Origin of the sequence: Acidovorax kalamii, from assembly GCF_002245625.1 — a bacterium.
In the GTDB taxonomy this organism is placed as follows: domain Bacteria; phylum Pseudomonadota; class Gammaproteobacteria; order Burkholderiales; family Burkholderiaceae_C; genus Acidovorax; species Acidovorax kalamii.
Genome location: NZ_NOIG01000006.1, coordinates 226259 through 341601, shown reverse-complemented (window position 1 = coordinate 341601; position 115343 = coordinate 226259). Strand labels below are relative to the sequence as shown.

Annotated in this window: 94 protein-coding genes (2 of these 94 running past the window's edge); 33 read left to right on the top strand and 61 right to left on the bottom strand. The window is 65.8% G+C overall.

Annotation, left to right across the window (positions count from 1 at the left end):
- The 4 genes from CBY09_RS10360 to CBY09_RS10345 all read right to left on the bottom strand — a co-directional run.
- Window positions 1-40, bottom strand: the start of a protein-coding gene (locus tag CBY09_RS10360; protein WP_094289161.1) for a branched-chain amino acid ABC transporter permease. 1037 nt of this gene lie to the left of the window's left edge; only the first 40 of its 1077 coding nucleotides appear in the window; the start codon lies at window positions 38-40; its stop codon lies beyond the left edge, outside the window.
- A gap of 29 nt (window positions 41-69) precedes the next feature.
- Entirely contained in the window at window positions 70-999 is a 930-nt protein-coding gene (locus tag CBY09_RS10355) for a branched-chain amino acid ABC transporter permease (protein WP_094289159.1), read from the bottom strand.
- 28 nt (window positions 1000-1027) lie between these two features.
- Entirely contained in the window at window positions 1028-1813 is a 786-nt protein-coding gene (locus CBY09_RS10350; RefSeq protein ID WP_094289440.1) for an ABC transporter ATP-binding protein, read from the bottom strand.
- A 118-nt stretch (window positions 1814-1931) separates the two neighbouring features.
- Entirely contained in the window at window positions 1932-3878 is a 1947-nt protein-coding gene (locus CBY09_RS10345; RefSeq protein WP_094289157.1) for an AMP-dependent synthetase/ligase, read from the bottom strand.
- Between the two features lie 181 nt (window positions 3879-4059).
- Between CBY09_RS10345 and CBY09_RS10340 the strand changes: the two genes are divergently transcribed.
- Window positions 4060-5850: an ExeA family protein gene (locus CBY09_RS10340; protein ID WP_094289155.1), complete on the top strand. Its 1791-nt coding sequence runs from the start codon at window positions 4060-4062 to the stop codon at window positions 5848-5850.
- A gap of 5 nt (window positions 5851-5855) precedes the next feature.
- Entirely contained in the window at window positions 5856-6713 is an 858-nt protein-coding gene (locus tag CBY09_RS10335) for a general secretion pathway protein GspB (RefSeq protein ID WP_094289153.1), read from the top strand.
- Between the two features lie 133 nt (window positions 6714-6846).
- Here the strand turns inward: CBY09_RS10335 and CBY09_RS10330 are convergent, their stop codons facing one another.
- Entirely contained in the window at window positions 6847-8049 is a 1203-nt protein-coding gene (locus tag CBY09_RS10330) for an ABC transporter substrate-binding protein (RefSeq protein WP_240515670.1), read from the bottom strand.
- A 163-nt stretch (window positions 8050-8212) separates the two neighbouring features.
- On the opposite strand from CBY09_RS10330, the gene CBY09_RS10325 reads away from it, so the two are divergent.
- Complete coding sequence (locus tag CBY09_RS10325; RefSeq protein WP_094289151.1) at window positions 8213-8947, top strand: Crp/Fnr family transcriptional regulator; 735 nt, start codon at window positions 8213-8215, stop codon at window positions 8945-8947.
- A 27-nt stretch (window positions 8948-8974) separates the two neighbouring features.
- On the opposite strand, the gene CBY09_RS10320 is transcribed toward CBY09_RS10325, so the two are convergent.
- Window positions 8975-10693 carry a methyl-accepting chemotaxis protein gene (locus CBY09_RS10320; RefSeq protein WP_094289149.1) on the bottom strand — a complete coding sequence of 573 codons (1719 nt, stop codon included), beginning with the start codon at window positions 10691-10693 and terminating at the stop codon, window positions 8975-8977.
- A gap of 418 nt (window positions 10694-11111) precedes the next feature.
- On the opposite strand from CBY09_RS10320, the gene CBY09_RS10315 reads away from it, so the two are divergent.
- The 6 genes from CBY09_RS10315 to CBY09_RS10290 all read left to right on the top strand — a co-directional run bounded on the left by CBY09_RS10315 (window position 11112) and on the right by CBY09_RS10290 (window position 18565).
- Window positions 11112-12008, top strand: a complete 897-nt coding sequence (locus CBY09_RS10315) for a DUF4394 domain-containing protein (protein WP_094289147.1) — start codon at window positions 11112-11114, stop codon at window positions 12006-12008.
- A gap of 56 nt (window positions 12009-12064) precedes the next feature.
- Window positions 12065-12682, top strand: a complete 618-nt coding sequence (locus CBY09_RS10310; protein WP_094289145.1) for a methylamine utilization protein — start codon at window positions 12065-12067, stop codon at window positions 12680-12682.
- Complete coding sequence (locus tag CBY09_RS10305) at window positions 12679-15042, top strand: putative bifunctional diguanylate cyclase/phosphodiesterase (RefSeq protein ID WP_094289143.1); 2364 nt, start codon at window positions 12679-12681, stop codon at window positions 15040-15042. Before CBY09_RS10310 ends, CBY09_RS10305 begins: the two co-directional genes overlap by 4 nt.
- Window positions 15043-15137: 95 nt before the next feature.
- Window positions 15138-16229, top strand: a complete 1092-nt coding sequence (locus CBY09_RS10300) for a pseudouridine synthase (protein WP_240515669.1) — start codon at window positions 15138-15140, stop codon at window positions 16227-16229.
- A gap of 52 nt (window positions 16230-16281) precedes the next feature.
- Window positions 16282-17562 (top strand): esterase/lipase family protein, encoded by a 1281-nt coding sequence (locus CBY09_RS10295; RefSeq protein ID WP_108723916.1) that lies wholly within the window; start codon window positions 16282-16284, stop codon window positions 17560-17562.
- 67 nt (window positions 17563-17629) lie between these two features.
- Window positions 17630-18565 (top strand): exopolyphosphatase, encoded by a 936-nt coding sequence (locus CBY09_RS10290; protein ID WP_094289141.1) that lies wholly within the window; start codon window positions 17630-17632, stop codon window positions 18563-18565.
- Between the two features lie 12 nt (window positions 18566-18577).
- On the opposite strand, the gene aqpZ is transcribed toward CBY09_RS10290, so the two are convergent.
- The gene (gene aqpZ / locus CBY09_RS10285; RefSeq protein WP_094289432.1) at window positions 18578-19273 is read right to left on the bottom strand and encodes an aquaporin Z; all 696 of its coding nucleotides are present in this window, start codon (window positions 19271-19273) and stop codon (window positions 18578-18580) included.
- 366 nt (window positions 19274-19639) lie between these two features.
- On the opposite strand from aqpZ, the gene htpG reads away from it, so the two are divergent.
- On the top strand, window positions 19640-21616 hold the full coding sequence (htpG, locus tag CBY09_RS10280; protein ID WP_094289139.1) for a molecular chaperone HtpG: 1977 nt from the start codon (window positions 19640-19642) through the stop codon (window positions 21614-21616).
- Window positions 21617-21778: 162 nt separating this feature from the next.
- Here the strand turns inward: htpG and CBY09_RS10275 are convergent, their stop codons facing one another.
- Window positions 21779-22123 carry a hypothetical protein gene (locus tag CBY09_RS10275; protein WP_240515668.1) on the bottom strand — a complete coding sequence of 115 codons (345 nt, stop codon included), beginning with the start codon at window positions 22121-22123 and terminating at the stop codon, window positions 21779-21781.
- Between the two features lie 574 nt (window positions 22124-22697).
- On the opposite strand from CBY09_RS10275, the gene CBY09_RS10270 reads away from it, so the two are divergent.
- The 3 genes from CBY09_RS10270 to CBY09_RS10260 all read left to right on the top strand — a co-directional run bounded on the left by CBY09_RS10270 (window position 22698) and on the right by CBY09_RS10260 (window position 27450).
- Complete coding sequence (locus CBY09_RS10270; protein WP_240515667.1) at window positions 22698-26042, top strand: IPTL-CTERM sorting domain-containing protein; 3345 nt, start codon at window positions 22698-22700, stop codon at window positions 26040-26042.
- Between the two features lie 158 nt (window positions 26043-26200).
- Window positions 26201-26806, top strand: a complete 606-nt coding sequence (gene xrtH, locus CBY09_RS10265; RefSeq protein WP_094289424.1) for an exosortase H — start codon at window positions 26201-26203, stop codon at window positions 26804-26806.
- Between the two features lie 26 nt (window positions 26807-26832).
- Window positions 26833-27450 (top strand): exosortase H-associated membrane protein, encoded by a 618-nt coding sequence (locus CBY09_RS10260; protein WP_094289135.1) that lies wholly within the window; start codon window positions 26833-26835, stop codon window positions 27448-27450.
- Window positions 27451-27476: 26 nt separating this feature from the next.
- Here CBY09_RS10260 and CBY09_RS10255 read toward each other — a convergent pair whose 3' ends face one another.
- The 10 genes from CBY09_RS10255 to CBY09_RS10210 all read right to left on the bottom strand — a co-directional run bounded on the left by CBY09_RS10255 (window position 27477) and on the right by CBY09_RS10210 (window position 36380).
- On the bottom strand, window positions 27477-28223 hold the full coding sequence (locus tag CBY09_RS10255) for a response regulator transcription factor (protein WP_094289422.1): 747 nt from the start codon (window positions 28221-28223) through the stop codon (window positions 27477-27479).
- 155 nt (window positions 28224-28378) lie between these two features.
- Window positions 28379-29437 (bottom strand): serine/threonine protein kinase, encoded by a 1059-nt coding sequence (locus CBY09_RS10250; protein ID WP_094289133.1) that lies wholly within the window; start codon window positions 29435-29437, stop codon window positions 28379-28381.
- Between the two features lie 44 nt (window positions 29438-29481).
- Window positions 29482-30576: a DUF2855 family protein gene (locus CBY09_RS10245; protein WP_094289131.1), complete on the bottom strand. Its 1095-nt coding sequence runs from the start codon at window positions 30574-30576 to the stop codon at window positions 29482-29484.
- 85 nt (window positions 30577-30661) lie between these two features.
- The gene (locus CBY09_RS10240) at window positions 30662-32101 is read right to left on the bottom strand and encodes a bifunctional serine/threonine-protein kinase/universal stress protein (RefSeq protein ID WP_094289129.1); all 1440 of its coding nucleotides are present in this window, start codon (window positions 32099-32101) and stop codon (window positions 30662-30664) included.
- Between the two features lies 1 nt (window position 32102).
- Window positions 32103-32861: a metallophosphoesterase family protein gene (locus CBY09_RS10235; RefSeq protein ID WP_094289127.1), complete on the bottom strand. Its 759-nt coding sequence runs from the start codon at window positions 32859-32861 to the stop codon at window positions 32103-32105.
- 134 nt (window positions 32862-32995) lie between these two features.
- On the bottom strand, window positions 32996-33382 hold the full coding sequence (locus tag CBY09_RS10230) for a DUF1304 domain-containing protein (protein WP_094289125.1): 387 nt from the start codon (window positions 33380-33382) through the stop codon (window positions 32996-32998).
- Window positions 33383-33385: 3 nt separating this feature from the next.
- Window positions 33386-33802: an organic hydroperoxide resistance protein gene (locus tag CBY09_RS10225; protein ID WP_094289420.1), complete on the bottom strand. Its 417-nt coding sequence runs from the start codon at window positions 33800-33802 to the stop codon at window positions 33386-33388.
- 71 nt (window positions 33803-33873) lie between these two features.
- The gene (locus CBY09_RS10220; RefSeq protein ID WP_094289123.1) at window positions 33874-34338 is read right to left on the bottom strand and encodes a MarR family winged helix-turn-helix transcriptional regulator; all 465 of its coding nucleotides are present in this window, start codon (window positions 34336-34338) and stop codon (window positions 33874-33876) included.
- A gap of 293 nt (window positions 34339-34631) precedes the next feature.
- Window positions 34632-35450: a crotonase/enoyl-CoA hydratase family protein gene (locus tag CBY09_RS10215; protein ID WP_094289121.1), complete on the bottom strand. Its 819-nt coding sequence runs from the start codon at window positions 35448-35450 to the stop codon at window positions 34632-34634.
- An 81-nt stretch (window positions 35451-35531) separates the two neighbouring features.
- On the bottom strand, window positions 35532-36380 hold the full coding sequence (locus CBY09_RS10210; protein WP_094289119.1) for a 3-hydroxybutyryl-CoA dehydrogenase: 849 nt from the start codon (window positions 36378-36380) through the stop codon (window positions 35532-35534).
- A gap of 129 nt (window positions 36381-36509) precedes the next feature.
- On the opposite strand from CBY09_RS10210, the gene CBY09_RS10205 reads away from it, so the two are divergent.
- The gene (locus CBY09_RS10205; protein ID WP_094289117.1) at window positions 36510-38099 is read left to right on the top strand and encodes a GMC family oxidoreductase; all 1590 of its coding nucleotides are present in this window, start codon (window positions 36510-36512) and stop codon (window positions 38097-38099) included.
- Window positions 38100-38289: 190 nt separating this feature from the next.
- Window positions 38290-39027, top strand: coding sequence for a hemerythrin domain-containing protein (locus tag CBY09_RS10200; protein WP_094289115.1), 738 nt, complete (start codon window positions 38290-38292; stop codon window positions 39025-39027).
- Window positions 39028-39054: 27 nt separating this feature from the next.
- Here the strand turns inward: CBY09_RS10200 and CBY09_RS10195 are convergent, their stop codons facing one another.
- The 3 genes from CBY09_RS10195 to CBY09_RS10185 are packed head-to-tail and all read right to left on the bottom strand — an operon-like array spanning window position 39055 to window position 41767.
- Window positions 39055-40407, bottom strand: a complete 1353-nt coding sequence (locus tag CBY09_RS10195; protein WP_094289113.1) for a GAF domain-containing protein — start codon at window positions 40405-40407, stop codon at window positions 39055-39057.
- Complete coding sequence (locus CBY09_RS10190) at window positions 40404-40919, bottom strand: hypothetical protein (protein WP_094289111.1); 516 nt, start codon at window positions 40917-40919, stop codon at window positions 40404-40406. Before CBY09_RS10190 ends, CBY09_RS10195 begins: the two co-directional genes overlap by 4 nt.
- Entirely contained in the window at window positions 40916-41767 is an 852-nt protein-coding gene (locus CBY09_RS10185; protein WP_094289109.1) for an ABC transporter permease, read from the bottom strand. The genes CBY09_RS10190 and CBY09_RS10185 overlap by 4 nt, the downstream gene beginning before the upstream one ends.
- A gap of 90 nt (window positions 41768-41857) precedes the next feature.
- Here CBY09_RS10185 and CBY09_RS10180 point away from each other — a divergent pair, with 90 nt between their 5' ends.
- The 6 genes from CBY09_RS10180 to cynS all read left to right on the top strand — a co-directional run bounded on the left by CBY09_RS10180 (window position 41858) and on the right by cynS (window position 47613).
- Window positions 41858-43066, top strand: coding sequence for a sensor histidine kinase (locus tag CBY09_RS10180; RefSeq protein WP_094289107.1), 1209 nt, complete (start codon window positions 41858-41860; stop codon window positions 43064-43066).
- Complete coding sequence (locus tag CBY09_RS10175) at window positions 43063-43758, top strand: response regulator (RefSeq protein WP_094289105.1); 696 nt, start codon at window positions 43063-43065, stop codon at window positions 43756-43758. Before CBY09_RS10180 ends, CBY09_RS10175 begins: the two co-directional genes overlap by 4 nt.
- Before the next feature lie 146 nt (window positions 43759-43904).
- Window positions 43905-45311, top strand: a complete 1407-nt coding sequence (locus tag CBY09_RS10170) for a CmpA/NrtA family ABC transporter substrate-binding protein (RefSeq protein ID WP_094289103.1) — start codon at window positions 43905-43907, stop codon at window positions 45309-45311.
- A gap of 1 nt (window position 45312) precedes the next feature.
- Window positions 45313-46182: a nitrate ABC transporter permease gene (gene ntrB, locus CBY09_RS10165; RefSeq protein WP_094289101.1), complete on the top strand. Its 870-nt coding sequence runs from the start codon at window positions 45313-45315 to the stop codon at window positions 46180-46182.
- Entirely contained in the window at window positions 46172-47056 is an 885-nt protein-coding gene (locus tag CBY09_RS10160; protein WP_094289099.1) for an ABC transporter ATP-binding protein, read from the top strand. The genes ntrB and CBY09_RS10160 overlap by 11 nt, the downstream gene beginning before the upstream one ends.
- A 113-nt stretch (window positions 47057-47169) precedes the next feature.
- Window positions 47170-47613: a cyanase gene (cynS, locus tag CBY09_RS10155; protein WP_094289097.1), complete on the top strand. Its 444-nt coding sequence runs from the start codon at window positions 47170-47172 to the stop codon at window positions 47611-47613.
- A gap of 36 nt (window positions 47614-47649) precedes the next feature.
- Here the strand turns inward: cynS and CBY09_RS10150 are convergent, their stop codons facing one another.
- A complete protein-coding gene (locus CBY09_RS10150) occupies window positions 47650-48222 on the bottom strand; it encodes a DUF3455 domain-containing protein (RefSeq protein WP_094289095.1) in 573 nt (190 codons plus the stop codon).
- Between the two features lie 247 nt (window positions 48223-48469).
- Between CBY09_RS10150 and purT the strand changes: the two genes are divergently transcribed.
- Window positions 48470-49672, top strand: coding sequence for a formate-dependent phosphoribosylglycinamide formyltransferase (gene purT / locus CBY09_RS10145; RefSeq protein ID WP_094289093.1), 1203 nt, complete (start codon window positions 48470-48472; stop codon window positions 49670-49672).
- Window positions 49673-49770: 98 nt separating this feature from the next.
- Here purT and CBY09_RS10140 read toward each other — a convergent pair whose 3' ends face one another.
- The 22 genes from CBY09_RS10140 to CBY09_RS10035 all read right to left on the bottom strand — a co-directional run bounded on the left by CBY09_RS10140 (window position 49771) and on the right by CBY09_RS10035 (window position 80807).
- Window positions 49771-50712 carry an ATP-binding cassette domain-containing protein gene (locus tag CBY09_RS10140; RefSeq protein ID WP_094289091.1) on the bottom strand — a complete coding sequence of 314 codons (942 nt, stop codon included), beginning with the start codon at window positions 50710-50712 and terminating at the stop codon, window positions 49771-49773.
- Window positions 50713-50741: 29 nt separating this feature from the next.
- Entirely contained in the window at window positions 50742-51878 is a 1137-nt protein-coding gene (locus tag CBY09_RS10135) for a GGDEF domain-containing protein (protein WP_094289089.1), read from the bottom strand.
- Between the two features lie 58 nt (window positions 51879-51936).
- Window positions 51937-53418, bottom strand: coding sequence for an AMP nucleosidase (locus tag CBY09_RS10130; RefSeq protein ID WP_094289087.1), 1482 nt, complete (start codon window positions 53416-53418; stop codon window positions 51937-51939).
- Window positions 53419-53494: 76 nt separating this feature from the next.
- Window positions 53495-55849 (bottom strand): S41 family peptidase, encoded by a 2355-nt coding sequence (locus CBY09_RS10125; RefSeq protein WP_094289085.1) that lies wholly within the window; start codon window positions 55847-55849, stop codon window positions 53495-53497.
- 34 nt (window positions 55850-55883) lie between these two features.
- Complete coding sequence (gene tssH / locus CBY09_RS10120; protein WP_094289083.1) at window positions 55884-58574, bottom strand: type VI secretion system ATPase TssH; 2691 nt, start codon at window positions 58572-58574, stop codon at window positions 55884-55886.
- A 60-nt stretch (window positions 58575-58634) separates the two neighbouring features.
- Window positions 58635-59726, bottom strand: a complete 1092-nt coding sequence (gene tssG / locus CBY09_RS10115; protein ID WP_240515666.1) for a type VI secretion system baseplate subunit TssG — start codon at window positions 59724-59726, stop codon at window positions 58635-58637.
- A 5-nt stretch (window positions 59727-59731) separates the two neighbouring features.
- Window positions 59732-61606, bottom strand: a complete 1875-nt coding sequence (gene tssF / locus CBY09_RS10110) for a type VI secretion system baseplate subunit TssF (protein ID WP_094289080.1) — start codon at window positions 61604-61606, stop codon at window positions 59732-59734.
- Window positions 61607-61622: 16 nt separating this feature from the next.
- A complete protein-coding gene (tssE, locus tag CBY09_RS10105) occupies window positions 61623-62147 on the bottom strand; it encodes a type VI secretion system baseplate subunit TssE (RefSeq protein ID WP_094289078.1) in 525 nt (174 codons plus the stop codon).
- A gap of 11 nt (window positions 62148-62158) precedes the next feature.
- Window positions 62159-62947: a type VI secretion system accessory protein TagJ gene (locus CBY09_RS10100; RefSeq protein ID WP_240515665.1), complete on the bottom strand. Its 789-nt coding sequence runs from the start codon at window positions 62945-62947 to the stop codon at window positions 62159-62161.
- A 312-nt stretch (window positions 62948-63259) separates the two neighbouring features.
- Window positions 63260-64756 (bottom strand): type VI secretion system contractile sheath large subunit, encoded by a 1497-nt coding sequence (gene tssC / locus CBY09_RS10095; RefSeq protein WP_094289074.1) that lies wholly within the window; start codon window positions 64754-64756, stop codon window positions 63260-63262.
- Between the two features lie 23 nt (window positions 64757-64779).
- Window positions 64780-65328 carry a type VI secretion system contractile sheath small subunit gene (tssB, locus tag CBY09_RS10090; RefSeq protein WP_094289072.1) on the bottom strand — a complete coding sequence of 183 codons (549 nt, stop codon included), beginning with the start codon at window positions 65326-65328 and terminating at the stop codon, window positions 64780-64782.
- A 307-nt stretch (window positions 65329-65635) separates the two neighbouring features.
- A complete protein-coding gene (gene tssA / locus CBY09_RS10085) occupies window positions 65636-66640 on the bottom strand; it encodes a type VI secretion system protein TssA (protein ID WP_094289070.1) in 1005 nt (334 codons plus the stop codon).
- Window positions 66641-66677: 37 nt separating this feature from the next.
- A complete protein-coding gene (tagF, locus tag CBY09_RS10080) occupies window positions 66678-67415 on the bottom strand; it encodes a type VI secretion system-associated protein TagF (protein ID WP_094289068.1) in 738 nt (245 codons plus the stop codon).
- Window positions 67397-71038 carry a type VI secretion system membrane subunit TssM gene (gene tssM / locus CBY09_RS10075; protein ID WP_240515664.1) on the bottom strand — a complete coding sequence of 1214 codons (3642 nt, stop codon included), beginning with the start codon at window positions 71036-71038 and terminating at the stop codon, window positions 67397-67399. The genes tagF and tssM overlap by 19 nt, the downstream gene beginning before the upstream one ends.
- Entirely contained in the window at window positions 71035-72306 is a 1272-nt protein-coding gene (locus CBY09_RS10070; RefSeq protein WP_276208281.1) for a DotU family type VI secretion system protein, read from the bottom strand. Before CBY09_RS10070 ends, tssM begins: the two co-directional genes overlap by 4 nt.
- Before the next feature lie 81 nt (window positions 72307-72387).
- Window positions 72388-73722: a type VI secretion system baseplate subunit TssK gene (tssK, locus tag CBY09_RS10065; protein WP_094289064.1), complete on the bottom strand. Its 1335-nt coding sequence runs from the start codon at window positions 73720-73722 to the stop codon at window positions 72388-72390.
- A 4-nt stretch (window positions 73723-73726) separates the two neighbouring features.
- Window positions 73727-74305, bottom strand: coding sequence for a type VI secretion system lipoprotein TssJ (gene tssJ / locus CBY09_RS10060; protein ID WP_240515662.1), 579 nt, complete (start codon window positions 74303-74305; stop codon window positions 73727-73729).
- 32 nt (window positions 74306-74337) lie between these two features.
- Window positions 74338-75126 carry a PP2C family protein-serine/threonine phosphatase gene (locus tag CBY09_RS10055; protein WP_094289062.1) on the bottom strand — a complete coding sequence of 263 codons (789 nt, stop codon included), beginning with the start codon at window positions 75124-75126 and terminating at the stop codon, window positions 74338-74340.
- Window positions 75123-77342, bottom strand: a complete 2220-nt coding sequence (tagH, locus tag CBY09_RS10050; protein ID WP_165773896.1) for a type VI secretion system-associated FHA domain protein TagH — start codon at window positions 77340-77342, stop codon at window positions 75123-75125. Before tagH ends, CBY09_RS10055 begins: the two co-directional genes overlap by 4 nt.
- A gap of 34 nt (window positions 77343-77376) precedes the next feature.
- A complete protein-coding gene (locus CBY09_RS24235) occupies window positions 77377-77862 on the bottom strand; it encodes a TssQ family T6SS-associated lipoprotein (protein WP_165773895.1) in 486 nt (161 codons plus the stop codon).
- 4 nt (window positions 77863-77866) lie between these two features.
- Window positions 77867-78691, bottom strand: a complete 825-nt coding sequence (locus tag CBY09_RS10040; RefSeq protein ID WP_094289056.1) for a PEGA domain-containing protein — start codon at window positions 78689-78691, stop codon at window positions 77867-77869.
- Window positions 78692-78719: 28 nt separating this feature from the next.
- Window positions 78720-80807 carry a serine/threonine-protein kinase gene (locus CBY09_RS10035; protein WP_094289054.1) on the bottom strand — a complete coding sequence of 696 codons (2088 nt, stop codon included), beginning with the start codon at window positions 80805-80807 and terminating at the stop codon, window positions 78720-78722.
- A gap of 678 nt (window positions 80808-81485) precedes the next feature.
- On the opposite strand from CBY09_RS10035, the gene CBY09_RS10030 reads away from it, so the two are divergent.
- The 3 genes from CBY09_RS10030 (at window position 81486) to CBY09_RS10020 (ending at window position 89434) form a co-directional block, all read left to right on the top strand.
- Complete coding sequence (locus tag CBY09_RS10030; RefSeq protein WP_056409670.1) at window positions 81486-81968, top strand: Hcp family type VI secretion system effector; 483 nt, start codon at window positions 81486-81488, stop codon at window positions 81966-81968.
- A gap of 199 nt (window positions 81969-82167) precedes the next feature.
- Window positions 82168-84450 (top strand): type VI secretion system Vgr family protein, encoded by a 2283-nt coding sequence (locus CBY09_RS10025; protein WP_094289052.1) that lies wholly within the window; start codon window positions 82168-82170, stop codon window positions 84448-84450.
- Window positions 84451-84556: 106 nt separating this feature from the next.
- Window positions 84557-89434: an RHS repeat-associated core domain-containing protein gene (locus CBY09_RS10020; protein WP_133066271.1), complete on the top strand. Its 4878-nt coding sequence runs from the start codon at window positions 84557-84559 to the stop codon at window positions 89432-89434.
- An 830-nt stretch (window positions 89435-90264) separates the two neighbouring features.
- Here the strand turns inward: CBY09_RS10020 and CBY09_RS10015 are convergent.
- Window positions 90265-92343: a putative bifunctional diguanylate cyclase/phosphodiesterase gene (locus CBY09_RS10015; RefSeq protein ID WP_094289048.1), complete on the bottom strand. Its 2079-nt coding sequence runs from the start codon at window positions 92341-92343 to the stop codon at window positions 90265-90267.
- A 93-nt stretch (window positions 92344-92436) separates the two neighbouring features.
- Between CBY09_RS10015 and dbpA the strand changes: the two genes are divergently transcribed.
- A complete protein-coding gene (gene dbpA / locus CBY09_RS10010) occupies window positions 92437-93855 on the top strand; it encodes an ATP-dependent RNA helicase DbpA (RefSeq protein WP_094289046.1) in 1419 nt (472 codons plus the stop codon).
- 173 nt (window positions 93856-94028) lie between these two features.
- Here dbpA and CBY09_RS10005 read toward each other — a convergent pair whose 3' ends face one another.
- From CBY09_RS10005 to CBY09_RS09990, 4 genes are all read right to left on the bottom strand, one after another.
- Window positions 94029-94721, bottom strand: a complete 693-nt coding sequence (locus CBY09_RS10005) for an ankyrin repeat domain-containing protein (protein WP_094289044.1) — start codon at window positions 94719-94721, stop codon at window positions 94029-94031.
- Window positions 94722-94762: 41 nt separating this feature from the next.
- Window positions 94763-95257 carry a GlcG/HbpS family heme-binding protein gene (locus CBY09_RS10000; RefSeq protein WP_094289414.1) on the bottom strand — a complete coding sequence of 165 codons (495 nt, stop codon included), beginning with the start codon at window positions 95255-95257 and terminating at the stop codon, window positions 94763-94765.
- 139 nt (window positions 95258-95396) lie between these two features.
- Window positions 95397-96029, bottom strand: a complete 633-nt coding sequence (locus CBY09_RS09995) for a response regulator transcription factor (protein WP_094289041.1) — start codon at window positions 96027-96029, stop codon at window positions 95397-95399.
- Window positions 96026-97564 carry a sensor histidine kinase gene (locus tag CBY09_RS09990; RefSeq protein ID WP_094289039.1) on the bottom strand — a complete coding sequence of 513 codons (1539 nt, stop codon included), beginning with the start codon at window positions 97562-97564 and terminating at the stop codon, window positions 96026-96028. The genes CBY09_RS09995 and CBY09_RS09990 overlap by 4 nt, the downstream gene beginning before the upstream one ends.
- Window positions 97565-97698: 134 nt before the next feature.
- Here CBY09_RS09990 and CBY09_RS09985 point away from each other — a divergent pair, with 134 nt between their 5' ends.
- Both CBY09_RS09985 and dtd read left to right on the top strand, forming a co-directional pair.
- On the top strand, window positions 97699-98649 hold the full coding sequence (locus CBY09_RS09985; protein WP_094289037.1) for a cation diffusion facilitator family transporter: 951 nt from the start codon (window positions 97699-97701) through the stop codon (window positions 98647-98649).
- The gene (dtd, locus tag CBY09_RS09980; RefSeq protein ID WP_094289035.1) at window positions 98646-99098 is read left to right on the top strand and encodes a D-aminoacyl-tRNA deacylase; all 453 of its coding nucleotides are present in this window, start codon (window positions 98646-98648) and stop codon (window positions 99096-99098) included. Before CBY09_RS09985 ends, dtd begins: the two co-directional genes overlap by 4 nt.
- 81 nt (window positions 99099-99179) lie before the next feature.
- Here dtd and CBY09_RS09975 read toward each other — a convergent pair whose 3' ends face one another.
- From CBY09_RS09975 to CBY09_RS09965, 3 genes are all read right to left on the bottom strand, one after another.
- The gene (locus tag CBY09_RS09975; protein ID WP_094289033.1) at window positions 99180-99920 is read right to left on the bottom strand and encodes a sulfite exporter TauE/SafE family protein; all 741 of its coding nucleotides are present in this window, start codon (window positions 99918-99920) and stop codon (window positions 99180-99182) included.
- 170 nt (window positions 99921-100090) lie between these two features.
- Entirely contained in the window at window positions 100091-100549 is a 459-nt protein-coding gene (gene ybeY, locus CBY09_RS09970) for an rRNA maturation RNase YbeY (RefSeq protein WP_094289031.1), read from the bottom strand.
- A 64-nt stretch (window positions 100550-100613) separates the two neighbouring features.
- Complete coding sequence (locus CBY09_RS09965) at window positions 100614-101570, bottom strand: PhoH family protein (RefSeq protein WP_094289029.1); 957 nt, start codon at window positions 101568-101570, stop codon at window positions 100614-100616.
- A gap of 92 nt (window positions 101571-101662) precedes the next feature.
- Between CBY09_RS09965 and ruvA the strand changes: the two genes are divergently transcribed.
- From ruvA to CBY09_RS09945, 4 genes are all read left to right on the top strand, one after another.
- On the top strand, window positions 101663-102238 hold the full coding sequence (ruvA, locus tag CBY09_RS09960; RefSeq protein ID WP_094289027.1) for a Holliday junction branch migration protein RuvA: 576 nt from the start codon (window positions 101663-101665) through the stop codon (window positions 102236-102238).
- Between the two features lie 30 nt (window positions 102239-102268).
- Complete coding sequence (locus CBY09_RS09955) at window positions 102269-103732, top strand: trypsin-like serine peptidase (protein WP_240515661.1); 1464 nt, start codon at window positions 102269-102271, stop codon at window positions 103730-103732.
- Between the two features lie 16 nt (window positions 103733-103748).
- A complete protein-coding gene (gene ruvB, locus CBY09_RS09950; RefSeq protein WP_094289025.1) occupies window positions 103749-104813 on the top strand; it encodes a Holliday junction branch migration DNA helicase RuvB in 1065 nt (354 codons plus the stop codon).
- A gap of 121 nt (window positions 104814-104934) precedes the next feature.
- Window positions 104935-105708 (top strand): hypothetical protein, encoded by a 774-nt coding sequence (locus CBY09_RS09945; RefSeq protein ID WP_094289023.1) that lies wholly within the window; start codon window positions 104935-104937, stop codon window positions 105706-105708.
- A 34-nt stretch (window positions 105709-105742) separates the two neighbouring features.
- Here the strand turns inward: CBY09_RS09945 and CBY09_RS09940 are convergent, their stop codons facing one another.
- The 7 genes from CBY09_RS09940 to CBY09_RS09910 all read right to left on the bottom strand — a co-directional run bounded on the left by CBY09_RS09940 (window position 105743) and on the right by CBY09_RS09910 (window position 112323).
- The gene (locus CBY09_RS09940) at window positions 105743-107533 is read right to left on the bottom strand and encodes a lysoplasmalogenase family protein (RefSeq protein ID WP_094289021.1); all 1791 of its coding nucleotides are present in this window, start codon (window positions 107531-107533) and stop codon (window positions 105743-105745) included.
- 79 nt (window positions 107534-107612) lie between these two features.
- Window positions 107613-108782 (bottom strand): DSD1 family PLP-dependent enzyme, encoded by a 1170-nt coding sequence (locus tag CBY09_RS09935; RefSeq protein ID WP_094289019.1) that lies wholly within the window; start codon window positions 108780-108782, stop codon window positions 107613-107615.
- On the bottom strand, window positions 108766-109407 hold the full coding sequence (locus CBY09_RS09930) for a histidine phosphatase family protein (RefSeq protein WP_094289017.1): 642 nt from the start codon (window positions 109405-109407) through the stop codon (window positions 108766-108768). Before CBY09_RS09930 ends, CBY09_RS09935 begins: the two co-directional genes overlap by 17 nt.
- Before the next feature lie 28 nt (window positions 109408-109435).
- Window positions 109436-110050: a DUF4136 domain-containing protein gene (locus CBY09_RS09925; protein WP_094289015.1), complete on the bottom strand. Its 615-nt coding sequence runs from the start codon at window positions 110048-110050 to the stop codon at window positions 109436-109438.
- A 55-nt stretch (window positions 110051-110105) separates the two neighbouring features.
- Complete coding sequence (gene ttcA / locus CBY09_RS09920; protein ID WP_240515660.1) at window positions 110106-111059, bottom strand: tRNA 2-thiocytidine(32) synthetase TtcA; 954 nt, start codon at window positions 111057-111059, stop codon at window positions 110106-110108.
- Window positions 111060-111107: 48 nt separating this feature from the next.
- Window positions 111108-111479: a dihydroneopterin aldolase gene (locus CBY09_RS09915; protein ID WP_094289013.1), complete on the bottom strand. Its 372-nt coding sequence runs from the start codon at window positions 111477-111479 to the stop codon at window positions 111108-111110.
- 58 nt (window positions 111480-111537) lie between these two features.
- Window positions 111538-112323, bottom strand: a complete 786-nt coding sequence (locus CBY09_RS09910; RefSeq protein ID WP_094289011.1) for an SDR family oxidoreductase — start codon at window positions 112321-112323, stop codon at window positions 111538-111540.
- 15 nt (window positions 112324-112338) lie between these two features.
- On the opposite strand from CBY09_RS09910, the gene CBY09_RS09905 reads away from it, so the two are divergent.
- Window positions 112339-113457 (top strand): class I SAM-dependent methyltransferase, encoded by a 1119-nt coding sequence (locus CBY09_RS09905; protein ID WP_094289009.1) that lies wholly within the window; start codon window positions 112339-112341, stop codon window positions 113455-113457.
- Between the two features lie 115 nt (window positions 113458-113572).
- Here the strand turns inward: CBY09_RS09905 and eutC are convergent, their stop codons facing one another.
- The gene (eutC, locus tag CBY09_RS09900; protein ID WP_094289007.1) at window positions 113573-114382 is read right to left on the bottom strand and encodes an ethanolamine ammonia-lyase subunit EutC; all 810 of its coding nucleotides are present in this window, start codon (window positions 114380-114382) and stop codon (window positions 113573-113575) included.
- Window positions 114379-115343, bottom strand: partial view of an ethanolamine ammonia-lyase subunit EutB gene (locus tag CBY09_RS09895; RefSeq protein ID WP_094289005.1) — the 3' portion only. The gene runs 430 nt beyond the window's last position; 965 of the gene's 1395 nt are visible here — the last part of the coding sequence; the start codon falls outside the window, past its right edge; the stop codon is at window positions 114379-114381. The genes eutC and CBY09_RS09895 overlap by 4 nt, the downstream gene beginning before the upstream one ends.

Genomic DNA, 115343 nt, shown 5'->3' with positions numbered 1-115343 from the left:
GGTAGCTGGTCTTGAACTGGCCGTTTTCGCGGTAGAGCATGGAAGGTCTCCTGTTGTTCTTGTTATGAGTTACACGCGGTCAATGATCTTCTCCCCAAACAAGCCTTGCGGCCTGAAGAGAAGAAACACCAGCGCCAGTGCATACGCAAACCAGATCTCGATGCCCCCGCCCACATAGGGGCCCAGGTACACCTCCGACAGCTTCTCGCCAACGCCGATGATCAGCCCGCCGATGATGGCGCCCGGCACCGAGGTGAGGCCGCCCAGGATCACCACTGGCAGCGCACGCAGCGCCACCGTGGCCAGCGAGAACTGCACGCCCAGCTTGCTGCCCCAGATCATCCCGGCCACCAGGGCCACCACGCCGGCCACACACCACACGATCACCCAGATGCGGTTGAGCGGGATGCCGATGGACTGGGCGGCCTGGTGGTCGTCGGCCACGGCGCGCAGCGCACGGCCGGTGGAGGTCTTCTGGAAGAACAGCGACAGGGCCACCACCAGCGCGGCGGCAATGGCGGCGGCAATCACGTCTTCCTTGTTGATCAGGATCCCGCCCTGGAACAGGCTTTCCAGCGCAAACATCGGGTCCTTGGGCATGCCGATGTCGATCTTGTAGATGTCGCCACCAAAAATCGTCTGGCCCAGGCCCTCCATGAAGTAGGCAATGCCCAGCGTGGCCATGAGCAGCGTGGCGCCTTCCTGGTTGACCAGGTGGCGCAGCACCAGGCGTTCGATCACCCAGGCCACCACAAACATCACCGCGCCTGCGAGCACAAAGGCGATCAGGTTGGCGGCGATCTGGTTGTCCAGGCCGGTCCACTTGGGCACCCATTCGGCAAAGCGGGCCATGGCCAGCGCCGCAAACAGCACCATCGCGCCCTGCGCAAAGTTGAACACGCCCGAGGCCTTGTAGATCAGCACAAAGCCCAGCGCCACCAGCGAATACAGCATGCCGGCCATGAGGCCGCCCAGCAGTGTTTCAAGAAAAAATCCCATGTTGTTGTCTCCTGCGCTTTCGGGGGCTTCAGTGCGATGTGCCCAGATAGGCGCTGATCACGTCCTGGTTGTTGCGCACCTCGTCGGGCGTGCCGTCGCCGATCTTCTTGCCGTAGTCCAGCACCACCACGCGGTCGCTGATGTCCATCACCACGCCCATGTCGTGCTCGATGAGCACGATGGTGGTGCCGAACTCGTCGTTCACGTCCAGGATGAAGCGGCACATGTCCTGCTTCTCTTCCACGTTCATGCCGGCCATGGGTTCATCGAGCAGCAGCACCTGCGGCTCCATGGCGAGAGCCCGGCCCAGGTCCACGCGCTTTTGCAGGCCATAGGGCAGCTGGCCCACGGGGGTCTTGCGGTGGGCCTGGATCTCCAGGAAGTCGATGATGTGCTCGACCTTCTCGCGGTGGGCCATCTCCTCGCGCTCGGCGGGGCCCAGGCGCAGCGCCTGCAGGAACAGGTTGCTTTTGATCTTGAGGTTGCGGCCGGTCATGATGTTGTCGATCACGCTCATGCCCTTGAACAGCGCCAGGTTCTGGAAGGTGCGCGCCACGCCCATCTCGGCCACCTGGCGCGAGTTCATGTGCGAGAACGTCTTGCCCCGGAAGGTGATAGAGCCGTCCTGCGGTGTGTACACGCCGTTGATGCAGTTGAGCATGGAGCTTTTGCCCGCGCCGTTGGGGCCGATGATGGCGCGGATCTCGTGCTCCTTCACGTTGAACGAGATGTCGGTGAGTGCCTTCACCCCGCCAAACCGGAGGCTGATGTTCTTGACGTCGAGGATGACGTCGCCGATCTTCTTGGTGGTCATGGTGGGGGGCTTCTCCAGCGGGTAGAGCGCGGGCTTCATGCAGCAGCCTTCACGGGTGCGTAGGTCTTAGTTCCGGCGTAACTTGCTGCGCAAGTGAGCCTCCTCTGAAACGATCCCATCATGCGGCCCTCCGCATGCTGGGATACGTTTTGGTGTCCGACAGCTTCAGGGTGGCGCTCACGCTGCCCGTGCGGCCGTCTTCGAACTTGACCTGGGTTTCGATGTATTGCTCGGTGCGGCCCGCGTAGAGCGCGTCCACCAGCACCGCGTATTTCTCGGCAATGAAGCCCCGGCGGACCTTGTTGGTGCGGGTCAGCTCGCCGTCGTCGGCGTCCAGCTCCTTGTGCAGCACCAGGAAACGGCTCACCTGGCTGCCCGCCAGCAGGGCGTCAGTCGCCAGGTCGGCGTTCACCTTTTCGATGCACTCACGCACCAGCTCGTACACCTCGGGCTTCTGCGCCAGGTCGGTGTAGCCCGCGTAGGGCAGGTTGCGGCGCTCGGCCCAGTTGCCCACGGCGTCGAAGTCGATGTTGACCATCACGCACACCTTCTCGCGGCCGTCACCCAGTGCGACCACTTCCTTGATGTGCGGGAAGAACTTGAGCTTGTTCTCCACATACTTGGGCGCAAACATCGCGCCGTCGTTGGCGCCGCCCTTGATGCGGCCCACGTCCTTGACGCGGTCGATGATCTTGAGGTGTCCATGGGCGTCGAGGAAGCCCGCATCGCTGGTGTGGTACCAGCCATCGGCCGTGAGCACCTCGGCCGTGGCCTTGGGGTTCTTGTAGTACTCCTTGAGCAGCCCGGCCGACTTGACCAGGATCTCGCCGTTGTCGGCCACCTTGATCTGCACGCCCCGGATGGGCACGCCCACCGTGTCGGCGCGCGCCTGGTTGTCAGGCTGCAGGCAGACGAACACGGCGGTCTCGGTGGAACCGTAGAGCTGCTTGAGGTTGATGCCGATGGAGCGGTAGAAGGTGAACAGGTCGGGCCCGATCGCTTCGCCCGCCGTGTAGGCCACGCGCACGCGGCTGAAACCCAGGTTGTTGCGCAGCGGGCCGTACACCAGCAGGTTGCCCAGCGCGTACTTGATGCGGTCCAGGGTGCCCACGGTTTCGCCGTCCATCAGTGCCGGGCCCACGCGCTTGGCCACGGCCATGCAGGCGTGGAACATCTTGCGCTTGAGGGCGCCTGCGTCTTCCATGCGGATCATCACGCTGGTGAGCAGGCCTTCAAAAATGCGGGGCGGCGCAAAGTAGTACGTGGGGCCGACCTCCTTGAGGTCGATCGTCACGGTGCTGGCCGACTCGGGGCAGTTGACCACGTAGCCGCAGGCCAGCCACTGGGCGTAGCTGAAGATGTTCTGGCCGATCCAGGCCGGAGGCAGGTAGGCCAGCACCTCTTCGCTGCTGGTGAGCTTGTCGAACTCGGCCCCTGCGCTCGCGCGGTCCAGCAGGGTGCTGTGGGTGTGCACCACGCCCTTGGGGTTGCCCGTGGTGCCTGAGGTGAAGAACATCGCGGCCACGTCGTCCGGGCTGGCCTTGGCCACCTCGGCGCGGAACCACTGGGGGTGCTTGGCGACATGGGCGGCACCGGCTTCGATCAGCGAATCGAGCGATGCCAGGCCCTGCTCCTGGTAATTGCGCAGGCCGCGCGGATCGTCAAAGTAGATGTTGGAGATCTGCGGGCACTGCTCGCGGATTTCGAGCAGCTTGTCCACCTGCTCCTGGTCTTCCACCAGGCAAAAGCGCACCTCGGCGTTGTTGAGCGGGAAGATGCACTCGGCCGCCACTGCGTCCTGGTACAGCGGTACGGGGATGGCGCCCAGCGACTGTGCCGCCAGCATGGTGGCGTATAGGCGGGGGCGGTTGGCGCCGATCACCACCATGTGCTCGTGGCGCTTCAGGCCCGCGAGGTGCAGGCCGGCGGCCACCTGTTCCACCAGGCGCACCAGGTCGGCCCAGCTGTGGGTTTGCCAGATGCCATATTCTTTTTCGCGCAGGGCCGGGGCCGTGGGGCGCTCGGTGGCATGCTTGAGCAGCAGTTGCGGGAACGTGGTCAACATTGCAGCTTCCTGAAAGTGAGAAGGTGTCAGCCCGGTGACAGCCGGGGGCGCAGGCTTGTGATTGCGCGATGGGGGAATGCTAGGACCCACTTTGACGCCATCTTGTCTTGCCGACGACAATTTAGGGGTAACTCCCGGGTGGGTAAAACCCTGCCTGCGGGTGGGCGGTATCCTCCAAGCCATGTACGCCCCGTTTTTCGGTCTCCAGCATCCCCCGTTTTCCATCGCCCCGGACCCGCGCTACCTGTTCATGAGCGAGCGCCACCGCGAGGCCCTGGCCCACCTGCTGTATGGGCTGGATGCAGGCGGCGGGTTTGTGCTGCTCACCGGCGAGGTAGGGGCGGGCAAGACCACGGTGTGCCGCTGTTTTCTGGAGCAGATTCCGGCGCACTGCAACGTGGCCTACATCTTCAACCCCAAGCTCACGGTGCGGGAGCTGCTGCGCTCCATCTGCGACGAGTTCGGCGTGCCGCACAAGCCCATGGTGCCGGGTGGTGTGGAGACGGTGAAGGACTACATCGACCCGCTCAACGCCTCGCTGCTGGCCGCGCACGCGGCGGGGCGCAACACCGTGCTCATCATCGACGAGGCGCAGAACCTCTCGGCCAATGTGCTGGAGCAGCTGCGCTTGCTCACCAACCTGGAGACCAGCGAGCGCAAGCTGCTGCAGATCATCCTGATCGGCCAGCCCGAGCTGCGCACCATGGTGGCCAGCCCCGCGCTGGAACAGCTCGCGCAGCGCGTGATTGCGCGTTTCCACCTCGATGCGCTGAGCCCGCGCGAGACCCAGCAGTACATCGCCCACCGTCTGGCCGTGGCGGGCCTGCAGGGCCCCATGCCCTTCAGCCAGCGCGCCATGGCGCGCGTGCATGCCCTGTCGCGCGGCGTGCCCCGGCGCATCAACCTGCTGTGTGACCGGGCCCTGCTGGGCGCCTATGCCGCCGGGGTGCGCGAGGTGAATGCCTCCACGGTGAACCGCGCTGCGCGTGAAGTGTTCGATGCCCCGGCGTCAGCCGCCGCCGCGCGCCAGGGCCAGCCCCTGCTGCCCCGCTGGGCGGTGGCAGGCCTGGGCGCCGTGGCGGGGGCCGCGCTGGTGGCCGCGGGCGGCTGGGCGCTGGGCGCCTGGCCCACGCCGGCCCCGCGCGGTGCGGGTGCGCCGGTGGCAGCCACGGCGCCCGCATTGCCTGCCAGCGCGGCGGTGGTGGCGGGGGGGCGTGCACAGCCCCCGGCCGCAGCCGCCAGTGCGGCTTCGACAGCGGGTGCTGCTGCAGCGGCAACAACGGCAACAACGGCAACAGCAGCCGCATCCACCCCGTCTACGGCACCGGTGGTGGGCGCGCCCTTGTCTGAACTGCAGCAGTTTCTGGCAGCACTGCCCGCCAGCGATGGCCCGGCCTGGCAGGCGCTGGCCACCCGCTGGGGGGCCAGCGTGCCTGAGGGGGCCGATGCCTGTGCCACGCTGCCGCGCGAGGGGCTGCGCTGCTACCGCAACCGCCGGGCGGGCCTGAACCTGGTGCGCCAGATCGACCGGCCGGTGCTGCTCACGCTGTTCCCCTCGGACGATGGCGACAGCGCCGTGTCCGCCGTGCTGCGCGGCCTGGACGGCGACACCGCCACGCTCGAAGGCGCAGGTCGCACGCTGCAGGTGCCCGTGGCCGAGCTGGCCCAGGTGTGGCGCGGCGACATTGCCACCCTGTGGCGCGCCCCGATCGGCATGCCCGACAAGGGCGACATTGCCGAGAGCACGGCCGGTGCCGCCTGGCTCGACAAGCAACTGGCCACGCCCGCCGCAGGTGGCGCTGGCACGGGCGCACGCGCTCGGGCCACCACCCCCGCCGCGCGCCAGGCGCGCATCCAGCGCTTTCAGCTGGCCCAGGGTGTCACGCCCGATGGCCGCGCCGGTCCGCTCACTCTCATGCTGCTCAACCGCGTCAACGGCGTGAGCGAACCCCGTCTGCGCACAGGAGCCTGATCCCCATGTCCTACATCCTTGATGCGCTGCGGCGCGCGGAAGCCGAACGGGGGCGGGGCGGCGTGCCCGGGCTGCATTCGCAGGCGGTGCCGGTGCCCGGCGCGGCGCCGGTGGTCGGGCGGACATCCGCCTCGCCCTGGCTCATGGCCAGCGCCGGGGTGGCCGTGGCGGCTGTGGCCGTGGCGGGCACCTGGTGGGTGATGCAGCGTCCGGCCCCTGCGCCGGTGGTGGTGGCTGCGACCCCCGCTCCCGGACCCGCGCCCGCAGCGGTGCCCGCAGCGCCCCAGCCTGCCCCGGTGGCTATCGCCCCAGCACCGACGGCGCCAGCAGCACAGGTGGCACCGGCCGCTGGGCCGCCTTCGGCCCCGGCACCTGCGGTGGAGGCCCCTGCGCCCGAGTCGCGTCCCGCCGAAAAACGCAGCGCGGCGCCGCCGCCACGCGAAAAAGCTGCACCACCCGCGCCTGTGCCCCGGGTCGCTGAGCCGCCTGCGGCGCCCGCCCGCTCCCGTGCCGAGCCCACCCGTGATCCTGCCCGTGACGTGGCCCGCGATACCGCGCGTGGGGTGGTTCCGCCCCGGACGCCCGAGCCCGTCGCCGTGGCTGCCGCACCCGCGCCTACCACGGCCACCGGCACGGTGTTCGCCCAGGGCGACCTGCCCGAGGCCGTGCGCGCGCAGTTGCCCTCGCTCAAGATTTCGGGCGTCACCTACTCGGCCAACCCGGCATACCGCATGGCCATCGTCAACGGCCAGGTGCTGCACGAGGGCGACCCGGCCGGCCCGGGGCTGTTGCTGGAGAAGATCGAGCCCGGGCGCACCATCTGGTCGTTCAAGGGCTACCGCTACGGGCTGGCATCGCAGTAGCCCGGTGGGGCGCTGGCGGGGCCTGAAGTTTGAGGAAAAAACGGCCTCTGCGCGCGATAGGTATGCCTTTTAAGCTATCTATTTAGTAGCATTTTTTCCGCCTCAGCGGGGCGCTGCGTCAGCGCCCGCCAGGTCAGCGGATAAAACGCCCGTCGCGCCCCACCAGCGTCAGCTCCACAAAACGCGAGGCGTTGCGCTCGGGTGCGCTGGCGCTGATCTCGAAGCCGCCCAGGTCCCATTTCTTGAGGTTCCAGGTCGCGTCGATGAAGGCCGCGCGCGTGGGGTTGCGGCCTGCACGCTGCAGGGCTTCGGCAAACACGCGGGCGTTGATGTAGCCCTCCAGCGCCAGGTGCGAGGGCTCGGCCGTGGCGCCCGAGGCCTTCCAGGCGGTCTGAAACTCGCGCACCACCGGCATCACCACGTTGGAGGGCAGGGGCACCACCTGCGAGATCGCCATGCCCGTGGCGTCGGCGCCCAGGGCCTTGACGGTGGCGGGCGTGCCCATCACCGACAGCGCATACAGCGTCACGCCACGCTTGAGTGCCCGGAACGCCTTCACAAACTCCAGCGTGGGCTTGCCCGCCAGGCCAATCACGATGGCCTCCAGGTTGCCGCCCGCCAGCTTGGCGGCGGCGCTGCCCGCGTCCGAGGCATTGCTCTCCACCGTCACGGTCAGGGCCTCGGGCAGCTTGAGCCGGTCCATGGACTGCTTGGCTGCGCTGAACACCTCTTTGCCGAACGCATTGTTCTGGTAAACGATGCCGATGCGCTGGATGCCGATGGTGGACAGGTGCTGCACCAGCTTTTCGGCCTCGTCGGCATAGCTGGCGCGGATGTTGAACACGCTGCGCGCCTTGGTGCGGCTGAGCTGCGCGCCGGTGAAGGGCGCAAAAAACGGGATGCCGCTCTCGATCACCTTGGGCAGCATCGCGTCGATCATGGGCGTGCCCATGCAGTTGAACAGTGCAAAGGTGGCCGGGTCTGCCAGGAACTGCTCCACGTTGGCCAGCGCCTTGGGCACATCGTAGGTGTCGTCCAGCGTGGTCAGTTCAATCGCCTTGCCATGTACGCCGCCGCGCGCATTGATGGCCGCAAACGCCGCCTTGGCGCCCTGGTGCATGGCCGAGCCCAGGTCGCCCAGCGGGCCGGTGAGGGCGGTGGACTGCGCAATCTTGATCGCGCCGTCCTGCGCGTGAGCGCGCCCGGGCAGGCCCGCCAGCCCCACCCAGGGCAGGGCGGCCACGGCGGCCAGGGCCTGGCGCCGCCCCAGGCCACGGCGTTGTGCAGCGTGGGCGGGGATGGCGGCGTCCGGCGCGGTGGATCGGTGTTGGTTCATGTGTTGTCTCCTCGGTAGCCCCGGTTTCGCGAAGACCTTGCACAGGTTCCAGGGCCGGGGGAGGCGCCATCATCCGGTGGAGATTGGCATTTTTTTGTCTTTCTGACGACAATTCGGATCAGGATTTCCCGTATCCCCCGACCCCATCGACCGGACCGCGCCCATGGACTCCCGCATCAATCAGGACCTGTCGCTGCACCAGCGGCGGCGCCCCCCCACCACCGACGAACTGCGCGGCATCCCGTGGCTGGACCAGCTGCAGCCCGCCGAGCGCGAACGCGCCGTGGCCTCGCTGCTGGTGGGCGATGCCCAGCCGGGCGACTACGTGTGCCGGGTAGGGCGCCCGGTGACCTACTGGTTCGGGGTGGTGGAGGGGCTGCTGAAGATGAGCAGCGACGACGCGCAGGGCCAGACCATGACCTATGCCGGCCTGCCGCCCGGCGGCTGGTTTGGCGAGGGCACGACCATCAAGCGCGAGCCCTACCGCTACAACATCCAGGCGCTGCGCAAGAGCATCGTGGCGGGCCTGCCCATCGACACCTTCCACTGGCTGCTGGACCACTCCATCGGCTTCAACCGGTTTGTGATGAACCAGCTCAACGAGCGCCTGGGCCAGTTCATCGCCGCGCGCGAGATCGACCGGCTGAACAACCCCGACGTGCGTGTGGCGCGCAGCCTGGCGTCGCTGTTCAACCCCGTGCTGTACCCGGGCGTGGGCGAGGTGCTGCGCATCACGCAGCAGGAGCTGGCCTACCTGGTGGGGCTGTCGCGCCAGCGCGTGAACGAGGCCCTGGCCGCGCTGGAGGCGCAGGGCGCGATCCGCATCGAATATGGCGGCCTGCGGGTGCTGGACCTGGCGGCGCTGCGCTCCAGCATCTTCCAGTTCAAGGGGAGCTAAGAGCCTGCTTTAAGCCTCACCCGGCGCTCAGCGCGGCAGCGACGGCAGCTTGCCGCGCGGCTTCAGCGCCGGAGCGCGCGGTGGCGCGCTGCGCAAGGCCGGGGCAGGCACCGGGGTCGGGGCGGCCGTGGGATTGCCCGGGCCCCAGCTGTCCTCGCCGCCGCCATCGCTGCGCGACAGGCGGAAGGTGCCCACCATCTGCGTGAGGCGCCCGGCCTGGTCCTTGAGGCTGTCGGCGGCGGCCGCGCCTTCTTCCACCAGGGCGGCGTTCTGCTGCGTCATTTCTTCCAGCGCGCCCACCGACTGGCTCACATGGCCGATGCGCTGGCTCTGCTCCTGCGTGGCGGCGGTGATCTCGCCCATGATGTCGGACACGCGGCGCACCGATAGCACCAGCTCCTCGATGGTCTTGCCCGCGTGGTTCACCAGGGTGCTGCCTTCCTGCACCTGATCGACGCTGGTGCCAATCAGTGCCTTGATCTCGCGCGCAGCGTTGGCCGAACGGCCGGCCAGGTTGCGCACCTCGCCCGCCACCACCGCAAAGCCCCGGCCCTGCTCGCCCGCGCGGGCGGCTTCCACGGCCGCATTCAGCGCCAGGATGTTGGTCTGGAACGCGATGCCGTCGATCACGCTGATGATGTCGGCGATCTTGCGCGAGCTGGCGCTGATGGTGTCCATGGTGCGCACCACCTGGCCCACCACCTCGCCACCGCGTGTGGCCGCATCGGATGCGGTGGACGCGAGCTGGTTGGCCTGGCGGGCCGAGTCGGCGCTTTGCGACACGGTGCCGGTCAGCTCCACCAGCGAGCTGGCGGCGCTTTGCAGGTTGTGCGAGGTCTGCTCGGTGCGCTGGCTCAGGTCCAGGTTGCCCGACGCCACCTCGGAGCTGGCCACCAGAATGGAGTCGGCCGTCTGGCCGATCTCGCCCACCAAGGTGCGCAGGCGCTCCTGCATGGCGGCAATCGCTTCGAGCAGGCGGCCGGTTTCGTCATGGATGCGTACTTCGACCTGCGAGGTGAGGTCGCCGCGCGCAATGCGCTCGGCCACCACCACGGCGCGGCCGATGGGCGCGGTGATGCTGGTGGTGATGCGCCACGCAATCAGGGCGCCCAGGCCAATGGCCAGCGCCACCAGCAGGCCGCCCACCAGGCGCGCCTGGCTTTGGGTGTTCTCTGCGGACGCCGTGGCCTCGGCATTCAGGCTGTTCTGCAACTCGATCAGTTCGCGCAGCTTGGCGCGCCAGGCGGTTTCGCCCGGGGCTACGCGGGTCATCAGCGCCAGCGTGGCGCTCACGGTGTCGCCGTCGTCGGCGGCCTTGATGGCGTTGGCGAGTTCGGGGCGCGCCTTGCGGCCCAGTTCCTGCACCTCGGCCAGCAGCTTGATCTCGGCCGGGGTGGCGCCGTCGGGCGTGAGCAGCGCGGCCAGGGCGGTTTCCTGGGTGGCGTACTCCTTGAGCGTCTTGTCCACCGCCTCGATCTGCGCGCGTGCCTGTTTGGGGTCGATGTCGTTGAGCATGGCGGCCGAGCGGCTCTGGATGCCGATGGCGCTCACGCTCTCCAGCATGCCATTGACCAGCTTGGCCTTGTTGGCCCCGGTGCCCGTGATCTGGTGCATTTGCCCGTTGACCTGGCTCACCGACAGCTGGCCCAGGGCCGCCACCGCGATGATGAGCACCAGCATGCAGCCAAAGCCCAGGCTGAGCCGGCTGGAGATCGACAAGGATTTGAGAGAAGCGGCGGCAGGCATGGAAGTCCTTGTGTCTCGGTGGGCGTCAGGGGATCGGGGGATTCAGGTCGGCGCGAACTGACCGGTGCGCATGGACCGAAGCAATATCGGTGCCCACAGGGACAGGCCGGGCCCTTGCACGTTCGACGCAGTGTAGGCAGAAATCTCAAAATGTGTCATGAGCGTTGCGGATGGGGACATGCCCGAATTGCATGGCTGCATTTGTTACAAATGAGTCGCCCTGTTGTGGTGGCGCGGCAGCACCAAAGTGCAACAGGACGTGGACGCAGAATTTGCATAAAAAGTGCTGCTACCGCGCAATGGATATGCCTTTATTGCTATTGTTATTGATAGCACTCCAAGGCCCTGCGGGTTTGCCCCGGGGGGCGACGGCCGGAGGGCGATCAGGTATAAACCTGTAACAGTTGCGAGGTCTTTTATGCATCCCACTTTTTGTTCTTCGGCGCTGCGCGCCGTACCGGCGGCCGTGGTGGTGGCGCTGCTCGCAGGGTGTGCGGCCACGCCCGCGCCCGACACCGGCCTGCGCGAAGCGGTGGTGGCGGTGACCAGCGCCCACGAACTCATCACCTTCCATGCGGGCCAGCCCGGCCGCATCCTGGAGCGGCGCCCGGTCACCGGCCTGCCCGCAGGCGACCGACTGGTGGGCATTGACTTCCGCGTGGCCAAGGGCGTGCTGTATGCGCTGTCGCAGGCCGGGCGCCTGTACACGCTCGACATCCCCACGGGGGCGCTGCGCCCGGTGGGGGCTGCGCCAGCGGTGCTGCCGCTCGTCGGCAGCGTGTTCGGCTTTGACTTCAACCCGGCGGCCGACCGCATCCGCGTGGTGTCCAACACCGGCCAGAACCTGCGCCTGCACCCCGACACCGGGGCCGCCGTGGACGGCGACCCGGCCGTGGAGGGCGTGCAGCCCGACCCCGCCCTGCGCTATGCCTGGGCCGACGTGAACGCCCGCCGCAAGCCCGACATCGCGGGGGCCGCCTACACCTACAACCCCAACGACAGCAAGATCACCACCAACTACGCCATCGACCGGGCGCTGGGCGTGCTGGTCATGCAGGGCTCGCGCGAGGGCACCACGCCCGTGGTCTCGCCCAACACCGGGCAGTTGCGCACCGTGGGGTCGCTGGGCCTGGGGCCGCTGAGCGACGTGGCGTTTGACATTGCCGACGTGGGCAACACCGCCCTGATTGCGGTGCGCACGGCGGCCGACAACCAGACCCGCCTGCACCAGGTGGACCTGGCCACCGGCGCCACCCGGCCCCTGGGCCTGGTGGGCGAGGGCGCGCCGCTGGTGGGTATGGCGATCGAGCCATGACCGCTGGCAGCGCCCGCCCCCTGCGTCCCTGGCCCCGCTTACGCCGCTTTGGCAGCATGGGCCGCTCCGGCCGTGCGCTGCTGTGCGCATGGGGGCTCGTGGGCGGGGGGCTGGCCGCCCAGGCGGGCCCGGTGCAGGTGGAGGTGGCCGATGCGGCGGGCAAGCCGCTGGCCGACGCCGTGGTGTTTCTGGACTCGGCCGATGCGCGCAAACTGGCCCGGCCGCTGGCGGGCGTGGAGATGGCGCAGGAAAAGCGCCAGTTCGTGCCCGGCGTGCTGGTGGTGACCACCGGTACCGAGGTGCTGTTCCCCAACCGCGACACGGTGCGGCACCATGTGTATTCGTTCTCGCCCGCCAAGAAATTCGAACTCAAGCTCTACACCGGCACGCCGACCAACCCCGTGCTGTTCGACAAGACCGGCGTGGTCGCGCTGGGCTGCAACATCCACGACCAGATGGTGGGCTGGATCCTGGTGCTCGACACCCCCTACTACGCACGCAGTGCGGCAGGCACCGGCCGGGTGTTGCTGGACAACGTGCCGCCCGGCACCTACACGCTGCGCACCTGGCACACCCGCCTGCCCGTGGGCGCCCCGGCGCTGGAGCAGGCGCTGACCGTGCCCGCCACCGGTGTCGCCACGGCCACGGTGCGCATGACGGGGTTGCAGCCTTGACGCGGCTGCGCCTGGCCCGGCGCAGTCTGATCCTGCGGCTGGTGGGGTTGTCGCTGCTGCTGCTGCTCATCGTGCAGGCGGCAGGGTTTGCCGTGGTGCGGGCCTCCATCGACCGCAATGCACGCGCCCAGATCGCGCGGGCTCTGGACCTGGACGAAAACATCTGGCGCCGCCTGCTGGAGCAGAACGCCGAGCGCTTGCGCCAGGGCTCGGCGCTGCTGGCGGCCGACTACGGCTTCCGCTCGGCGGTCAATTCCGGGGACGAGGACACCATCCAGTCGGTGCTGGAGAACCACGGCAGCCGCATCGGCGCGGCCGTGACGGCCCTGCTGGGCACCGACCTGGAATTGCGTGCTGTCAGCCTGATGGAGGGCATGGAGCAATTCCCCGCCACGCTGCGCGAGGTGGTGCCCCGCCTGGCCAGCCAGCCCCAGGGCAGCCAGACCGTGGTGATGGACGGCGTGCCCTACCAGTTTGTGATGGTGCCCATGCGCGCGCCGGTGGTCATTGGCTGGGTGCTGATGGGCTTCCCGATCGACCAGTCGCGCGCCGACGAGATGCGGCAACTGCTGGCGGTGCATGTGGCACTGGTGGTGAAGGGGGCCGACGGCGTGGTCAAACTGCCCGTGGCCACGCTGCCCCCCGATGCCCGGACCCTGCTGCTGAACGCGGGCGGGGCGGTGGGCGAGCTGCAGACGGCCGAGGGAACGCTGCTGGTGCGCACCAGCGCGCTCGACAGCGTGGGCGGTGAAGTGCGCTCGCTGCTGCTGCGGTCGGTGGACGAGGTGGTGGCCCCCTACCGCCAGCTGCAGGTGCTGCTGGCCATCATCACCGTGGCCGGTGTGCTGCTGTTTGCGGTGGGCACCGGGCTGGTGGCGCAGCGGCTCACCACGCCCCTGCGTTCGCTGCTGGCGGCCACGCAGCGCCTGTCGCGCGGCGAATACGACGTGCCGCTGGAGCACACCGGCCGCATGGACGAGATCGGCAACCTGGCACGCTCGTTTGACCACATGCGCGTGGACATCGCGGCGCAGCAAACCGAAATCCGCCGCCTGGCCTATTGGGACCGCCTGACCGGCCTGCCCAACCGGGAGCGATTCCGCGAGGCCGTGGTGCGGGCCCTGGCGGGCCACCCCGATCACCCGGGCCGCGCGGGCCGCACGGCCACGCCCCAGCCGGTGGCGGTGCTCACCCTCGATCTGGACCGCTTCAAGCATGTGAACGACGTGCTGGGCTACGCGTTTGGCGACCGCCTGCTGCAGGCCGTGGCCGGGCGCCTGAGCCTGCAGGTGCGATCGCCCGACGACATGGTGGCGCGCCTGGGCGGCAACGAGTTCGCCATCCTGCTGCTGAATGCAGACGCCGCTGCCGCCCACGACATCGCCCAGCGCATCAACCAGTCGTTCGAGGAGCCGCTCGCGTTCGAGGACCAGACGGTGGACCTGAGCGCGGGCATCGGTTTTGCCTGCTGGCCGGGCGACGCAGACGATGCCGACACCCTGCTCAGCCGCTCGGAAATCGCCATGTATGCGGCCAAGCGCAAGCTCAGCGGGGCGCTGCAGTACGACGCCGCGTTCGACTCGACCAGCGCGCAGACCCTGTCGCTGCTGACCGAGCTGCGCCACGCGGTGGAGCACCACGAGCTGCGCCTGTACCTGCAGCCCAAGGTGCCGCTGCATGGCCAGGCGGGCTTGGCGGCCGAGGCGCTGGTGCGCTGGCAGCACCCGCAGCGCGGGCTGGTGCCGCCCATGCAGTTCATCCCGTTTGCCGAGCAGACCGGCTTTGTGCGCCAGCTCACGCTGTGGATGTTTGAGGAGGTCGCGCGGCTGCTGGCCGACCCGCGCACGCGGGGCCTGCCGCTCAGGGTGTCGGTCAACCTCTCGACCCGCGACCTGCTGGACCCGGAGCTGAGCAACCGGCTGGCCGACATCCTGGCGCGCCACGGGGTGGCGGCCAGCGCGTTCTGCCTGGAGATCACCGAAAGCGCGATCATGGACGACCCGCAGCGCGCCGAGGCCATGCTCAACCGGCTGTCCGAGCAGGGCTTCAAGCTGTCGATTGACGACTTTGGCACCGGCTACTCGTCGCTGGCCTACCTCAAGCGCCTGCCGGTGGACGAACTCAAGATCGACAAGTCCTTCGTGATGGGCATGGAAACGGGCGAGGACGACGCGATGATCGTGCGCTCCACCATCGACCTGGCGCACAACCTGGGGCTCACCGTGGTGGCGGAGGGGGTGGAGACCGCTGGCATCCTGGAGCAGCTGCGCACCCTGGCCTGCGACGAGGCGCAGGGCTACCACATCACGCGGCCCCTGCCGGTCGATGACTTCCTGGCCTGGCAGGCACGCCAGGGGTAGGCTGCGCCGGGTTCTTTCGGTCGCCGGGGTCTTCAGATCAGGGGCGACCGAAATTCATTTGGGCCCCTGGCGGCCCACAGGCGAAAATACGCGCAATGTCTTCTTCTGCTCCTCGCCCGCCTGCGGGCCCTGCCGCCCCGGCCACCGATGCCGGTGGCCCTTCCTCGCCTGCGGCGCCGCGCCCCGTGCTGCGCCGCCCCACCCTGACGGCCAAGCCTGCACCTGCGCGGCCTGTGCCGCCGCCCCGGGCCCCCCGGCCTGCCCGGTCGCCCGCACCGTCCACCTACCGCGTCGCGTCGGGCGCGTTTGTGGCGCCTGTGCGCCAGGTGCCTGCACCTGCCACCGGCATGGTGGGCGGCCTGCCCACCTCGCGCCTGAACAAGCGCATGGCCGAGCTGGGCCTGTGCTCGCGGCGCGAGGCCGACGACTGGGTGGAGCAGGGCTGGGTCAAGGTCAATGGGGTGGTGGCGACCATGGGCCAGCAGGTCACGGCGGCCGACCGCATCGAGGTGGACAAGATTGCCCAGGGTTTCCAGGAGCAGCGCGTCACCATCCTGCTGAACAAGCCCATCGGCTACGTGAGCGGCCAGGCCGAGGACGGCCACACGCCCGCCGTGGCGCTGATCAACCCCCGCACCCACTGGCGCGATGACCCCAGCCGCAACCGCTTCTCGCCGCCGCAACTGCGGGGCCTGGCGCCTTGCGGGCGGCTGGACATCGACTCGGTGGGCCTCTTGGTGCTGACCCAGGACGGCCGCGTGGCCCGGCAGATCATTGGCGAGGACTCCGAGATGGAAAAGGAGTACCTCGTGCGCGTGGTCTACCAGGCACCGGGCCAGACGACGGCTCGCCACCCCGGCGAGCGCTCCGCGCCGCTGCAGGAAATCGACGAGCGTGACCCGGTCAGCACCAATGTGCAGGCGGTGTTCCCCAAAGAGTTGCTGGAACGCCTGCGCCACGGCCTGAGCCTGGACGGCGAGCCACTCAAGCCCGCCAAGGTCGATTGGCAAAACCCCGAGCAACTGCGTTTTGTGCTCACCGAGGGCAAAAAACGCCAGATCCGCCGCATGTGCGAACTGGTGGGGCTCAAGGTCGTGGGCCTCAAGCGCATCCGCATCGGTCGCGTGACCCTGGGCCACCTGCCCGTGGGGCAGTGGCGCTATCTGTCGCCTAACGAGCGCTTCTGAGCGCTGCCGAGCTCCGTACAACCCCGCCTTTTTTCTGGATCGGAGCCTTCTCATGCCTTCCTCGCGGCCACCGCGCATACGCGACAGCGCACCGGCTTCCGGATCCAACCCGCTGCGGCAGCTGCGGGTCTCCGACCTGCGCGGTGTGGCCCGGCTGGCCACGCAGGCCACCACCGGTATCAGCCGCGTGGCCGAGGGCGTGCACCAGTCCGTGCGCGGCACCCTGGGGTTGCCCGGCGGGGCCCAGCCGGGCCGTACCGGGGGGCTGACCGGCTTGGTCTACCAGAGCATCCGGGGGGTGACGCAACTCGTGGATGCGGGCCTGCAGGCGGGGCTCGCGCGGCTGGAGCCCTTTTTCTCGGCGAGTACGCCCGGCACCGAGGTGCTGTGGGAGCGCGAGGCGGTCATCGCCGCCCTGAACGGTGTGATGGGCGACCGCCTGCAGCAGGACAACAATCCGCTGTGCACCCGCATGGGCTGGTACCAGCAGGGCCTGCCGCTGGATGTGCGTGCCCTGGGCGCTCCGGGCACGGCCACCGGCAAGTTGCTGGTGCTGGTGCACGGACTGTGCATGAACGATCTGCAGTGGCAGCATGGCGGCCATGACCATGGCGCCCACCTGGCCCAGGCGCTGGGCTACACGCCGGTGTACCTGCGCTACAACACCGGCCAGCACATCTCGACCAACGGCGCCGAGCTGTCGGCCCTGCTCGAATCCTTGGTGGCCAGCTGGCCCGTGCCCGTGACAGAGCTGGCCGTGCTGGCCCACAGCATGGGCGGACTGGTGGTGCGCAGTGCCTGCCACCATGCGGCCACCCAGGCGGCGGCCCCCAGCGGCTGGCTGCCCCGGCTGCGCCAGGTGGTTTTTCTGGGCACGCCCCACCATGGCGCGCCGCTGGAGCGGGCGGGGAGCTGGGTGGACGTGCTGCTGGGCAGCACCCCCTATTCGCGGCCGTTTGCCCGGCTGGCGCAGCTGCGCAGCGCGGGCATCACTGATTTGCGCTACGGCCATGTGCTCGATGCCGACTGGCAGGGGCGCGACCGCTTTCGCACCCGCCCCGACCAGCGCACCCCCGTGCCCCTGCCCGCCGGGGTGGCCTGCTACGCGGTGGCCGCCACGCTGGCCGCGCGGCGCAGCCCGCTGGCTGAGCGGCTGGTGGGGGACGGGTTGGTGCCCTTGCACAGCGCCCTGGGCATCCACGATGATGCGGGCCGGGGGCTCGGGTTTGCCAAGGAACGGCAGGCGGTGTTCCACCGCCTGGGCCATCTGGCGCTGCTGGACGATGCCGGCGTGGCCCGGCAGCTGGAGCAGTGGATGGCGGCGCCCACATGACGCTGGCCCGGTGCCGGGGGTGCGGCTACGATGTGTTCATGCAGCAATAGACAACAAGGAGAAACTTGTGAGTGATGTGAAATACCGCCTGGTGACCCGCAGCGACTTTGACGGCCTGGTCTGCGCCGTGCTGCTCAACGAGCTGGATCTGATTGACGAAATCACCTTTGTCCACCCCAAAGACATGCAGGATGGCAAGGTCGCCATCACCAGCCGCGACATCACCACCAACCTGCCTTATGTGCCCGGGGCGCACCTGGTGTTTGATCACCACGAGTCCGAAACCATCCGCAACTCGGGCCGCCGCGACGAGAACCACATCATCGAGGCCCATGCCCCCTCGGCAGCGCGCGTGGTCTACAACCACTACGGCGGCAAGGCGGCCTTCCCGCGCATCACCGAAGACATGATGGCGGCGGTGGACCAGGCCGACTCGGCCCAGTACTCGCGCGAAGACATCCTCGACCCCCAGGGCTGGGTGCTGCTGAACTACATGATGGACTCGCGCACCGGGCTGGGGCGTTTTCGGGAGTTCCGCATCAGCAACTACGCGCTGATGATGGACCTGATCCAGTATTGCCGTGACCACACCATCGACGACATCCTGGCCCTGCCCGACGTGCAGGAGCGGGTGCAGCTTTACCGCGAGCATGCGGCGAAGGCCAAGGAGCAGCTGCAGCGCTGCGCCATCCGCATCGGCAAGTTGGTGGTGCTGGACCTGCGCGAGGAAGAGACCATCTGGGCCACCAACCGCTTCATGATCTATGCGCTGTTCCCGGAGTGCAACATCTCCATCCACGTGATGTGGGGGCTGCAGAAGCAGAACACGGTGTTTGCCACAGGCAAGTCCATCCTGGACCGCAGCAGCCACGTGCACATCGGCAACCTCATGCTGGAGTTTGGCGGTGGGGGCCATGCGGCTGCAGGCACCTGCCAGGTGTCCAACGAGAAGGCCGACGCCATCCTGCAGACACTGGTGCAGCGCATCACGCTCGAAAACTGAGCGGTCTATCGCTCAATCTTCGCCGAACAGCCCCCGGTAGATGGCGGCGCCCAGCAAGGCGCCCGCAATGGGCGCGGCCCAGAACACCCACAGCTCCGACAGCGCATAGCTGGGCCCAAACAGGGCGGGGCCGGTGCTGCGCGCCGGGTTGACCGAGGTGTTGGTCACCGGGATGGAGATCAGGTGGATCAGCGTGAGGCACAGGCCGATGGCCATGCCGCCCACGCCTTCTGCCGCGTGCCGCGAGGTCACGCCCAGGATCACGATCAGGAACACCGCCGTGAGCACGACCTCGGCCACCACAGCCGCCAGCAGCCCGTAGCCACCGGGGGAATGTTCGCCGTAGCCATTGGTGGCAAACCCGCCAATGTCCGCCCCGGGCTTGCCCGTGGCGATGAGGTAAAGCACCCCGGCGGCCACAATCGCGCCCAGCACCTGCGCCACCACATAGCCAGGCAGTTCAGACACCTTGAACCGGCCGCCCAGTGCCAGGCCCACGGACACCGCCGGGTTGAAATGCCCGCCCGAGATGGGCCCCAGCGCATAGGCCCCGGTCAGCACCGTCAGGCCAAACGCCAGGGACACGCCCAGAAACCCGATGCCCAGCTGCGGAAACGCGGCCGCCAGTACCGCGCTGCCACAGCCGCCGAAGGTGAGCCAGAACGTGCCGAGGAACTCGGCAGACCATTTTTGCAATGAGGTGGGCATGGGCTTGTCCAAAAAAGCAGGGGGGCAGCTGCTGGCGCAAGCCCACAGCCAATGCGGCATCTTAGGAGGGCAAAATGTGCTGAACAAGCGTTAATTGCGCGCAAATTGTCAACAATGCTCTTTTGGGCACTGGGAGAGCATCTGGCGCGTCAAAGCCGCATCAGATGGCGGGACTGCTGTCCGTGCCCTCTCGGTTGCCGGTAGTTCACCGCTGATTTCTCGGATTCAGTGGACTAACGCTCAGCTGGTCTTGAAATCGCGCCATCCGCCCCGAGGTGAACACGCGCGAATGTCTTTTGCACCGCAGGTGCACCCAAGGCATTTCTCAAGACCGTATGAAGTAGCCCATTCCAAGACCAAGACACCATGAGCACCAAACAAACCCTGTCTTTCCAGGCCGAAGTGGCCCAGTTGCTGCACCTGGTCACCCACTCGCTGTACTCCAACCAGGAAATCTTCCTGCGCGAGCTGATCTCCAACGCGTCCGACGCCTGCGACAAGCTGCGTTTTGAGGGGCTGAACAACTCCGCCCTGTTCGAGGATGCCCCCAACCTTGAAGTGCGTGTGAGCTTTGACAAGGCTGCCAAGACGCTGACCATCACCGACAACGGCATCGGCATGAGCCAGCAGGAGGCCATCGACCACCTGGGCACGATTGCCAAGAGCGGCACCAAGGACTTCATGGGCAAGCTCTCGGGCGACCAGAAGGCGGACGCCCAGCTCATCGGCCAGTTCGGCGTGGGCTTTTACTCGGGCTTCATCGTGGCCGACAAGATCACAGTGGAATCGCGCCGCGCGGGCCTGAAGGCCGAAGAGGGCGTGCGCTGGATCAGCGGCGGCACGGGCGACTTCGAGGTCGAAACCATCACCCGCGCCCAGCGCGGCACCAGCATCATCCTGCTCCTGCGCGACGACGCCGAGGAATACCTCAACGCCTGGAAGCTCAAGCAGGTCATCGCCAAATACTCCGACCACATCAGCCTGCCCATCCTGATGGAAAAGGAAGAGTGGAAAGACGGCGAGCTGATCAACCCCAATGACGAAAACGGTGGCCGCCAGCCCGGTGGCATGGTCAAGACCGGCGAGTGGGAAACCATCAACAAGGCCAGCGCCCTGTGGACGCGCCCCAAGAAGGACATCACCGAAGAACAGTACGCCGAGTTCTACAAGGCCATCAGCCACGACCACGAGGCCCCGCTGACCTGGGCGCACAACCGCGTCGAAGGCAACACCGAGTACACGCAGCTGCTGTACATCCCCGCCAAGGCGCCGTTTGACCTGTGGAACCGCGACAAGAAGGCGGGCGTGAAGCTCTACGTCAAGCGCGTCTTCATCATGGACGACGCCGAGGCGCTGATGCCCACCTACTTGCGCTTCGTCAAGGGCGTGATCGACTCGGCCGACCTGCCACTGAACGTGAGCCGCGAGCTGCTGCAGGAAAGCCGCGACGTGCGCGCGATCCGCGAGGGCAGCACCAAGCGTGTGCTGAGCATGCTGGAAGACCTGGCCAAACACGACAAGCACGACACCGCCGCCAATGCCGACGGCGTGACCGATGTGGTGGACGCCGACGACAAGGCCAAGGAAGGCAAGTACACCGCGTTCTACAGCGAGTTTGGCGCGGTGCTGAAGGAAGGCCTGGGCGAAGACTTTGGCAACCGCGAGCGCCTGGCCAAGCTGCTGCGTTTTGCGTCCACCACCAGCGACGCCGTGACCGTGGGCTTTGCCGACTACAAGGCCCGCATGAAGGAAGGCCAGGAGGCGATCTACTACATCACCGCCGACACCCTGGCCGCTGCCAAGAACAGCCCGCAGCTCGAAGTCTTCAAGAAGAAGGGCATCGAAGTGCTCTTGATGACTGACCGCGTGGACGAGTGGGCGCTGAACTACCTGCACGAGTTTGACGGCACGCCACTGCAAAGCGTGGCCAAGGGTGCCGTGGACCTGGGCAAGCTGCAGGACGAGGCCGAGAAGAAGGCCGCTGAAGAGGCTGCCGAGGCCTTCAAGCCCGTGCTGGCCAAGCTGAAAGAAGCGCTCAAGGACAAGGCCGAAGATGTGCGCGTGACCACCCGCCTGGTCGATTCGCCCGCCTGCCTTGTGGTGCAGGACGACGGCATGAGCACGCAGCTGGCCCGCATGCTCAAGCAGGCTGGGCAGCAGGCGCCCGAGTCCAAGCCCGTGCTGGAGGTGAATGCCGAGCACGCGCTGGTGAAGAAGCTCGACGGCAGCGTGCACTTCCACGACCTGGCCCACATCCTGTTTGACCAGGCCCTGCTGGCCGAAGGCGGCCTGCCGGAAGACCCCGCTGCCTACGTCAAGCGGGTCAACGCGCTGCTGGCCTGAGAGCCGGCCGGTGACTGGCGTGCGTCCTTATGGGGCGAAATATGCCGTCACCGCGCGTGGGTAGGCGTTTGATTGCTATCAAAAAGTGAAACCCCGGGGCTGAATGGCGCCGGGGTTTTTCTTTGGATGCGGTGAACGTGGCGGGCTGCTGCGGTGCCTGACTCACTCCTGCGGCTGTGCCTGCTCCAGCAGCCGCGCATAGACTTGGTTGCGCTCTTGGGGGGCTGCGTCCATCAAGGTCTTGAGGGCCTCATCGGGCAGCCGCACGCCCCGGCGCCGGTCGGTCGCCACCGGCAGATTGCGCCAGCCGGAGAGCACCAGCCAGTCCCACAACTCCCCTGAAATCCGGTGGGTGACGGCCATCTTCAGTTCTCCCCGCTGAATGTCCGTGCCCACTGCAGGCACCTGCCCCACCGGCGCGGGGCGGCGTGCCTGTCGGATCGACAAAACGTTGCGTATCCAGTCCTTCATGGGCGGGCTGTGGGGAATGTTGAGCTGGTGCAGCATAGCCCACTGTGCTGGTTTTGCTCAAGCCTCATGGGCCCGCATGGCACTGCACGGTGCCGCTGTTCGCAGCGCAAATCACCGCTTTGGCCTGCGCGCAATGTCCTGCGATCCAACGCTTGAATCGCTGAAGCCTTGATGGCCTGCATCGGGCAAGGAAACCAAGCGCTGCACTGTCGCCCGCCGAGTCGAACAACGCTGCAATGCACCAGCGTGGTGCGAACGACACGCATGGCATCCGGCAATGGTTAACGATTGTTGCCCTGCCGCAAAGCGAATGTTTCGTGGATAGATTCGAGCGCTGCTTTCAGCCACCAAGGCTGGGCGTCTTCGCGGTCTCCCCTCACACCGATTTTTACCGCCCCGAAAGGGGTCGGTGAGGTTGCGGCGTGGCCAAAAAAACTTGAGCTGTTCATCACTTCAGGACCATCTATCTATGTTCAATCCTTTGTCGCGCCTCTTTGTGGGCGCGCATCCGCCCAGTCAACGTACACAGGAATTTGACGATACCCAGCCGCCCGGGCAGGGCGTGCTTTATCAGCGCTGGGCGGAAGTATCCCGCCAGGCATCACGCGCCATGCGCCGGTTTTGCTGGCTGCTGCTGGCGAATGGGATGTTCGCAGGCGCGGCCTTGGCGCAGTCTGCAGACCTGGTGGTGAACCACGCGGACTCTCCGGACCCGGGGCCGGCCGGTGGCATCTTCACGTACACACTGCGCATCGACAACAACGGACCCAATGGGGCGGTGGGTGTCACGTTGACAGACACCTTGCCCGCAGGTTCTGTCTTCATGGATGTCAACACCACCGCAGGCACCTGCAACCAGGCGGGCGGCACGGTCAATTGCGCCTTAGGCGACATTCCGTTCAATGCCAATCAAACCGTGACGGTGCGCGTGCGCTTGCCCTCGGCCGGGGTGTGGACCAACACCGCCACGGCGGGCAGCACCACCACCGATCCCAACACCAGCAACAACGTCAACAGCATCCAGGCCACAACGGCCACGCAAGCGGCGGATCTCTCGCTGTCGGCAGTTCCGTCCGTTGCCAGCGTGAACGCGGGCCAAGCCTATAGCTATGCGTTGCAGGCCACCAACCACGGGCCGGATGCCGCAGATGGCAGCCAGAGCATCACCTTCACCGTCCCCGCAGGCGCTTCGATCACCGCTGCGCCCTCGGGTGGTGGTTGGTCGTGCACGCCGTCCAGCGGCTACCCGCTGAGCAGCGGCAACGTGAGCTGTACCCGTTCGGGCACCTTGGCGAACGGCGCCACCACATCGGTGTTGACCGTGCCTGCCGTGTCCAATGTGAACGGCACCGTGACAGCCGCATTCGCCGTGGCGGGCCGCAAGCCAGACAGCGCGGCCATGCCAGATGGCGATCTGACCAACAACACGGTCACCGTGGATGTGGCCTCCAACGCCGGGGCGGATGTGTCGATCACCAAGACGGCCGCCAGCTCCAACGTGGCGCAGGGTGCCAATGTGGTGTACACGCTGACACCCCGCCTCAATGGAGGTGTGTCGCTGGTGGGGCAGGTCATTACGGTGACCGATACCTTGGGGGCCGGGCTGACCTTTGTTTCTGCGACGGGCTCGGGATGGACATGTGATGCCACCATCACCTGCACGCGGTCAGAGTACACGGGCGCCAACTTCAGCAACATGCCCGCGATTACCGTGACAGCCACGGCGGACAACACCGGGGTGTTGACCAACACGGCGGGGGTCAGCACCGCACTGCCCGATCCCGTGCCCGGCAACAACAGCGCCACGGCCAACGTCACGTCCAGCAACGACGCAGACATGCGGTTGACCAAAACGGCCAGCATCAACCCGGTGGTGCCCAACCAGCCGTTCAACTACACCCTGACAGCACGCAACACCGGCCCCTTGGCCATCCCGGCGGGGCAGACCATCACCATCACAGACCAGGTACCGGCGGGGGTGACCCTCAACACCCTCGTCAGCGCAACCGGATGGACCTGCGATGCTTTGCCATTTGCAGGCCCTGGTGCCTGGAACTGCTCCCGCTCCACCGCGTTGCCGGCCAACACCGACGCGCCTGTGGTCACCGTCTCTGCCATCCTGACCGGCACCGGTACGGCCACCAACAACGCCTGCGTGGCCCTGGGGGCAGGCCTGCGGGTGGACAGCAATGCCGCCAACAACTGTGCGGGGGTCGGCGTCACATCGACGGCCACACAGGCCGATTTGCGCGTGGTGTCCAAAACGGCGTCGCCCATCACCGTGGTGGCCGGCGAGAACCTGACCTACGTCATCACCGTGGAGAACCTGGGCCCTGCAACGGCCACCAACGTGGTGGTGTCGGATACCTTGGCCAGTCTGGTCAATACCGGGGGATTTCAGTCGGCTGTGGCCTCGCAGGGCTCTTGCACACCCAGTGGAGTGACCAACGGGACTTCGCAGAACCTGAGCTGTTCGCTGGGCACCCTGGCAGCGGGTGCGCAAGCGACGGTGACCCTGGTGGTGCGCCCCAACATCGCAGCTACCGGCAATCGCACGAACACGGCCACCGTGCGATCCTCCGATGTGGGCGATCCTGATCAATCCAACAACAGCGGCAGCGTGACCAGCCAGGTCACAGCCCTGGTGGATGTCACGGCCTCCAAGACCGCGACCCCTGCCTCGGTGGCGGCAGGGGCGCCGATCACCTTTGTGGCGACCATCGGCAACACGGGGCCTTCCACGGCGCAAACGGTGCAGATGGTGGACACCTTGCCCTCCAATGCCGCCTTCATCGAACTGGTCGCGGTCAGCGGCGGCGGGACCTGTTCGCCGATCACGGCGGGCACCGTCGGAGGAACCCTCACCTGTACCTGGAGCAGCATCACGGCGGGCTCGCAGCAGACGGCCACCTACCGCATGCGGCCCCTGGGCAACGCTGCGGGCAGCAACGTCGTCAACAGCATTGCCGCAACCACGGCCACTGCCGAGTCCAACACAAGCAACAACAGCGCAACGACCACGACACCCGTCACGGCCGCGCAGCTTGACATCCTGGTGAACAAGGTGGACAGCGCCGACCCGGTGGACCTGGGGCAACCAACCACCTACACCATCACCATCAACAACAGCGGCCCCTCCTATGGGACCAATGTGGTGATGACAGACATCTTCCCGGCTCCAGGCTCGGCGCCAACCGCAAACTTCAGCTACCAGGGTGCATTGACCGTGAATGCGGGGGGCGTGTGTACTGAGCCGACCGTGGGCGCTACCAGTGGCACGCTGCGCTGCGTCTTTCCTGGTTTGAACAGTGGCCAGACGGCAACGGTCACTTATGCCATGCGTGCGGAAGCGCTCACGGTGGCGGGCGCCACCAGCGGTACGGCCTTCAACCAGGCCAGCGTGACCGTGGACGAAACGGAAACCACCCTGGCCAACAACGTGGTCACGCATGACACCACCGCACGCCGCTTTACCGTGGCAACCGATCTGGCGCTGGTCAAGTCGGCACCTGCGGGCCCATTGGCGCCCGGCGCATCGCTCAACTACACCCTGACGGTCACCAACAACGGCCCCCTGGCCAGCGACGGGGCGCAGGTGGTGGATGTGCTGCCTGCGGGGGTGAACTTTGTCTCGGCCGTTGGCTGCGTGAATGCGGCAGGCACAGTGCGGTGCGCGATCGGGCCCCTGGCGGTGGGGGCTTCGCGGACCTTCACGCTGGTGACAGCGCTGGCATCGCCCTATACCGGCGCACGTCCGCTGGTCAACACGGCCACGCTGGATGCGCCGGGTGACACCAATCCCGGCAACAACTCCAGCACCACCACCACCACGGTGTCGGTGCCGCCCAGCGGTGCCAGCAGCATTCCCACTTTGTCGGAGTGGGGGCTGATCATCCTGTCCACCCTGCTGGGCCTGATGGCTTGGGGGCAGGCGGCACGGGGGCGTCGTCGCTGACCGCTTCGCGGTAGTCCCCCTCGGCGCTTCTCACACCTGCCAAGCGCTTAGGCTGGTGTTGGCCAGCACGCGCCAAGGCGTGCTGGCCGCTTTTTTGTTTGTCGATAATGGAAGCTTCGCCTGAATCTTTGCAGGCAGCTTTGTTGTCCAAGATTTCCATGCTGCGTTTTTTTCTGACCTTTTTACTGCTTCAGCTTTCCCTTTTTGGCATCAACATGCTGGGCGTGGTACAGCAGCATGTAGTTCTTCCGTGGACGGAGTTGCTGGCGCGCGCCTGCGTGGCGTTGGTCATGCTGTTCGATGAAACCGCTGCGGCGGCGGGCAAGGTGTTGTGGAACACCGCGACCGGGTTTGGTGTTTCGATTGAGCCCGGATGCAACGGCATCGAAGCCTGCATCGTGCTGTTTGCCGCCGTGCTGGCTTTTCCCTCGTCCTGGCGCCACAAGCTGGTGGGCCTGTTGGTCGGCTTTCTGGCGGTGCAAGGGCTCAATGTGGTGCGGGTGATCAGCCTCTTCTACCTGGGGCAGTGGAATACCCAAGTGTTCAACTTTGCGCACGAGTACCTGTGGCAAGCACTCATCATGCTGGACGTGCTGGTTGTCTGGCTGCTGTGGGTGCGCGCAGGCAGCAAGTCCCAGGAGTCGTCCGTGCCACCACCGCCGCCTGAAGACCCGCCTGCGCCCCCGGCGCACTCCGCGGCTTCGCCAAAGCCTGCGGGCCCGTTGGTGAGCGCGTCTCTGGACCTGTCGCCGCCGGTGCGATGAGCCGAAAGCGAAGGAACGAACTGACCATGCGCCGACTCTCTCCCTTGACGATCTTCATGCTGTCCGCCTTCGGGTGGATCGTGGCCCTGACGGCACTGTGGTCGCAGGTGTCCGCCTGGACTTCCTACCCCGTGGGGGTGCTTTCGCACATGGCGCTGGAGCAGAGTGCGCCCATGTGGGTGCGGCAGGTGCATTTGTCGCCGGGCAACATGGAGGTGGACACAGCGATCTCCGTGCCCGTTCCTGACGCAGGTGGGCGACGTGGGGAGATCACCATTGATGTCAGCACAGCACGCTATGCCTACGGGCTGCCGATCTTCATTGCGTTGGTGCTGGCGGCCCGTGGCCGGGGGCGCCTGGGCCGGGTGGCCGCAGGGTATGCCCTGCTGCTTCCGTTCCAGGCGTTCAGCCTGACGATGAGCGCCCTGATGCAAATGGTGCTGGCTGCCCAGGCCGACATCCGCCTGCTGAGGGTGTCCCAGTGGCAAATGGAGACCATTGTGTATGGCTACCAGCTGGGCTCGTTGGTGTTGCCTACGCTGGTGCCTATCCTGCTGTGGCTCTGGATGGACCGCAAGTTCGTGAACGATGTGCTGATTCGCAGCTGGCGCGAGTCGCTGCCGCCTGCTGCGTCCTCGCCTTGAGCCTGGCCGACGGGCACTGCCGGCCACTACCCTGAAAGTGTTTCGGTGGTCGCGGCGCGTTGCTGCCCTGGGGCGCGGTGGAGGGCCGGTGCGCCCACAGGATCCAGCCGGTACCCCATCCCATAAATCGCCGAGATCGTGTAGCCGTTGTCCTCGGTCAGTTCCAGCTTGGTGCGCAGGCGAGACATGTGGGTGTCGAGCGAGCGCGAGGGGGTTTCGGCGCCGTCGCCCCAGACGGCTTCGCGCAGGTGGGTGCGGGACAGCAGGCGGCCAGCGTTGCGGAACATGAACAGGGCCAGTTCGTACTCGCGGTTCTTGAGTTCGATGGGCTGGCCGTGCACGCTCAGGGAGCGCTTGTCGGCGTCAAAACTGTAGGCGCCGAAGGCCATGCGTGCGCCCATGCTTTCGGGGTAGGCGCGGCGCAGCAGCGCGGTGGTGCGGGCCACGAGCTCGCCCATGCGCAGGGGCTTGCTCATGAAGTCGTCGGCACCGCGCGAGAGCGCCTCGATCACGTCGCGTTCGTCGTTGCGGCGGGTGATGAAGAGGATGGGCAACTGCATGCCGCCCATGTCGCGCACGGTCTGCACGACCTCGGTGCCTTCCATGTCGGGCAGGTGCCAGTCCACGATCAGCAGGTCGAAGGTGTCATGCCGCAGGGCCTTGAGCAGGCTGGTGCCGTCGGCGTAGGTGTGGCACACATGGTGGTGGCATTCCAAGGTGCCCTTGATCTGCTCCAGCAGGAGAAGGTCGTCGTCAAGGACTGCGATGCGCATGGTGGTGGGCTCGGGGCCGGGGGCCGTGAAAAACAACTACAAAACACCCCCGTGGGAGGGAGTGCCTTGATGGTGCCCCACATCAGGCTGCTGTGCGCAGGGGTTGACAATCGTTTGCAATGGGCCGAGCTTGTCCCGGCCTCGCTCACCCCTGCTCAGGCCACCAGCGGGTCTTCCTGCATCGCCTCGATCTGCTCGATCAGCATGTCCACTTGCCCGCGCCAGTAGTCGCTGCTGCCAAACCAGGGGAAGTTGGCAGGGAAGATCGGGTCCTGCCAGCGGCGCGCGAGCCAGGCGCTGTAGTGGATGAGGCGCAAGGTGCGCAGTGGCTCGATGAGCGCCAGCTCGCGGCGGTCGAAGCTGCGGAACTGCTCGTAGCCGTCGATCAGCGCGCCGAGCTGGTGCGTGCGCTGGCGCCGGTCTCCCGACAGCAGCATCCACAGGTCCTGCACGGCCGGGCCCATGCGCGCGTCGTCCAGGTCCACAAAATGCGGGCCGCCCCGGCCCCATTCATCCAGCGGGGTCCAGAGGATGTTGCCGGGGTGGCAGTCGCCATGCAGGCGGATAGGGGTAGCGTCTTTCAAGGAAAAATGGCCTTCTCCGCTCTCTTGGTGGCTTTTCTTTGCTATCAATTCAAGAGCGATGTCGCACTGCGTTTTCCACGCGGCGGCAACGTCGAGCGGGATGACGTCGTTGCCCAGCAGCCAGTCGCGCGAGGCCTGGCCGAAGGTCTGCAGGTCCAGCACCGGCCGGTGCACAAACGGCTGGGCCGCGCCCACGGTGTGGATGCGCGCCAGAAAGCGGCCGATCCATTCCAGCACCTCGAAGTCATCCAGTTCGGGCTGGCGCCCGCCGCGCCAGGGGCTGACGGAAAACGCAAAGCCATCGTGCTGGTGCAGCGTGGCGCCATTGAGCACCAGCGGGCCCACGGCGGGCACTTCGGCCGCCATCAGCTCGGCGGCAAAGGCGTGTTCTTCGAGGATCTGCGCTTCGCTCCAGCGGCCCGGGCGGTAGAACTTGGCCACCACGCGCTCGCCGTCTTCCAGCGTGGCCTGGTACACCCGGTTTTCGTACGACGACAGAGCCATGAGGCGACCATCGCCATACAGGCCCACGCTGGCCAGCGCGTCCAGCACCTGGTCGGGGGTGAGGCGGGCGTAGGGGTGTTGGTCGTTCGAGGCGTTGGCAGCGGTATCGGGGGGCAATGGGGTCATGCCCCATTGTCGCCGCCATGCCCTTGGCCGCCGGGCTGCGGGCTTTAAGCAGGCAGCATCGTCGCGATATGCCCGGCGCGCGGGTCGCCGCTGCCCGCCAGCACGCTGGCAAACAGGGTTTGCGTGGCCTGGGGCCCCGCATGGCGCTGCACCACCAGCCAGGGCTGTGGCCCGGCCGACACGGCGGTGCTGAACTGGTTCCAGGCCGCTACCAGGCGGTCGTTCAGGCCCTGGGCACCCCAGTCGGCGTGGCGCTTCTTGACCTGGGCGGGGGCGAAGAACATCACCGGGCGCGGGCCGGGCAGCTGGCCGGCGCCGCCCAGGTCCTGCACGTGGCTCGCGCCCACCGAGCAGCTGTAGGCCAGGCCCGTGAAGTGGGCGTGGATGCGCTGGCGCAGGCCCACGCTGCCCGCAAAGTCGATGTACACGCTGGGTGTGGCACCGTCGATGCTGTCCAGTGCGTCGTAGGTAACCACGCGGTGGTAGCAGCCCAGGCTTTCGCAAAACGCCACATTGCCCGGCGAGGTGAGGCCAATGACCTCGATGCCCTCCCGCTGTGCAAGCTGGAAGGCGGTGCCGTAGGCCGTTTTGCTCGACGCGCTGGACAGCAGCATGCGCTGGGCGCCAAAGAACTGCTGGTCGGCCAGAAAATCGTCGATGAGCCACGAGGTGATGAACAGCGGCCGCAGCAGTGCCTGCACGTCCTCGTTGTCGGCGCGGTACAGCCCGTCGGTGCCGGTGCGCAGGTAGTGGTTGTAGACCGCATGCAGGCCCGCGCGGTGCGCGGCGCCGTCACTGAAGCCCGTGGGGTTGACGCGCTGGGGCGACAGCACGGCCTGACTGGCCATGGGCCAGTAGCCATAGAGGCGCTCGCCCGCCGCTACGTCGGGGTGCAAGGACTCGGTCACCGTGCCAAAGCCCCACACGGGCACGATGCCCCAGCCTGCCTCGCCCGTGGGGAAGAACTGCCAGTAGTTCAGCATGTCGCCCAGCGCGGCGTAGGTGATGTTGTTGGCCGTGAGGGCAAACGACTCGACCCGCACGCGGACCTGGCCGCCTTCCAGCGGGGTGTCGTCGGCGGTCAACAGGCGGGTGCTGGCCAGGTTGTCCTGGCGCACGAGGAGGGTGGTGGTGCTCATGCCGCCACGCTAAACGAAAGCCCGGCGCGGCTCAAGCGGGCCGCGCCACCTCGGCGACAGCGGGGCCCACCCTTTGAACGGGCGCTTAGCCTGAGAACGTCTGGCCCAGTTGCTCGAACGGCAGCGCCTGTTTGACCAGGATGACGGTGCAGGGCGCGTCGCGCGCCACGCGGATGGGCACGGTGTCGATGAAGCGCTGCATCTGCAGCCCGTGCGTGGCGGCGCCCAGGATCATCATGCTTACATGGTTGCTGGCCGCGTAGCGCACCAGCGCCTGGGCCACGTCGCCCGCTTCGAGCACGTGGTAGCTCACGGCATGCCCGGTCAGGTCCAGGCCCTGGGCCCACTGGCGCAGGCGGGCCATGTGCTGGCGGTGCAGCGTGGTTTCGCTGCGCTCGCTGTCGCTGGTGCTGCTGGCGCCGGGCGAGATCACCGTCACGCAGGCCAGCCGCGCGCCCGGGCGGATGCCCAGTGACCGCGCCACCGCCTGGCGCAGCGAGTACAGGGTGGCGTCGCTCACATCGGCATGGGGCACGGCGACCATGAGGATGGGCGTGTCTTCGATCTGCGCTGACGGCAGCGGGCTGGGCGTGTAGTGCATGCCCGCCGCGCGCAGCCAGCGCTTGAAATGGGTGGAGAGCGGCGTGCGCTCGGTGCGCTCGCCGCGTTCGGTCATCAGCACCTGCTCGGGGTGGGACAGGTCGAAGGCCAGGTGGGCGGCCGAGGGGTAGCGCTGGGAGGCCTCAGGCTCCAGGCAGCGCAGGATGACCTCCTGCAGCCAGGGCGGGATGTCGGCGCGGTGCTTGCGCGGTGGCGCGGGCGTCATCCACAGGCGCTGGCGCATGCCGCCGCTGGTGGTGGGTGCGCCAAAGGGCAGCTCGCCCGTGGCCAGCTCGTACAGCATCACGCCGATGGCAAAGATGTCGCTGCGCGGGTCGCCGCGCACGCCCACCACCTGCTCGGGCGCAATCCAGGCGGGCGAGCCCACGGCCTGGCGCATTTCCTCGGCCAGCAGGTCGGGGTAATGCGCGTGGCATGAGAGGCCAAAGTCCAGCAGCACGGCCGTGCCGTCGTCCTTGATGAGCACGTTGGCCGGTTTGAGGTCCAGGTGGCACACGTTCTGCTGGTGCAGGCTGTGCGCAGCGTGGGCCGTGGCCGCGCCCAGGCGGGCTATGGTTGCCGTGTCGCCGCGGCCAGGCCCTTCGTTCAGCCAGTGCTGCAGCGTCTGGCCGGGGATGTATTCCATGACCAGGTACGGCAGCCGCACCAGGTCGCCCGCCGCCACAAAACGCGGCACATGCGGGCCGCTGAGCACGGGCAGGATCTGCAGCTCGACCTCGAAGCTCACGATGTTCTCGGCCCCGTCGCCCGCTGTCATGCGCGGGATCTTCATCGCCATGGCAAAGCCGGGGCTGCGGTCGGCCTGGGCGTATTCCACCGCGTAGATGTGGGCCATGCCACCCGCGTGGATGCAGTCCACCACGCGAAAGCCGTCAATCTCGGTGCCGGGCTCCAGCAGCTTCATCTCACTGGCCCTTTTCCAAGCGGTCGGCATAGAAGCCAGGGAGGCCTGCCGCGCGAATGGCAGCGGCGGCGGCCAGGTGGTCGTAGGGCACGCGGTAGAAGGTGATCTGCTTGGCGGTGTCGTCGAACAGCGCGTACATGGCGCGCGCATCGCCGTCGCGCGGCTGGCCCACCGAGCCTACGATGCCCAGCCACTGGCGGTGCGTTGGCACGGGCACGGGCACGCCGGGCTCGGGCGCAAAACGCATCAGCTTGGCGGTGGGCGTGAGGAAGTACAGCACCTGCTCGTGCACATGGCCGCAGAACACATAGCGGATGGCGGGGTCGATGCCTTGCGCTGCGGTCATGCTGCGCTCGGCGGCGTTGGAGTCTTCCACATACCGCCACTGCGCGGGCATGTCGGCACTGGCGTGCACCAGCAAGGCGCTGCTGGAGAGCCGTGCCGTGAGCGGAAGCGACTGCAAAAAGGCGATGTGGCTGTTGCCGAGCTGGTCGTGTGTCCACTGCGCGCCCAGCTCGCTGCGGTTGCGGGGGTTGGCGGGGGGCGCCAGGGCCATGGCGTCGTGGTTGCCCAGCACGCACAGGGCACCTTGCTGGGCCAGGTCACGCACTTGCTCCACCACGGCCACGGGCTCGCCACCGTAGCCCACCAGGTCGCCCAGCAGCGCAAATTGTTCGGCGCCCTGGGCGCGGGCGTGTTGCAGGCAGGCGGTGAGGGCCTGGCGGTTGGCGTGGATGTCGGACAGCAGGGCGATTTTCATGTTGTTGTCTCCAACCCCATCATCGCGCGTGTCGCTGAATGCCAGCTTGCAGGCCGCAGTGCTGGCCTGGATTCAAAGCAAAATTAGCTGCTACCGCCCGTCTATAGGGTGGTAGCAGCTATTGATTTGATAGCTCAGAGGCTGCGCTGTGCGGCGGGCTTTTTGTCCAGCGCCAGCACCAGGCCCAGCGCGATGATCGCGGGCAGCGCCTGGCTGAAGAAGATCTTGGGCGCTGCGGTGGCGGCGCCAAACACCCCGGCCACGATCACGCAGGCCAGGAAGAAGATCTTGAACACCCGGTTGCCGGTGAACAGCCCAAAGAACAGGCCCGCCGCCAGAAAACCGTTGTACAGCCCCTGGTTGGCCGCCAGCGTGGTGGTGGCGTCGGCCAGCTCCTGGGTCAGGTTGAAGGTCTTCATGCCCAGCGGCTTGTTCCAGAAGAACATTTCGAGCACGAGGATGTACACATGCTCGATGGCCACCAGGGCCACCGCGATGCGGGGAAGCAACTGGCGGCCCATGGCTTACACCAGCGTGATGGTCACGTCGATGTTGCCGCGCGTGGCGTTGGAGTAGGGGCAGACCTGGTGGGCTGCGTCCACCAGCTTCTGGGCGGTTTCCTTGTCCAGGCCGGGCAGGCTGATGGCCAGGCGGGCGGCGATGCCGTAGGCGTTCGGGATCGGGCCCAGGTCCACTTCGGCGTCGATGGACACGTCCTGCGGCACGGGGATGCCGATCTTGCCACCCACAGCCTTCATGGCGCCGATGAAGCAGGCGGCGTAGCCGGAGGCGAACAGCTGCTCGGGGTTGGTGCCGGTGCCGGAGGTGCCGGGCGAGGACAGCTGCACTTGAAGGCGGCCGTCATCGGTCTTGGCTGCGCCATCGCGGCCACCGGTCACGTGCGACTTGGCGGTGTACAGGACTTTTTCGAGCTTGGTCATGGTGTCTTCCTTGCGGTTGTTGCCCACAGGCGGGCGTGGAGGGAATCGGTGTTTGTGTTGTCTGCAGGCCGTCAGCGTTGCTCGCTGAGCCGGTCCCGCAGTTGCTTGAGTTCGGTGGTCAGGGCCGTCAGCTCGGCAATCGAGCACTGGCTGCTCTGCAGCACGCACGGTGGAATGGCCTCGGCCTGGTCGCGCAGCGCACGGCCTTGTGACGTGAGGGTGATGCGCACGCGGCGCTCGTCCTGCACATCGCGCAGCCGGGCAATGTGGCCCTGCGCCTCCAGGCGCTTGAGCAGCGGCGTGAGCGTGCCGGAGTCGAGGAACAGGCGCTCGCCCAGCTCGGACACCGTCACGCCGTCCTGCTCCCACAGCACCAGCATCACGAGGTACTGGGGGTAGGTCAGGCCGATCTGGTCGAGCAGGGGCTTGTAGAGCTTGGTCATCGCCAGCGAGGCGGAATACAGCGCAAAGCAGACCTGGTTGTCCAGCCGCAGGATGGCGGGGCTGGGAGTGAAGGGGGTGCTGGGGCTGGGCATGGGGTGAATTGTGGCGAGTTATTAAATTGTGTGCAATTGAATTTTGTAAAACCTTGTTGCAGGCGAGGGCGGGCTGGATGAGGAAGTGCGGAGACTGGCCCGGTGGTAGACGCGCGCCTGCGAGTGTCTCTGAGAAATAGTGCTACTATTTTGATAGCTTACTTGGCATGATGGACGAGCGGTAACGGCTGTTTCTGCTTGAATTCTTGCGCGTTGCAGACGCATGAATGCCGCCGACCCTGCTGGGAAGGGTGGGGGCGGGGTGGTGCGGCCCGCAGCCGCCCCGGATCCGCTCAGCGCCCGCTGAACTGCGCGGGCCGTCGCTCGACAAACGCGCGCACGCCTTCGGCCGCATCCTCGCTGTTGGCCAGTTCCTTCTGCACCGGGATGAAGTCCGCCACCGCAGCCGCCTGGCCTTGCTCGATGGCCTTGAGCACATTCAGGCGCGTGGCGACCACCGCACGCGGCGCCTGGGCGGCAATGCGCTGGGCAATCGCCAATGCCTCGTCCAGTTCCTGGCCAGCCGGCACCACTTTCTGCACAAAGTTCAGGCGGTACGCCTCAGCGCTGCCGAACTCGTCGGCCGTCAGCAGGTGCAGCAGCGCATTGCCCGTGCCCGCGCGCTCGGCCATGCGCAGCGTGGCGCCGCCCGTGGCCATGATGCCGCGCTGCACTTCCATCTGCGAGAAGCGGCAGTCGTCGGCGGCCACCACGATGTCGGCGCCCAGCATCAGTTCGATGCCCACCGTGAAGCAGATGCCCTTGACGGCCACGACCATGGGCTTGGTGCGGCGCCGGTAGCCGGGCAGGCCGTAGTCGTGGGGCTCCACCAAGCCTTCAGGGATGGCTTTCTCGCCGCGCTGCATGTAGGCGCTCACGGCAGGCAGGTCCAGCCCGGCGGTGAAGTGGTCGCCAAACGCATGCAGCACACCGACGCGCAGGGCGGGGTCGTCATCGAGGCGGGTGTAGGCCTCGGCCAGCTGGCGGAACATGGGGGGCGTCCAGCCATTGCGCTTGGCAGGCCGGTTAATGCCGATCAGCAGCACATGGCCGATGACCTGGGTGTCGATGTTGCCCTCGGGCGGGGGCGTGGTGGTGGTGATGTTTGTCATGGGCGCAGGTCTCCTGGCCCATGATTGAAAACGCAATGGAAACTGCGCGCCGTCCCGCGAGGGACAGCGCACTGAAGGCCGTCAGTAGGTGTAGACGCCTTGCCCAGTCTTGCGGCCCAGGCGGCCCGCAGCCACCATTTCCTTGAGCAGCGGGCAGGGGCGGTATTTGCTGTCACCGAACTCGGTCAGGTACACATCCATCACGGCCAGGCACACATCCAGACCAATCATGTCGGCCAACGCCAGCGGGCCGATGGGCTGGTTGCAGCCCAGCTTCATGCCGGCGTCGATGTCCTCGGGCGTGGCCAAACCTTCGGCCAGCACAAAGAAAGCCTCGTTAATCATGGGCACCAGGATGCGGTTGACCACAAAGCCGGGCGCGTTCTTCACGGTGATGGGGCTCTTGCCCAGCGCCTCGGCCAAGGCCTTCACGGCGTCGTGCGTGGCATCGCTGGTCTGTAGGCCGCGGATGATCTCCACCAGCGCCATCATGGGCACGGGGTTGAAGAAGTGCATGCCGATGAAGCGGTCGGCGCGGCTGGTGGCTGCGGCCAGCTTGGTGATGGAGATCGACGAGGTGTTGGAGGCAATGATCACCTCGGGCGCCACGATGGCGTCCACCTGCTTGAGGATCTTGAGCTTGAGCTCGTAGTTTTCGGTGGCGGCCTCGATCACCAATTGCGCGGCCTTGAGGTCGTCGTAGCTGGTGGAGGTTTGGATGCGCGCCAGGGCCGCCGCCTTGTCGGCTTCGCTGATCTTTTCCTTCTTGATCAGGCGGTCCAGGCTGCCGGCCACGGTGGCCAGGCCTTTTTGCACTGCAGCATCCGAGATATCGACCATCACCACGTTGATGCCCGACACCGCACAGGCCTGTGCAATGCCGTTGCCCATGGTGCCTGCGCCGATGATGCCTACGGTCTGAATCGTCATATAGAGAGCCCTCTTCAAAGTGAAACGGATGGACGGAATGGTAAGGCGAATCGCACGACCGTTCGGTTATCGTGCGTCAAACCTGAACCAACAAACCGCTGCGCAGCATGGCGGAGGAGACACCACAACATGTTCGACTACATCGTGATCGGCGGCGGCTCGGCAGGCTCTGTGCTGGCCGGGCGCCTGACTGAGAACCCCGCCGTGCGCGTGTGCCTGCTGGAGGCGGGGCCTGCCGACAACAGCGTGCTCATCCACTGCCCGGCCGGGCTGGCCGTGATGGCCAAGTTCGAGCTGAACGGCTGGGGCTTCAACACCACGCCGCAGGCGGCGCTGAACAACCGGCGCGGCTATCAGCCACGCGGCAAGGTGCTGGGGGGCTCCAGCTCCATCAACGCCATGGTCTACATCCGGGGCCAGCATGCCGACTACGACCACTGGGCTGCGCAGGGCAACCCGGGCTGGGGCTGGGAGGATGTGAAGCCCTACTTCCTGCGCGCCGAGAACAACGAGCGCGGTGCTAATGCCTGGCACGCCCAGGGCGGCCCCTTCAACGTGGCGGACCTGCGCTCGCCCAACCGCTTCAGCCACCACTTCACCGAAGCGGGTGTGCAGGCGGGGTATCCGCACAACACCGACTTCAACGGTGCCACGCAGGAAGGCGTGGGCCTGTACCAGGTCACGCACAAGAACGGCGAGCGCCACAGCGCGGCCAAGGGCTACCTCACGCCGCACCTTGCGCGCTCCAACCTGCAGGTCATCACCGGTGCCCACGCCACGCGCATCCTGTTCGAGGGCACGCGCGCCGTGGGTGTCGAATACCGCCAGGGCGGTGCCTTGAAGCAGGTGCGTGCGGGGCGCGAAGTGCTGCTGAGCGCGGGCGCACTGTTGTCGCCGCAGCTGCTGATGTTGTCGGGCGTGGGGCCTGCCGCACACTTGCAGCAACACGGCATCCCGGTGCTGCACGACCTGCCCGGCGTGGGCCAGCATCTGCACGACCATCCCGACGTAGTGCAGGTGCTGGACGCTCCCGATCTGAAGGACCTGTTTGGCCTTTCGCTGTCGGGCATGGTGCAGACGCTGCGCGGCATCATCGAATGGCGCAAGCACCGCACCGGCATGTTGACCACCAACTTTGCCGAGGCGGGGGGCTTCATCAAGAGCGACCCATCCGAGTCAGAACCCGACCTGCAGCTGCACTTTGTGATCGGCAAGCTGGTGGACCACGGGCGCAAGACCGTGTTCGGCCACGGCTACTCGGCCCATGTGTGCCTGCTGCAGCCCAAGAGCCGGGGCTCGGTCACGCTGGCCAGCCGCGACCCCATGGCCTTGCCCTTGGTGGACCCGAACTTCCTGGCCGACCCTGACGACATGGCGCGCATGGTGCGCGGCTTCAAGCAGACCCGCGCCATCCTGTCGCAACCAGCGCTCGCGAAGTTCGGCGCCAAGGAGCTGGCGGCCTCGGCCAATGCGCGCTCCGATGCCGAGATCGAGCAGTTCATCCGCCAGTACGCCGACACCATCTACCACCCCGTGGGCACCTGCCGCATGGGGCCCGGGCCGCTGGATGTGGTGGATGCCGAACTGCGTGTGCATGGCCTCGCGGGCCTGCGCGTGGTGGATGCATCCATCATGCCGCGCATCGTGAGCGGCAACACCAACGCGCCCACGGTGATGATTGCGGAGAAGGCGGTGGACCTGCTGCGTGCGCGGGTGTGAAGGAATTCACGTTTGCGGCGCTGAACGCGATTTTTAAGGTTCGCAGAAGGTCTGCTTAAGGAGTTTTTAACAGGCAAAACGGCCGCGCGTTCCTAGACTTCTTTTCATGGAAGCGGGTGCATGGTGCACCCGGCCCGGCACCCCTCAAAGCAGGGTGTCGAGAGGCCCCACGAGGCCATGAAAGAAGCACATGAAGATTGATGCCCGCGAAATTGCCGCACTGACCCAAGCCCAACCCGCTGCGCCCCGCATGGACATGTACGCCAGCATCCACAAGGCGCTGCGCGCCTTCATGGCCGACACGCTGCTGGGCCTGGGCCGCATGGATGTGGACGACAACCTGGAGTTTGCCCAGACCTGCGACCGCGTGATGCAGCTGCTGGACCTGTGCCGCGCGCACCTGCACCACGAGAACCAGTTTGTGCACGCCGCCATGGAGGCGCGCCAGCCCGGCTCCAGCCAGAGCATTGCCGGTGAACATCTGGAGCACGAACAGGCCATCGTCGCTTTGGCAGACGGCGTAAACCACCTGATGGCCTGTGCCAAGCCCGCACGAGCTGCAGCCACCCTGGCCCTGTATCGCCAGCTGGCGCTGTTTGTGGCGCACAACTTCGAGCACATGCATGAGGAAGAAACCGCCCACAACCGCGTGCTGTGGCAGTGCTACACCGACGCGGAACTGGCGGGCGTGCACGATGCGCTGGTGGCCTCGATCCCGCCGCAGGAAATGATGGTGGTGGCCCGCTGGATGGTGCCCTACATGTCACCCGCCGAGCGCACGGCCATGCTGTCGGACATGAAGCAGCATGCGCCTGCCCCTGTACTGGCAGCGGTGCTGGCGCAAGTGCAGCCGCACCTCACGCAGCCTGAGTGGACCAAGCTGATGCGCAGCCTGGGCCTGCCGGTGGTGCCGGGTCTGGTGCACTGACTTTGAGAAATCAGTGGCGTGAAGGCGTCAAGCGTCTTCCAGCACCACGGGGCGCAGCACGCACAGCCGAAAGCGTCCGCGCCCTGTTTTTTCGATGTGGATGTGCGGGCAGTTCTCCTGCAGGCGGCGTTGCAGCAATAGCAGGCGGGCCTCCAGGTTGTCGGCCACATCGGGCAGGCGCAGGGCGGGGTCCAGCCGCAGTTCGCGGTTGGTGAAGTCCACGCGCCCGGTGTGCTGGTGGTCGCGCAGCAGCTTCCAGACAATGGCGCCCGCCACCCCCTTGATCAAATAGTCGTCGTTGATGAACACGCTGTCGTTGGCCGCAAAGTGGCGCACCCGCAGCGCGCTGCCGCTCACTGGCGGTGCCGCTGTCGGAGTAGGCAGCGGCTCGGGCGCATCGGGCGCGGCCTGCAGCAGGTCGATGGCGGCCGCCAGCTGGCCCGCAATGGCCACCAGCAGGTCTTCATCCTCGAAGCCAAAGCGCATGTCCTCGGGGCTCTCGGCAAACAGCACACCTAGCAGGCGCCCGGCCGACAGCAGTGGCACTGCCACTTGGCTGTGCGGTTCTGGCAGGCCGGGGTAGGGGATGTCCAGGCCACGCAGCGGGGGCGCATCGGGCGCGGCATGCGCGTCCATGCTCTCGCGGATGGCGTGGCTGTACAGCGCGGCGTGCGTCATGTGGCTGATGCGCACCGGCGTGCGCTCGCGCGCGGCCATGCCGATTACTCCCTGACCCAGCCGGATTTCTGAACCCACGCCCGACGTGGCGTAGCCGCAGCTGGCCACCGTGTAGAGCTGCTGGGCGCTGGCGTCCAGCATCAGCACCATGGCGTGTTCGATGCCCAGCTTGTGCTGCAGGCCCTGCAGCGCGCCTTGCAGCAATTCGTCCAGCCCCGTGCAGCGCGCGATGCCTTCGCTGCACAGCCGCAGCGTGTGCAGAAGCCCAGAACGCGGCGCCGGTGCCGGCAGGCCTTCGCCCGCCACCGATTCGATGTGCTCCACGGCGTAGATGTCGGCGCCCTTGAGCTCAAACACCTCGGCCATGCCCGCATGCGACGCAATGCCCGCCAGCTGCGCGCGCATGCTCTCGAACACCGGCCCGCAGTCCTCGGTGCGTTCGTACAGCAGGTGCAGGCGGTAGAAATGGGCGGTGACTGGGTCCAGCACCAGCACCGACGCGCGCGGGTTGCGCAGGATGTTCTGGCGGGTCTTGTTGAAGAACTGGAACGACAGCGCCACATGCGCCGCATCCACATAGACCACCTGCGAGATGTAGGCCACGTTGGGCGTGCCGTCGGGGTCACAGGTGGCCATGATGGCGGGAATCGCACCCTCCAGGCAGGGGCGGATGCTGTGCAGGGACGGCGCTGCGGGGCTCATGGCTGCGGCGTAGGTGATGAGGGTGACGTGGGTGGTGAACACAGCTCCGCGCCGGCGCGCGGGCCCGGTGTCTGGTCGAACGCGCTGGTGGGCGTGAAGCTCACGGCCACCACATCCTGCAGCGGCGCTGCCAGCATGGCCGCCACATACTGCGGGCCGTAGCCGACCTGGCCCACCTCTTGCACCATGGACTGCAGGTAGGCCTGCAACACGGGCAAGTCGCCGTCATGGGCCGGACGCTGCGTGGCACGGCGGGCCTTGAGCTGCAGCGTCTGGTGGGTGGACGGCACGCTGAACACCACGGCAATCTCTCCGGTGTGCGCAATGTCCTGCAGCAACTGTTCGGACTGGCTGCGCCGCAGGTACACCGTGACCTCCCGCCCATCGCCGCTGATGTGGCTGCCCACGGCCCGCATGATGCTCGGGCGCAGGGCTGCATCGCGGGACGCCACGATGGCCGACACGCCCTTGGCCACCATGGCGATATGGCTGGGGCCGAGCAGCGCGGTCATGCCTTGAAGCGCTTGCGGGTCAGGGCCAGAGCCACCCAGAAGGCCACCACGGTGGTCACCACCAGCACCAGGCCGTGGCGCAGGGGGTGGGCGGGCCACTGGTCCATGAACAGCGGGCGTACCAGCTCGACCGCGTTGGTCAGTGGCAGCCAGTCGGAGATGGTGCGCACGATGGGAGGCAGCTGCTCGCGCGGGAAGAACACGCCCGAGAGAAACATCATGGGCGTGAGCACCAGCGTGAAGTAGTAGGTAAAAAAGTCATACCCCTTGGCCAGCGCATTGAAGATGAGCGCGATGCTGGAGAACATCACCCCCACGAACAGCAGCACCGGCCAGGCCACCAACAGCTTGGGGCTGTGGCTGATGGAGAGGGCCAGCATGACGCCCAGGATGGCGGTGACGGTGAATAGCGCCTTGAACGCCGCCCACAGCATTTCGGCCAGCACCACGTCGTCCAGGCTGACCGGCGCGTTCATGATGCCGTCCCAAGTCTTTTGCACATGCATGCGCGAGAAGGCCGAGTACAGCGCCTCGAAGCTGGCCGCGTTCATGGCGCTCATGCAGATGGAGCCGCTGGCCAGGAACAGGATGTAGGGCACCTTGGTGTCGCCCGCCGCGCCGCCCACGTTCACCTGCCCCACCAGAGCCCCCATGCCGTAGCCAAAGGCCACCAGCCACATCAGCGGCTCGGCAATGTTGCCCACCAGGCTGGGGATGGCCAGCTTGCGCCAGACCAGCAGGTTGCGCATGAACACGGGCCACCAGCGCACGGACAGGCTGGGCGGGCGCCATACCGACGGCGGGGGCGGGGCCACAGTGGCCACAGAGGGCGGGTGAGCGGTTTGCATCCGCTTATTGTGCGATGTTGGCGGGCGGGCGCACAGTCCCCGATGTGTTCATCGTCGCCACCTGGGCACGGCCATTGCTTGGGTACCCTTATGTCCACCAACGTCCTGAACCTGCCCGCCGGTGCCAGCGCCCTCTGGCAGAACCGCCTGGGGCTGCTGCTGGAGTCCACGGGCGAGGGAGTGTTTGGCATTGATCTGGCGGGCAACTGCGTGTTCATCAACCGGGCGGGCGCGCAGATGCTGGGCTTTGCGGCCGATGAGGTGATGGGGCGCAACATGCACGCGCTCACCCACCACAGCCACCCCGACGGCAGCCCGTATGCGGATGGCGACTGCCCCATCTTCAATGCGTTCCGTCAGGGCCTGCCCTGTCGTGTGGACACCGAGGTGTTCTGGCGCCGCGATGGCTCGGCGTTTGCCGTGGAGTACTCGAGCCACCCCATTTTGGAAGGCGATCAGGTGCAGGGTGCCGTGATCGCTTTTGTGGACATTACCAGCCGCAAGCGTGCCGCCGATGAGCTGCAGCGCGCGCACGATGAGCTGGCCCGCGCCAACGACGAGCTGGAGCGCCGAGTGGCAGCACGCACACAAGAGCTGTCGCAGGCGCTGGCGCAGCTGCGCGAGCTGTCGGCCTACTCGGAGCAGGTGCGCGAAGACGAACGCACCCGCATCGCCCGCGAAGTGCACGACGAGCTGGGCAGCCTGCTGGTGGCGCTGAAGATGGATGTCAACTGGCTGCACAAGCGCCTGGGCGAGCAGGGCGAGCGCACGCCCGAGGCCGCAGGCGACATGCGCACCCAGATGCGCTGCAAGTGCCAGAACATGAGCCGCCTGATCGAAAACGCGGTGGACAACGTGGGCCGCATCATCACCGACCTGCGCCCCAGCATCCTGGACCACCAGGGCCTGTGGGCGGCGCTGGAGTGGCAGGCACAGGAGTTCGTGCAGTCGGCCGAACTGGAGCTGGCGTGGCAGATGGAGGTGCCTGCCACCCTGCATTTGCCCGAGCCTGCCGCCATAGCGGTGTTCCGCATCTTCCAGGAGATGCTGAGCAATGTGGGCCGGCACGCGCAGGCCAGCGCCATCGACATCGCCATCGATGTGCAGGACGAGATGCTGCAACTGCGCGTGCGCGACAACGGCGTGGGCGCCACCCGCCAGGCCCTGGAGGCGCCCACCGCCTATGGCGTGATGGGCATGCGCGAGCGGGCGCGGCAGCTTGGGGGCCGGTTGAGCATCACCAGCGAGCCGGGGCAGGGCTCGTGCCTGCAATTGCTGATTCCTCTGGAGCTGTCATGAATTCCGTGGTTCGCGTGTTGATCGGTGATGACCACCGCATCGTGCGGGAGGGGCTCAAGCAGGTGCTGGGCGACCCGGCCAATGGCGTGCCCGAGATCACTGTGGTGGCCGAGGCCACCCAGGGCAACGAGGTGCTGGAGCTGGTCGCCGCCTTGCAAGGGCCCACGGGAACACCGGGGCTGGACCTGGTGCTGCTGGACATCGCCATGCCGGGCATGGACGGCCTCGAAGTGCTGCAGGCGCTGCGCAAGGCCTGGCCTGCATTGCCGGTGCTGATGCTGAGCACCTACCCCGAGCGACAGTACGCGGTGCGCTGCATCCAGATGGGCGCGGCGGGCTACCTACACAAAAGCGCCGATCCCGACGACATGGTGGCCGCCGTGCGCAAGGTGGCCGCTGGCGGGCGCTACCTGACGGAAGCGACCGCGCAAGCCCTGGCAGGTGCACTAGAACGCACCGGGGTGGTGCGCACCGCCCAGCAGGGCACGCCCGCCGGGGTGGACGCGCTCTCCTATCGGGAGCACCAGGTGTTCCGCCTGCTCACTGCCGGGCAGAGCGTGAGCGAAATTGGTGCGCAGCTTAAGCTCGCGCCCAACACGGTGAGCACCTACCGCGCCCGCATCCTCGAAAAGACCGGCGCGCGCAACGATGTGGAGCTTGCGCTGCTGGCACGTGGCGCACCGGCAGAGTGAATTCGGTGCGTTGCACGACCGATTTGTAGTGCTGGCCCTACACGCTGTAGACACCACACCCACGAATTCATGACAGCGGGCCGACACCGGCAAAAACTGGCCCGCGCTTTGCGTAACGCCTGGCACCAACTTCTTCGAGGTGTGCCATGTCCGAATTCTTCTCGCCCTACGATGCCGACCGCCCGTTGATGCTGAAATGCAGCTGTGGCCGCGACCACACGGTGGCCGACCACCACACCGAGGTGTCGGCCGATGCCGCCGCAGCCACCCTGCGCCAGCGCAGCGAGACCCGTGAGTTCGAGCTCTACAGCAACGAGTTCATCGAAGCCACGCTGGTCAAGGCGCTGTTTCCGCAAGACGCAGTGCGCCGCCGCTTCATCAAGGCGGTGGGTAAGGGAACGGCCATGGCGGCCATCGCCAGCGTGTTGCCCGTGGCCAGCATGCAGGCCATGGCGCAAGAGAAACAGGGCGCACTGGAGAAGACCAACCTCAAGATCGGCTTCATCCCGATCACCTGCGCCACCCCGCTGATCATGGCCCACCCGCTGGGCTTCTACAGCAAGCAGGGCCTGAGCGTCGAAGTCACCAAGACGGCAGGCTGGGCACTGATCCGCGACAAGATGATCAACAAGGAGTACGACGCCACGCACTTCCTGAGCCCCATGCCGCTGGCGATCTCCATGGGCCTGGGCTCCAACGCCACGCCGATGAACGTGGCCACCATCCAGAACGTGAACGGCCAGGCCATCACGCTCAGCCTCAAGCACAAGGACAACCGCGATCCCAAGAACTGGAAGGGCTTCAAGTTCGCCATCCCCTTCGAGTACAGCATGCACAACTTCCTGCTGCGCTACTACCTGGCCGAGGCGGGCTTGAACCCCGACACCGACGTGCAGCTGCGCGTGGTGCCACCCGCCGAGATGGTGGCCAATCTGCGTGCGGGCAATATCGACGGCTTCCTCGGCCCCGATCCTTTCAACCAGCGCGCCGTGTTCGAGGAAGTCGGCTTCATCCACCTGCTCACCAAGGACCTGTGGAACGGCCACCCCTGCTGCGCCTTCGGCACCAGCACCGAGTTCATCCAGAAGAACCCCAACACCTTTGCCGCGCTGTACCGCGCGGTGCTCACCTCGGCCGCGATGGCGCGCGACCCAGCCAACCGGGAGCTCATCGCCAAGGTGATTGCGCCCCAGGCCTACCTGAACCAGCCCGAGGCCGTGCTCAACCAGGTGCTCACCGGCAAGTTTGCCGACGGCCTGGGCAAGATCCAGAACGTGCCGGACCGCGCAGACTTCGACCCCATGCCGTGGCAGAGCATGGCCGTGTGGATGCTCACGCAGATGCAGCGCTGGGGCTACATCAAGGGCGATGTGGACTACAAGCAGATCGCCGAAAAGGTGTTCCTCATTACCGATGCGAAAAAGCAGATGAAGGCGCTGGACCAGAAGGTGCCCGACGGCGCGTACCCCAAGTTCAAGATCATGGGGCGCGAGTTCGATGCGGCGAAGGCGGCCGAGTACGCCAAGAGCTTCCCCATCCGCAAGGCGGCATGACATGACTCCCGCCAAGAACCTCAACCTGCGCGCGGGCCTGTTGTCCGTGCTCATCTTCCTGGGCCTGCTGGGGATCTGGTACATCGCCACCGCTTCTTCGGGCGCGGGCAACAGCACGGCCGGCATGACCGCCGAGCAGATCGAGTACGCCAAGATGATGGGCAAGGACCCAGGCGCCAGCGCCAAGGGCAGCGGCTTCCCCTCACTGGCAGAGATGGGCCGTACCGTGTGGGGGCACGTGTCCAACCCGTTCTATGACAACGGCCCCAACGACAAGGGCATCGCCATCCAGCTCGCGCATTCGCTGGGCCGGGTCGCGCTAGGGTTCGGCCTGGCCTGCCTGGTGGCGATACCGCTCGGTTTCGTCATCGGCATGTCGCCGCTGCTGCGCCGTGCGTTCGACCCGTTCATTCAGGTGCTCAAGCCCATCAGCCCGCTGGCGTGGATGCCGCTCGCTCTCTACACCATCAAGGACTCATCGATCTCGGGCATCTTCGTGATCTTCATCTGCTCGGTGTGGCCCATGCTGGTGAACACGGCGTTTGGCGTGGCATCGGTCAAGCGCGAGTGGCTCAACGTGTCGGCCACGCTGCAGGTCAACCCGCTGCGCAAGGCCTTCCTGGTGATCCTGCCTGCCGCAGCGCCCACCATCCTCACGGGCATGCGCATCAGCATGGGCATCGCCTGGCTGGTGATCGTGGCGGCCGAGATGCTGGTGGGCGGCACGGGGATTGGCTACTTCGTGTGGAACGAGTGGAACAACCTGTCGCTCACCAACGTGATCTTTGCCATCCTGGTGATTGGCGTGGTGGGCATGTTGCTCGACCTGGCCTTCGGCCAGCTGCAGAAGGTGGTGACCTATGTGGAGTGATGTCGCCCAGCGCCCGGCTGTTCCAGCCCCTCTTGCCACTGATGCCACTGACGCACCGCAACGAAAGGCCTCTGCCGTGACCCAAGGCTTCCTCCAGATCGACCGGCTGAGCAAGGCCTTTGTGCCCGCCAAGCCCGTGTTTGCCGATGTGTCGTTCACGCTCGACAAGGGCGAATTCGTCTGCATCATCGGCCACTCGGGCTGCGGCAAGACCACCATCCTGAACGTGCTGGCGGGGCTGGACACCGCCACCTCGGGCACCGTCATCATGGACGGGCGCGAAGTGGCCGGCCCCAGTCTGGACCGGGGCGTGGTGTTCCAGAGCCACGCGCTCATGCCCTGGCTCACGGTGCGCCAGAACATCGCGTTCGCCGTGAAGTCGCGCTGGCCCGACTGGAAGAAGAGCCAGGTGGATACGCATGTGGAGAAGTTCGTGGCGCTGGTGGGCCTGAGCCCTGCCATCGACAAAAAGCCTTCGCAACTCTCAGGCGGCATGAAACAGCGCGTGGGCATTGCGCGCGCGTTCTCCATCCAGCCCAAGATGCTGCTGCTGGACGAGCCCTTCGGCGCACTCGACGCGCTCACACGCGGCACCATCCAGGACGAGCTGATGGCCATCGTGCGCCAGACGCAGCAGACGGTCTTCATGATCACGCACGATGTGGACGAAGCCATCTTGCTGGCCGACCGCATCCTGCTCATGAGCAACGGCAACGAGACGCCCGAGGGCTACCGCCCCGGTGGCATCGCCGAGGTGGTGGTCAACCCGCTGCCACGCGAACGCACGCGCGCCAGCCTGCACCACCTGGACGGCTACTACGCGCTGCGCAACCACATCGTGGACTTTTTGGTGACGCGCGCCAAAGCCCACTGATTTCCTGAATAACCCAGCACTGTCGTGTTGCCCTCAGGGGGCGGCAGGGAGTGCTGCACCCTGAAGTTCCTGTTCCCTGTTCCAAAACCCATCCAACCGAAGGAGCCATCACCATGAACCGCAACGACGTTACCGAAAAGATCATCAGCACCAAGGTCGCCAAGGGCCTGCAATGGGAAGCCATTGCCAAGAAGGTCGGCCAGTCCAAGGAATGGACCACTGCCCTGTGCCTGGGCCAGATGACCGCCACGGCCGAACAGGCCAAGGTGCTGGGCAAGATCTTCGGCCTCAAGGCCGAAGAGCAGAAGTGGCTGCAGGTCGTGCCCTACAAGGGCTCGCTGCCCACGCCCGTGCCTACCGATCCGCTGATCTACCGCTGGTACGAGATCGTGAGCGTCTACGGCACGACCATCAAGGAACTGATCCACGAGGAATTCGGCGACGGCATCATGAGCGCCATCGACTTCAGCATGGACATCACGCGCGAAGCCGACCCCAAGGGCGACCGCGTGAATGTGGTCCTGTCGGGCAAGTTTCTGCCCTACAAGCAGTACTGATCCGGAGCGGGCGGCGTCGCCCGCTCCCCTGCCTCGTCAGGCGGCCTTCCAGAAGATGTAGTCGGCCTGGTACTTCACGATTTCGCGCGCGCCCTTGTTGGCCGTGGTGCAGGCTGTGGCGGGCGCCACGCCGCCCTTCAGGGCCACGCGCTGGATGTAGGTCACGCCCACCATGGCGCCGCTGCCCATGGCCGGGTTGGCCTTGACCAGCTGGTAGGGCAGATTGCCTGCGCCTGACGGTGCCACCGCCAGCTGCGTGGCGGTGAGCTTGGAGCCATCGTTCGACTCCCAGGTGGCCGGAGGGCCGTAGTAGGTGCCCACTTGTTTGCCGCTGCGGTCGTTCAGCACCGCCTTGGGGCCCACAAACACCCATTCGGTCTGGCCGGGCATGTTGGCCTTGTCGCGGCATTCGTAGGTGATCTCGCCCACGCCCACGGTTTCCATGGTGACCTTGTGGCCCGCTGGCACCTTGATGGTGTCGGGCAGGCTGTCCTGCGAGTACATGGGGCTGGATGCGGGCTTCATGGCGCCGCAGGCCGTCAGCAAGGTGGCGGTGGCAAGCGCGAGGGCCCAGGGGGCCAAACGGGTGTGCAGGGGCTGGGTGTGCATGGTGGTTGCCTTTTCTTGAATGGGTTGGAGGGTGCAGCCGCCGCAAGAACGGTCTGCTGCAACAGGGGGTACGCATCCGGGCGCGGATTGGATGTGGGCAAGGCAAAATTTCTTCGCCCCCCCTGTCTGGTGTGCTGGTGGGCCCGGTCGCACCGGGCCACTACCCATGCATTAAAGTCGCCGAATTGCTGCGACAGGCCCCCTGTCCTTCGTGGCGTTTGCGTCTTCTTTTTCTGGAAAACCTCCCATGACCACCCTCGGAACCCCTCTGTCCCCCCACGCCACCAAAGTCATGCTGCTGGGCTCCGGCGAGCTGGGCAAGGAAGTGCTGATCGCGCTGCAGCGCCTGGGTGTCGAAACCATTGCCGTGGACCGCTACGACAACGCCCCCGGCCAGCAGGTGGCCCACCATGCGCGCACCATCACCATGAGCGACCCGGCCCAGCTCAAGGCGTTGATCGAGGCCGAGCGCCCGCACCTGGTCGTGCCCGAGATCGAAGCCATCGCCACCCCCATGCTCGAAGAGCTGGAAGCCGCGGGCACCGTGCGCGTGATCCCCACGGCCCGCGCGGCGCGCCTGACCATGGACCGCGAAGGCATCCGTGTGCTGGCGGCCGAGACGCTGGGACTTCCCACCAGCCCCTATAAATTCTGTAATTCGCTCGAAGAGCTGCAGGCTGCGATTGATAGCGGGATTGGCTATCCCTGCATCGTCAAACCCGTGATGAGCAGCTCCGGCAAGGGCCAGAGCAAGATCGACGGCCCGGACGATGTGAAAAAAGCCTGGGACTACGCCATGGCCGGTGGCCGCGTGAGCCACGGCCGCGTGATCGTCGAGGGCTTTATCGACTTTGACTACGAAATCACCCAGCTCACCGTGCGTGCGGTGGGGGCCGATGACCAGATCGTCACCAGCTTCTGCGACCCTATCGGCCATGTGCAGGTGAGCGGCGACTATGTGGAAAGCTGGCAGCCCCACCCCATGCACCCCGCCGCGCTCGAAAAATCACGCCAGATCGCCAAGGCCGTGACCGACAACCTGGGTGGCCAGGGATTGTTTGGTGTGGAGTTGTTCGTGAAGGGCGAGAGCGTGTGGTTCAGCGAAGTGAGCCCGCGCCCGCACGACACCGGCCTGGTCACCCTGTGCACCCAGCACCAGAGCGAGTTCGAGCTGCACGCCCGCGCCATCCTGGGCCTGCCGGTGGACACCCGCCTGCGCAACCCCGGCGCCAGTGCCGTGATCTATGGCGGTGTGGAAGCCCAGGGCATCGTGTTCGATGGCGTGGACGAAGCCCTGCGCGTGCCCGGCACCGACCTGCGCCTGTTCGGCAAGCCCGAGAGCTTCACCAAGCGCCGCATGGGCGTGGCGCTGGCGCGGGCGGAGGATGTGGACACTGCGCGCCACAACGCCAAGCTCGCGGCGGGCAAGGTCAGGCCCCGTAAAGCCTGAATTTCAAGAAAAAATGGCCGTTTGCGCGCGATGGATAAGCGCTTGTAGCTATTGTTTTTATAGTAAACATCGGCTGGCGCGCCAGCCGATGCCAACGCTCAGCCATCCTCGCGGATCTGGCGTCCCGTGAGCTTGAGGAACAGATCCTCCAGGTTGGCGGGCCGGTGCAAGGTGCGCAGGTGGCTGTGCTGCCCCAGCGCCTGCAGCAGCGGCTGGGCGTTCTGGGTGTAGAAAAACACCGTCTCACCGCTGACCTCCACCCGGGCCGCGAGCGCGCGCAGGGTGGTGTCTTGTGTGAGTGCCACCGCGCCCACCCCAAACACCTCCACCACCTCGCGCTCCAGGTGCTGGGCAATCAGCTCGCGCGGGCGGCCTTCGGCGATTTTTTTGCCATGGTCCAGCACCAGCAGGCGCGAGCACAGGCGCTCGGCCTCGTCCATGAAGTGGGTGGTCAACAGGATGGACTTGCCCTGCTGCAGCAGCAGTTGCAGCCGCTCCCACATCAGGTGGCGCGCCTGCGGGTCCAGGCCGGTGGTGGGCTCGTCGAGCAGCAGAAGGCGCGGGTTGTTGACGAGGGCACGCGCCAGCGACAGGCGCCGCTTCATGCCGCCCGAGAGTTCGCCGGGCTTGGCATCGGCCTTGTGGGACAGCGCCCCAAACTCCAGCAGCTGCGGCACGCGCTCGTCCATCACCGCGCCCTTGAGTCCGAAATAGCGGCCAAACACGCGCAGGTTCTCGGCGCAGGTGAAGTCCGGGTCCAGCGTGTCGAACTGCGTGACCACCCCCAGCTGCGCCTTGATGGCCAGCGCATCGCGCGGCATGTGCAGCGGCGCCGCGCCAGGGGTGGGCGTGAAATGCACGGCCCCGCCATCGGGCGCCGTGAGGCCCAGGCACATGCGGATGGTGGTGGTCTTGCCCGCGCCGTTGGGGCCGATGACGCCCAGGCATTCGCCGGGGGCAATGGCAAACGACACGTCATCCACCACCGTGGTCTCGCCGTAGCGTTTGCGCAGGTGCAGGGCTTCAAAAAGTGCGGTCATGGTTTGATTGTGTGTGAGGCGCGGCGCATTCAGCTGGCAGCCACCAGCCGCCCCCGGCCCGCCGTCTTGGCCTCGTACAGTGCACGGTCGGCCCGCGCCATCAGCGCAGCCAGGTCGGTTTCGCCAGGCGCTGGTGTTGCCAACCCGGCGCTGTAGTCCAGCGCAAAGCCCAGTTCAGCCACACTCGCGGCGTGCAGCCGCCGACGCAGGCGCCGGTCAAACGCCATGCCGGCCGGGGCGCTGTTGTGCAGCAGCAGCACGCCAAACTCCTCGCCGCCCAGCCGCCCGATCAGATCGCCGCTGCGGCAGGTGTCACCCAGCAGCCGTGCAAACAGCTGCAGTGCGCGGTCGCCCGCTTCATGGCCCCGGGTGTCGTTGATCTGCTTGAAGTGGTCCACATCCAGCATCAAGGCCGTCACGGGCAGCTGGTGGCGGGCGGCGTGGGCCAGCAGGCTGGCGCCCTGCTGAGCGAAGCTGCGCTGGTTGAGCAGGCCCGTGAGGCCATCGGTCATGGCCAGGGTGCGCAGTTTCTGCTCGGCCTCTGCACGCCAGGCCACCAGCAGGGCCACGGTGCCCAGCACCAGGCTCACGTTGGTGGCCATGGCCGCGGCCAGGTTTACCGGGTGGGGCGTGCGAAAGCTGGGGTACTGGTCGGTAAACGCGCCCAGCATGCCGCGCGCCAGCGTGAAGGCCGCCGAAGTGAGCAGGCAGCCCAGCAGCAGGCTGCGCCAGCGCAGGCTGGACTCCACCACGGGCGCCAGGGTGGCGCGTGCCACGATGCAGAGGATGGCGGCCATCAAAAAGTTGGCCCAGCCCACCCGCCAGGCGTAGTGACCAAAGCCCAGCGTGTAGCCCAGCGGGGCGGCAATCACCAGCACCAGCAGCAGGCGGGGCAACGGGCGCGGGCCCAGCCACTCCTCCAGTGCGCGGTACAGCATCCACTGGGCCGCTGCGTTGCAGGCGATCGACAGGGTGGACAGGGCCTGGTCCCACAGCGACGACGAGGCGATGATGGCCGCCCAGGCCACGGCCTGCAGCAGCAGGCTGGCCTGCACATGGCGCGCCGCACGGCTCACGCCGCGGCCCATGATCAGTGGCAGGGCCGCCGAGATCATGAACAGGTTGGTGGCCATGACGGCCATCAGGGTGAGGAAGTCCAGTGGCATGGGGCAGATCGGCCCTGCGTGCTTGGTGGCGTTTCTTTCTTTTTTCTCTCTATCTTCTTTACTGGAAGGCGACTTCGGCAAAGCTGCGCAGCTTGCGGCTGTGCAGGCGGTCCACGCCGCCGTTGCGCAGGATCTCGATGGCACGCATGCCAATGCGCAGATGCTGGTCCACGCGCTCGCGGTAGAAGTGGTTGGCCATGCCGGGCAGCTTGATTTCACCGTGCAGGGGCTTGTCGCTCACGCACAGCAGGGTGCCGTAGGGCACGCGGAAGCGGAAACCGTTGGCGGCGATGGTGGCGCTTTCCATGTCCAGCGCCACGGCGCGGCTCTGGCTGAAGCGGCGCTGGGGCGTGTTGTCGGGCAGCAGCTCCCAGTTGCGGTTGTCGGTGCTGGCCACGGTGCCGGTGCGCATCACGCGCTTCAGGTCTGCACCGCTGATCTGCGTGACATCGGCCACGGCCTGCTGCAGCGCCAGCTGGATCTCGGCCAGCGCCGGGATGGGCACCCACAGCGGCAGGTCTTCGTCTAGCACATGGTCCTCGCGCACATAGGCGTGGGCCAGCACGTAGTCGCCGAGCTGCTGGCTGTTGCGCAGGCCCGCGCAGTGGCCCAGCATCATCCAGGCGTGCGGGCGCAGCACGGCGATGTGGTCGGTGATGGTCTTGGCGTTGGCCGGGCCCACGCCGATGTTGACCATGGTGATGCCGCTCGAATCCTTGCGCACCAGGTGGTAGGCGGGCATTTGCGGCAGGCGGGGCGGCGCGGCGCCCAGGTCGTCGCCCGCCTCGGCGCTCAGGCCCACGCGGCGCGTGACCACGTTGCCGGGTTCGATGAAGGCGATGTATTCGCTGTCGGGCTTGGCCATCTCGGCATGGCCCAGGCGCACGAATTCGTCGATGTAGAACTGGTAGTTGGTGAACAACACAAAGTTCTGGAACCACTCGGGCGCCGTGCCCGTGTAGTGGCGCAGGCGGTGCAGCGAGTAGTCCACGCGCGGTGCGGTGAACAGCGACAGGGGCTGGGCCTCGCCCGGCGCAGCCTGCCAGGTGCCGTTGGCAATGCCGTCGTCCATGGCGGCCAGGTCGGGCAGGTCGAACACATCGCGCATCAGCATGCGGCGGGCCTGGGTCAGCGTGCCTTCGATGTGGTCGTGCTCGGCAAACGAGAAATGGATGGGGATGGGGTGGGTGCTGGTGCCCACTTCCAGGTCCACGTTGTGTGCAGCTCGCAGCAGGCGGAACTGCTCGGCGTAGTAGTTGGCAAACAGGTCGGGCCGGGTCAGCGTGGTCTCATAGCGCCCGGGGCCCTCCACAAAGCCATAGGCCAGCTTGGTATCGGCCCGCGCCACGGTGGTGGTGTGCACCCGCACAAAGGGGTAGAAGGCCCGCACCGGGCCCTCGGGCGTCTCTCCTGCCACAAAACGCTGCATGGCGTCGCGCAGGTGGCCGATCTGTTGCTGGTAGATGCGCTGCACCTGGGCCAGGGCGTCGGCGGGGTCGGTGTGGCGGGTGGGGGCGATGAAGTCGGGGATGAGGGGCATGCGCTATTTTCGCTTGCCCGCGATCCCGCAGGAGGGCGGGCGGGTTTTTTCAGGACGTTGCGGGCTTTTGGGGTGCTCAGCGGGCGGGGGATCTGCTCTCCAGCCACTGCACGGCCGTGTCCAGCACGGGGTCGCCTCCGCCCAGGGCGCGCTGCACGACCCCGGCATCGACGGCAACACGGAGGTCGGGCTCGACGCCTTTGCCGAACACATAGTGCTCGCCGTTGGCTGCGAGTTCTGCCACGGTGGGCGCATGGACCACCATGTCGCCAGGCAGGAGGATCCGGGTCGTCATGCCCACTGCACCGGGCGTGGGTTCGGTCGCGACGACCTGTGCCCTGCCTGCCTTTTGCAACCAGGCGGCGAACATCTCGCAGGCCCCCATGCATTCCGGGCCCGTCAGCAGCACCAGGGGGCCGCTGTAGTGCGCCTGGCCTTGCGTGAAGAGCGGCAACTGAGGGGGGAGTCCCAGACTGCCACGCGTGCGCCAGACCTTGGCGGTGGCATCCGCCTGGCGCTGGGCGTAGCCTTGCAGCCGGAGGGGGCGGTCGTACGAGAAGAATGAGGCCACATAGTGCGGAACCAGCTGGTAGGACCCATGGTTGGCGCCCCGCAGATCGAGCACCAGACCCCGCAGCCGCGCCTGATTGGCGGCGGCCAGGCTGCGCTCCCACAGGTCCAGGTTGCCGCCGCCGTCAGCGAACGAACTGAGCGCCAGATAGCCATACTGACGGCCCGACTGGCTGCGCAGCTGGAACGCCGACAAGGATTCATTGTTGGGCCCGGTACCCGCAGCCTGTGGCCTTTCGGCCATGCGTTGGCGCAGATCGATGGACTGGTCCTTGCCGTCCTGCCGCACCTTCAGGACCATGGCCTCCCGGTCATAGGCCGTGAGCTTGAGCGCTTCGTGGCGGCGCCCCGCCTCGGTGGGGCGATTGGAGTGGCGAGAAGCCCGGCCTACATAGCGCGACATGCTTTCGCTATTGACTTCCATGATTTCTGCCCCCGGCCGCAGACCAGCGAGGTCGGCGGCAGAGCCGGGCGCGACGCTGCCGACCATGGTGCGGCCATCAGCAAGCCACCACACGCCCTGCTGCGGCAGTGGAGTGATCCCGCGTGGCACCCACTGCCCGGCCAGACCGGTGTCCAGTCCTGCCGCCAGCCGCTGGAGTCCGTTGGCGCTGCGCAGATCAACCCGGAACAGGCCGTCCTGCAGGCGTGTGCCGATCTCGGCATAAACCTGCGCCATGGCCCGCCGGTCCCGCTGGTCACCGGCCTGGCGGATCCTGTCGGCCAATTCGGCTTGCAGCCTTACCCAGTCCGTGGGCTGGGCGCCACGAAAGGGGTAACGCTCATGCATCACGCTGGTGAATGCCTTGAACGCATCGCCGGGCGTGAGCCGGGTCAGGTCGATGTCGGTGGTGTACTGCACACCGTACTGTGACAGTGCGACCTCACGACTGCGGTCGAAGCTGAAGCCGCGGCTGTCCAACGTGACCACGGTGTAGCCGCGCGGCAGGCGCACCATGGGGTCATCGGGGGTGAACAGTCGGCCATCCGCGCCAAACCCCGCCGGGAACGGCGCGCCCGCCTCGCTGGCCCACACCAGCAGCTTGCCTCCCACCGGTTCCATGGCCAGGTCAGGTTGCAGGGGCCATTCCATCTGCACAGAGCTGGTGGTCAGCATGGCGTGCTGCTCAATCGTGTCCAGCGCACGGCGGCCCGCACGGCGCGGCAGCTGGGTGTGCACGGACAGCGCAAAGATCTTCACTCCGGTGCCCGACACACGCAACCTGCCCGTACCCAGATCGAAAAGTGTCCCCGGGGGGGTGGGCGGCAGGTCAATCGAAACGGCCGAGCTGTCCATGCGGGGCGTGGCCAGCAATTGGTCCTGAGGCGGCGTCACGTGCGCCGCCTGGCGTTGCACGAAGTAGGCGCCCTGGTCGAGCAACGCCACGAGCGTGCTGCCCGCCGTGATGGGGTCACTGACACCCCGCTCCAGCGCCGCGATGAGGCGCACCGGACCGCCCTCGTCGCGTGCCATCACCGCCGGTCCGGAAGGAGGCTGGAAGGGGATGCCGTTGCGGTTGTCCCAGGCCTGGCGCCCTGCGTCTACGGCCTGTCGGCCCGTTGACATCACCTGCTGGCCCGTGGACATCATCTGCTGCCCGGCGGATACCGCGCCCTCACCGCGGCTCATGACCTCGCCCGCCCGACCCAGACCGTCGAGCAGCCCCGCGTGCACCGGTCCGATCGGGGTCAGCGTCAGTGCGAGCAGTCCGGCAGCCCACAGCCTGCGCGGTACGCACTGTTCGCGATTTGGTCGGTGCATATCGCATACCCCGCTGCGCTGCTTGAGCGCGTTGGCTGGCGAAGCTTTGGTGGCGCGGGTGATCTGGGACAGGTCGCGTAGCAGGCGGTCGTTGGGCATAGTGGCGTTGACTGGCGAGAAAAGGCTTTTGGAATCAGGTGTAGCGGATCACAAAGTCGTTGTCGGCAGCGCTCACGTCAATGCGGTCGATGCATTTCGCATCCACCGAGGCCTGCAGGAACTCCATCGCGAGGCGAGGGAGAAGGTTCTGGGTCAGGATCGCGTCAATCATGCGTGCCCCGGATTCGACTTCGCTGCAGCGCTCGCGGATCAGTTGCACCGCACGGTCGTCGAACTGGAACTGTGCGCCGTGGTTGGCCTGGATGCGGGCCTGGATACGGCGCAGCTGCAGTCCGATGATCTGCTCGAGCATCGCATCGGAGATGGGGTAGTAAGGCACCACCGTAAGGCGTCCCAGCAGTGCGGCGGGAAACTTGTCGAGCAAGGGTTGCCGCACGGCTTTGGCCAAGGCTTCTGGTGTGGGGGCCAGCTCCGGGTCGCTGCACATGCCGGCTATCAGCTCCGAGCCGACATTCGAGGTCAGGATGATCACGGTGTTCTTGAAGTCGATGTAGCGACCCTCGCCGTCCTCCATCCAGCCTTTGTCGAACACCTGGAAGAACATTTCGTGCACGTCGGAGTGGGCCTTCTCGATTTCATCGAGCAGCACCACGCTGTAGGGTCTGCGCCGCACGGCTTCGGTCAGCACGCCGCCTTCGCCGTAGCCGACGTAGCCTGGAGGCGCCCCCTTGAGTGTGGAGACCGTGTGCGCTTCCTGGAACTCGCTCATGTTGATGGTGATGAGGTTTTGCTCGCCGCCATACAGAGCTTCGGCCAAGGACAGCGCGGTTTCGGTCTTGCCCACACCGGACGGGCCCGCGAGCAGGAATACGCCAATGGGCTTGCTGGGGTTGTCCAGCTGCGCGCGGGCCGTCTGGATGCGGCGCGTAATGGCCTCCAGGCCGTGGCGCTGTCCGATCACCCGTTTTTCCAATGTTTGTGCGAGCGTCAGTACCGACTTCACTTCGTCGCGCACCATCCGGCCGACCGGGATGCCAGTCCATTCGGCGACCACGGCAGCCACGACACCGGCATCGACCACAGGATGCAGCAGTGGGTCATCACCTTGCAGGGCCTCAAGCTCCTTGCGCAGCGCTTCCAGCTGTGATGCTGTGACGGTCGGTGCAGTGACGGAAGGCTCTGCCGGGGCGACGGCTTCGCCCTGCGTGCGGGCAAGGCGTGCCGCCATCAACGCAGCCTCTGCCTGGACGATGCGCTGGGCAAGCTCGCTTTCGCGGCCCAGTCGGTCGGCCAGCGTGCTGCGTTCCTGCTCCAGGCGCTCCAATGTGGTCGTCAGTTCGTCCTGGCGGCCCGCCTCCGCCAGGCCCAGTTCCGCTTCGCGCTGCACGACGTCGAGTTCCAGCCGGAGAGCGTCTTGCTGCCGGGTGACCGCTTCCAGGCGCGCAGGTGTCGCTGTCAGGGCCATGGCGACGCGGGAGCAGGCCGTGTCGATGAGGCTCACGGCCTTGTCCGGGAGCTGGCGCGAAGGGATGTACCGGTGCGAAAGGCTAACGGCAGCCACCACGGCCTCGTCCGCGATCCGCACCTTGTGGTGAGCTTCCAGCTTGGCGGCCACACCGCGCAGCATGTGGACGGCCTTGGGCTCATCCGGCTCGTGGATGTGCACCAGCTGGAAGCGCCGGGTCAGCGCTGGGTCTTTTTCGATGTACTTCTTGTATTCGGCCCAGGTCGTGGCGCCGATGGTGCGCAGCACGCCACGGGCCAGCGCGGGCTTGAGCAGGTTGGCAGCGTCGCCCGTGCCCGCCTGGCCACCGGCTCCGATCAGCGTGTGCACTTCGTCGATGAACAGCACGATGGGTGTGGTGCTGGCCTGCACCTCGTCCAGCAGCGAGCGCAGGCGGTTTTCGAACTCGCCCTTCATGCTGGCGCCGGCCTGCAGCAGGCCGACATCCATGACGCGCAGCTGAACGCCACGCAGCGGCGGAGGGACGTCGTCCGATGCAATGCGCAGTGCCAGGCCTTCCACCACGGCGGTTTTGCCGACACCCGCTTCGCCTACCAGGATGGGGTTGTTCTGACGGCGGCGCATGAGGATGTCGATCATCTGGCGCACCTCCTCGTCACGCCCAGTCACCGGGTCAAGCTCGCCTTTGCGGGCGCGCTCAGTCAGGTCCACCGTGTATCGCTGCAGCGCCTCTTGCTTGCCCGCGCCCAGCGACGGCGTCGCACCGCTGGCCTCGCCGGGGCTTCCTTGCAGACCTGAGCCATCGGCCGCTTGCAACTTGGCCTCCGGCGAGTGCGGCAGCACCTTGGGAAATGCATCGCTCAACGCGGGTTCGTTGATCTTTTCCAGCTCCTTGGAGATGGACCGCAGCTCGTTGGCCAGTGCCCGGGTGCGCAGCATGCCCGACAGCCAGTAGGCGCTGCGGATCTGCGACTCGTTGAACATCAATGTGGCATAGACCCACCCGCGCTCGATCGACGTTTCGATCTGGTCCGAGAAGTCGGAGATCGATGTAGCGCCCCGGGGAAGCCGGTCCAGGCTGCGCAGCACATCGACGGCGAGCTGCTCGGCATCGATTTCGAAGTGGCGGAAGATCCGCAGCAGGTCGGAGTCGTTCTCCTGCAGCAGCTGGTGCAGCCAGTGCACCAGCTCCACGTAAGGGTTGCCCCGCAGTTTGCAAAACACGGTGGCGCCTTCGAGCGACTTGAAAAGCAGGGGGTTGAGTTTTCCGAACAGGGCAAGGCGGCTGATCTCTGACATGGGCGTGGTGACGGTGCGTTGAAGAGAAAAATGCTGGAAGGGTTGTGTGTGGGGCGGCCGCTAGCGGGTGGCCGCTGGCACTGTTCGGGCGATGACGCGGTGACCACGGGACTGGAGCCAGCTTTCCGGGTCCAGGCGGAGGTCATCCGCGTCGCGGGGCGCGGGGCCATCGAGCATCCAGCTCGTCCAGCCTAGCCGGGTGCCACCGCCAAGGCGTGTGCCAGGCACTTCCTCCCGCTGCAATACGAGTTCGAAATCCCAGGCGTATTCGATGCCCAGGTAGTTGCGCACCCAATCCACCAGGGCCCTGAAATCGGGTTGGTCGGGCAGGAAACGCTCGTACTGGGCGAGCGTCATGGGACCAATGCGCAGGCGGAACTTGCTTTGGGCGTCCGGCACCCGTGAACCGACCACCGTGTCCACGCCCAGTTGGGAGTTGCACGGGTGTCGCGACAGGCGGGTCTGTTGCGATGGTTCCAGTGCCAGGAAGTGAAGGCAGTACTCCTGCATCACTACCGGCACCCCGAAGTAGCTGCCGATGGCACGTTGCAGCCCTTCCGGGTTGCGGGTGGACCGCGTCATGTGTCCGGCCATGTGCAGCTTGGCGTGGTCTTGCACGGCGTCGCGCTGGCGCGCAGACGGCTCGCCGATCCCGATGAGGCTGGCCAGGTGTCGGCTGAACATGCTGTCGCCCGGCCGGTCGAGCGACACGGTGGGCTGGGCATCGGCCCAGGCGCGGAAGAAGAGCAGGAGCAGCCGGTGGTGGAAGATGTCGGAAAACCGTGCAAGCGTCGGATCGTCGTACTGTCGCTGGCGCTCCCGCACATATTCCGTCAGGTGCGTTGGCATGGGCCCGTTGGGGCCGTAGAGGCCGAAGTTCCAGACCGTCAGGCGCTCTGGCTGGCCTGCGGTGGGGGGCAGGAGTTCTGCAATGGTCGCGGGCGCGAAAGCGAGCGACGGGTCCTGTCCCAGGCGGATGGGCTCGGCTTGCGGGCGGGCGGCGCGGCCCAGACGCGGCTGCTCGGGATGGTGAGCCTGGAGCCAGCGCAGTGTGAAAAACAGATCGAAAGCATGCGGGTCGTGGCGTAGCCGCCGCCACAAGACTGGTTCACCAGTGCGTTGCCCTGCCTGCGGCAGGGTGGGCGGTGCCATGCGACTCATGTGTTGGGCCTCTGGCCGGGCCGCACGTCCCATGTGGCGACAGGCCCACGCTGCCGGGAGTGCAGAGACAGCTCCGTGAAGCTGTTCACGCCCACATGGCGTGCGAAGAAGCGCTCCAGCACGCAAGCGAGCGGCCAGGCGCTGACGCCGGCAAAGGAGGATTCGTCCACCGTCAGAGTGACGCCCACACCGCGGCCGTACACCAGCTGCCTGTGCTGCGTGAGGCGTCGGGTGATGGGGCGGATGCTCATTTCTTTGAGTCCCGCGACCTGGCCCGCGAGCGCATGGTCTCCGAGGGCCAGATAGAGGTTCATCAGCTCGCGCAAGGTTGCTGCCCCTTCTTGCTCGGAGAGGTCTGTCATCGCGAGGTAGTTCAGCGAGAGGTGGGAAATCAGCCGCCAAGTGACTTCGTTCTCGGCAATGCTGCCCACGGGCCGTGAGGGGCCCGCGATGGTGCGGATGGCGCCAATGGGGGCCGAATCGAGCGTGATGAAATCGCCCTCAGCCTGGTTGGTGGACATGAGCAGCGGCAAGTCCCGGTTCGTGCACAGCGTGCGGACGGACAGTTGCTTGAGGTCGTCGGAGAACGGGGCTGCCTGCTGGTCCACCAGCGACAGGAAAACCTCGCTGCCAAGGTACTGGGTGCGGGGACCGAAGCGCACCGCGTGCTCCGAAAAAAGCCGGGGCTCCCGCCGCACCGCGAAGTACGCCTGGTCTTCCGACCGGATGCCGTGCACGGAGGCGTAGAGGGGAACGAACTCCCGGTCGTTGATCTGGCCCTCCTGGTGCCCCGTGACCCCGAGAACGCTGTACACCTCGAAGTCGCGCGGTCGTGTGCGCTCCATCACCACGTGGTACTCGTTCACATCTGCGGACACGTGGATGCGGTCCGCCATGCGTTCGAAGAGGTTGATGGCCGGAGTGCAATGCAACAGGAAGTTCTGCGCGTCCACGACTGGCTCCAGGTCCGGACGGGCCTTGCGCAGCAGCAGCGTCATTGCTAGCCGCCGCGAGGGAACCTGCCTGAGCGAAGCGGCCAGGCCCTGTATAGAAAAGAACCGGAAACGGGGCGGAAAGGCGAAGTACTCGTGCAGCAACCGGTGGCCTTGGAACGCGCGGTGCGAGTAGGGCAGCAGTGCCTGTCGCTGTTCATAGCCTTCCGCCTGCAACGCCTGGGCCGGCAGGTAGCCGTACACCTTGCCGGGGTCCTGCACGTCATGCACCACGATGCCCTGCAGCGCGTGGTGCAGCACCTCTTGCAGGTGGGAAGCCACGGTGTCGGTGGCATGGATGTAGAAGTCGAGCCGGTCCATCGGCAGGCGCGAAAAATCGGTCGCACCCTGAGTTTCGAATTCCATCCGCAGATGCCCTGCGGGCTCCTGAGGCAGGCCGAAGCGGGCCAGCGGAATATCCAGCGGCGGGCCGCCCAGTGCTGCACGTGTGAGGGACACGGGCCAGAGCGTCACATCGTGCCCGGTGCGGAAGTCGCACGGCGTCTGGTCGTCGGTGGACTTGCGGGTCCTCAGCATGCTGCCCGCTGGCAGGCAGTAACCGTCAGCCACGTTGCCTTCGGTTTCGCTGGGCGACATCTGGACGATGACCATCGCGGGAGTGGGGGCTAGGTAGTGGGGGCACACCATTTCGAGGATGCGCTGCGAAAGCCTCGGAAACTCCGCATCCATCTTCATCTGCACTCGGGCCGTGAGAAAGCTGAAGCCTTCCAGCAGCCGTTCGACATACGGGTCGGCCACGTCCAGGTCGCGCAGCGCCAAGCGCCCTGCGATCTTTGGGAAGGCCGCAGCGAACTCGGCGCCCAGTTCGCGCAGGTATGCGAGTTCGCGGTTGTAGTACTCGACCAGGCGCGGATTCATTGCACGGCTTTCACTCTCAGCTTCTGAGGTCGGACACCACCACCTGGCCGGTCTCCAGGTCCAGGCTGGTCTTGAGCAGCAGTTCCAGCGGATAGGGCATGGACCAGAACTGGCATCTGATCTCGAACTGCAAGGTGTTGTGGTGGTTCAGTGAATCGAACGAGGGCAGCAGCGCCACTGTCAGCGACTCCGGTAGCACGCGGGGCTCGAACGCGAGGATCGCCCGGCTCACGTTGGCTTCGACGTCCTTCCAGTCCAGATCGGACAGGAGTTTGCCCGCCAAGGGGGTCATGCCGTAATTGAGTGTGGACCGCTCTGCGTGCGCCAGGCCGTCGAAGTCGATGTGCCCTGACGCATTGCTTGCATTGAGCAGCCAGCCCAGGTCGCGCAGCAGTGCGGCGCGCAGACGCGCCTCGGTGACGTAGACCGCGTCGGCCTGCTCGGTGCGGCGGGTGGGCTCGTGGTCGGTCAGCCGGTCCAGCAAAGCTGGCTGCAGGCGATCTTTCTCCGTGCCGAAACCGCTTTGGCGCCTAGTCAGCATGGCAACCCGCGTCAGGCGTTGAAGGAGATCGTGCGGATGTCGAGCAAGGCGTGGTCGCCTTGGTCGGAAATCAGTACCCGCTGGCCCCGGCCCGCAACATGTTCGCCGCCGAGTTCCGTCCATTCGGTGCGGCGTGCCAGCCGCAGGCTGTCGTCGTCACCCTCTTGCGTTGGATAGCGTGTCGGTATGAGGCCGCGCAGGGTGCTCTCGTTCGCGAGTGCCAGTTCGGCGGGTTGCCACACGAGGTCGCGAAGGTCTGACGGCTTGTCCAGTGTCACGCTGCGCACGGCGGAGAAAGGCACCCAGTAGTAGCAGCCGTTGGTGTAAAGCTCGAAGGCGGGGCCGAGTCGAGAGTCCGAGTCGCAAAGCCATTCGAACGCATCGCCATTGATGGCACCTGCCGAGGCAGGCGCCATGTCCAAGGCCTGCGTGCGCAGTTTCAGCGCAGCGTCGTGCGATCCCTGGGCTTGCGCCTTCAGCGCATCCACCATGTAGCTCAACCAGGCGGGCGGCTCACCGAGGATGTAGGGCGTGCGCTGACCTTCGAATACTTCCTTGCGCAGCAGCTCGCAGCGCAAGGCCTCACGGTAGGCCTGAGCCATGGGTATGGCTTTGGGGTCCAGCTGCGCGCACATCTGCAGCTGCGCCAGTGCCTTGTTCCAGTCTCCGAGCACGGCGAGCAACTGGAAGTAGAACGTGCGCAGCGGTGCTTTTGCAGGTTCCGCCCGGATCGCTTCCTTGACGCGGTTCATCTGAAGGTCCAGCGGGCTTTGGGAATCAAAAAGTACAGCAGAAGTCACGTTGGAAACTCGTTGAGGTGATGGCATGCATGGCACTACTAGGTGCGGACAAGGGGGCTGGAGGGGCCGCAGCCTGGCACGCAGCTGTCCGCTCGACCGTGCTTGGCCCTTTTGAGCAACCGCGTGCCCGCTTTTTTGCTGCGCCTTGGGGCATCCGCTCGTGTTTCTGGCGGATGTGGTCCGCACGGTGGGTTGCTCAAGGTGTGTGTGGTCGAGCGCCGGGGCGCCTGCCACTGTAGATATGGGCATCGCGCTGACCAGTGGCCGACGCGATGCCTCGGAGCCAGAGAACCCCCCCTGAACTGGCCGGGATCAGTTGCTGGCTTCCTTGACGGACGGCAGCTTCGACACCAGCCGCAGCGACACAGTCAGGCCTTCGAGCTGGTAGTGCGGGCGCAGGAAGAACTTGGACGTGTAGTACCCCGGATTGCCCTCCACTTCATTCACTTCGACCTCTGCAGCGGCCAGCGGCTTGCGCGCCTTGGTTTCCTGCGAAGAGTTCGACGGATCGCCATCGACGTAGTTCATGATCCAGTCGTTGAGCCAGCGCTCCATGTCGCTGCGCTCCTTGAACGAACCGATCTTGTCGCGCACGATGCACTTGAGGTAGTGGGCGAAGCGGCAGCACGCGAACATGTAGGGCAGCCGTGCTGAGAGGTTGGCGTTCGCCGTTGCGTCGGCGTCGTAGTACTCTGCGGGCTTGTTGAGCGACTGCGCGCCGATGAAGGCTGCAACGTCCGAGTTCTTCCGGTGGACCAAGGGCATGAAGCCGTTCTTGGCCAACTCGGCCTCGCGGCGGTCGCTGATGGCGATTTCGGTGGGGCATTTCATGTCCACGCCGCCATCGTCCGTCGGGAAGGTGTGCGCGGGCAGGTTCTCCACCGCCCCGCCAGACTCCACACCTCGGATGGACGTACACCAGCCGTAGTACTTGAAGGACCGGTTGATGTTCACCGCCATGGCATAGGCCGAGTTGGCCCAGCAGTACTTGCTGTGGTTGCCGCTCGCGGTTTCTTCTTCGAAGTCGAATTCGTCCACCGGGTTGGTCTTGGCGCCATAGGGAAGGCGCGCCAGGAAACGCGGCATGGCCAAGCCGATGTACTTGGAGTCGTCGGACTCGCGCAGACTGCGCCAGGCTGCGTACTCGGTGTTGGTGAAGATCTTGGTCAGGTCGCGCGGGTTGGCCAACTCCTGCCACGAATCCATCTGCATCAGTGCAGGCGATGCGCCGGAGATGAAGGGGCAGTGGGCAGCCGCAGCCACCTTGGCCATCTCGCCCAGCAGCTCGACGTCCGGCGGGCTGTGGTCGAAGTGGTAGTCACCCACCAGACAGCCGAAGGGCTCGCCACCGAACTGTCCGTATTCTTCTTCGTAGACCTTCTTGAAGATGGGGCTCTGGTCCCAACCGACGCCCTTGTAGCGGCGCATATTGCGGTGCAGCTCTTTCTTCGAGATGTTCATCACGCGGATCTTGAGCATCTCGTCCACCTCGGTGTTGGTCACCAGATGCTGCAGGCCACGCCAGGCTCCCTCGAGCTTCTGGAATTCCGCGTGGTGGATCACCAGGTTGACCTGTTCGGACAGCTTGCGGTCGATCTCCGCGATGATGGCCTGGACGGTCTGGTAGGCGTCATTGGAAATGGTGGCGACAGACGCCAGGGCTTGTTGCGCCAGCGTCTGGACCGCGGCCTCGACGGCGTCGCGTGCCTGGTCGGTCTTGGGCTTGAACTCCTTGTTCAGCAAGGCTGCAAAGTCGTGGCCTTCCAGCGACTGGGCTGTGGATGATTCGTTGATGGCTACTGCGCTCATGGGTAATCTCCGTTCGCGGGGTCTCAGGCGGCGTCGTTCTGGACTGGGCCGTTGGCAGGCTCAGTGGCTGGTTTGGCGCTGGTGGCCAGCGACTTGAGAAGTGCAGGGTTTTGCAGCACCTTGCGGATGAGCTCTTCGGCGCCCTGCTTGCCGTCCATGTAGGAGAGCAGGTTGTGCAGCTGCGTGCGGGCTTCCAGTAGTTCGTTGAGTGGGCCGATGTTGCGTGCGACTGCGGCAGGCGAGAAGTCATCCATGCTTTCGAAGGTAAGGTCCACGCTCAGGTAGCCCTCGCCCGTGAGAGTGTTCGGTACCAGGAACGATGCGCGGGGCTTGATGGACTTCATGCGGGCATCGAAGTTATCGATGTCGATGTCCAGGAACTTGCGGTCAGCGATCTCAGGCAGGTTCTCCAGAGGCTTGCCCGAGAGGTCGGCCATCACCCCCATGACAAAGGGAATGTGCACCTTCTTCTCCGAGCCGTAGATTTCCACGTCGTACTCGATCTGCACACGCGGTGCCCGGTTTCTGGCAATGAACTTCTGTCCGCTTTTTCCCACTTTGGTGATTGACATGGTTTACCTCTCTCAAGTTTTTTGGCCTGCTGACAGACGCCCCGGGGCTCACGCGGGCATCTGGTTCAAATGCTTACAAAGTTGTGTGAATTCGCTACGGTTTGTCGTGACCGAAACGAATCGTTCCTGGGCTGTCCTGCCACGGCGAAATGCCCAGGGCATGAACATTGAGGTGCCTGCTGTGCAGGATCTCCTTCGGGGCACGGCGGGCGCATGATTTCATGCGGCCTGGGTGCGCCGAAGAGTGATGTCGCCTCGGTCTTTCAGTATCCGATCAGCCAGTGAATCGACTGTTACAGTTCGTAGTTCAGGAGGTCTGTTCGGGCTGTACTCCGGTGATCACCTCGATCTGCTGAAGGCTCTGTGGGGCGAGTTCGCGCAGGATGTCGATGAAGCTCATACCCATCAGTTTTGCGGACCGGCGGATGAGGAGCGAGGCGGGGTTTGTGGGCTCGGTGGACTCGAGGAACTCGGCGATCTTGACCAATTGCTTGATCGCGTCTTCCCGGCTCCTAATTTCCAGCCCAGCTACCGGCATGGTGGTGCCGGCAACGGGGCTTTCGGCCGTATCGGCCGGATCGACGGGAACCTCGGCCCCTGGTTTCTCCTTGGGCAGCTGGGCATTGAGCAGCGTTGTCAGGGACTGGATGTTGGCCAGATCTGGCTGCTGGTGGTGGGGCAGCTTTTCGCCGCACAGCCGCACCAGTTTCTCGAGCGCCTCTTTTGCACGCGACACCGCGAGGAGCGGCGGATGCCCTTGTTCCATCGCATGCGCTATGCCCAGGCGCAGTTGGTCCAAGGTCAGCTGAGCATTCGATTCTGCGCGCTGTCCGCGTGCCAGCGCCTCAGCGTCGCGGACGGTGAAGTGGCCAACGTTGGAGGCGAGGAGTTCCGTCTGCCGCAATTCGCGCAGCAGGCCGGTGACGTCGTTGAGCATGGCAACGGCGTTCATCCGCATGAAGTAGTCACCGTCCTCGGGCAAGGGGTGGATGTGATCCCAGTACTTCTCCAGCAACGCGCCCATCAGTTCCAGTCCGCAGGCCAGCCCGACGAACCCTTCGGTGTTCGTCCACGACCTGCACAGCAAGCCGGCGACGCGCATGTCCTTGCTCTGTTTGAGGAGCTGCAAGGCACTGCTTTCGACTGACTGCCAGTCCGGGTCTTCTGCAGGAATGATGGTGTCGCCGTACTGCTGTTCGATCTTCCCGCGAGCCAGTTGCTCCAGCGCCAGAAACTCCGCTGCATAAGTCATTTCCGGACCGCAGGGCTGCGCAGTCGGTGCTTCGTTCAGGAGCTCGTCGATGTCTGTCATGGTGAGGGTTCGGTTGGGCGCGTTGGGGGCTGTTTTGTCAGTGCCTGGAGAACAGCTGCGTGAAGAGCCAGCGGTCGCTTGCGCCCTGGTGCAGTAGTTCTTGGTAGCCAAGGCGAATCGTGGGCGAGACCCACCACAGACTTTGCTCGCGCAGCGGAGCAGTGCGTGCTCTCCAGTCACCTGTGGGCAGCACGATGTTGTCGGCATGGTCGTTCGCCGCAGCCTGGTGGGCGCGCGAGGCCTGATTCAGGTCCGACAGGATGTCGTCGATGAGGGACGGTTCACGCTCGCCGGAGTGTGTGATCTCGAAGGGGCTGGGTAGTTGGCTGATCCTCCAGTCGAGCTCATCGACGGAGAGCGGGCTGCGGCGCGCGTCCACGATGGCCGAACGCGCACCAGCCAGAAAGGCTTTGACCTGCAGGTCGTCCGCAAAGGGGCAGCCCTCGTGCGGTGCCGTGGCCATCACGGTGAGTGGGTAGTAGCGGCCCACGCGGTCCATGCTGGGCGCCAGCGCGCCAATCGCTGGTGAGCCGAGGGCCGCCACAGGAGCAATGAAGAACCACAGCGGAGCGTTCACGAACCTGTCCGGCCAGCCCGTGTCATCTGCCCGGCGCAGCTCTTCCAATCCCTCGCGCAGCCAGGCATCCCACTCTGAAGTGAGTGCATGCGGCATGCGTCGGCCCGCAAAATCACCCAGACTCGGCAGTTTGCCGTACCAGGCGACGGACGGCGCCAGCATGCTGCGGTGGTCAGCGCTTAGAGGTTGCTCGGGCATTCGAACTCCTCCATCGACTTGAGTCGGAACGGGTTGAAGACGCTGCTGGTGGTGACTTCAAACCGCACCCTGCGTCCGTCCACGTTGAAGACAGCGGCAAATTTCTCCGGCGCGTTGCCCGGAAGAATCTGCGCGCGGTCGAACAGCCGGTGCAGCGCCCATGGCCCTTCGGTGACCAGTCCAGAGTTTTCGCCGTTGGCACTCGTGATCTGCAGCCTGACCTGGCCCGTGCCGCGTGTGCCCGGCCAGTTCATGGACTTCGGAATCTGCGGCCCGTGCTGGTACCGAAGCACGTCGCCGTCCACGTCCAGCACCATCTGGGAGATAGTCGCGTCCATCTCGATGGGCTTGATGTCCAGGCGGATTCCGGGCGCCTTGCCCCCTGCGCGGAAGTAGACATCGCGGATCGTGGCCGCCTTCTGGAAGGACGCGAGCGACGCTGACCCACCGACAGGGGTGCCGTCCACGCCTTGTTTGAAAGTCCAGGTGGAGGCCGAGATGTCGACCATGGGTTGCAGGGTGCTGCGGAAGAAATCGTCCATGACACCGCCCACGGCGAACAGCTTGGCGAAATCATCGGCAGTGACGTCTCGGCCGGCGCTGCGCGTGAAGGGGTACCTGCCGAGCACAGCACGGCGGCAAAAGTCTCCGATGGTCGCATTCAGGTTGCCGCCGATGGTGCTGCGCACGTCCCGTCCGACCATGGTGGACGTCGCTTCAGCCAGGTCGGTGTACATGAGATTGAGTGGAGGGGGCAGGCGCTTGGCCTCGGCACGCACTCTTTCCAGGGTCGAGGACAATGTCGGCGGGATGGTGCCGCCCGATTTCACCTGCTGCCGTGCCGACGCGATAACTGCGGATGCCTCGTTGAGTACCTGTAGGCTTTGCGTCAATGGTGACGGACCCGAGCCATTGCTCGTGGCCAGGCGTCGGTACTCGCGGAATCGAAAATCCACGATGTCCGCTTCGAGCGTTCCGCTGGGCGTGAGGCCGCCCACGTTGACTTGCTTGCCAGTCAGCCTGCTGAGCTGCCGCTGCTCTTCACGGATGCGGTTGAGCTTTTCTCCCAGCCAACTGCTGGTGCTGGCGCCACTGCTGTCCGCGTCCGCGTCAGGCCGCCGCGCGAGCGTTGTTTCCTTGGAGACGGCGCGGATGAACTGTTCCAGGCTTGAATTGGCGGAGGAGTACAGGCGCGCTTGCTCCCCCGCCTGGTCCAGCGAGCCTATGCGGGTGGGCCGCACGTCGGCCAGGTAGTCTTCCCAGAGCTTGGCGTATTCCATCAGGTACAGGCGTTTCACTTCGTTGGCCACCTGACCGGTCAGCACTTCCTGCGTGGTACTGCGTTTGCCGTCGGCCTGCCCCAGTACCCAGCCCTCCTCCTTGGACAGCAATGTGGTGATCTTGGGCAGCTCGTGCAGGAACACGCCGTGGTATCCGTCGTAAGTGAACAGGCCGGAGATCCCCTGCGTGAGTGGTCTGCCGCTGCGGCGACTGAACACCTGCGGCGCCTCGGGGCCGCTGGCGCGCACCACGCTGAAATCCGCCGGCAGATTGTTGCCCGTAATCAGCAGTTGCTTCAAACGGCTGTATGCGCGCTGGGCGGGAGACATCTGAGCCAAGCGCTGGCGCACATCGGCCACGAGCGCGGTGTCGATCGGGGTCGGCGAGAGTGCCACACGATCATCCATGAGCCGGTCCAGGTGGTGCGAAAGGCGGTCGCCCACGCCGGCCTGGAGTAACTGTGGCGTAAGGCTTGCGTCCCACTCGTGACGGATCCACGCCTTCACTGTCCGTGCGTCGAAGCGGTCAGCGTCATGGACCATGAGATAGGCCTTCAACGCTTCGTAGCTGGCTTCGGGGTTGCTGGTCGAGGTTTGCTGCAGGGAGCGGCGCAGCTGCCGCACGATGCCAGGCAGCCACGCGTCTTCCAGCAGGCGCAGGTAGGTAGTGTCGGCGGCTGTTTCCACCTTCGGCACCTGCAGCAGGCCCCAACGCCAGCTCAGCGGTGGAGAGCCTGTATAGCGCTCGCTCACTGCCAGGGATTCGGCATGGTCCAGCAGGGGCAGCAGCGCCACCAGATTTTCCGGGTCGCTGGTCTTGGCGTCTTCGACGGCCTGGCGCAAGGTGCTTGCACTCGCCTTGACCTCCTCCAGATAAGCCAGGTTGTTCTGGTGGCTGATGCTCCAGGCCAGCGCTGCGCCGCTCAGTGCCAGGGCAAGGCCGATGAGGCCCCCGGCCTGCAACAGCCTGAGCTGGCGCTCCTTCTTGGCGTTGCGGCCAGTCAACCCCGCTTCGTTGAACATCACCCCCTTGAAAAGGGTCTCGATGAAGAAGCTCTTGCCTTGTTGTCCAGCGCCAGGCCTCATGGGGTTGGCGATGGCAAAGCGTCGCTTGAGTGCCGACAGCACCCGGTCGAAAGGCATGCCCTCCTGCGTTCCGCTGGTGAAATACACGCCGCGGAACAGCGGCTTTTCCTTGAAGCGGGACGACGAGAATGCCTCCTGCAATGTCTGGTGCACAAGCTCGCGCAGACCCACGAACTGCTGGGGCAGCCCATAGATCAGCCCGCGCCGTGAAAGATCGGGTTCCGCCAGCAGGCGTTGCGGTAGAAGGCGGTTGATCTGCGCGACCAGTGCATCGAACTCGGCGGTGAATTGCGCGGTGGGGTCGCTTGCGGGCGCATTCTCCTTGTACTGCTGGGTAAAGCCCCACACCTGCGAGCGCTCGTCGCGCGTCATCTGGCCAAAGAACTCATTGAAGCCTGCCAGCAGGTCGGCCTTGGTGATCAGGACGTACACCGGGAACTTGATCGCCAGTTCGTCGCACAGCTCACCGAGCCGGGTGCCGATGGTTTTGGCTAAGCGTGCGCGTTCCCCTTCGGTGCTGCTCAGCAGCTCCTGCACGCTGAGCGTGACGATAACACCGTTGATGGGCTGTCGGCCGCGAAAGCGCTTGAGCAGCTGCAGGAAACCCGACCAGGCGGCCTTGTCCTGCACAGCGTCGCTTTCCTGTGTCGTGTACCGGCCGGCGGTATCGAGCAGCACCGCCTGGTCGGTGAACCACCAGTCACAGTTGCGCGTGCCGCCCACGCCCCGGATGGAGCCCTTGCCGAACTGCTCAGCCAACGGGAAGTCGAGCCCGGAGTTGACCAGTGCGGTGGTCTTGCCCGAGCCGGGTGAGCCGATGATCAGGTACCAGGGCAGCTGATACACATAGCGCTTGGTGAAACGGCCGAAGAGGCCGCTTTCGGTGGCGCCAAAGCGTGTCTTGGACAGGACTTCGACGGCCTCCTTGAAGCGCCCTTCCAGTTCTGCCACCTCCTCCTGTCCGGGCATCTGCTCCTGGGGCGTATCGCGGCCGGCTGTGAGTCGTGCGATCTGCCCCATCAGCTTGTCGTTCATGCGCTTGGCGCGCCACCAGTGGAAGAAGAGCTTGATCACCCAGATCACAAACACCGTGGCGATCAGTGCCCAGCGCACACTCTCGCTCTCCAGGGGCTGATAAGGCTTGATGTAGACCAGGGGGCCGATGAACCAGATCACCAGGCTCAGCAGGACCAACCCGATGAAGGCGAGGGTAAAGCGATTGAACAGCAGCGCTGCCATGTTTCTCAGCATGCTCATTTCTTGATGCCTTCAGTCTGCGGGGCATTGCCGCTGAGCTGCAATTCGCTGTCGCGCACCTGGGGTGCTACCAGCAGGACGATCTCCACGCGCCGGTTCCTTGCCTTGCCTTCGCTCGTGGTGTTGGGGGCCACGGGGTCGGCCTCTCCACGGCCTTCCGCGTGGACGCGCTGTCCATCTCGCACGGTGCGCAACAGCATGTCGGAGACCGACCGGGCCCGGTCTTGCGACAGGTGCCAGTTGGACGGGTACCTGGCAGTGCGGATAGGGGAGTTGTCGGTGTAACCGTTCACGACCACCTTTCCGGGCACCTCATTCAGCGCGGCTGCAATACGTTCGATCACCTGCACGTAGCGGGGCTTGACCACGTTGGAGCCCAGGTCGAACAGGCCGTCACCGCGCAGGATGATGGTGCTTCGGTCTGCCTGGTCGATGACCTCGACCAGGCCTTCTCGTATTTCGGGTTCAAGGAACTGGCGCAGTCTCGGCTTGTCCACGCTCGCGACGGCAGCGATGGCTTTGGGGAACCGGATGGCGTTGATGGAGGCGAAGAGCGCGTCGGACTGCGCCGCAAGCCGGTAATTGAACCAAAGGAACAGAGCAAAGGCGAGCAGCAGTGTGAGTGCTGTGGCCACCCACAGGGGCACCATCGTCCAGGGGGGCGCAGCCTTGCGCTCTTCGCCCTTCCAGCGGATCGACAGCGCGCCGCTGCGGTTGCCACGGGTGCTTTCTATCAGAGCCAGCAGACGGGCCTTGAGCGTTTCCAACTGGCTGCGGCCGTTCTCGATCACACGGTAGCGGCCTTCGAAGCCGAGCATCAGGCAAAAGTACATCAGCTCGATCAGGTCGATGTGCTGGTGGGGTGTCTGCACCAGCTTGGCGAGCAGCTGGAAGAACTTCTCTCCGCCCCAGGTCTCGTTGTGCAGAGCCACCAGCAGGCTGAACTTGGGCCAGACGCCGGAGCCGCCCCACGGTGTCTGTGCGGCAGCCTCATCCACCACGGTACACAGGCAATACCGGGCGCCGATTACGGTCTCGATAGGTACGCTTGCCACACCGGCGCTGCGCTCGAAGTCGCGGATGTTGGCGAGCAGCAGGCGCTGAAAGCCTTCAGGGTCTGCATTCGACGCCATCGCTCGGATCTGCGGAATGAGGTTGAGTAGCACATTGGCAGATGCGACCAGTGGATTGCCACCGCTGACCACATCGGGCAGATTGGTTCTCGGCACGGCATCGGCTGTGGGCGTGGGCATAGATGTGTCCGGCATGCTGTGTGCGTCATGCTCGGTATGGTCACTGGCGCTGAAAGCGAAGACGTTGTCCGTCATTGGGATCGACATGGATTTTTCTTATCTGCGGATCGCCCAGAATTCCAGCTGCAGTTCGGGGAACTCGCCGGAGACATGCATGGCCAGGCCGCCCGAGCTGTTGAGCTGGCGCCACAGGTCGTGTGTGGTGTCCACCTCGAAGTAGGAGTACCCGGCGTGGTAGGGAATCTCTCGCGGCGCCACGGACAGCGACCGCAGGGTGACACCCGGCAAATGAAGGTTGACGAGATCCCGGATCTTCTCGACAGGCCCCAGCTTCGTCTGCGTCGGAAAGTGGGTGCGCAGAAACTCCACCGTGGTTTGCGCATGCACCGCGAGCACGAAATCACAGGTGGTCAGCAGCTCCGTGGATGGGATGATCGCCACGCGTACGCCGTACTGCCGCTCCTGCAACTCGATCTGGATCGCATTCTGCTCAAGCACCGACGACAGGCCACGGCGAAGTTCCAGCATCAGTGGCGGGAAGCAACTGCGCAGATCATCGTGGTCGTAGGCGGGCAGCGGTGCGGGGCGCCGCTGTTCGCGGGTGAAGGTGGCCAACTCGCCTGCCATTTTCAGGAGGTCGTCGAAAAGGCGCTCGGGGTGGATGGTGCGAACCCTGACCCAGTGCTCCACGGCGGGCTCCCAGCGGTTGATGAACTGCAGCATCAGAAAGTCGCCTACCTCGCCGACGCCGCCTCGCCCGGGCTGGATCAGCCGATCTTCCAGTGCGGCGCCCCGCTGGCGCAGCAGCCCGTGAAGCTCGCGGCAAAACGCGAACAGCGCGGACACCTCGGAGTTGTTGACCACCGTCGGGATAAAGCTCTTGTCCAACAGCGCTGCGCCGTCGGCTTTGCGTTCCACCACGTGGGCAACGGGCAAGGAGACCCAGCCCTCGGACAGATCCTGCGACGCGCGCAGGCTGAAGCGTGCGATACCCAATTGCACTTCGGCTGGTTGTGCTCCCACATCGTTGGTATCTGCCACTTCCAGCACCTGCGCCTGGTAACGCGTCATGCCTGTATCACTGTCGGAGAGGGTCACTTCAGCGCCACTGCGCCGCCGTAGGGGGAGCGACAGGTGGATCAGCGCGTCCTTGATGTCCTTGCCCAGATCGAGCGGCGATGGGGCTTCGTCCACTTGCGGTATCTGGAATGGTGTCCCGTCGGGCAGCACGCCCTTTGCCGAGACCAGCGCAATCTTGCCCAGTGCCAACATCTGGGTGTCGAGGGTCAGTTCCGAAAACCCCCAGTAGAACGGTTGGGCGGGAAGGGTGCGCCCCTGGACCAGGAAGTCCACATACCGCTCTTGCTGTTGAAAGTGCTGCGGGCGCAGGAACATGCCCTCGGCCCACACCACCTTGCGTTGCCAAACCATGGTTCTACCTCGAAGTGATTTGATGCTGCACCCGGACGGCATCGCGCGAGACCGTGACCAGGTAATGAACGGGCTTGAGCCGCTGCGTCTCGCCGAGCCCCCACCAGCGCCGGCGCATTTCCACCGAATTCGGGGCATCAATATGCGTGCGCCAGGTACTGCGCTCGAGGTCGCGATAGCTTGCGAAAAAGCCAAAGGCGCGCACGTCGGGGTTGCCCTTGCGTTCGATGACGCGACGCTCTCCAGGCGCAATCAGTACTTCTTCGCGCCGCACGAAGTCCCCGCCGAGCTGGCTCTCGTCTTTGTCCAGCAAGTCGAAGAAGCTGGAGCGTTCAAAGGTGGCGGGGGTGCGCAGTTCGTAGATGCGCAACAGCACCGGCTTGGGTATCCCGTCCACGTCGGGGTTCAGGCTGCGTTCGGCCATGATCTCGATGGTGGCCGGCGGCACCCCGGTGGGCGCCTCGCTCGGGCGGTTGAGCGTGTTCACCACGCCACACCCGGACAGCGGAAGCGCAGCCATCGGCAGCCAGGGGGCGGCTCTCAGGATCGTGCGCCTTGATACGGCGTTGTTGGTCATCTGCATGGCGGCATCCTCCCGTTGATTGGGCAGTCGGTTTAGTTGGGGGTTGGGTTCGCGGACACCCACACGGCCAGAGCGCTCAGGTTGTCCTGGTGGGGGCGGCCCTTGGAGCGGACGACATGGGCCATTTCCTGCAGCCAGACATCGGGCCGCTCTGCGGCCTGAAGCGCCTGCTCCATTGCGGATTCGTGCAGGTTTTCCCAGAGTCCATCGGAGCAAAGCAAAAAGGCGTCGCCCTCCATCAGTTCGATGGACTCATGCAGCACGGTGGGAGGCACTTGGGATTCGGCCCCGACCGCTCCGGCCAGAACGCTGCGGTTGGGCAGCGAACGCGGGTCTTCGTTGGCATACATGCCTGCGTGCAAGAGCTGCTGCACCACGCTGTGGTCTTCGGTCATGCGGTGGACTTTGCCGTCGCGAAACCAGTACAGGCGCGAGTCGCCCCAGTGGGCCCAGAGCGCGCGGCCGCTGACCGGTTCGATGCACAGCAGCACCACGGTGGCGCTCATGTGCATTCGCGAGGCAGAGGTAGGCTGTTCTTCGGACACTGTGTGTTCCGCACGGAAGATCAGCGATGCCAGGCTGGCGGGCGCGAACATGGGGTTCTCGCGGTAGCCGCCCAGCACGGCGTCCACTGTGAGTCGTGCGGCCAGCGCTCCATTGCCGTGACCTCCCGCTCCATCGGCCAAGGTGCAGCAAAAGCCCTTGGGGCCCAGGTCGATCATGCCCAGGTAGTCTTCATTCGAAGCGCGGCCGCCTTGGTCAGTAATGGCCGACACCGATAGCTGCAGGCGGTGCGCATCCCCAGCGATATGAGCGATCACAAATGCCCCTCTGCAGACTGTGCGGCGGCTTCATAGGCGTTCACAAAGGTTTGCCCTGAGAACGCCATCAGGTCGTCTTCCGCATGGCGGCGAACGGATTCGTACCGCTGCTGGAAATCGTCCCACAGCGCGGCTTTGCGGTGCACGCTCGATATCTTGGCTAGCAGGCCAGGGGCCGCCGTGGCGTCCTTTTCCAGCTCTGCGGGGCTTAGACGTGCGACAGCCTCAGCGTAGGCGGCGCGGATACCCGCCATCAGCGCAATCTGGTGCACCGCCAGGTCCTGGTACGCCTCCTTCATGGCGGGCACAGGTTTCATGAACCCCGGGAAAGTTTGGCCCGCGAGCTGCAGCATCACGCCGTCCGCAGTGGGTAGGAACTTGAGCGGGTTGTTGGCACCAGACGCGATGATGGTGACGTCCGCACGGAACTCGCGCTTGATTTCCGAGCGCGCGGAGAGCAGATCGATGGAGCCTTGCACCGCCACGCGCAGCGCTTCGCCAAATGCACGCATGAAGTCCGGCGTGATTGCGAAGTTGATTTTGCCTGGCTCTATGGCGGCCCCTTCTAGAAAAGCGGTTGCGAGCGCTTCCAGCGAAGCGGCCGTGGAAGGCATGTGCGCCTGGGCATGGGCGGCTGCGGGCGTGACGCGGTCTTCCTGGGCTTGCAGCGACGGGCTGCCCGGCAACTGCGATGCGGAATGGGAAAAACGTGTGGTCTCCGCCAGGATCTGTGCGTGTTCCTGTGTCGGAGTTTGGATGCGCTGCGACGGCTGCACCATATCCTGGCAGGTCGTCCCGATGAGCCGGTCGGACATGTCTGTGGTCTGCAGTGCTGGAGCGGGTGGATTGGCGGAGGCTGTTTCGCTTTGCCGCGCGTTGATGCTGGTGATGTCCAGCAAGTCCGCAGATGGAATGGCTTGCGCTGCGTCGCCGCCGAACAGGGCCAGGTCCAGCCCTTGCATGGCATGAAGACCGGCCTGCACCACAGGCTCTGCGGGGGGCGGTGTCACCTGCGTTGCGGCTGCCTCGGTGCGGCGCTGCTGCGCATCGCGGGGCATGTTGAACACCTGGGCCAGGTCCGAGCCGCGGGACATGCCATGGTCTTCTGGCTCCGCATACATCGACTCACCGGGTTCGCGAAAGAGCTTCAGCGGGTTGAGTTCGATGGTTGGGTCCAACTGCTGGGGCAAGCCGGTGTGTGCGGCGTTGTCCATCTCTCCCGCGAATTCACCCGTCCTGGGCAAGGCCTGGAGCAGGTCGTCGTGCTTGAGCTGCGCCACTTCGGCCAGGCTCTTGGCGGCAAGGTCTCCGCTCCAGGGGTCACGGTGGAGGGCCTGCTCCTTGGGGTCGGCTGCGAACGGGTCGAAATCGTCGGGTATGACCATCGCACGGTGCGTGGTCGGCTGCGCTGGTGCTGCCTTGGTGGCCAAAATTTCGAATGGATGGGGCGGCATGTGCTCGGCCGGGCTGATCGCCGGCAGCATGTCCGTGACCACGGTGGCTGTTGCCGAAGAGGCGGCGATTGGAGGATCGCCTAGCGTTGGCTCGGCGGTCAGCTGTTCGTGGAACTGCTCCATGACAGAGGGGGCTTCCACTCGGCCCAGCATGGCGAACGGGTTGGCATCTGCAGGGCTGTCTGTCGTCGGCTGCGGCAGCGCCTCGGGCATGGACGAGAGCAGGAGATCCGGAATATGCACATCCCCTCCGACGATGGGCGGAATGTCAGCCCAGGGGTTGGGCAGGGACGCGAGATCGAACCTCGGCGCTGCAGCGCTGGCCCCCGGCGTGGATACCCCCGGCTCCGCGCCAGGCTTAACCACTGGCGTGCCCCACGCAATGGCATCGGCTGCAGGATGAGAGGTCGACGCTCTTCCAGTCGGCGCATCCAGTTGCAGACCTGGAACCAGTGCACGCAGCTGGTAGGGGCCGATTCCGATGGTCGCACCGGGCACGAGCGGCACTTCCTGGCCGGACAGAACCTCCAGCCCGTCCACCTGCACGGAGCGGCGTTCGCACAGGTTGGCTATGTAGGCTTGGTCGGAATCCAGGCGGACCATGGCATGCACGCGCGCGACCATCGCATCGTCATCGGGCAGGACCAGCTTGTTCTGCCCTGCGCGTCCCACGGTTCCGCCCGCCATCCCAAAGATGGCAGACCAATGGCGACCCACCGGGCTGCCAGCTTGGTGCGTCACCACCAGTTCTATTTTGTCCATTGCGTATCTGCGCTCGCGTTGTCTCGGGGCCGGGTCAGGGTGTCTTGCGGGTATTGCGTTTGGATCGCGCGGCATTGCGGGCGTTGATGAACTCGCGGCCCCAGACAGGGTGGCCCTTCTCCGCCTCCGTCAGCTGGAACGTCGGGTCCTGCTCCAGGGCGAGTTCAAACTGCTGTCTGCAGGGGCGCGGCCGTCCGGCGGCGCAGTGGCTGAATGCCATGAACTTTCGGGCTTTGATCTGTGAGGTCAGCGGCAGCTCGGAGGCATCGGCCAGCGGCGTCAGCTTGGCAATCGCTTCGTCGAACTGGCCCTCCGCATACACGTTGAGCGCTTCAGTCAGCATTGCCTCCTTCTGCGCGCGCGGATCCACCGGTGCGACGGGCTCAGGGGCTGGCGGCGGAGGCGGTGGCGGTGGCGGGGCCTCGACCTTGGGCTCGGGGGCCTTTGGTGCTGTCTCGCAAGCAGTCAAGAGCAGCCCGGCGCAGGCAATGATCAGGGCGCTCCAGTAACGGGTTCGCATGGATTTATCTCGCGTCAAAGTCATGGGTGATCGTGATCGTTTGGTCGGGTTCAACCTTGAGGGTCTTGCGAACGGTCTCAAAGCCGGGGTTGCTGAAGTCGATGCTGTGGGAGCCTGTCGGGAGCTTGAGTTCCGTAAGCGGCGGCGTGACGCCAAGCCGCTTTCCGTTGAGGGTCACGTTGGCCCAGGGGGATATGCGAAGCTGTACATTGTTTTCGGTGCGGAGCTGCCTGCGCGCACCCAGTGCACTAGAGGGCGCAACGTCCTGCAGCGAGGAACCACCTGCTATCGGCAGCAGGGGCGTGATGGCTGTGATCACTGTGCTGTTGAGGGAAAAGACGAGGGAGTTGGCGTGGGCCGGGTTCTGTCGCTCGTTGCCGCTCAGGGGGCCGACGGGCCGGCTGCACTGCCCACCGCGCTTGCCGTGCGCTTTGATGTAGGCCTCGCGCCAGGGCGTGTTCTGCAGTTCGTACCCTTCCAGCGCAAACGATGGGCGTGCGTCGAAGGCTGCATCGAAAGCCGCATCGCATCGCGCCCATTCCTTGTTCGTGCAGTACACGAACGCGAGGTACTTGTGCGCGGTGGAACGCTCGCGCCTGTCCGGCAGACCTGCGAACAAGGATGCCTGCAGGGCCTTCTCCGCCAGGTCGAGCTTGCGCGCGTCGTAGAGTGAGATGCCCTGACCCAGGTACTGACGCCCAGCCGCAGAGTCGGGGCCGCGCGCATCCGCCGCAGGGGGCTCGTTGCAGTCGGTGGAGGCCGCAGCCACCCCCACGCTGGCGCAGAAGCACAAAGCGACCCATCGCAGTAAAGCGTCGTTCATTCGCATGTCAGCAGGTGTCGTCTGTGGGCTGGGACTACTCGAACTGGTGGCTGATGACCACGGGTTCGCCTTTTTTCACCTGCACGGTCTTCACGATGGGCGCCGCAGCGGGGTTGTTCACCTCAATGCGATGGGATCCTTCAGGAAGCTCGACGTGGGTGAGTGGGGGGGTCGTGCCCAGCGAGCTGCCATTCACGGAAACTCTTCCCCAAGGGCTGATTCGGAGCACCACCCGCCCTACGTCGCCTACAGGCTTAGGCGGTGTCTTGGCGGGCGGGGCTGGTTCTGCGGAGGCTGTTGCCGACGCAGGGGGGAGGGCTGTTCTGGGCGCCGTGGACGTTGCGGCAGCGGCGACAGCGGAAGGGGCTTGTATCGCGTCCGCCGCCGGTACGGGGTGTTCGACAGCGGGGGCTGCGGCAGTGACTGTCGCGGCTGCCTCAGGTGTTACTTGCGTCTTGATGGCGGGCTCCTGGACTTCTATCCGGTCGAGGAGGGCCATGGCATCACTGCGATGCATGCCAGCGGGATGGGCGCTCAGGTAGGCTTCCAGTGCGCTGACCGTACCTTTGGCTTGTGCTTCGTTCCAGTGCTGGCTGTCTTGATCAAGTGCAACTCCTGCACCGCCCTTGTTCCCTGGATTGCCATGCGTGCCCCACCATGCGGCCAGCGTTACCGCGGCGGCGAGGGCAACAATGATTGCTGTCCACCGTATTGCTGCCGGGTGAGGCCCGGCTTGCCGGCGGCCGGCTTGCGTTACGGCGTCGTGGTGCGGGGCTTCAGGCCTTTTCTTGGTGGGGGGCGCTGAGTGTGTTGCTGCAGCGTCTGTTGGGGGAAGAGACAGGACCGGGGGGGCTTCTTGATACGGCGGTGCTGTCGCTGGGATGGTGGTGAAATTCGGTTGCGCAGCCAAGGCCTTGGTGGCGGTGATGTTCCCTTGGGGGGATGATTCCTGCAACCCTGGAATTGCTCCAAGGGGTGCTGCGGCGGCGTATTCTGCGAGCCCTTCAGACGGCAGAGGTGCGCCAGCGGACGGTGTTTTACTCGGCAGATCCCAGGCTGCGAGATTTGTATTGGGTCCAGCGAAACTCGCGGCGACCGCGGCGTCGTTGTGCGCCGATGTTTGCGGTGTCACCATGACTGGAGCCGCATGCGGTTGCAGTGGTTGGGAGGTGGGCAAAAGCGCAGCGGCGGATGGTGGTGTGGCTTGCCACGGCGCAGACATCGGTATGGTGAAAGTCGTAATGCCCAGAAGTTCCCTGAGGGCTGAGACCGTCTGTGGCCGGTCTTGGGGCTTTACCGCCAGTGCGCGCCCGACCCCTTGCAGGAACTGGGCAGAGTACCCGGGATAAGCCGCAGTCTGCAAGGCTGCGACCGGGTCGTTGATCATGCGGGCAACAGATGTGGCCGGCGGTTTTCCGGTGATTGCCAGATAGAGCATGGCACCGATCTGGTAGATGTCCGTCCATGCGCCCTGGGGCATGGCGCCGTCGTCCACATACTGCTCGATGGGGGCGAATCCGGGCTTGAGCACCATCGTCAGGGCCTGCGTCATGTCCCCAATGATGCGGCGTGCCGCGCCGAAATCGAGCAGCACTGGCATTCCGGAGTTCTGCAGGAAAACATTGTCGGGTGCGATGTCCCGGTGGTAGCAATCTGCTGCATGCAGCATCTCCACCACATCCAGGACGGGGCCGATGATCGCTGCCAGCATGCGCTGGTTCATGCGTTCCTGTTGCGTGTTCAGAAACTCGCGGAGCGTTTGCCCCTCGTAGTGGCGCATCACCATATAGGCTGTGCCGTTGAGCTCGAAAAACCGATACACATGCACCAAGGCGGGGTGCGAGAACTTGGCCAAAAGGCGCGCCTCATTGATGAAGCTGCGCAAACCAGCATCGAACGCACCGCGGTGTTGGGAGCGCACGTGGATAGCATTGGACGATTTGCGCCCCGCCAGCGTTGCGGGCATGTACTCCTTGATGGCTACGATACGGTCCAGGCTGATATCTCTCGCCCGGTACACGATGCCAAAACCACCCTCGCCGATGACGTCGAGCAACCGGTACTCTCCGATCTGCACGCCAGGCGCCAGGCAATTGGCGGATCCTCCAACGGTGTCATTCATGGCGAGACGCCTCTGCTTTCATTCTTGGTTTACAGCTGGACTCAGTCTGCTGGCAAAGACATTTCCCTAGCGACAGCAGAAGAACGGACCGGCGGAGCGGCGCTGTTACTCGCCGTGGAGATCAAAACACCCAGACCGCTTGGCTTGGCTGATGATCAATGTCCTGGCGCTGCGCCGCACACCGGAACGACGTGCTGTTCGATGGGGTTGTTTGAGCAGACATCGCAACGCGTGGGAGCTGCCTTGTGCTGCTGGCCCAACTGCGAAATCGCGGGCGAGTCTAACGTGAAGGTTTTGCAAAAAGAGTCACAAAACGCGGCTTTTGAGGGCAAGAAACACACTGTTGCTTATGTTGCCCGGTTGCGCTCATTTGCTGTTACTTGAAACCCTTTTTTTCGTCCGGTCCACTTAACATCCGCCCGCAAACGAGCTTGCGAGGGAGGGGAATCAAAGCAAGCCTTTGCCAGCGGTGTGCCACGCCAGTGGCCCGTGTGTACATGGCGGTCTCGGAAGGCGGGCGGCAATGGGCTGCTTTGCCCGAACGCGCACGTCCCCGTTGGCTTCATTCCTTTCCCAATCAGCTTGTCTGTGAGGCTCTGCATTCCCTGTGGAGCCTTGTATGTGGGCACTTTGCCCGAGCGAGTTGTTTTGCATTTTTGAACCAAGAAGAGGTACGTGATGACAGTCGCAATTTTTATGAAAGTGGAAGGTGCCAGCGGTGAGTCGAAGGACGCTGCGCACAAGGACTGGACCGATGTTGAGTCCTTCACCTGGGGCGTGACCCAGCCCCACTCCATGGCCAGCGGTGGTGGTGCCGGTGCCGGCAAAGCCGACTTCCAGAACCTGAACATCGTTGCCAACATCGACAAGTGCTACCCCGCCGTGCTGAAGCACTGCGCGACTGGCAAGCACTTGGGGCAAGTGGAAATCTCGATGTGCAAGGCTGGCGGCACACAGATCGAGTTCGGCAAGATCACGCTGACCGACGTCATGGTGACCAACGTCACCGTGAGCGGCACCAGCTCTGGCGATACCGTGGTGGTGAACTACGCCTTCCAGGCCGCCAAGATCAAGACCGAGTACTCCGAGCAGACCGCTCAGGGTGGCAAGGGCGCTACCAGCCAGATGGGTTTCAGTATCAAGGAAAACAAGGAAGCCTGATAGCCCGGGCCCCAGGGCCTTCGGTAGATCACGCGCAAGCACACACTGGCTGCGCAGCCTGGAGCCGCGTCTACGGATGCGGCTTTTTTTGCGCGTGCCGGTGGTCGCGCCCCTGATTTGTACCGCTGAAACCGCGTCTGCGACCCGTCAATGAACAGGTCTGCAGGCGGGTAGCCGATCCAAAAAACCACGTCCTGTCATGACCCGCCGCGTCACCATCCAAACCCCGCTGGGAGAACAGCTGCAGTTTCGCAAGCTCGACGGCACCGAGGCGCTCAGCGAGCTTTACTCGCTGGACATTGACCTTGTGAGCCCCAGCAAGGGGATAGATCCCAAGGCGCTGCTGGGCAAGGCAGTGTCTGTTGTCGTAGAGACCGAAGGGCTGGGAAAACGCTACCTCAGCGGCCTGGTCACGCATTTCGGCATGCAGGGGCAGGATCACCGTTGGGCGTCTTACAAGCTGCGCCTGCGCCCCTGGTTGTGGGTGGCCACACGCAAGACCGACTTCAAAATCTTCCAGCACATGACCGTGCCGGACATCATCATGGAAGTGTTGGGGAAATACGGTTTTCCCATCGAGAAAAAACTCACCCGCACCTACCGCACCTGGGACTATTGCACCCAGTACGGAGAGAGCGACTACAACTTTGTTGCCCGCCTTCTGGAGCATGAGGGTGCGTACTACTACTTCACGCACAGTGCGGGCAGCCACACCCTGGTGCTGGCAGACGATATCGTCGGCTCGCACAGCCCCCTTCCCGGCGGCCACGTCATACCTTTTTACCCACCTGGTAAAGCAGCTGTGGGTGAGAAGGAGCATTTCCATGCCTGGGAACTGACCCAGGAAGTGCAACCCGGGCGGCACTACAACGACGACTACGATTTCAAGAAGCCCAGGGCTGACCTCTCCAACATGCGCCAGAACCCTCCTGGGCACGAGCATGACAAGTATGAAATCTACGAGTGGCCCGGCGGCTACACCGAGTTCCCCGACGGCGAGACCTATGCCAAGCTCCGCCTGCAAGCGCACCTGACCAAGCAAAGCCGCGTGCTGGGCCGCGCCAACCGGCGCAATCTGGCGCCTGGCTACACCATCAACCTGGAAAACTACCCGCGCGAAGACCAGAACCGCCAGTATCTGGTGCTCAGTGTGCACTATCACTTTGAAGAAAACCCCGAGGTCAGTAGCAGCCGTGCCGGCGGCGCTACCGCTTCCAAAAACCAGCAGGAGGCGGGCTCCATCCAGCAGTTCGAGATGCGAGCGCAGCCCACCAGCGTGGACTATCGTCCTGAGCGCCGCACGCCCAAGCCGCGCACCCGTGGTTCGCAGACGGCGGTGGTCGTAGGCCCGCCCGGCGAAGAGATATGGACCGACAAGTTTGGCCGCGTCAAAGTGCAGTTCCACTGGGACCGCATCGGCGCCATGGACGAAAACTCCAGTTGCTGGGTGCGCGTGTCCACCAGTTGGGCGGGCCCGCAGTTCGGCGCCGTTTTCATCCCGCGCGTCGGCATGGAAGTCATCATCGACCACCTGAACGGCGACCCGGACTACCCCATCCTCACCGGCTGCGTCTACAACGCCGTCAACATGCCCCCGTGGAGCCTGCCGGGCAACGCCACGCAAAGTGGCATCTTGACACGCTCAAGCAAAGGCGGAGCCTCTGGCGCAGGCCTGAAGAATGGCCCGGGGGATGCCAACGCCCTGCGCTTTGAAGACAAGGCGGGGCAAGAGCAGCTGTGGCTGCATGCGCAGAAGGACCAGCTGACCGAAGTCGAGAACGACGAAGAAAAGTGGGTGGGCCGAGACCGGAAAAAGACCATTGATCGGGACGAGACCAACCACATCAAGCGCGACCGCACTGAGACGGTGGACCGCAACGAGAAGATCACCGTGCACGGCTGGCGCACGGAAGAGGTGGATGGGGATGAGACCATCACTATCCACAGCAATCGTACGGAGCGGGTGGACCACAGCGAGAAGATCAGCATCGGCGACAACCGCAAAGAAACCGTCGGCAAGAACGAGGTAGTCAAGATCGGGCTTACCAAGCAGCACACCATCGGGATCATGTCCATGCTCAACGTGGGCATGGTGCGAATGATGAATATCGGCGTTGCTTACAGCCAGAACATCGGCGCGATGATGTCCACCGTCGTTGGCATGACCCAGACCACCAAGGTTGGGCAGAGCCAGAAGACTACCGTGGGCAAAGACTACGTCCTTGAGGTTGGCGGTGGTGCTGGCTCCGCCGCGCCTGCCGCTGGGGGCGTCGATCACATCGTCGCTCCGACGGGCGGCTCGGCCGATGGCGCTGGCGCAGCCAGCTGCATCAAGATCGATGCGAGCCAGATCTTCATGGAGTCCAAGAAGATCCATCTCAACGCCAAGGACGAGATATTGCTCACCTGTGGTAGCAGCACCATCAAGCTGACCCCGGGTCAGATCGAAGTGTTGTCTCCGCTGGACAAGCTCAATTGCTAAAGCGACGCGGCACCGGTTTGTTGTCCAGCCATTGCGACGAGCTCGTGCACGCAAGCGCACCCCGGTCAACAAGAAAACGCATTTACAAAGAAACGAAGGAATCACCATGGGCAAGCCGGCGGCAAGGCTAGGAGACCTGACGGAATCGGGAGGTCCGATCACACAGGGATCACTGACGGTGCTGATCGGCTCGCAAGGCGGCATAGCCTGCTCAAGTTGTCCCGGTGGCAAGGCCATCGGCAGTCCCGTCAATCCCACGCTTGGCGCCAAGGTGCTCATGGGAGCCGAAGACCTGGACTTCGCACTGCCCGGTCCCATGCCTCTCGTGTGGCAGCGCCAGTACAGCAGCTACGTCAACGCAGAACACGGCGCAGAGTGCGGCCTGCTGGGTTACGGCTGGAAGCTGCCGCACGAGATAAGCATCGAATTGCAGGCTACACGCACCCTGATGCGTGACGCAGGTGGCCGTGTCATCACCTTTGGCGAGCCCATGAATCCGGGCCAGAGTCTGCACAGCGACAGCGAAGGTCTGTTGCTCATGCGGGGCGGCGGCATGGGCATGGCGCAGACCTTGTCTGCCCTGACAGGCGAAGCTGGCGCGGGCGCCTCCTCTGCGCCGCCTCCGCCCTCGGGGCCCCACCCCAACACCGCGGAAGAACTCCTGCCTTGGCACCAACAACGGCGCTGGGCCCACGTGCCTGCGGCTGCCAAGGCCGATCCCAACTACCTGCTGGCAGCCACCCAGAGCGGCCGCACCGTCTGGCTCTTCAAGGTACAAGCCCAAGGCCCCAGCCGACTCATCGGCCTCTTGGACGCCTACGGGCGCAGCCAGCATTACCAGCACGACGAACACGGGCGACTGCAAGGCATCACCGATGGGGTCGGACGTCGCTATGCCCTGCTGTACAACCAGTCGGGCATAGCTGTGTCGGCATCCACCGCGTCCACACACGGCCAGCCGCGCCTCAACCCCGACAGCGGCCTGCGCCTGATTGGCGTGGACTGCATCTTCAACCCCCATGATCCCGCCCACGCGGGCGGCCAATCCCCAGCGCATGCCTCCATCCCCCTGGTGCGCTACCACTACAGCCCCCAGGGTGACCTCATCGCGGTTCATGCCCGCGACGGCCAGCGCACCCGCCAGTTTGCCTACGATGGTGCCCACCGCATGGTCGCCCACCGTGTGCGCAGCGGCCCCGAGCACACCTACATCTACGAAGACCAGCGCGAAGACCGGAGCGGCGGTGGCAATCCGCCGCCACGGCCCGGCGCGCGCGTGATCGAACACCACAACGAAGAAGGCCTCAGCTACTACTTCGACTATCAAGACCCCCATCCCCAGGACCCCAAGGCCACCAGCCGCGTCACCGTGCGCGACAGCCTGGGCCGCACCACGCACTATCACCACGAAGGCCAGAGCGGTCTCAAGCGCATCACCCGGCAGGTCAACCCCGACGGGAGCGAAGAGCACTTCCAGTACGACGGTGCAGGTCGGCGCATCGCGGCCACCGACCCGCTGGGCCGCACCACCCATTGGCGCTACGACGGCCAGGGCAACCTGCTGGGCATGCAGGGGCCCGATGGCAGCAGCAGCCAACAGCGCTGGGGCCTGCCTGGCACCGCCACCGACGGCCTGCTGCTGCAAAGCACCATCACCAACTCCGGTGCCTGCGGCCTGCACACCTATTACCAGTACGACGCCTGGGCGCGCCTGGTGCAGACCACCGTGGTCGCGGGCGACATCTCTCTGAACACCCGGCTGGAGTACCTGCCCGGGCCGCCCCCTACCGCGGCAGGCAACGCGCGAGCCTGGGTGGATCAGCCCATCGCGCTGATAGATCCGCGAGGTGGCCGCAAGACCATGGGCTACAACGCCAGTGGCCAGCTAACGCGCTACACCGATTGCTCGGGTCACACTACCCGCTGGCACCATGATGCCTGGGGTGAAGTCATCGAAGAAATCGACCCCCTGGGCCAGCGCACACGCTATCAGCGCGATGCCATGGGGCGCCTGCAGCAGACCACCCAGGCCGACAGCACCCTGGTGCAATACCGTTGGGGCGACAACGCACAGGTTCAAGCCATCACTCTGGGGGCGCTGGCAAGCCCCACAGCCGGGTCACCTGTTTGCACCACTACTGTCACCTACGACTACGACCTGTGGGGCCGCGTCACCGCGCAAACCCAGGCAGGAGCGAGTTTGCACCTGCGCTACGACGTGGCCGGGCGCCTGACCGAGCTGGTGAACGAGAACCATGCGGTCACCCGCTTCGCCTACGACAGCCAGGACCGGCTGATCCAGGAAACGGGGTTCGACGGGCGCAGCCAGAGTTACCGTTACGACACGGCGGGCCAGCTGATCGAGAAGACCGACATCCAAGGCTGCGGCATGGGCGCGCCCAGCGAAGAGCAGGGCACGGTGCGCAGCCGCTACCACTACGACAGCGCAGGGCGGTTGATCTATCGCGTGACCGGCAAGTTCGGCAAGGCGGGTGCTGCAGCGCCCGCAACCCAAGCAAACCCAGCTGTTGGCAGCGACCTGCAAATCCACCAGTTCAGCTACAGCGACAGCGGCGAACTTCTCTGCACCCAGGGCTGGGAACTCAACGCTCCCGCCGAACTGGCCCTCGGTGATCCGCCCGCCGCACTGATTGTGGCCTGGCTGGAGATCAACGCGCAACAGCTTCAAAGCGCACTGGACCAGCAGCACGCCCTCCAGGCAAAGGCCGACCCGCTATTGCACAACCTGCAAGCCCACCGGCTGCACAAAGGCAGCCGCGTGGACCTTGAGCGCGACGCCCTGGGGCGCACCACTGGAGAGGTGCAAACGCTGTACCGCAGTCCTGCCAGCGCAGACGCACAAACCAAGAACACTGGCGGCGAACCTGCGATCGAATTCGAACACCGCATCCATCATCGCTTGGGCGCTCTGGGCCAGCGCGAGGCCAGCGAGTTGCAGGGCATCGGGCAGCTCGACTGGCTCAGCTATGGCACCGGCCACGTGCATGGCGTGTTACTTAACCAGACCCCGCTTCTGGCGCTGGAGCGCGACAAGCTGCACCGCGAAGTGGGGCGCACCCTGCACCTGCTGCCAAACGGCATTGAGCAAGCGCAGTCCCCCATCGCCCAGACCCGCCAGATGGACCCTCTTGGCCGTCTGCTGCAACAGCGCTGGCAAGGCCTGCCCGGCCAGGCCAGCGGACAAGGCGCTGCTGCCCACGCCCCTCTCATCGGCGGACTGCAGCAACGCCGCTACACCTACGACAGCCTGGGCCAGCTCGTGGGTATCCAGACCCCGACCCACGCCGACGCTTACCAGTACGACGTGCGCCAACGGCTCACAGGTCAGCGCAGCGCCAGCGCCCAGGGGGAGCATCAGGAACGCTGGCGCCTGGACCCTGCGGGCAACCGGCTGCCCGAGCAGGCACCCGGCAAGCATCCGGAGGGCAAGACCGCCGCTGGTGCCAACTGGACCGCCCAGGTCCAGCAGAACCTGCATGACACGCGCTTTAACCTGCTGCAGCCTCAACACAGCCCGGACAGTCCCGCTGCGCAGGAAGTGGAGCGCTGGAGAGACAACCGCATCGGCTGGAGCCAGGGCGCATATGACGAAGGCGCCACGCACTATCGCTATGACGACTGGGGCAACCGCACTGAGGCCCGGAATGCCGATGGCAGCACCACCCACCTGCGGTACGACAGCCTGCACCAGCTGAGGCAAGTTGAGCAGATCGACGCTCAAGGGAGAGTGCAAAGCTGCACTACCTACCGCTACGACGCGTTTGGACGCAGGGTGAGCAAGACACACCAGAAGGCTGGCAAGGCAAGCGAAGCAACGCACTACGGCTGGGATGGCGACCGGCTCGTGCACACCCAATCGCAGGAGCACATCCACCATACGGTGTACGAGCCCGGCAGCTTCGCGCCGCTGCTGCAGATACAGAGAAACAAACAGGGGCAGACCAATCCGGTGAAGACCTTGTTGGGCCTGAGCGGCAATGAAGCCAGCAACGCCCTGGAACAGGAACTTCCGCGCCACGAGCGAGAAATGCTGCACCAGGCCTTGAAGGAGGTGCTGCAACCGGGCTACCAACTCTCAGCGCTGCTGCCGCAGGAGATGCAAGAGCAAGTGCAGGAATCAATCAACGCCCTCAAAGGCGGCCAAGCTCAAACGCTGGAAGACCACCCACTGACCATCCGGCACATCTTGACGGACCACCTGGGTACGCCCATTGCGCTGGTCAACGCCAATGGACCGGGGGCAGGGCAAGTGGCCTGGGCGGCCAGGTATGGAGCCTGGGGCGATATCGAGCTGGAATACAACCCCGACCGCCTCCATCAACCCATTCGCCTGCAGGGGCAGCAGCTTGATGAGGAGACGGGGCTGCATTACAACCGCTTCAGGTACTACGACCCCAGGGTGGGGCAGTATGTGACTCAGGATCCTATCGGGCTGGCAGGAGGGGTGAATAATTCTGTGTATGCAATCAATAGCCCTCTGCAATTAATCGATCCAGACGGCTTGGATGCGATTGGCAACGGGACGGGAAATGCGCTTGTCTATACTGACATCTCCAATGGAAAAACCATAATGCTTGATGCAAATGGTAGAACAATTATGGAGATGGAAACTAGAAATCAAGTCACGAGCACGGCAAAAGATGGGGCTGCAGGTGCCTACAGTGGGCAGTTTACCCAGTGCGAGTATCCTAAATCAAATAAGGCGTTTGGAGTTGCAAAATGGAGAACGACGGATGACCGAGGTCGGTGGATTCATGGTGGAGGGTCTGGGCTTAAAGATCCTTTTGCGAATCGTCAAGGTTGGAATCCAACATTGGGCTGCACTCGTGCGCAGAATGAAGACGTGAAAACTCTTTGTGAAAAATCCGAGCAATTTAAAAATGATAATCCTCAAAAATCGATTGATTATATTAGAAATGGTGAAATTCCAAATGGCGGAAAGACGGATGTAAAAAATCAATGAATGTAATGGGTCGGGAACTTTATGCGCCAAATGCTAATTTTCTTTCTTGTGGCTTTCTCGGGGGGAGTGTTTTCTGCGTGCGTTTTGCCTTTGCCGGATATCGGAGGCTCCGATGTGTCGCAGCCGAATTATTCTGGGTACCTTGTGGGGGGGCGGGGAACGGGAATTCTTGTAAGGGGGTATGGAAATGACCGAATTCAATACATTGATGTTTCAGGGCTGAAGGAGGCTTACTCCGCCTTCGGAGGGGATGAGGTTTTTTACAATCTAAAGCCAGGTATTGCGATGCGCATTTGGTATAAAAAATGTCTGCCAAGCAAAACCCCTTCTGCTGATTATGTTGAGTTTTTTTCGAACAACCCTGTTGACCAACCACCGCGCAGCTACTTCTCCCATCGTTGATGTTTCGGATGGATGCCTTGGATCATTCTCAGAATTTTTTGAGCGGCAGTGCTAAGGATGTCCTGCATAACCCCCTGCGGTCCGTGATAGCGCGGTCTTGGGCGGCCCGCTGCGTTGCTTTTCTTGCCAATAGCCGCACTATTGGCTGTAAAAAGTCGCCTTGCGGCCCATCCCGATCCGCGCTACCACTGACTCGCGAGGGTTATGGAGGACAACCCTAAGGGCGCGAAGTGGGCGGACGGCGATTTGTGTTAAACAACCTTTCGTAGTTTTTCCAGATACTCCTGTTTTTCTCCAACCACGCAAATCTGCGCACCATCACCCTGCGATGGTGCATCACCTTGAAGCTGCTCAACTGCGCGAGGTCAACAGCAAGTTTCGCGAAATCGTGAGTACCGGACGATCAACACGCTCAGATACTTGGGCACTTATTGCTCGACCCCGTGATTCGTCAGCCACACCCTCGCCGTCTCCCCATCCATCGGCATCGCCACCACAAACCCCTGCATCAGGTCACACCCCAGCCCCGCCAGCAGATCGATCTGTGCCTGTGTTTCCACCCCTTCGGCCACGGTTTTGAGCTGCAGGCTGCGGCCCATCTGGATGATGGCGGTGACGATGGCCACGTCGTCGGAGTTGCCGGGGGTGTCGGCGACGAAGGAGCGGTCGATCTTGAGTTTGTCGATGGGGTAGCGCTTGAGGTAGGCCAGCGATGAATAGCCCGTGCCGAAGTCGTCGATGGAGATGCCGACGCCCAGGGCCTTGAGGGCGTTGAGGGTGCCCAGCACCTGGCCGGTCTGATGCATGAGCACAGACTCTGTCAGCTCGATCTCCAGGTACTGGGGCGCGAGGCCGGTTTCGAGCAGGACGGCGGCGATTTCAGCGGCCACGTCGCGCTGGCGGAATTCCAGGGCCGAGAAGTTCACGGCCATGGGCACCAGGGCCAGGCCCTGGTCCTGCCAGGCCTTGAGCTGGCGGCAGGCCTCGCGCATCACCCAGCGCCCGATGGGGGTGATGAGGCCGCGCGATTCCGAGAAGGTGATGAATTCGTCCGGGCCCACCAGCCCGCGCTCCGGGTGGCGCCAGCGCACGAGCGCCTCCAGGCCTTGGAGGGTGCCGTCGGCTAGGCAGATCTGGGGCTGGTAGTGCAGAACGAAGTGGTTGTGGGCAATGGCCTCGCGCAGCTGACGCTCTTGCTGCAGCACGTCCAGTGCGCTGGCATCCATGCTGGAGACATAGAACTGGCGGTTGCCGCGCCCGCTTTCCTTGGCGTGGTGCATGGCCGCATCGGCGCAGCGCAGCAGCACATCGGCGCTGCCGCCATGGTCCGGGAAGAGGCTGATGCCGATGGAGGGCGAGATGGTGAGCGGCAGCTGGTCCACCGTGAACACGCCGTGCATGGAGGCCAGCAGCTTGTCGGCCACCATGGCCACGTCGTCCTGGCTTTGCACGTCGGTCAGCACCACCACAAACTCGTCGCCGCCCAGCCGCGCCACCACGTCGGCATCGCGCACGCCCTGGCGCAGGCGCTCGGCCACGTTGCGCAGCAGCTGGTCGCCTGCGTGGTGGCCCAGCGAGTCGTTCACGGTCTTGAAATGGTCCAGGTTCACAAACAGCACGGCCGCACGGCCGTGGCGCCTGCGGGCGAGCGACAGCACCTGCGACAGCTGCTCCATGAGGAAATGCCGGTTGGGCAGCTGTGTGAGGGTGTCGTGCAGCGCGATGAAGGCCTCGCGCTCCTGGGCCTGCTTCCGGGCGGTGATGTCGCGCACCACCACGATGCGGTAGTCCGCATGGTGCCGGGGCATGGTCTTGCCGACCACTTCGACCGGGATCGCGTGGCCGTCCTTGTGGCGGATGGTGACCTCGTAAGGGTCTTCGCGGCCGCTGCGGGTGTATTCGAGCGCAGTGGCGCGCCACTCGGGGCTGATGAAGTTGAAGATCGACAGGCCGATGACTTCCTGCAGGCTGTAGCCCGTGAGCCGGGTGAGTGCCTCGTTGCCGTCGGTGATGAGGCCGTCGCGGTGGAACACGATGGCTTCGTCCGTGGCCTCGGTGAACTTGCGCATGCGCTCTTCGCTCTGGCGCACCTCGCGCTCCGCGCGCCAGCGCTCGGTGATGTCGGTGATGAGCACGAACGAGCCGAGCTGCTGCCCCGCGTCGCCAAAATGCGGGATCAGGGTGACCTCGATCATCCGCGTCTCACCGTTGGGCAGGGTCTGCTCGCGGGTGTACTTCACGCGCGCGCCCTGCGCGCAGCGCTCCACATGCGGCTCGATCGCCTGCCAGGCCTTGTCGCCAATGGCCTCCTGCACGGTGAGGCCCAGGATGGATTCGGTGCTGTGGCCGTTGTAGGCAGCGTAGCCCTGGTTGGCAAACTGGCAGCGCAGGCCGGGCAGGTCGTAGTAGGCCATCAGCGCCGGCACCGAGTCGGCGATCAGGCGCAGCAGCGAGTCGCTGGAGCCTCCCTGGCCCGGGGCGTTGGCTGCGTTGGATGAATCTGGCATGTCCCACTCGGTGCGTGTCCAATGGTTATAGCCGATACCCCTGACGGGGGCGTAAGGTAGTTGCCCGGATACCCCGGACCGGATAATCGGGCCATGACCTCCAAAGAAACCCCCGCCAGCACCGATTTCCGCACGCTGGCCCTGAGCCCCGCCATGCTGGCCAACCTGCAGCAGCTGGGCTACACCACCATGACCCCCATCCAGGCCGCCAGCCTGCCTCCCGCGCTGCTCGGCAAGGACCTGATCGCCCAGGCCAGCACCGGCAGCGGCAAGACGGCCGCGTTTGCGCTGGCGCTGCTGGCCAACCTCAACCCCCGCCGTTTTGCGGTGCAGGCCCTGGTGCTGTGCCCCACGCGCGAGCTGGCCGACCAGGTGACCACCGAGATCCGCCGCCTGGCGCGCGCCGAAGAAAACATCAAGGTCGTGACCCTGTGCGGTGGCGTGCCGCTGCGCGGCCAGATGCTGAGCCTGGAGCATGGTGCGCACATCGTGGTGGGCACACCCGGCCGGGTGATGGACCACCTGGAGCGCCAGCACCTCACGCTGGAAGCGCTCAACACCCTGGTGCTGGACGAAGCCGACCGCATGCTGGACATGGGCTTCTTCGACGACATCGTGACCGTGGCGCGCCAATGCCCCAAAGAGCGCCAGACCCTGCTGTTCTCGGCCACCTACCCCGAGGGCATTGCCAAGCTCAGTGCGCAGTTCATGAAAAGCCCGCAGCAGATCACCGTGCAGGCGCAGCATGCCGAAGGCAAGATCGAGCAGCGCTGGTACGAGGTGAAGAACAGCGAGCGCCTGCATGTGGTGTCGCAACTGCTCAACCACTTCCGCCCCGACTCGTCCATTGCGTTCTGCAACACCAAGCAGCAGTGCCGCGACCTGGTGGGCGTGCTGCAGGCGCAGGGTTTCAGCGCGCTGGCGTTGTTTGGCGAGCTGGAGCAGCGCGAGCGCGACCAGGTGCTGGTGCAGTTTGCCAACAAGAGTTGCTCGGTGCTGGTGGCCACCGATGTGGCCGCGCGCGGGCTGGACATTGCGAACCTGGCCGCCGTGATCAACGTGGACGTGACGCCCGACCCCGAAGTGCACATCCACCGCATCGGCCGCACCGGTCGGGGCGATGCCGAAGGCCTGGCGCTGAACCTGGCCAGCATGGACGAGATGGGCAGCGTGGGCAAGATCGAGCACTTGCAGGGCCGCGAGTCGCGCTGGTTCCCGCTGGCCGACCTCACGCCTACGGGCAACGGCCCGCTGGTGCCGCCCATGATCACCATCCAGATCATCGGGGGCCGCAAGGAGAAGATCCGCGCGGGCGATGTGCTGGGTGCGCTGACCGGCGACATGGGCTACACCCGCGAGCAGGTGGGCAAGATCAATGTGAACGACTTCTCGACCTACGTGGCCGTGGACCGTGCGATTGGCGCACAGGCCGTGCAGCGGCTCAACAGCGGGCGCGTCAAGGGCAAGAGCGTGAAGGCGCGCCTGGTGCTGGGCAACGAAAGCTTTGAATGAAATTGGCCGTTACCGCGCGTCCAGTAAGCCTGACAAGCTATTGATTTGATACTGCTTGGGCCGGGTGGCGCGGTGCAGCGCGGCCGTTCACAGATTGTGCGCGGGCCGTGGGTCCAGGGGCCTGTCGGGCCACGAACTGCGGGCTGGCCCGGTGCTCTCGCCAACCCTGCCCCTCACTTGACCGCGCCCGCCGCCTGCAGCATCTGCACCATGGCGCCGTAGCCCCGCTGGCGTGCCAGCTGCAGGGGCGTGTTGCCCTGCCGGTCGGTCAGCGCGTAGCTGGCGCCCGCCTGCAGCAACGCCTGCAGCGTGGCCTGGTGGCGCGGGCCGCCGTTGCCCAGCACGATGGATTCGATGAGCGCCGTCCAGTGCAGGTTGTTCACATGGTCCAGCGGCGCCCCGGCGGCAATCAGCTGGCGCACCACGCCGTCGTGCCCCAGGTGGGCGGCGGCGATCAGGGCCGTGCCGTCGTAGCGGCTGGTCACCTGTTTGGCGCTGGCACCCAGCTGCAGCAGCAGGCGCAGCGTGGCCTCGTCGTCGGCCACGGCGGCGATGGTCACGGCGTCGTAGCGGTCGTTCTCCAGCGCATTCAGGTCGGCCCCGGCCTGGGCAAGGGCGCGGATGGCATCGGCCTGCCGGGCAAAGGTCGCCACATGCAGTGGCGTGCGGCCGTAGCCATCGCGGGCATTCACGTCGGCCCTTGCCGCGATCAGCTTGGCAAGCGCGGGCATATCGCCCCGCGCCGCAGCGGCATGCAGGCCCTGGTAGGCAGTGGTTTCGGCCGCCGTGGGAGGCACCTGGGCCTGGGCCGGGGTGGCACAGGCCAGTGCGGCGGCCAGGGCGAAAACAAGATTCCACGGCTTCATGGGGGCCTCCGATAACTCGCGTTGCGGGTGAGGGCGGCTGATTACTTCAGCAAGTCCTGCACCTTGGCGATGCCCGCCACGGCGCACTGCTCGTCCAGGTGGCCGCCGGGTGCACCGCCCACGCCCACGGCGCCGATGACTTCGTTGCCCACCTTCACGGGCACGCCGCCGCCCAGCAGCAGGTAGCCGGGGATGTTGACCAGGTTGGCCGCTGCGGGGTTCTTCTGTGCGCCTTCCATCATGGCCAGCGTGGTGTTCTTGGCCGATGCCGAGGTGTAGGCCTTCAGGCGGCTGGCTTCCAGCGTGTGCGGGCCGGCGTTGTCGGCACGCTGCACGGCGCGCACGGAGCCCGCACGGTCCACCACGGTGGCGGTCACGTTGTAGCCGTTGGCGGTGCAGGTGGCCACGGTTTGCGCGGCGATCTGGTTGGCCAGGTCCAGCGACATGTTCTTTTCGGTGCGCACGCCTTCGGCGCTGGCAGCGGTGGCGATCAGGGACAGGGTGAGGGCGGCGGCGGATGCGAGGCGGTTGTGCATGGTGTTCTCCGGTGTTTTTGAGATCGGTGCCACCCTTTGTGGCGCCGTGGGAGAACTGTAAAAACTGGCGCCGTTTTCAGCCATTCGGGCGGCTACGCGCGGGCCTCCGTAAAACTACGGAAGGCCTTTGCAGACTGATTCAGGATGCCGCATCCACCAGCGCCGCATACCGCCGGATCAGCTGCGCCAGCGATTCCGCGCCCAGCTTGGCAAACAGGTTGGCACGGTGCGTCTCCACCGTGCGCGGCGACAGCTCCAGCGCCCGGCCGATTTCCTTGTTGGTCAGCCCCTCCACGATCAGCCCCAGCACCTCGCGCTCACGGGCCGAGAGCTGCGCAAAACGCTCGCGCGCCTGCTGGTCGGCCTGGTGGCGCTCGCGCGAGCGCACATGCTGGCGCACGGCATTCTGCAGGGCTTCGATCAGCACTTCGTCGTCCACCGGCTTTTCCAGAAACTCGGCCGCGCCGGTCTTGAACGCACGGCGGCACATCTCCACCGTGCCGTGGCCGGTGAGCAGGATCACGGGCTGGTCCACACCCTGCGTCAGCAGCTGCTCCAGCACCGTCAGGCCACTGATGCCGGGCATGCGCACATCGAGCACGATGGCGCCGATGCTGGCGCGGTCAAACCCGGCCATGAAGGACTGCGGGTCGGCCCAGGCCTGCACGCGCAGGCCCACGGTGCTGATGAGCAGGGAGAGGCCCTCGCGCACGGCGGCATCGTCATCCACCAGGTGGATCAGGGGGGAGAGGGAGTGGGCGGCGTCGGTCATGGCATGGAGGAGGGCGCGGGCGTGTCGGGCGCCGCAGGCAGCACGAGCAGGAATTCCGCGCCCCGCACCGCGGGGTCGGCGGGCGCCAGGGCCAGGCTGGCGCCCATGGCCTGGGCCAGGCTCTCGCACAGCGTGAGGCCCAGGCCCAGCCCACCGCTGCGCGTGGTGTAGAACGGCTCGAACAGGTGCGCGCGCGCCTCGGGCGGCACGCCGGGGCCGTGGTCGCGCACCGACAGGGCTCCATGCGCGGCGTCCGGCATCCACAGGCGCAGCGCCAGCTGGCGCTCGGCCTGGGGCACCTGGTCCAGCGCCTGCAGCGCGTTCATCAGCAGGTTGTGCACGATCTGCTGCAGGGCCACGGGCTCGGCCAGCACGGCGGGCAGGTCGGGCGCGATGGAGACCGTGGGCACCACGCCGCGCTGCGCCATTTCGGGCTCCAGCAGGTGCAGCACATCCTGCACGGCGGTGGCCAGCGCCAGCGGCTGGGCCTGGCCCGCCAGTTCAGGGCGCTCCACCAGGCGGCGCAGGCGGCCCACCACGGTGGATGCGCGGCGCGCCTGCTCCACGGCGCGGGCCATGGCGGTCTGCGCGGTGTCGAGATCGGGCGGGTCGTCGGCCAGCAGGCGCTGGGCGGCCTGCGTGCTCGACAGCAGTGCGGTCAGCGGCTGGTTCAGCTCGTGGGCCATGCCCGCAGCCAGCTCGCCCAGCGTGTTCAGCCGCGCCACCTGGCCCAGGCGCAGCAGCTCCTCGGCCCGCTGGCGCGCTATGCGCTGGCGCCACCAGGCCAGGCCACCGCCCCACAGCGCGGCGGTGAACACGCACCAGCCCAGCATGGCCAGCCAGGGCAGCTCGGCCAGCCCCACCGTGCGCCGCGCCACCACGTCCAGCGGCTGGCTGGGCGCGGCCAGCAGTTTGTGGAAGGCATACGACCAGCCCAACCCCTCGCCCACGCGGCCCGGCTGCACCACAAAGGCGGCGCCGCCCTGTTCCAGGGTGACCCGCACCGGGCTGGTGGCCATGTCCATCGGCCATTCGTCCTGCGGCACGGTGGTGCGCAGGTCGATCTGTAGCGCGTGGCTGGCCGGGGTGCTGGCCAGCACCAGATGGAAACGGCCGGCGGGCAGGTCCACCAGCGCCATCTCGGCATGCCCGGAGCGGCGTGAGGCGGCCTCGGCCGCCGAGAGCGGCGCCTGCAGTGTGCCCGGCCAGCTTCCCGCGCCCCCGGGCCGCTGCAGCACCGACAGGATCTGCGGGTATACCGAGGGCAGGCGGGGCAGGGTGGCATCGGCTGCACTGCCCTGGTCGGGCGCCGAGGGCTGCAGCAGGGCCAGGGTGGCGAGGATCGCGTCGTGCTGCACCACACGCTGACTCAGCAGCCGGTGCACGATGCGCGCGTCGGTTTCGAACGCTGCGTGCAGCTGCTGCAGGCGGTTGAGCGCCAGCCAGCTGCACCCCGCGCAGGCGACCAGCGCCCACACCACCAGGCTGGGCAGGTGGGGCGTATGTCGCAACAGAGGGCGCCAGGCGGGGAGCATGCGCGGATTCTGGCATGGGGGCTGCTCAGGGCATCCCCCCGCAGCCGGGGTGTGGATCGCTGGCTGAACAGAGCTTAAGGTGGCTCTGGTGTAATTCCCGACACGACTAGCTGCCGCTCCTTCGCGCCCCCTTCATGTCCGCTGCTGCTCCCACATCCCACCCCTGGCTCTCGCCCCGCAACCTGCTGTGGGCCTCGGTGGCCGTGGCGGTGGTCACCATCGCGCTCAAGACCTTGGCCTGGGTGGTCACGGGCTCGGTGGGCTTGCTGTCGGACGCGATGGAGTCCTTCGTGAACCTGGCCAGCGCCATGTTTGCGCTGGCCATGGTGACGGTGGCGGCACGGCCAGCCGATGACGACCACCCCTACGGCCACCACAAGGCCGAATACTTTTCTTCGGGGTTCGAGGGCATCCTCATCATGGGCGTGTCGGCGGGCATCCTGTGGGCGGCGGGGCACCGCCTGTTCGACCCGCAGCCCATCGAGCAGGTGGGCTGGGGCCTGGGCCTGTCGGTGCTCAGCTCGGCCCTCAACGGGCTGCTGGCCTGGGTGATGTTCCGGTCGGCGCGCGAGCACCGCTCCATCGCGCTGGAGGCCGATGCACGCCACCTGGTCACGGATGTGTGGACCTCGGCCGGTGTGCTGGTGGGCATCGCGGGCGCGGCCCTGACCGGCTGGCTGTGGCTGGATGCCGTGGCGGCGATTGCCGTGGCCCTGAACATTCTGAAAGAAGGCGTGGAGCTGGTGTGGAGATCGTCCCAGGGCCTCATGGATTCGGCGGTCGAGCCTGAGGTGCAGGCCACCATCGACGCCACGCTGCAGCAGTTTCTGGCGGCCCAGGCACCGGGCGCCGTGCGGTTCGACCATGTCTCCACCCGCCGCGCGGGCCAGCGCCAGTTTGTGGACATGCACCTGCACATGCCCGCCGACTGGACCCTGCGCCACGCCGCCGAACTGCGTGGCCAGGTCGAGCGCGCGCTGATGACCGCCGTGCCCGGCCTGCGTGCCACCATCGAGCTGCTGCCCAGCGACGTGGAAGCGCATTTTGACGACCCCCGTGACGATGTGAAGGAAGCCGTGAAGTGATCAGTGTTGTGCAACGTGTGCGCGAGGCGCGCGTGGAAGTGGACGGGCAGACCGTGGGCGCCATCGGCGCGGGCCTTTTGGTGCTGGTGTGTGCCGAACGCGGCGACACCGAGGCCGAGGCCAACAAGCTGCTGGCCAAGCTCCTCAAGCTGCGCATCTTTTCGGACGACGCGGGCAAGATGAACAAAAGCGTGCAGGACATAGGCGGTGGCCTGCTGCTGGTGAGCCAGTTCACCCTGGCCGCCGACACTACCGGGGGCAACCGCCCCAGCTTCACCCAGGCCGCTGCACCCGACGAGGGGCGCCGCCTGTACGACTACTTTGTGGCCCAGGCCCGCCAGGCCCACCCCGTGGTGGCCACGGGCCAGTTTGCGGCCGACATGCAGGTGCACCTGGTCAACGACGGGCCGGTGACCATACCGCTGCGCATCGCGCCTGCAGTGGCGTGATGGTTGTCAAAATTGATAGCTGAAACCGCTTGATGGGCGAGCGGTAGCGGCCATTTTGGCCCGTTATTCCAGCCCCGGGGGCTACTGCCGCCAGAAGAACAGCCCTGCCATCACCAGCCCCGTCAGCACAATGCCGCCGCGCAGCCAGTCGGCCGGAATGCGCCGCGCCACGCGTGCACCGCCATAGCCGCCTGCGGTGGCCGCCGCCATCATCATCAGCGCAGCTGGCCACTGCACCACGCCACCGGCCGCATAGATCGCGACGGCAATGGCGGTGAGCAGTGCCGACACCCAGTTCTTGAGGCCGTTCATGGCGTTCAGGTTGGTCTGCCCCAGCAGGCCGAACAGCGCCAGCAGCAGGATGCCCAGCCCCCCGTTGAAGTACCCGCCATAGGCCGCCACCGCCAGCACGCCCACGGTGGCCTTGGCGGCGGACGGCGTGCCGCCCGCCAGCATCCGGCGCAACTGCGGCCCGAACGCAAACAACGCCGTGGCCGCCAGCAGCAGCCAGGGCACTACGCGGCGGAAAGTGGCATCGGGCGTGACCAGCAGCAGCGCCGCCCCCGCCGCGCCACCGATGAGCGACAACACCACCAGCAGCCGCATCGACAGCCCCGGCGGCGGCGCGGTGTCCTCCCGGAACCCCCAGGCCCCCGCCACGTAACCCGGCAGCAGCGCCACCGTGCCCGTGGCATTGGCGACCACCGGCGGCACGCCGGTGAAGACGAGGGCGGGGAGCGTCAGAAAACTGCCGCCACCGGCGACGGCATTGAGAGCGCCGGCGACGAAGGCGGCGGTGAGCAGCAGGGCAGTTTCGAACATGTCTCGGGTCGGAAGATGGCGGCACAGGCGCTAGCCTTCCGATGTTAGTGACTGTGGCGCGGCTATCCGGCATGGAACCGGCCGCCGCCGCACAAAGGTGTTTTGCCCAAAAGGGGGGCAAAAATGGCCATGTCACCCCCTGCCGTGTGGGCCACATGGACGTGCAATGGCTATTGCGCGTACGGGTCTGCAAACCCAAGCTCTTGCAGGATGGCCGTCTCGTACGCCTCCATCTCCTCGGCATCGGCCTCGCTGGTTTCGTGGTCCCAGCCCTGGGCGTGCAGCGTGCCATGCACCAGCATGTGGGCGTAGTGCTCTTCCAGGCTCTTGTTCTGCTCTTTCGCTTCGCGCTCGATCACCGGGGCGCAGAGCACCAGGTCGGCCGTCACCACGGGCTCCTGGGTGTAGTCGAACGTGAGCACGTTGGTGGCGTAGTCCTTGTGGCGGTACTCGCGGTTGAGCTGCTGGCCTTCGTCGGCACCCACGATGCGCACGGTGATCTCGGCGTCGGTGGCCAGGGCGTGGCGGATCCAGCGCGTGACCTTGTGGCGCGGGAGCACGGCGCGGTGTGCTGCCGCGCCGTCGAAGGCGCCAAATTGCAGCGACAGGGAGAGTTGGTTCAATGGCATTGTGAGGATTTTTGGGCTGCTGCCGCCTAACAGGCAAGGCTTGTCAGCTATAAAAATAATAGCTTTACTCGCGACTGCGCGTAGCTGCAGCGCGGCGCGGGGCATCGTAGGCGTCCACGATGCGGGCGACCAGCGGGTGGCGCACCACGTCGGCGCTGGTGAAGTGCGTGACGGCGATGCCCTTGACGCGCTTCAAGACCCGTTCGGCGTCCACCAGGCCGCTCATCGCGCCCTTGGGCAGGTCGATCTGGCTTACGTCGCCCGTGACCACGGCGCGCGAGCCGAAACCGATGCGGGTGAGGAACATCTTCATCTGCTCGGGCGTGGTGTTCTGGGCCTCGTCCAGGATCACGAAGGCGTTGTTCAGCGTGCGCCCGCGCATAAAGGCCAGTGGCGCGATCTCGATGGCGTTGCGCTCAAAGGCCTTTTGCACCTTGTCGTGCCCCATCAGTTCGTACAGCGCGTCGTACAGCGGGCGCAGGTAGGGGTCTACCTTCTGCGCCAGATCGCCGGGCAGGAAGCCCAGGCGCTCGCCCGCCTCCACGGCCGGGCGGGTCAGCACGATGCGCTGCACGCCGCTGCGCTCCAGCGCATCCACGGCGCTGGCCACGGCCAGGTAGGTCTTGCCCGTGCCTGCGGGGCCGATGCCGAAGGTGATGTCGTGCGTGGCGATGTTCTGCAGGTACAGGTTCTGTGTGGGGGTGCGCCCGCGCAGGTCGGCCCGGCGCGTGTTGAGCACGATGGCGTCGTCCGGCGCTTCCAGCAGCTCGCTGTCGCCTGCCAGCATCAGCTGGATATGGTCTTCGGGGATGGGGCGCTCGGCGATCTCGTACAGGGCCTGCAGCAGCTCCATGGCCTGCGTGGCCTTGGCCTTGGGGCCGTCCACCTTGAACTGTTCGTGCCGGTGCGCAATGCTGACCTGCAGCGCCTCTTCGATGGTGCGCAGGTGCGCATCGGCCGGGCCACACAGGTAGGTGAGCCGGGTATTGTTGTGGGGAGTGAAGGTGTGGCGCAGGATCACGCTGATAATTCCCGTCAGGCAATAGAAACGGCCACATGACGAGGCCACGCGGCGGTGCCGCGCGGCACGCCGGCGCCGGCAAAAGGACATCAATGATAGGCAAATTGACCGGCACCCTGTTGGAGAAGAATCCCCCCGAGGTGCTGCTGGACTGCCACGGTGTGGGCTACGAGGTGAATGTGCCCATGAGCACCTTCTACAACCTGCCCGCCGTGGGCGAACGTGTGAGCCTGCTCACCCAGTTCATTGTGCGCGAGGACGCGCAGCTGCTGTATGGTTTTGGCACGGCGCAGGAGCGCCAGGCGTTCCGGGAGTTGATCAAGATATCGGGCGTGGGCCCGCGCACCGCGCTGTCCATCCTGAGCGGCATGGGCGTGGGCGACCTGGCCCAGGCCATCTCGCTGCAGGAGGCGGGGCGCCTGGTCAAAGTGCCCGGCATCGGCAAGAAGACGGCCGAGCGCCTGTTGCTGGAACTCAAGGGCAAGCTGGGCGCAGACATGGGCACAGTGCGTGACGCTGCCACCAGTGATGCACAGGCCGACATCCTGCAGGCACTGTTGGCTTTGGGCTACAACGACAAGGAGGCTGCTGCGGCGCTCAAGGCGCTGCCTGCGGAGGTGGGGGTGAGTGAGGGGATCAAGATGGCGCTGAAGGCGTTGGCGAAGTAGCTACATTTTTTGAACAAGAGAGGATATTCAATGAAAGTGCATCAAATGGCGCGGATTGTCTGGTTGGCGGCTGCCACCGCTGCAGCGGTGGCCATGGCGAGTTGCGGAGGCGGCGGAGGAGGGACGGCAGAAGCGCCCCCGCCAGCCCCCACCCCCACCCCCACAGATCGAATTGAGCCTTACGACACAGGTGATATTGCGGCCAAACACGCCATGATTGTTGCTCGCGCGGTTCCCACGGGGCGCGATATTGCACGGGTGGTGCTGGGCCCGATGGCCGGTGGCGGCCTGCTCGCCAAATCCGAGACGCTTGGCGCGAATGTGCCGCGCATTGGTGTGGCGCGCGATGTCCCGGCGCTGGTCGGGGTCTCCGATCTGTCTGCGCTGATGCGGTGGACGAGTACCGGGCGCGGCACACGCGCTGCGGCGTTTAGCGTCACCTCGGAAGGTGCCAGGGGCGTGCGACTGGGGGTGCTTGTGCGCGAGCTGCCCTCGGGTGCCGTGCTGCGCTTTTATGCGCAGGCGGGCGGCGCCGTGATGGAGGTTTCGGGCCAGGAGGTGATGGCCTCCATTGAGCGCAATCTGCAGGCAGGTGCGCTCGATGAAGCCGCGCGCACCTACTGGAGCCCGGACTTCGGCGGTCCCGAGACGACAGTGGAGGTGGAGATCCCCGCTGCGGCTGCAGTGTCCAGCGTGAAGCTGGCTGTGCCGCGCCTGTCACACTACGTGGTTTCGCCCGATGAGGCGCACGAGGGCATTGGCAAGGTGGGTGAGTCGGGGAGTTGCGAGGTGGACGTGATGTGCAAGCCCGAGTTCATGAGCCAGAGCCGTTCCGTGGCGCGCATGCTGTTCGTTCGCGATGCCAATACGTACCTGTGCACCGGCACTTTGCTCAACGATATCGGCGCAAGCAGAACACCATACCTCTTGAGCGCGAACCACTGCATTTCCAATCAGGTGGAGGCGTCATCCTTGACGACCGACTGGTTCTATCGCTCGTCGGCATGCAATTCCGGTGTGGTGGGCGCGGATACGCAACGCCGCATTGGCGGCGCCACTCTGCTACATGCAACCGCAGCCACAGACACCGCGTTTATGCGGCTGAACGTTGCACCACCTGCAGGAGTGGTCTATGCCGGTTCGTACTACGGCAACCTGACTGCGGGCCAGACGTTGGCTGGCGTTCACCACCCCAAGGGTGATCTGCAGAAATTCAGTTCTGGCACGATGGTGCGTTTCAGTATGTGTGCGAATGGCACCTGTTTTTCTAGCGATGCCTCCGATGGAACGTACTTGACCGTGGGGTGGCAGCAAGGCGTGACGGAGGGCGGCAGCAGTGGCTCGGGCCTGTTCCACACATTGGGTGACAAGCGGTATGTAGTGGGTCAGTTGTTCGGCGGTGCTTCGAGCTGTCAGACACCTGCGGGGCTCGACCACTATGGGCGCTTTGATGTGGCGTATCGCAATGCCCTGAAACAGTGGCTCAATCCATGAGTATTCTCGAGCCCACATGACCATCCAAACCGACGATTTCGCCCCCGCCCCCACCAAGCGCGTTGTCTCTGCAGCGCCCAGCTCCCCCCAAGAGGAGGCGATCGAGCGGGCCCTGCGGCCCAAGCTGCTGCAGGAGTACGTGGGCCAGGCCAAGGCGCGGGAGCAGCTGGAAATCTTCATCGGTGCGGCCAGGAAACGCGAAGAGGCGCTGGACCATGTGCTGCTGTTTGGCCCGCCGGGCCTGGGCAAGACCACGCTCAGCCACATCATCGCGGCGGAGCTGGGGGTGAACCTGCGCCAGACCAGCGGCCCGGTGCTGGAAAAGCCCAAGGACCTGGCGGCGCTGCTGACCAACCTGGAGAAAAACGACGTCCTCTTCATCGACGAGATCCACCGCCTCTCGCCCGTGGTCGAGGAAATCCTCTACCCGGCGCTGGAGGACTACCAGATCGACATCATGATCGGCGAAGGGCCCGCCGCGCGCAGCATCAAGCTCGACCTGCAGCCCTTCACCCTGGTGGGCGCCACCACGCGTGCGGGCATGCTCACCAACCCGCTGCGCGACCGGTTTGGCATCGTGGCGCGGCTGGAGTTCTACACGGCCGAAGAGCTGGCGCGCATCGTCAAGCGCAGCGCAGGCTTGCTGAACGCGCCCATGGACGACGAAGGCGGCTTTGAGATTGCCCGCCGCTCGCGTGGCACGCCGCGCATTGCCAACCGGCTATTGCGCCGCGTGCGCGACTACGCCGAGGTCAAGGGCGATGGCCGCATCACCAAATCCATTGCCGACAAGGCGCTCGCCATGCTTGACGTGGACCCGCAAGGTTTTGACGTGATGGACCGCAAGCTGCTCGAAGCCGTGATCCACCGCTTTGATGGCGGCCCCGTGGGGCTGGACAACATTGCCGCGAGCATTGGCGAAGAGGCGGGCACGATTGAGGATGTGATCGAGCCCTACCTGATCCAGCAGGGCTTTCTGCAGCGCACGCCGCGCGGGCGCATCGCCACGCTGGCGGCGTTCCGGCACCTGGGGCTGCAGCCCCCGGCGCAGCGCGGCAATCCCGATCTGTTCGGGGCCTGATCCCTCTAGGCACAGACTGGCAGCGCAGGCGATGGCGCGGCAAAGGCGGCGTGGCCGCAAACACCTCCCTCCCGTCAAAAAGCCCAGCCCCCTGCTGGCAGACGAAGACTTTGCCGCCAGGATGGGCCTGAGCCCGTTCCAGTGGACGGTGCAGCAGCTGGCGCTGGTGTCGGCCTGCGCAAGCGTGTGCCTGCACGCGTTCATCACGCTGTGCTACGGCGTGGCCCCGGTGTTTGTGGGTGCACCTGTCAGCCTGATGGGCCTGCCTGCGCTGGTCTGGCTGGCGGCCGACGGTGTCTGGGCCTGGGCTCTGGTGTGCACGCTGCGCAGGCGCTGGGGCCCGCCGCGGGATTTGCTGGCAGACCCGCGCTCCGCCTGGCGTTACGGCGGAGGGTTCTGCCTGGCAGCGGTGGCTGTGGGGCTGGCGGTGGTGGATGCGTGGCAGCCTATGTGGCGCGGGCTGGTGGGGGCGGGGGCTTCCTGGCCGCTGTGGCCGGTGCAGGTGGCCTTGCCAGTGTGCCTGCCGCTGGCGCGGGAGCCTTTGGCGGGCGCCGCCATCGCGGTGGCGTTTGGTGCGCTGGTGGTCAGCGTGGTGGCGCTCAAGTGGCTGGGGCAGGCCCGGATGTTTCTGGTGCTGATGGCCGTGAGCCTGGCGGCGTTTGCGGCGTGGGTCTGGGGCGAAGCCTGCGTGCGGTTCGCGGGTGCCCGGGGGCTGGCGGGTGTGGCCCTTCCTGCCATCCAGGCCGAAGCCCTGGCGGCACCTGCCGACTTCCACGCCTGGGTCTGGGCCCTGTGGTGGACGGGTGTATTGCTGTGGCTGTCGGCGGCCTCGGCTGCGGCGGGCGTCTTTCACCTGCCGCGCGTGGCCCTGGAGGCCATGCGGCAACGGGCTTGATGCAGGGCGGGGCCGCCGCAGCGGCGGGGCGGCCTCAGGCCGTGATGGCTGCCGAGGGGGCCGCCGGTTGCGAACGGCCCGGAGCGCTGCCGCCCGCCTGCTGCCCCAGCAGCCAGCCCCCCACGATGAGCGCCTGCGCCGCGTAGTACGTGGACAAGACCCACACCTGCGACCAGGGCAGGGGCTGCACAAAACGGTTGGTGGCCAGCAGCGAATCGCTCAGCATAAAGAACCCCGCGCCGAGGGCGACCAGCAGCGCAGGCCCATCGCGCAGCACGGTGGCACGCCCGATGGCCTGAGCCGCCATCAGCGCAATCACCAGCACATAGGCCGCCACGGGCGCGCGCAGCGCGGGCGGCAAGCCAGCGGCCCACAAGAAAGCGTACATCGCCACGCCAATACCCAGTGTGGCCACCAGCGCACCCCGGTGCGGAAACCAGCGCTGTCCGCTCTTGAACAGCGCCACATAGAACAGGTGCGCCACCAGGAAACTCACCAGCCCCGGGATGAAGAAGCCGGAAAACATCAAAAACACGTCGCCCGCCAGCGACCCGGCCAGTGCCGCCGCCATCAGCCACCAGTTTTTGGAGTCAAAAAGGCCGTCTGCGCGCAATGAATAAGCGCTTATCGCTATCAAAATAATAGCTATTGCCATCGTCAGGGGCTTGAAGACCCAGTGCCACTCGGTCAGCCCCAGCGCACTGGTGGCCGTGGCCAGGGCGGCGCTTTGCAGCATCAGCGCCATCCCCATGCCGATGCGCCCCTGCATCACGGCGCCCAGCGCCCACTGGCTGACCAGCAGCACCGCAAACCAGATCGCGTTGTGCGCCAGCGGCGCCGCGTCGGCCTGCCATAGAAACGCGGCCACCCCGGCCAGCAGGATGCCGAACTGCACCAGCGCAAACCCCTGCACGGCCCGTGACATGGGCGGGTGGTAGAGCTGCATCTGCGCCATGCTGAAGGCGGGCTTGGGAAAACGCTCCGCCACATCCGCAGGCCGCCAGCCCGGCGGCTTGATCCAGACCTTGAGTTTGTCGAGCCAGCTGCGCGCGTGCCAGCTGTCGTGTGCCAGCCCCGCATACACCTGGGCGTTGGCCCACAGCGGGTCCCAGCTGTCGAGCAGACCGCGCGTGCCGTACACACATTTCTCCTGGTCGTCTTCGTCCTTGAAGGTGCCGAACATCCGGTCCCACAGGATCAGGATGCCGCCGTAGTTCTTGTCCAGGTACGGGTCATTCACGGCATGGTGCACGCGGTGGTTGCTCGGGCTGCAGAACCAGCGGTCGAACCAGCCCAGGCGCCCTACCTGCTCGGTGTGCACCCAGAACTGGTACAGCAGGTCGATGAGCGCCACCACTGCAAACACCAGCGGCGGCACACCGGCAAGCGCCATGGGCACATAAAAAATCCAGCCCAGCAGCGCGCCCGAGCTGGTCTGGCGCAGCGCGGTGCTGAGGTTGTAGTCCTGGCTCTGGTGGTGCACCGCGTGCGCGGCCCACAGAACGGCCGACTCATGCCCCATGCGATGCAGCCAGTAGTAGCAGAAGTCGTAGAACACCAGTGCCAGCAGCCAGCCGGGCAGGCTGGTCCAGAACACATCGTTGCGCCACAGCGCCATATGCTCGAACAGCGCTGTGTAGATGCCGACGCGCAGCAGCCGCGTGAACACAGCGCTGGTCTGGCTGAGCATGCCCAGGCTGATACTGCTCACAGCATCGGCCAGCCGGTAGGTGTTGCGCTGGCGTTTGAAGCCGATAGCCAGTTCGATGGCGATCAGCAAGAAGAAGACGGGCGTGGCAAGGACGATGATCTGGCTGGGGCTCATGGCGCCGGATTGTGGGCCAGCAACCAGCCCACACCGGGGCAGGTGAACCCCTAGAGCCGCAATGTTTAGAGGGCTGCGCCTACGTCAGCGCCCCCCGCGCATCCACCCGGATGATGCGCTCCACCACGCCCTGCACCAGACCACCGCGCACGCCGATCAGGAAGTCGTGCAGGTTCACCGTCGGGTCGCAGTGGCCTGGGATCAGCCACAGCATGCGGCCCAGCGTGGGCAGGCGGGCTTCGGGGCCATCGGCGTAGAGCAGGCCATGCTCGTCGCCGCCGTTGCCATAGCGCAGCGCATGCCCGGGGGGCAGCAGGGCCACGGTGGGCAGGCCGGAGTCGATGGCGTGGCTCTTGTGGCCTGCATCGCACACCGCGTGGGTGTCGCGCACCGACACCACCTGGGTCTTGACGAACAGTGCGTGTTCAAACGCGGGCTGTGCGGGCTCGCGCTCGTTACGGGCGTAGTCCGCGTCCATGAACATGAAGGAGCCCGCCTGCAACTCGCCAAACACGCCGCTGGCGGCCTCGTGCACCAGGGTGCCGGTGCCCGAGCCGGTGATCAACGGCACGGTCAGTCCCTCGGCCTCGATGAGCTGGCGCGTGTGGCGGGCGGCGCGCACCACCTGGGCGATCGCCTCGCGGCGGCCCACGCTGCTGCCCAGGTGCTGGGCGCGGCCATGGTAGGCCTGCAGACCCGCAAACCGCAGGCGCGGGCTGCGCGAGACGGCCAGCGCCAGCGGCACGGCGGCCTCGCCAGGCGGCACACCGCAGCGGCCCTGGCCCACGTCGATCTCCACCAGCACGTCGATGCCTGCGTCGCTGCCATGCTGCGCCATGGCTTCGGCCAGGCGGGTGATGCCTTCGGAATGGTCCACCGCCACGCCCAGGCGCCCGCCGCGCGCCGCCAGCTGGGCAGCCAGCCGCGCCACGCGGTGCAGCTTGGGCATGGCGATCACCTGGTTGGTGATGGTGATGTCTCGCACGCCCCCGGCGGCCAGGGCCTCGGCCTCGGCCACTTTTTGCACACACACGCCCTGGGCGCCCGCCTGCTGCTGCAGCAGGGCCAGCTCGGCACTTTTGTGCATCTTGGCGTGGGGGCGCCAGCGCACCTGGTGCTTGCGCGCAAAGTCGGCCATGCGCTGGATGTTGCGGTCCATGGCGTCCAGGTCCACCACCAGGGCGGGGGTGTCGATCAGGTCCACGCGCTGTCCCACGGTGGACTGCAAGGCTTCAGGAATGGGCTTCATCGCGTGCGGCTTGTTGGTCCAGGTGCTGCGTGTCGGCCCAGCCCACCAGGCTCAGGCCGTCGGGTGTCCACAGCAGGCGGTTGATGGCCGCGTTGGAGAGTTGCCAGGTGCGCGGCGCCTGGATGTCCTGGCGCGTGGCCAGGCGGTACAGCACATCGAGCACGCCGCCGTGCGCCACCATCACCACCTGCTCGCCCAGGTGCTGCTGCGCCAGCTGGGCCACGGTGCGTTCGATGCGTTCTCTCAATGTGACCAGCGACTCGCCGCCCTCGGGGGCGTAGTGCGGGTCGCGCTTGCGCCAGCGGTAGGCGTCCTCGGGCAGCTCGGCCTCGATCTCGGCAAAGGTGCGGCCCTGGAAATGGCCGAAGCTGCGCTCGCGCAGGCCGGCGTGGGTGGTGAGCGGTGCGCCCGTGGTGCGGGCCACGGCCTGGGCGGTGGCGTGGGCGCGTTGCAGGTCGCTGGTGTAGATGGCCGCGATGGGCTCGTCGGCAAGTGCGCGGGCCACCTGGTCGGCCTGCCACAGGCCGGTGTCGTTGAGCGGAATGTCCAGGTGGCCCTGGATGCGGGTGTCCACGTTCCAGGCGGTTTCGCCGTGGCGGATGGCAACGATGCGGGTGGCTTGCATGCAGTAGGTTGGTGGGGGCTGCAGGGTGTCAAGGAGCTGGCGGTGCGAGGGGCAGACGCACCTGGCGGGGCCCCTGGGGCGGCTTTGGAAAGCCGCTGAGCGCGGCGTCGAACAACACACCATACACAGCCGGGTCGCTCACCCACACGTCCTCGTGCACGGCCGAGGTTTCGTACACCACGGCCTGGTTGGCGGCGTCGCGTATCACGATGCTGACGGCTCGGCGGTGCAGGGGTGTGGGCTCGCCAAAGCGCCACAGGCCATGCACGCCCCAGCCTCCCCGGCCGTACCAGCCGCCCATGCCCCAGGGGCCGGGGCCGTAGGGGCCATAGGGCCGGAACGGGTCATAGCGCGGCACGGCGTCGGCCTGCACACCCAGCTGCACCAGCAGGCGGGGCGCGGCATCGTCGCGCTGCAGGCCCGCGCGGGCCAGGGATTGCTCGGCCAGTGTGGCGATGGCGTCAAACGATGGGGCTTGCTGAGAAGGCAGGCGTTCAATGCGGTAGGTGGCGGGTGTGGGGACGGCCGCCAGGGTCGAGAAGCTCTGCACCTGGCCTTCGACCACGCGGGTGGTGCTGCAGCCCGCGAGCAGCGCGGTGGCCAGGCCAAGTAGAAGAAGGGGAATCCAGCGGCGTTGTGTCATGGTCAGAGTTTCCTGGAAGAAGGACCTCTGTGAGAGTTCCGCTGGTCCCAGCAGTTCACGACAGCTGCACCACCTGCACGCCGGGCAGCGATGGCGAGGGCGCCGCAAACTCTTCCTTGTCGAACGCCTTGTCGCCGTCTTCGCTGGCGATGCCCGTGGCCCGGGCGTTCTTGAAATCGTACAGGTTGCCGTCCAGCAGGTGCGAGGGCACCACGTTCTGCAGCGCGGTGAACATGTTCTCCACGCGGCCGGGGAATTTTTTCTCCCACTCGCGCAGCATCTCGCCCACTTGCTTGCGCTGCAGGTTCTCCTGGCTGCCGCACAGGTTGCAGGGGATGATGGGGAAGTCGCGGTGCGCGGACCAGCGGGCCGTGTCCTTCTCGGCCACGTAGGCCAGCGGGCGGATCACCACATGCTTGCCGTCGTCGCTGACCAGCTTGGGTGGCATGCTTTTCATCTTGCCGCCGAAGAACATGTTGAGCAGCAGCGTCTGCAAAATGTCGTCGCGGTGGTGGCCCAGCGCGATCTTGGTGCAGCCCAGCTCATCGGCCACGCGGTACAGAATGCCCCGGCGCAGGCGGCTGCACAGGCTGCAGGTGGTCTTGCCCTCGGGGATCAGCTTCTTGACGATGCTGTAGGTGTCTTCGTTCTCGATGTGGAAGGGCACGCCGGTGCTCTTCAGGTACTCGGGCAGCACATGCTCGGGGAATCCGGGCTGCTTCTGGTCCAGGTTCACGGCCACCAGGTCAAAGTGGATGGGCGCGCGGGCCCTGAGCTTGAGCAAGATGTCCAGCAGGGTGTAGCTGTCCTTGCCGCCGGACATGCACACCATCACTTTGTCGCCCTCTTCGATCATGTTGAAGTCCACAATCGCCTTGCCCACCTCGCGGCACAGGCGCTTTTCCAGCTTGTGGGTTTCGCGCTCGATCTTGATCTCAGGGCGTGGCGCAGTAGCGGGCGCAGGGGCGGCCACGGCGGGGGATTCGGCTTCTGTCCAGACGGTACTCATCCCCCGATTGTCTCATTCCCGCCGTTCGGGCGGCAGGGGCAGGGGGGCTTACCACTGCCCGGTTTCCATGCGGATCGCCACTTCGCAGTCGTCAAAAATCTCCAGCTTGGCGATCTTCACCCGCACGCCCAGCACGCCGGGCAGCTGCATCAGGCGGTTGGCCAGCTTGCCGATCAGGCTCTCCAGCAGGTTCACATGCTCGGCCGTGCACTCGTCGATGATGATCTGGCGCACACGCCGGTAGTCCAGCACATGGCCGATGTCGTCGTCGCGCGGGGCCAGCGGTTGCACGCCCAGGCTCAGTTCGGCATCCACCTGGATGGGCTGCGGGTCGGTCTTTTCGTGGTCGAGGATGCCCAGGTTGGCGTCAAAGCGCAGTCCGGTGAGCGTGAGGATCTGGGTGCCAACAGCGTGGGTCATGGAAAGAGGTCCTGGCTTGGGTGGGCCTGTTTGTATATATATGCGTGTGTGCGGGCGCTCACATCAGCGAAAAATCGCGGTCAAACTTCATCAGGTGCTGGCCACCATCCACCAGCAGCGTGGTGCCGGTGATCGACCGGTTCTCCAGCGCGAACTTCACGGTGGCGGCGACGTCCTCGGCGGTGGACGAGCGGCCCAGCGGGGAGAGCGCATGCAGCTGTGCAAACTTGTCGTCGCTGAGCATGTGGCTGGTGAGCGTGAGGCCGGGTGCCACGCCCACCACCCGCACGCGCGGCGCCAGCGCCAGGGCCAGCATGGTGCCCGCCGCCTCCAGCGCGGCCTTGGAGAGCGTGTAGCTCACAAAGTCGGGGTTCTGGTTCCAGAGCTTCTGGTCCAGCAGGTTGACCACAGCGCCCTGCGCATCGGCCTCGCCCGCCGCCACGCGATCGGCCACATGCTGGTGCAGCGCCTGGGCCAGCAGCACGGGGGTGGCGGTGTTGCTGCGCAGGTGTTTTTCGAGTGCGGCAAAACCGAAGGTCTCGGCGTTGTCGTGCTCGAACAGCGAGGCGCTGTTGACCACCGCATCCACGCGGCCAAAGTGCGCCACCACGCGGGGCAGCAGGGCGCGCACGGCGGTCTCGTCTTCAAAATCTGCATCAAAAAGGGCGCTACCGCCCGTCAGTTGGGCACAGGCAGCTACGGTATCCATAGCATCCTGCTGCGATGAGCGGTAGTGCACCGCCACCTGCCATCCCCCTGCCGCCAGCGTCAGTGCAATGCTGCGGCCCAGGCGCTTGGCGGCGCCTGTGACCAGAACGGTGCGCGGATGGGTGGGGTGAGGCATGGGAGCTGGGGGACAATGCGGGCCGTGACCCAAAGACCCGACAGTTTAACGACCGCCCTGCACCAGCACATCGCCCAGGCCATTGCCGCCGAAGGGGGCTGGCTGGGGTTTGACCGCTTCATGGCGCTGGCCCTCTACACCCCCGGCCTGGGCTACTACGCCAACGATTCCACCAAGTTCGGCGCCATGCCCGAATCGGGCAGCGACTTTGTGACCGCACCCGAGATGACAGATCTATTCGGCCAGACGCTGGCCGTGCAGGTGGGCGAAGCCCTGGCGCAGACCGGGACCGACGAGGTGTGGGAGTTCGGCGCGGGCTCCGGCGCGCTGGCCCTGCAGTTGCTGGATGCGTTGGGCGATCAGGTGCAGCGCTACACCATCGTTGATCTGTCGGGCAGCCTGCGCGCGCGCCAGCAGGCCAAGCTGGTCGCCCACGCCCACAAGCTGCGCTGGGTGGATGCACTGCCCGAGAAATTCAGCGGCGTGGTGGTGGGCAACGAGGTGCTCGATGCCATGCCCGTGCAACTGCTCGCCCGCCACGGCGGCCAGCAGGGCGGTGTGTGGCATGAGCGCGGCGTGGTGGTGGCCGAAGATGGCCGCTTTGCCTGGGCCGACCGCCCCACCGAGCTGCGCCCGCCCATCGATATCGAAGGCCCGCAGGACTACCTGACCGAGATCCACCCGCAGGGGGAAGGCTTCATGCGCATGCTGGCCGACCGGCTCACGCGCGGTGCAGCCTTCTTGCTGGACTATGGATTTGGCGAAGACGAGTACTACCACCCCCAGCGCCACATGGGCACCGTGATGTGCCACCAGGGCCACCTGACCGATGGCGACCCGCTGGTGGCGGTGGGGCTCAAGGACATCACCGCCCACGTCAACTTCACCGCCATGGCGCTGGCCGCGCAGGAGGCGGGCCTGAACGTGCTGGGTTACACCACGCAGGCGCATTTCCTCATCAACTGTGGGTTGCTACCAAAAATGGAGCAGCTACCGCAGGAGGAGCGCGCGACAGCGGCCAAACTGATCATGGAACACGAGATGGGCGAGCTGTTCAAGGTGCTGGCCGTGGGGGCGGGCGAAGCGTGGGAGCCGCTGGGGTTTAGCCACGGAGACCGCTCGCACCGGCTGTAGGCGGCGCTGGTGGCCTTGCCGTCCCGCCCTGGGGCAGAGATGGGAGGGCGTTGCAGCGCGGGTTCAGAGGCTGGCGCTCGGTTTGGAGCTGCTTTGTACGGTGCCTTGGGGGGGCTCAACGCAGCTGCGCTGCGTCACCGCCCTGGTCAGCCGCCAGCGTCACCGCATCGCTGCGGTCCTTCAACCCCACGCCCGTCAGCCCCAGCTGCCGCGCCTCCTGGCACAGCCACCACAGGCGCGCAGCGGCAGCGGCGGGGGGCAGGCCTTCCGGCCGCACGTTGGAGATGCAGTTGCGCTGCGCATCGTGGCACCCCACCTGCGGGTGCCAGGTGAGGTAGATGCCCAGGCTGTCGGGCGAGCTGAGGCCCGGCCGCTCGCCGATCAGCACCGCCACCAGGCTGGCGCCCAGCAGCGCGCCCACCTCGTCACCCAGCGCCACGCGGGCCTGCTGGGCAATCACCACAGGGCCCAACTGCCAGCCTGCGGGCGCCTGTTGGCGGATGGCATCGATCAGCGGCGGCGCCTGCCGCGCCACGGCCAGGGACGAGAGGCCGTCGGCCACCACCAGCAGCAGGTCGATGGAAGTGGTTCCGTTTGCAGAGGATGCCCGCAGCGCCTGCGCATCGGCATCGCACAAGCGGCGGCCCAGGTCGGGGCGCAACAGGTAGGTGGCGCGGTCGGGGGCGGCGCTGTGCACGGGGAGCGTCGCGCAGCCTTGGGCCTGCAGCTGCGCGGCCAGCGCTTCGGCGTCCAGCGGGATGTGCACGGCATCGCGCGCCTGCGCATGGGCCAGGCCAAAGCGCAGCAGTTCGGCCGTGGGCAGGGCCGCGCCCGCACGCCCCAGGGCCAGGCGCGCCTGGGTATGGGCGCGCAGGTCGTCCCACGGGTCGGGAGGGATGCCGCGTTGCGCTGGTTCGTGTGTCATGCGCTCAACCTCCATTGCCGCATTTGCGCCAGTGCTGGATGTTGATCGTGGGCAGGCAGCAGCCGCCCACCCACATCGGTGATGTGCATGCGCTGCAGCCAGGCGCCAAACTCGGGCGCGCACTGCAGGCCCAGCACCTCGCGCAGATAGAGCGCGTCGTGGAACGACGTGCTCTGGTAGTTGAGCATGATGTCGTCCGCCCCCGGCACGCCCATGATGAAGGTCAGGCCCGCCGTGCCCAGCAGCGTCATCAGCGTGTCCATGTCGTCCGAGTCGGCCTCGGCGTGGTTGGTGTAGCAAACGTCGCAACCCAGCGGCACGCCCAGCAGCTTGCCGCAGAAGTGGTCTTCCAGGCCCGCGCGGATGATCTGCTTGCCATCGTACAAATACTCGGGGCCGATGAAGCCGACCACCGTGTTGGTGAGCAGCGGCGCAAACGCGCGGGCCACGCCATAGGCGCGTGCCTCGCAGGTCTGCTGGTCCACGCCATGGTGCGCGTTGGCCGACAAGGCACTGCCCTGGCCAGTTTCAAAATACATCACGTTGTCGCCCAGGATTCCGCGGTGCAGCGACAGGGCGGCTTCCCGCGCCTCCTTCAGCAGCGCCAGCGAAATACCAAAGCTCGCGTTGGCCGCCTCGGTGCCAGCGATGGACTGGAACACCAGGTCCACCGGCGCGCCTTGCTCCACCATCTGGATCGTGTTGGTCACATGCGTGAGCACACACGACTGCGTGGGGATCTGCAGCCGCTCGATCACATCGCCCAGCATGTGCACCAGCCCGGTGAGCGCTGCGATGCTGTCGGTGGCGGGGTTCACGCCAATCACCGCGTCGCCCGCGCCATACAGCAGGCCGTCGATCATCGACGCCGCAATGCCGCGCAGGTCGTCCGTAGGGTGGTTGGGCTGCAGCCGCACGGCCAGGTGGCCCGGCAGGCCGATGGTGTTGCGAAACCGCGTGA

Bases quoted from the DNA above. Each gene is read 5' to 3' on its own strand.
- CBY09_RS10355 (WP_094289159.1), bottom strand. From the start codon at position 999: ATGGGATTTTTTCTTGAAACACTGCTGGGCGGCCTCATGGCCGGCATG.
- CBY09_RS10350 (WP_094289440.1), bottom strand. From the start codon at position 1,813: ATGACCACCAAGAAGATCGGCGACGTCATCCTCGACGTCAAGAACATC.
- CBY09_RS10345 (WP_094289157.1), bottom strand. From the start codon at position 3,878: ATGTTGACCACGTTCCCGCAACTGCTGCTCAAGCATGCCACCGAGCGC.
- CBY09_RS10340 (WP_094289155.1), top strand. From the start codon at position 4,060: ATGTACGCCCCGTTTTTCGGTCTCCAGCATCCCCCGTTTTCCATCGCC.
- CBY09_RS10335 (WP_094289153.1), top strand. From the start codon at position 5,856: ATGTCCTACATCCTTGATGCGCTGCGGCGCGCGGAAGCCGAACGGGGG.
- CBY09_RS10330 (WP_240515670.1), bottom strand. From the start codon at position 8,049: ATGAACCAACACCGATCCACCGCGCCGGACGCCGCCATCCCCGCCCAC.
- CBY09_RS10325 (WP_094289151.1), top strand. From the start codon at position 8,213: ATGGACTCCCGCATCAATCAGGACCTGTCGCTGCACCAGCGGCGGCGC.
- CBY09_RS10320 (WP_094289149.1), bottom strand. From the start codon at position 10,693: ATGCCTGCCGCCGCTTCTCTCAAATCCTTGTCGATCTCCAGCCGGCTC.
- CBY09_RS10315 (WP_094289147.1), top strand. From the start codon at position 11,112: ATGCATCCCACTTTTTGTTCTTCGGCGCTGCGCGCCGTACCGGCGGCC.
- CBY09_RS10310 (WP_094289145.1), top strand. From the start codon at position 12,065: ATGGGCCGCTCCGGCCGTGCGCTGCTGTGCGCATGGGGGCTCGTGGGC.
- CBY09_RS10300 (WP_240515669.1), top strand. From the start codon at position 15,138: ATGTCTTCTTCTGCTCCTCGCCCGCCTGCGGGCCCTGCCGCCCCGGCC.
- CBY09_RS10295 (WP_108723916.1), top strand. From the start codon at position 16,282: ATGCCTTCCTCGCGGCCACCGCGCATACGCGACAGCGCACCGGCTTCC.
- aqpZ (WP_094289432.1), bottom strand. From the start codon at position 19,273: ATGCCCACCTCATTGCAAAAATGGTCTGCCGAGTTCCTCGGCACGTTC.
- htpG (WP_094289139.1), top strand. From the start codon at position 19,640: ATGAGCACCAAACAAACCCTGTCTTTCCAGGCCGAAGTGGCCCAGTTG.
- CBY09_RS10275 (WP_240515668.1), bottom strand. From the start codon at position 22,123: ATGCTGCACCAGCTCAACATTCCCCACAGCCCGCCCATGAAGGACTGG.
- CBY09_RS10270 (WP_240515667.1), top strand. From the start codon at position 22,698: ATGCGCCGGTTTTGCTGGCTGCTGCTGGCGAATGGGATGTTCGCAGGC.
- xrtH (WP_094289424.1), top strand. From the start codon at position 26,201: ATGCTGCGTTTTTTTCTGACCTTTTTACTGCTTCAGCTTTCCCTTTTT.
- CBY09_RS10260 (WP_094289135.1), top strand. From the start codon at position 26,833: ATGCGCCGACTCTCTCCCTTGACGATCTTCATGCTGTCCGCCTTCGGG.
- CBY09_RS10255 (WP_094289422.1), bottom strand. From the start codon at position 28,223: ATGCGCATCGCAGTCCTTGACGACGACCTTCTCCTGCTGGAGCAGATC.
- CBY09_RS10250 (WP_094289133.1), bottom strand. From the start codon at position 29,437: ATGACCCCATTGCCCCCCGATACCGCTGCCAACGCCTCGAACGACCAA.
- CBY09_RS10245 (WP_094289131.1), bottom strand. From the start codon at position 30,576: ATGAGCACCACCACCCTCCTCGTGCGCCAGGACAACCTGGCCAGCACC.
- CBY09_RS10240 (WP_094289129.1), bottom strand. From the start codon at position 32,101: ATGAAGCTGCTGGAGCCCGGCACCGAGATTGACGGCTTTCGCGTGGTG.
- CBY09_RS10235 (WP_094289127.1), bottom strand. From the start codon at position 32,861: ATGAAAATCGCCCTGCTGTCCGACATCCACGCCAACCGCCAGGCCCTC.
- CBY09_RS10230 (WP_094289125.1), bottom strand. From the start codon at position 33,382: ATGGGCCGCCAGTTGCTTCCCCGCATCGCGGTGGCCCTGGTGGCCATC.
- CBY09_RS10225 (WP_094289420.1), bottom strand. From the start codon at position 33,802: ATGACCAAGCTCGAAAAAGTCCTGTACACCGCCAAGTCGCACGTGACC.
- CBY09_RS10220 (WP_094289123.1), bottom strand. From the start codon at position 34,338: ATGCCCAGCCCCAGCACCCCCTTCACTCCCAGCCCCGCCATCCTGCGG.
- CBY09_RS10215 (WP_094289121.1), bottom strand. From the start codon at position 35,450: ATGACAAACATCACCACCACCACGCCCCCGCCCGAGGGCAACATCGAC.
- CBY09_RS10210 (WP_094289119.1), bottom strand. From the start codon at position 36,380: ATGACGATTCAGACCGTAGGCATCATCGGCGCAGGCACCATGGGCAAC.
- CBY09_RS10205 (WP_094289117.1), top strand. From the start codon at position 36,510: ATGTTCGACTACATCGTGATCGGCGGCGGCTCGGCAGGCTCTGTGCTG.
- CBY09_RS10200 (WP_094289115.1), top strand. From the start codon at position 38,290: ATGAAGATTGATGCCCGCGAAATTGCCGCACTGACCCAAGCCCAACCC.
- CBY09_RS10195 (WP_094289113.1), bottom strand. From the start codon at position 40,407: ATGAGCCCCGCAGCGCCGTCCCTGCACAGCATCCGCCCCTGCCTGGAG.
- CBY09_RS10190 (WP_094289111.1), bottom strand. From the start codon at position 40,919: ATGACCGCGCTGCTCGGCCCCAGCCATATCGCCATGGTGGCCAAGGGC.
- CBY09_RS10185 (WP_094289109.1), bottom strand. From the start codon at position 41,767: ATGCAAACCGCTCACCCGCCCTCTGTGGCCACTGTGGCCCCGCCCCCG.
- CBY09_RS10180 (WP_094289107.1), top strand. From the start codon at position 41,858: ATGTCCACCAACGTCCTGAACCTGCCCGCCGGTGCCAGCGCCCTCTGG.
- CBY09_RS10175 (WP_094289105.1), top strand. From the start codon at position 43,063: ATGAATTCCGTGGTTCGCGTGTTGATCGGTGATGACCACCGCATCGTG.
- CBY09_RS10170 (WP_094289103.1), top strand. From the start codon at position 43,905: ATGTCCGAATTCTTCTCGCCCTACGATGCCGACCGCCCGTTGATGCTG.
- ntrB (WP_094289101.1), top strand. From the start codon at position 45,313: ATGACTCCCGCCAAGAACCTCAACCTGCGCGCGGGCCTGTTGTCCGTG.
- CBY09_RS10160 (WP_094289099.1), top strand. From the start codon at position 46,172: ATGTGGAGTGATGTCGCCCAGCGCCCGGCTGTTCCAGCCCCTCTTGCC.
- cynS (WP_094289097.1), top strand. From the start codon at position 47,170: ATGAACCGCAACGACGTTACCGAAAAGATCATCAGCACCAAGGTCGCC.
- CBY09_RS10150 (WP_094289095.1), bottom strand. From the start codon at position 48,222: ATGCACACCCAGCCCCTGCACACCCGTTTGGCCCCCTGGGCCCTCGCG.
- purT (WP_094289093.1), top strand. From the start codon at position 48,470: ATGACCACCCTCGGAACCCCTCTGTCCCCCCACGCCACCAAAGTCATG.
- CBY09_RS10140 (WP_094289091.1), bottom strand. From the start codon at position 50,712: ATGACCGCACTTTTTGAAGCCCTGCACCTGCGCAAACGCTACGGCGAG.
- CBY09_RS10135 (WP_094289089.1), bottom strand. From the start codon at position 51,878: ATGCCACTGGACTTCCTCACCCTGATGGCCGTCATGGCCACCAACCTG.
- CBY09_RS10130 (WP_094289087.1), bottom strand. From the start codon at position 53,418: ATGCCCCTCATCCCCGACTTCATCGCCCCCACCCGCCACACCGACCCC.
- CBY09_RS10125 (WP_094289085.1), bottom strand. From the start codon at position 55,849: ATGCCCAACGACCGCCTGCTACGCGACCTGTCCCAGATCACCCGCGCC.
- tssH (WP_094289083.1), bottom strand. From the start codon at position 58,574: ATGTCAGAGATCAGCCGCCTTGCCCTGTTCGGAAAACTCAACCCCCTG.
- tssG (WP_240515666.1), bottom strand. From the start codon at position 59,726: ATGGCACCGCCCACCCTGCCGCAGGCAGGGCAACGCACTGGTGAACCA.
- tssF (WP_094289080.1), bottom strand. From the start codon at position 61,606: ATGAATCCGCGCCTGGTCGAGTACTACAACCGCGAACTCGCATACCTG.
- tssE (WP_094289078.1), bottom strand. From the start codon at position 62,147: ATGCTGACTAGGCGCCAAAGCGGTTTCGGCACGGAGAAAGATCGCCTG.
- tssC (WP_094289074.1), bottom strand. From the start codon at position 64,756: ATGAGCGCAGTAGCCATCAACGAATCATCCACAGCCCAGTCGCTGGAA.
- tssB (WP_094289072.1), bottom strand. From the start codon at position 65,328: ATGTCAATCACCAAAGTGGGAAAAAGCGGACAGAAGTTCATTGCCAGA.
- tssA (WP_094289070.1), bottom strand. From the start codon at position 66,640: ATGACAGACATCGACGAGCTCCTGAACGAAGCACCGACTGCGCAGCCC.
- tagF (WP_094289068.1), bottom strand. From the start codon at position 67,415: ATGCCCGAGCAACCTCTAAGCGCTGACCACCGCAGCATGCTGGCGCCG.
- tssM (WP_240515664.1), bottom strand. From the start codon at position 71,038: ATGAGCATGCTGAGAAACATGGCAGCGCTGCTGTTCAATCGCTTTACC.
- CBY09_RS10070 (WP_276208281.1), bottom strand. From the start codon at position 72,306: ATGCCGGACACATCTATGCCCACGCCCACAGCCGATGCCGTGCCGAGA.
- tssK (WP_094289064.1), bottom strand. From the start codon at position 73,722: ATGGTTTGGCAACGCAAGGTGGTGTGGGCCGAGGGCATGTTCCTGCGC.
- tssJ (WP_240515662.1), bottom strand. From the start codon at position 74,305: ATGCAGATGACCAACAACGCCGTATCAAGGCGCACGATCCTGAGAGCC.
- tagH (WP_165773896.1), bottom strand. From the start codon at position 77,342: ATGGACAAAATAGAACTGGTGGTGACGCACCAAGCTGGCAGCCCGGTG.
- CBY09_RS24235 (WP_165773895.1), bottom strand. From the start codon at position 77,862: ATGCGAACCCGTTACTGGAGCGCCCTGATCATTGCCTGCGCCGGGCTG.
- CBY09_RS10040 (WP_094289056.1), bottom strand. From the start codon at position 78,691: ATGCGAATGAACGACGCTTTACTGCGATGGGTCGCTTTGTGCTTCTGC.
- CBY09_RS10035 (WP_094289054.1), bottom strand. From the start codon at position 80,807: ATGAATGACACCGTTGGAGGATCCGCCAATTGCCTGGCGCCTGGCGTG.
- CBY09_RS10030 (WP_056409670.1), top strand. From the start codon at position 81,486: ATGACAGTCGCAATTTTTATGAAAGTGGAAGGTGCCAGCGGTGAGTCG.
- CBY09_RS10025 (WP_094289052.1), top strand. From the start codon at position 82,168: ATGACCCGCCGCGTCACCATCCAAACCCCGCTGGGAGAACAGCTGCAG.
- CBY09_RS10020 (WP_133066271.1), top strand. From the start codon at position 84,557: ATGGGCAAGCCGGCGGCAAGGCTAGGAGACCTGACGGAATCGGGAGGT.
- CBY09_RS10015 (WP_094289048.1), bottom strand. From the start codon at position 92,343: ATGCCAGATTCATCCAACGCAGCCAACGCCCCGGGCCAGGGAGGCTCC.
- dbpA (WP_094289046.1), top strand. From the start codon at position 92,437: ATGACCTCCAAAGAAACCCCCGCCAGCACCGATTTCCGCACGCTGGCC.
- CBY09_RS10005 (WP_094289044.1), bottom strand. From the start codon at position 94,721: ATGAAGCCGTGGAATCTTGTTTTCGCCCTGGCCGCCGCACTGGCCTGT.
- CBY09_RS10000 (WP_094289414.1), bottom strand. From the start codon at position 95,257: ATGCACAACCGCCTCGCATCCGCCGCCGCCCTCACCCTGTCCCTGATC.
- CBY09_RS09995 (WP_094289041.1), bottom strand. From the start codon at position 96,029: ATGACCGACGCCGCCCACTCCCTCTCCCCCCTGATCCACCTGGTGGAT.
- CBY09_RS09990 (WP_094289039.1), bottom strand. From the start codon at position 97,564: ATGCTCCCCGCCTGGCGCCCTCTGTTGCGACATACGCCCCACCTGCCC.
- CBY09_RS09985 (WP_094289037.1), top strand. From the start codon at position 97,699: ATGTCCGCTGCTGCTCCCACATCCCACCCCTGGCTCTCGCCCCGCAAC.
- CBY09_RS09975 (WP_094289033.1), bottom strand. From the start codon at position 99,920: ATGTTCGAAACTGCCCTGCTGCTCACCGCCGCCTTCGTCGCCGGCGCT.
- ybeY (WP_094289031.1), bottom strand. From the start codon at position 100,549: ATGCCATTGAACCAACTCTCCCTGTCGCTGCAATTTGGCGCCTTCGAC.
- ruvA (WP_094289027.1), top strand. From the start codon at position 101,663: ATGATAGGCAAATTGACCGGCACCCTGTTGGAGAAGAATCCCCCCGAG.
- CBY09_RS09955 (WP_240515661.1), top strand. From the start codon at position 102,269: ATGAAAGTGCATCAAATGGCGCGGATTGTCTGGTTGGCGGCTGCCACC.
- ruvB (WP_094289025.1), top strand. From the start codon at position 103,749: ATGACCATCCAAACCGACGATTTCGCCCCCGCCCCCACCAAGCGCGTT.
- CBY09_RS09945 (WP_094289023.1), top strand. From the start codon at position 104,935: ATGGGCCTGAGCCCGTTCCAGTGGACGGTGCAGCAGCTGGCGCTGGTG.
- CBY09_RS09940 (WP_094289021.1), bottom strand. From the start codon at position 107,533: ATGAGCCCCAGCCAGATCATCGTCCTTGCCACGCCCGTCTTCTTCTTG.
- CBY09_RS09935 (WP_094289019.1), bottom strand. From the start codon at position 108,782: ATGAAGCCCATTCCTGAAGCCTTGCAGTCCACCGTGGGACAGCGCGTG.
- CBY09_RS09930 (WP_094289017.1), bottom strand. From the start codon at position 109,407: ATGCAAGCCACCCGCATCGTTGCCATCCGCCACGGCGAAACCGCCTGG.
- CBY09_RS09925 (WP_094289015.1), bottom strand. From the start codon at position 110,050: ATGACACAACGCCGCTGGATTCCCCTTCTTCTACTTGGCCTGGCCACC.
- ttcA (WP_240515660.1), bottom strand. From the start codon at position 111,059: ATGAGTACCGTCTGGACAGAAGCCGAATCCCCCGCCGTGGCCGCCCCT.
- CBY09_RS09915 (WP_094289013.1), bottom strand. From the start codon at position 111,479: ATGACCCACGCTGTTGGCACCCAGATCCTCACGCTCACCGGACTGCGC.
- CBY09_RS09910 (WP_094289011.1), bottom strand. From the start codon at position 112,323: ATGCCTCACCCCACCCATCCGCGCACCGTTCTGGTCACAGGCGCCGCC.
- CBY09_RS09905 (WP_094289009.1), top strand. From the start codon at position 112,339: ATGCGGGCCGTGACCCAAAGACCCGACAGTTTAACGACCGCCCTGCAC.
- eutC (WP_094289007.1), bottom strand. From the start codon at position 114,382: ATGACACACGAACCAGCGCAACGCGGCATCCCTCCCGACCCGTGGGAC.